Source organism: Methylobacterium sp. E-046 (assembly GCF_022829625.1).
In the GTDB taxonomy this organism is placed as follows: domain Bacteria; phylum Pseudomonadota; class Alphaproteobacteria; order Rhizobiales; family Beijerinckiaceae; genus Methylobacterium; species Methylobacterium longum.
Genome location: NZ_JAKSYP010000155.1, coordinates 1 through 92,626, shown reverse-complemented (window position 1 = coordinate 92,626; position 92,626 = coordinate 1). Strand labels below are relative to the sequence as shown.

General features: G+C 69.0%; 82 protein-coding genes and 3 pseudogenes. 38 read left to right on the top strand and 47 right to left on the bottom strand.

Annotation, left to right across the window (positions count from 1 at the left end):
• Positions 1-25: 25 nt before the first annotated feature.
• Complete coding sequence (locus MKK82_RS13355; protein ID WP_243986031.1) at positions 26-298, top strand: hypothetical protein; 273 nt, start codon at positions 26-28, stop codon at positions 296-298.
• A gap of 1,020 nt (positions 299-1,318) precedes the next feature.
• Here MKK82_RS13355 and MKK82_RS13350 read toward each other — a convergent pair.
• Positions 1,319-1,963 carry a hypothetical protein gene (locus MKK82_RS13350; protein ID WP_243986030.1) on the bottom strand — a complete coding sequence of 215 codons (645 nt, stop codon included), beginning with the start codon at positions 1,961-1,963 and terminating at the stop codon, positions 1,319-1,321.
• A gap of 549 nt (positions 1,964-2,512) precedes the next feature.
• Here MKK82_RS13350 and MKK82_RS13345 point away from each other — a divergent pair.
• On the top strand, positions 2,513-3,892 hold the full coding sequence (locus MKK82_RS13345) for an MFS transporter (RefSeq protein ID WP_243986029.1): 1,380 nt from the start codon (positions 2,513-2,515) through the stop codon (positions 3,890-3,892).
• A 212-nt stretch (positions 3,893-4,104) separates the two neighbouring features.
• Here the strand turns inward: MKK82_RS13345 and MKK82_RS13340 are convergent, their stop codons facing one another.
• On the bottom strand, positions 4,105-4,656 hold the full coding sequence (locus MKK82_RS13340) for a response regulator (protein ID WP_243986028.1): 552 nt from the start codon (positions 4,654-4,656) through the stop codon (positions 4,105-4,107).
• An 890-nt stretch (positions 4,657-5,546) separates the two neighbouring features.
• Here MKK82_RS13340 and MKK82_RS13335 point away from each other — a divergent pair.
• Positions 5,547-6,059: a hypothetical protein gene (locus MKK82_RS13335; RefSeq protein WP_243986026.1), complete on the top strand. Its 513-nt coding sequence runs from the start codon at positions 5,547-5,549 to the stop codon at positions 6,057-6,059.
• 431 nt (positions 6,060-6,490) lie between these two features.
• Here the strand turns inward: MKK82_RS13335 and MKK82_RS34415 are convergent.
• Positions 6,491-6,992 (bottom strand): annotated as a pseudogene (locus MKK82_RS34415) (alpha/beta hydrolase family esterase); the annotation flags it as partial.
• 16 nt (positions 6,993-7,008) lie between these two features.
• Positions 7,009-7,766, bottom strand: a pseudogene (locus MKK82_RS13330) (IS5 family transposase).
• Positions 7,767-8,117: 351 nt separating this feature from the next.
• Here MKK82_RS13330 and MKK82_RS13325 point away from each other — a divergent pair.
• Positions 8,118-8,717 carry a hypothetical protein gene (locus MKK82_RS13325; RefSeq protein WP_243986025.1) on the top strand — a complete coding sequence of 200 codons (600 nt, stop codon included), beginning with the start codon at positions 8,118-8,120 and terminating at the stop codon, positions 8,715-8,717.
• A 277-nt stretch (positions 8,718-8,994) separates the two neighbouring features.
• On the opposite strand, the gene MKK82_RS13320 is transcribed toward MKK82_RS13325, so the two are convergent.
• Entirely contained in the window at positions 8,995-9,801 is an 807-nt protein-coding gene (locus tag MKK82_RS13320; RefSeq protein ID WP_243986023.1) for an SDR family NAD(P)-dependent oxidoreductase, read from the bottom strand.
• 84 nt (positions 9,802-9,885) lie between these two features.
• The gene (locus MKK82_RS13315; RefSeq protein ID WP_243986022.1) at positions 9,886-11,058 is read right to left on the bottom strand and encodes a zinc-dependent alcohol dehydrogenase; all 1,173 of its coding nucleotides are present in this window, start codon (positions 11,056-11,058) and stop codon (positions 9,886-9,888) included.
• 259 nt (positions 11,059-11,317) lie between these two features.
• Here MKK82_RS13315 and MKK82_RS13310 point away from each other — a divergent pair, with 259 nt between their 5' ends.
• The 4 genes from MKK82_RS13310 to MKK82_RS13295 all read left to right on the top strand — a co-directional run bounded on the left by MKK82_RS13310 (position 11,318) and on the right by MKK82_RS13295 (position 15,200).
• The gene (locus tag MKK82_RS13310; RefSeq protein ID WP_243986020.1) at positions 11,318-12,118 is read left to right on the top strand and encodes an SDR family NAD(P)-dependent oxidoreductase; all 801 of its coding nucleotides are present in this window, start codon (positions 11,318-11,320) and stop codon (positions 12,116-12,118) included.
• A gap of 443 nt (positions 12,119-12,561) precedes the next feature.
• Positions 12,562-13,098: a DNA starvation/stationary phase protection protein Dps gene (dps, locus tag MKK82_RS13305; RefSeq protein ID WP_243986018.1), complete on the top strand. Its 537-nt coding sequence runs from the start codon at positions 12,562-12,564 to the stop codon at positions 13,096-13,098.
• 393 nt (positions 13,099-13,491) lie between these two features.
• Positions 13,492-14,571, top strand: coding sequence for a molybdopterin-dependent oxidoreductase (locus MKK82_RS13300; RefSeq protein WP_243986016.1), 1,080 nt, complete (start codon positions 13,492-13,494; stop codon positions 14,569-14,571).
• A gap of 215 nt (positions 14,572-14,786) precedes the next feature.
• A complete protein-coding gene (locus MKK82_RS13295) occupies positions 14,787-15,200 on the top strand; it encodes an ester cyclase (protein WP_243986014.1) in 414 nt (137 codons plus the stop codon).
• Positions 15,201-15,294: 94 nt separating this feature from the next.
• On the opposite strand, the gene MKK82_RS13290 is transcribed toward MKK82_RS13295, so the two are convergent.
• The 6 genes from MKK82_RS13290 to MKK82_RS13265 form a co-directional block, all read right to left on the bottom strand.
• A complete protein-coding gene (locus MKK82_RS13290) occupies positions 15,295-15,864 on the bottom strand; it encodes a type 1 glutamine amidotransferase domain-containing protein (protein WP_243986034.1) in 570 nt (189 codons plus the stop codon).
• 54 nt (positions 15,865-15,918) lie between these two features.
• Complete coding sequence (locus tag MKK82_RS13285) at positions 15,919-17,001, bottom strand: catalase family protein (RefSeq protein ID WP_243986013.1); 1,083 nt, start codon at positions 16,999-17,001, stop codon at positions 15,919-15,921.
• Positions 17,002-17,146: 145 nt separating this feature from the next.
• A complete protein-coding gene (locus MKK82_RS13280; RefSeq protein ID WP_243986012.1) occupies positions 17,147-17,935 on the bottom strand; it encodes an alpha/beta fold hydrolase in 789 nt (262 codons plus the stop codon).
• Between the two features lie 80 nt (positions 17,936-18,015).
• Positions 18,016-18,939 carry a molybdopterin-dependent oxidoreductase gene (locus tag MKK82_RS13275; protein WP_243986011.1) on the bottom strand — a complete coding sequence of 308 codons (924 nt, stop codon included), beginning with the start codon at positions 18,937-18,939 and terminating at the stop codon, positions 18,016-18,018.
• Positions 18,936-19,817: a cytochrome b/b6 domain-containing protein gene (locus MKK82_RS13270; RefSeq protein WP_243986010.1), complete on the bottom strand. Its 882-nt coding sequence runs from the start codon at positions 19,815-19,817 to the stop codon at positions 18,936-18,938. The genes MKK82_RS13275 and MKK82_RS13270 overlap by 4 nt, the downstream gene beginning before the upstream one ends.
• Positions 19,818-19,895: 78 nt before the next feature.
• Positions 19,896-20,132 (bottom strand): hypothetical protein, encoded by a 237-nt coding sequence (locus tag MKK82_RS13265; RefSeq protein ID WP_243986009.1) that lies wholly within the window; start codon positions 20,130-20,132, stop codon positions 19,896-19,898.
• A 352-nt stretch (positions 20,133-20,484) separates the two neighbouring features.
• Here MKK82_RS13265 and MKK82_RS13260 point away from each other — a divergent pair, with 352 nt between their 5' ends.
• The 3 genes from MKK82_RS13260 (at position 20,485) to MKK82_RS13250 (ending at position 25,862) form a co-directional block, all read left to right on the top strand.
• On the top strand, positions 20,485-21,561 hold the full coding sequence (locus tag MKK82_RS13260) for a catalase family protein (protein ID WP_243986008.1): 1,077 nt from the start codon (positions 20,485-20,487) through the stop codon (positions 21,559-21,561).
• 17 nt (positions 21,562-21,578) lie between these two features.
• Positions 21,579-21,989, top strand: coding sequence for an ester cyclase (locus MKK82_RS13255; protein ID WP_243986006.1), 411 nt, complete (start codon positions 21,579-21,581; stop codon positions 21,987-21,989).
• A 264-nt stretch (positions 21,990-22,253) separates the two neighbouring features.
• The gene (locus MKK82_RS13250; protein WP_243986004.1) at positions 22,254-25,862 is read left to right on the top strand and encodes a PAS domain S-box protein; all 3,609 of its coding nucleotides are present in this window, start codon (positions 22,254-22,256) and stop codon (positions 25,860-25,862) included.
• A 120-nt stretch (positions 25,863-25,982) separates the two neighbouring features.
• On the opposite strand, the gene MKK82_RS13245 is transcribed toward MKK82_RS13250, so the two are convergent.
• From MKK82_RS13245 to MKK82_RS13235, 3 genes are all read right to left on the bottom strand, one after another.
• Complete coding sequence (locus MKK82_RS13245) at positions 25,983-26,528, bottom strand: PAS domain-containing protein (protein ID WP_243986003.1); 546 nt, start codon at positions 26,526-26,528, stop codon at positions 25,983-25,985.
• A 203-nt stretch (positions 26,529-26,731) separates the two neighbouring features.
• Positions 26,732-28,798: a PAS domain-containing sensor histidine kinase gene (locus MKK82_RS13240; protein WP_243986033.1), complete on the bottom strand. Its 2,067-nt coding sequence runs from the start codon at positions 28,796-28,798 to the stop codon at positions 26,732-26,734.
• A gap of 311 nt (positions 28,799-29,109) precedes the next feature.
• Positions 29,110-29,610, bottom strand: coding sequence for a MarR family winged helix-turn-helix transcriptional regulator (locus MKK82_RS13235; protein ID WP_243986002.1), 501 nt, complete (start codon positions 29,608-29,610; stop codon positions 29,110-29,112).
• A gap of 171 nt (positions 29,611-29,781) precedes the next feature.
• Here MKK82_RS13235 and MKK82_RS13230 point away from each other — a divergent pair, with 171 nt between their 5' ends.
• The 4 genes from MKK82_RS13230 to MKK82_RS13215 all read left to right on the top strand — a co-directional run bounded on the left by MKK82_RS13230 (position 29,782) and on the right by MKK82_RS13215 (position 34,114).
• Positions 29,782-31,155 (top strand): sensor histidine kinase, encoded by a 1,374-nt coding sequence (locus MKK82_RS13230; protein ID WP_243986000.1) that lies wholly within the window; start codon positions 29,782-29,784, stop codon positions 31,153-31,155.
• A gap of 84 nt (positions 31,156-31,239) precedes the next feature.
• Entirely contained in the window at positions 31,240-31,581 is a 342-nt protein-coding gene (locus tag MKK82_RS13225) for a GAF domain-containing protein (RefSeq protein ID WP_243985999.1), read from the top strand.
• A 51-nt stretch (positions 31,582-31,632) separates the two neighbouring features.
• A complete protein-coding gene (locus MKK82_RS13220) occupies positions 31,633-33,732 on the top strand; it encodes a GAF domain-containing protein (protein ID WP_243985998.1) in 2,100 nt (699 codons plus the stop codon).
• Positions 33,733-33,739: 7 nt separating this feature from the next.
• Positions 33,740-34,114 (top strand): response regulator, encoded by a 375-nt coding sequence (locus MKK82_RS13215; RefSeq protein WP_243985997.1) that lies wholly within the window; start codon positions 33,740-33,742, stop codon positions 34,112-34,114.
• Between the two features lie 66 nt (positions 34,115-34,180).
• Here MKK82_RS13215 and MKK82_RS13210 read toward each other — a convergent pair whose 3' ends face one another.
• The 11 genes from MKK82_RS13210 to MKK82_RS13160 all read right to left on the bottom strand — a co-directional run bounded on the left by MKK82_RS13210 (position 34,181) and on the right by MKK82_RS13160 (position 46,957).
• Positions 34,181-35,086, bottom strand: coding sequence for an SDR family oxidoreductase (locus tag MKK82_RS13210; RefSeq protein WP_243985996.1), 906 nt, complete (start codon positions 35,084-35,086; stop codon positions 34,181-34,183).
• 269 nt (positions 35,087-35,355) lie between these two features.
• On the bottom strand, positions 35,356-37,065 hold the full coding sequence (locus MKK82_RS13205) for a GMC family oxidoreductase (RefSeq protein ID WP_243985995.1): 1,710 nt from the start codon (positions 37,063-37,065) through the stop codon (positions 35,356-35,358).
• A 14-nt stretch (positions 37,066-37,079) separates the two neighbouring features.
• Positions 37,080-37,739, bottom strand: a complete 660-nt coding sequence (locus tag MKK82_RS13200; protein ID WP_243985994.1) for a gluconate 2-dehydrogenase subunit 3 family protein — start codon at positions 37,737-37,739, stop codon at positions 37,080-37,082.
• A gap of 14 nt (positions 37,740-37,753) precedes the next feature.
• The gene (locus MKK82_RS13195; RefSeq protein WP_409566799.1) at positions 37,754-38,719 is read right to left on the bottom strand and encodes a hypothetical protein; all 966 of its coding nucleotides are present in this window, start codon (positions 38,717-38,719) and stop codon (positions 37,754-37,756) included.
• A 61-nt stretch (positions 38,720-38,780) separates the two neighbouring features.
• Complete coding sequence (locus MKK82_RS13190) at positions 38,781-39,875, bottom strand: enolase C-terminal domain-like protein (protein WP_243985991.1); 1,095 nt, start codon at positions 39,873-39,875, stop codon at positions 38,781-38,783.
• Positions 39,876-39,890: 15 nt separating this feature from the next.
• Entirely contained in the window at positions 39,891-41,678 is a 1,788-nt protein-coding gene (locus MKK82_RS13185; RefSeq protein ID WP_243985989.1) for a thiamine pyrophosphate-requiring protein, read from the bottom strand.
• Between the two features lie 175 nt (positions 41,679-41,853).
• A complete protein-coding gene (locus MKK82_RS13180) occupies positions 41,854-42,804 on the bottom strand; it encodes an SMP-30/gluconolactonase/LRE family protein (RefSeq protein WP_243985987.1) in 951 nt (316 codons plus the stop codon).
• 647 nt (positions 42,805-43,451) lie between these two features.
• Complete coding sequence (locus MKK82_RS13175) at positions 43,452-43,769, bottom strand: VOC family protein (protein ID WP_243985985.1); 318 nt, start codon at positions 43,767-43,769, stop codon at positions 43,452-43,454.
• A 403-nt stretch (positions 43,770-44,172) separates the two neighbouring features.
• Positions 44,173-44,586, bottom strand: coding sequence for an isocitrate/isopropylmalate family dehydrogenase (locus MKK82_RS13170; RefSeq protein WP_279602975.1), 414 nt, complete (start codon positions 44,584-44,586; stop codon positions 44,173-44,175).
• Between the two features lie 390 nt (positions 44,587-44,976).
• Positions 44,977-45,741 (bottom strand): hypothetical protein, encoded by a 765-nt coding sequence (locus MKK82_RS13165; protein WP_243985981.1) that lies wholly within the window; start codon positions 45,739-45,741, stop codon positions 44,977-44,979.
• 478 nt (positions 45,742-46,219) lie between these two features.
• Positions 46,220-46,957, bottom strand: coding sequence for a hypothetical protein (locus MKK82_RS13160; RefSeq protein ID WP_243985979.1), 738 nt, complete (start codon positions 46,955-46,957; stop codon positions 46,220-46,222).
• Between the two features lie 871 nt (positions 46,958-47,828).
• Here MKK82_RS13160 and tnpC point away from each other — a divergent pair.
• Complete coding sequence (tnpC, locus tag MKK82_RS13155) at positions 47,829-49,109, top strand: IS66 family transposase (RefSeq protein ID WP_243985978.1); 1,281 nt, start codon at positions 47,829-47,831, stop codon at positions 49,107-49,109.
• 63 nt (positions 49,110-49,172) lie between these two features.
• Here tnpC and MKK82_RS13150 read toward each other — a convergent pair whose 3' ends face one another.
• From MKK82_RS13150 to MKK82_RS13140, 3 genes are all read right to left on the bottom strand, one after another.
• Positions 49,173-49,910 (bottom strand): hypothetical protein, encoded by a 738-nt coding sequence (locus MKK82_RS13150; RefSeq protein ID WP_243985977.1) that lies wholly within the window; start codon positions 49,908-49,910, stop codon positions 49,173-49,175.
• Between the two features lie 400 nt (positions 49,911-50,310).
• Complete coding sequence (locus MKK82_RS13145) at positions 50,311-51,114, bottom strand: TerC family protein (protein ID WP_243985976.1); 804 nt, start codon at positions 51,112-51,114, stop codon at positions 50,311-50,313.
• Positions 51,111-52,064 (bottom strand): lipid kinase, encoded by a 954-nt coding sequence (locus MKK82_RS13140; RefSeq protein ID WP_238289438.1) that lies wholly within the window; start codon positions 52,062-52,064, stop codon positions 51,111-51,113. Before MKK82_RS13140 ends, MKK82_RS13145 begins: the two co-directional genes overlap by 4 nt.
• Before the next feature lie 302 nt (positions 52,065-52,366).
• On the opposite strand from MKK82_RS13140, the gene MKK82_RS13135 reads away from it, so the two are divergent.
• The 3 genes from MKK82_RS13135 (at position 52,367) to MKK82_RS13125 (ending at position 55,967) form a co-directional block, all read left to right on the top strand.
• Positions 52,367-53,293 (top strand): hypothetical protein, encoded by a 927-nt coding sequence (locus MKK82_RS13135; RefSeq protein ID WP_243985975.1) that lies wholly within the window; start codon positions 52,367-52,369, stop codon positions 53,291-53,293.
• A 123-nt stretch (positions 53,294-53,416) separates the two neighbouring features.
• Complete coding sequence (locus MKK82_RS13130; protein WP_238289442.1) at positions 53,417-54,694, top strand: thermonuclease family protein; 1,278 nt, start codon at positions 53,417-53,419, stop codon at positions 54,692-54,694.
• A gap of 232 nt (positions 54,695-54,926) precedes the next feature.
• On the top strand, positions 54,927-55,967 hold the full coding sequence (locus MKK82_RS13125; RefSeq protein ID WP_238289444.1) for an aldose epimerase family protein: 1,041 nt from the start codon (positions 54,927-54,929) through the stop codon (positions 55,965-55,967).
• Positions 55,968-55,982: 15 nt separating this feature from the next.
• Here the strand turns inward: MKK82_RS13125 and MKK82_RS33920 are convergent, their stop codons facing one another.
• The 6 genes from MKK82_RS33920 to MKK82_RS13095 form a co-directional block, all read right to left on the bottom strand.
• Complete coding sequence (locus tag MKK82_RS33920) at positions 55,983-56,714, bottom strand: hypothetical protein (protein WP_279602974.1); 732 nt, start codon at positions 56,712-56,714, stop codon at positions 55,983-55,985.
• 39 nt (positions 56,715-56,753) lie between these two features.
• Complete coding sequence (locus MKK82_RS13115; RefSeq protein WP_238289445.1) at positions 56,754-57,089, bottom strand: hypothetical protein; 336 nt, start codon at positions 57,087-57,089, stop codon at positions 56,754-56,756.
• A 16-nt stretch (positions 57,090-57,105) separates the two neighbouring features.
• Positions 57,106-57,531, bottom strand: a complete 426-nt coding sequence (locus MKK82_RS13110) for a hypothetical protein (RefSeq protein WP_238289447.1) — start codon at positions 57,529-57,531, stop codon at positions 57,106-57,108.
• A 160-nt stretch (positions 57,532-57,691) separates the two neighbouring features.
• Positions 57,692-58,243, bottom strand: a complete 552-nt coding sequence (locus MKK82_RS13105) for an Hsp20/alpha crystallin family protein (protein ID WP_238289449.1) — start codon at positions 58,241-58,243, stop codon at positions 57,692-57,694.
• A 122-nt stretch (positions 58,244-58,365) separates the two neighbouring features.
• A complete protein-coding gene (locus MKK82_RS13100; protein WP_238289451.1) occupies positions 58,366-58,926 on the bottom strand; it encodes an Hsp20 family protein in 561 nt (186 codons plus the stop codon).
• Positions 58,927-59,485: 559 nt separating this feature from the next.
• Complete coding sequence (locus tag MKK82_RS13095; protein ID WP_238289453.1) at positions 59,486-60,511, bottom strand: SIS domain-containing protein; 1,026 nt, start codon at positions 60,509-60,511, stop codon at positions 59,486-59,488.
• Positions 60,512-60,727: 216 nt separating this feature from the next.
• Here MKK82_RS13095 and MKK82_RS13090 point away from each other — a divergent pair, with 216 nt between their 5' ends.
• Positions 60,728-62,161, top strand: coding sequence for an FAD-linked oxidase C-terminal domain-containing protein (locus tag MKK82_RS13090; protein WP_238289455.1), 1,434 nt, complete (start codon positions 60,728-60,730; stop codon positions 62,159-62,161).
• A gap of 25 nt (positions 62,162-62,186) precedes the next feature.
• Here the strand turns inward: MKK82_RS13090 and MKK82_RS13085 are convergent, their stop codons facing one another.
• The 4 genes from MKK82_RS13085 to MKK82_RS13070 form a co-directional block, all read right to left on the bottom strand.
• Entirely contained in the window at positions 62,187-62,741 is a 555-nt protein-coding gene (locus tag MKK82_RS13085) for a MucR family transcriptional regulator (protein ID WP_238289457.1), read from the bottom strand.
• A gap of 426 nt (positions 62,742-63,167) precedes the next feature.
• A complete protein-coding gene (locus MKK82_RS13080) occupies positions 63,168-64,379 on the bottom strand; it encodes an ABC transporter permease (RefSeq protein ID WP_238289460.1) in 1,212 nt (403 codons plus the stop codon).
• Positions 64,380-64,665: 286 nt separating this feature from the next.
• Complete coding sequence (locus MKK82_RS13075; RefSeq protein ID WP_238289462.1) at positions 64,666-65,160, bottom strand: DUF4112 domain-containing protein; 495 nt, start codon at positions 65,158-65,160, stop codon at positions 64,666-64,668.
• A 78-nt stretch (positions 65,161-65,238) separates the two neighbouring features.
• Positions 65,239-66,393: an aminotransferase gene (locus tag MKK82_RS13070; RefSeq protein ID WP_243985974.1), complete on the bottom strand. Its 1,155-nt coding sequence runs from the start codon at positions 66,391-66,393 to the stop codon at positions 65,239-65,241.
• A 389-nt stretch (positions 66,394-66,782) separates the two neighbouring features.
• On the opposite strand from MKK82_RS13070, the gene MKK82_RS13065 reads away from it, so the two are divergent.
• The 5 genes from MKK82_RS13065 (at position 66,783) to MKK82_RS13045 (ending at position 77,077) form a co-directional block, all read left to right on the top strand.
• Positions 66,783-66,971: a hypothetical protein gene (locus MKK82_RS13065; RefSeq protein ID WP_243985972.1), complete on the top strand. Its 189-nt coding sequence runs from the start codon at positions 66,783-66,785 to the stop codon at positions 66,969-66,971.
• Between the two features lie 276 nt (positions 66,972-67,247).
• Positions 67,248-68,666, top strand: coding sequence for an MdtA/MuxA family multidrug efflux RND transporter periplasmic adaptor subunit (locus MKK82_RS13060; protein ID WP_238289468.1), 1,419 nt, complete (start codon positions 67,248-67,250; stop codon positions 68,664-68,666).
• A 106-nt stretch (positions 68,667-68,772) separates the two neighbouring features.
• Positions 68,773-71,898 carry an MdtB/MuxB family multidrug efflux RND transporter permease subunit gene (locus MKK82_RS13055; RefSeq protein WP_238289470.1) on the top strand — a complete coding sequence of 1,042 codons (3,126 nt, stop codon included), beginning with the start codon at positions 68,773-68,775 and terminating at the stop codon, positions 71,896-71,898.
• The gene (locus MKK82_RS13050) at positions 71,895-75,347 is read left to right on the top strand and encodes an efflux RND transporter permease subunit (RefSeq protein WP_238289472.1); all 3,453 of its coding nucleotides are present in this window, start codon (positions 71,895-71,897) and stop codon (positions 75,345-75,347) included. The genes MKK82_RS13055 and MKK82_RS13050 overlap by 4 nt, the downstream gene beginning before the upstream one ends.
• 260 nt (positions 75,348-75,607) lie before the next feature.
• A complete protein-coding gene (locus MKK82_RS13045; RefSeq protein ID WP_238289474.1) occupies positions 75,608-77,077 on the top strand; it encodes an efflux transporter outer membrane subunit in 1,470 nt (489 codons plus the stop codon).
• 87 nt (positions 77,078-77,164) lie between these two features.
• Here MKK82_RS13045 and MKK82_RS13040 read toward each other — a convergent pair whose 3' ends face one another.
• The 3 genes from MKK82_RS13040 to MKK82_RS13030 form a co-directional block, all read right to left on the bottom strand.
• Positions 77,165-77,989 carry an SHOCT domain-containing protein gene (locus MKK82_RS13040; RefSeq protein ID WP_238289475.1) on the bottom strand — a complete coding sequence of 275 codons (825 nt, stop codon included), beginning with the start codon at positions 77,987-77,989 and terminating at the stop codon, positions 77,165-77,167.
• A 154-nt stretch (positions 77,990-78,143) separates the two neighbouring features.
• Positions 78,144-78,743, bottom strand: a complete 600-nt coding sequence (locus MKK82_RS13035) for a nitroreductase family protein (RefSeq protein WP_238289477.1) — start codon at positions 78,741-78,743, stop codon at positions 78,144-78,146.
• A 214-nt stretch (positions 78,744-78,957) separates the two neighbouring features.
• Positions 78,958-80,025, bottom strand: coding sequence for a GSCFA domain-containing protein (locus tag MKK82_RS13030; protein ID WP_238289479.1), 1,068 nt, complete (start codon positions 80,023-80,025; stop codon positions 78,958-78,960).
• Between the two features lie 41 nt (positions 80,026-80,066).
• Here MKK82_RS13030 and MKK82_RS13025 point away from each other — a divergent pair, with 41 nt between their 5' ends.
• Complete coding sequence (locus tag MKK82_RS13025; RefSeq protein WP_238289481.1) at positions 80,067-81,149, top strand: WcbI family polysaccharide biosynthesis putative acetyltransferase; 1,083 nt, start codon at positions 80,067-80,069, stop codon at positions 81,147-81,149.
• 170 nt (positions 81,150-81,319) lie between these two features.
• On the opposite strand, the gene MKK82_RS13020 is transcribed toward MKK82_RS13025, so the two are convergent.
• On the bottom strand, positions 81,320-81,724 hold the full coding sequence (locus MKK82_RS13020; RefSeq protein WP_238289483.1) for a response regulator: 405 nt from the start codon (positions 81,722-81,724) through the stop codon (positions 81,320-81,322).
• A gap of 344 nt (positions 81,725-82,068) precedes the next feature.
• Here MKK82_RS13020 and pal point away from each other — a divergent pair, with 344 nt between their 5' ends.
• Entirely contained in the window at positions 82,069-82,563 is a 495-nt protein-coding gene (gene pal, locus MKK82_RS13015; RefSeq protein WP_238289485.1) for a peptidoglycan-associated lipoprotein Pal, read from the top strand.
• A gap of 157 nt (positions 82,564-82,720) precedes the next feature.
• Here pal and thiL read toward each other — a convergent pair whose 3' ends face one another.
• The 4 genes and pseudogenes from thiL to MKK82_RS12995 form a co-directional block, all read right to left on the bottom strand.
• Positions 82,721-83,716 (bottom strand): thiamine-phosphate kinase, encoded by a 996-nt coding sequence (thiL, locus tag MKK82_RS13010; RefSeq protein WP_238289487.1) that lies wholly within the window; start codon positions 83,714-83,716, stop codon positions 82,721-82,723.
• Between the two features lie 156 nt (positions 83,717-83,872).
• Positions 83,873-84,427, bottom strand: a pseudogene (gene nusB, locus MKK82_RS34190) (transcription antitermination factor NusB); the annotation flags it as partial.
• Between the two features lie 11 nt (positions 84,428-84,438).
• Entirely contained in the window at positions 84,439-84,933 is a 495-nt protein-coding gene (gene ribH, locus MKK82_RS13000; protein WP_238289488.1) for a 6,7-dimethyl-8-ribityllumazine synthase, read from the bottom strand.
• A 297-nt stretch (positions 84,934-85,230) separates the two neighbouring features.
• On the bottom strand, positions 85,231-85,812 hold the full coding sequence (locus tag MKK82_RS12995; protein WP_238289490.1) for a carboxymuconolactone decarboxylase family protein: 582 nt from the start codon (positions 85,810-85,812) through the stop codon (positions 85,231-85,233).
• Positions 85,813-85,988: 176 nt separating this feature from the next.
• On the opposite strand from MKK82_RS12995, the gene MKK82_RS12990 reads away from it, so the two are divergent.
• The 11 genes from MKK82_RS12990 to MKK82_RS12940 form a co-directional block, all read left to right on the top strand.
• Positions 85,989-86,711 carry an SDR family NAD(P)-dependent oxidoreductase gene (locus tag MKK82_RS12990; protein ID WP_238289523.1) on the top strand — a complete coding sequence of 241 codons (723 nt, stop codon included), beginning with the start codon at positions 85,989-85,991 and terminating at the stop codon, positions 86,709-86,711.
• 23 nt (positions 86,712-86,734) lie between these two features.
• The gene (locus tag MKK82_RS12985) at positions 86,735-87,853 is read left to right on the top strand and encodes a hypothetical protein (protein ID WP_243985969.1); all 1,119 of its coding nucleotides are present in this window, start codon (positions 86,735-86,737) and stop codon (positions 87,851-87,853) included.
• Positions 87,850-88,329 carry an NUDIX hydrolase gene (locus MKK82_RS12980; protein ID WP_238289494.1) on the top strand — a complete coding sequence of 160 codons (480 nt, stop codon included), beginning with the start codon at positions 87,850-87,852 and terminating at the stop codon, positions 88,327-88,329. Before MKK82_RS12985 ends, MKK82_RS12980 begins: the two co-directional genes overlap by 4 nt.
• Entirely contained in the window at positions 88,326-88,787 is a 462-nt protein-coding gene (locus MKK82_RS12975; protein ID WP_238289496.1) for a TIGR02301 family protein, read from the top strand. The genes MKK82_RS12980 and MKK82_RS12975 overlap by 4 nt, the downstream gene beginning before the upstream one ends.
• 159 nt (positions 88,788-88,946) lie before the next feature.
• Positions 88,947-89,201 (top strand): hypothetical protein, encoded by a 255-nt coding sequence (locus MKK82_RS12970; protein ID WP_238289498.1) that lies wholly within the window; start codon positions 88,947-88,949, stop codon positions 89,199-89,201.
• Positions 89,202-89,302: 101 nt separating this feature from the next.
• Positions 89,303-90,151, top strand: a complete 849-nt coding sequence (locus MKK82_RS12965; RefSeq protein ID WP_243985968.1) for a YgfZ/GcvT domain-containing protein — start codon at positions 89,303-89,305, stop codon at positions 90,149-90,151.
• 73 nt (positions 90,152-90,224) lie between these two features.
• Entirely contained in the window at positions 90,225-90,839 is a 615-nt protein-coding gene (locus MKK82_RS12960; protein ID WP_238289502.1) for a DNA-3-methyladenine glycosylase I, read from the top strand.
• A 14-nt stretch (positions 90,840-90,853) separates the two neighbouring features.
• Positions 90,854-91,447 carry a hydrolase gene (locus MKK82_RS12955; protein WP_373323346.1) on the top strand — a complete coding sequence of 198 codons (594 nt, stop codon included), beginning with the start codon at positions 90,854-90,856 and terminating at the stop codon, positions 91,445-91,447.
• A 49-nt stretch (positions 91,448-91,496) separates the two neighbouring features.
• Entirely contained in the window at positions 91,497-92,009 is a 513-nt protein-coding gene (locus MKK82_RS12950; protein WP_243985967.1) for a tyrosine phosphatase family protein, read from the top strand.
• 139 nt (positions 92,010-92,148) lie between these two features.
• A complete protein-coding gene (locus MKK82_RS12945; protein WP_010681936.1) occupies positions 92,149-92,409 on the top strand; it encodes an exodeoxyribonuclease VII small subunit in 261 nt (86 codons plus the stop codon).
• Positions 92,410-92,452: 43 nt separating this feature from the next.
• A partial coding sequence (locus MKK82_RS12940; protein WP_243986032.1) for a 1-deoxy-D-xylulose-5-phosphate synthase N-terminal domain-containing protein occupies positions 92,453-92,626 on the top strand: 174 nt, incomplete at its 3' end.

Sequence of the window (92,626 nt, the reverse complement as noted above, 5' to 3'; positions counted from 1 at the left end):
CGGTCGAGCCCAGGAGGGCTAGACGATGTCTGGGCGGGGCAACGTCGAGACGCTGCTCGTGCTGCAGCTTCAGCCGATTGCGGTCGACACCAACAGCCCGGACCGGGAAGGCATGCTGGTGATCGCCAATGGCCTGCTCGTGGCGGTTCTGGTGCGCCTCGAAGGGCCGGAGCACGATGATCGCGGGGGCTGGTTCATGGAGGCAGGGTTTGGTCGACTGCAAGGGCAGAGGGTCCCTACCTTCCCCACTCTGGAAGATGCGAGCCGCTGGCTGCGACGGCATCTGAAGGCGGCGTGATCTGTCCGCAGGCTATCGGCCGGAGGGCATGACCTACAGATCCGAGGATGACGCCACCGAACGAGTGCGATCGGGTCGGAGCACGAGCGAACCCATGCACGGGACCGCTAATCACCACGAGAACAGCCAGTCGAGTTTCGGCAGCATGAACACCATTGTCGCCCCGGCGCCCAACACGCCCGCAATCATGACCACGAATTCCATCGCGGCGTCCTCCCATTAGATTGAACTCAGCCTGACCTGTTGAAGCGCTGATGTGTCCACTTATCAGCTCATAAGCGAAAGAAGTGATCGAAAGAGGGAAGAACGGCGATGGGTAGTGCGATAGCGCAGACCGCTGCTACAAGCATGCTTCCGAGAGACAGAGACAGAGCCGCATCGCTCCTCGTTGATCCAAGAACCAATTTCCGGATCAACATTCCCAGAATGAAATCTGTGCTGCGCGACAGAATAACCGGTGTCGCTGGCTAGCGCTCGCTGGATGGGATCACTCGGAATTACCGACAGGCTGAAGTGCAGATAAGCGCCGATCCGGGACTCCTTCCGGAAGGATGGTAACGTCCTCATCAAACAAAAGATTTCCATTTAGAGGCGGGGTCCAAATCGGCGCCGCCCGAGATCCCGCTCCTCTTTTGCTTCTGCCAATAATATCAATACGCTATCTTGGTTTTAGCTGGGGCCCGGCTTCAACGCCGATCTACACACCGACGTTCCGTAGCATGCCCTTGTGCGAATAGCCGATCGCAGCCGGTAGCGTCCGCTTACGGGACGTCGTCAAAGCCATCTGAATGACCGGGATGGGCGCATTGCAGAATGTCTGCTCGCGGGCGGCCGCTCAACGTTGACGGTTCAACCTGCGCCAGCCGTGGTCGGCGATCGGCTAAAGGCAGCTTTGAAAAAGCTACCACGATCGTCAGCATACCCACATGGCGCTTTGAGTACTGGCTCACGCCGTGCCGAAGCATTCCAGCCGGCAAAACGGTCAAGCTTTGCCGGCTAGTTTGCATATCTGTGTCGAGTTCAGGCTTCCGCTGCAGCGGCGGCGTTGGGGTGCAGCAAGGCCATCTCGTCGCGCCGGCGCATCAGCAGCGGCAGATCCGGCCAATCGCGCCATTGAAGCGTGAACTCGCCGCCCGGCTTCGAGGCGACGACCACCGCCTCGTACCAACCGTCTTCCTCGCCCTCGGTGATCAGCACCAAGCTGCCGATCGCGATGCCGGCCCAGCTGCGCGGGTAGCGTGGATCCACCGGGCTTGACCCGCCGAAGCAACTATCGTCGCCGCCAGCGGGCTTCCCAGGGCTCTGCGCGGCCAACCTGATGCTTGCGATGGTGGATCCCGTAGATCCTCCGGCGAGGGCTTGCAGGCGCTCGTAGACCTCCTTTGCGACGAACGGCACGTACGCGCGGCCCGAGCTGAACACCCGGCCCTGCGGCAGCTCAGCGGCGGCCGAGCGCTGGGCGTCGTCACACAATGCGAGGGCGCGAAACCCGATGGTCTCGGCGGCTTTCGTGGCCAAGCTCACGTCCGGGGTGGGAAACCAAGCCGCGTGGGGTTTGCCGCCCCTGTCGGCGCCGAATACGACGAGGCTCGGGATCGGCTTGGCGAGCGGGCTCTCGGCCGGGGTGAGTGCGCCCTTGGACTTTGTAGCGGTGGCTGCGGTCATGGCAGGCTCCAGAAATGCGAAGGGGGCCTCGGATGAGACCCCCTCGGGATGGTTGCGGATGGCTGAGGCCAGTGCAGAAGGCCGGGTGATCGACCTCGGCGGTCCGGCATAAGCGTGGCTGGTGGGTGCCTCATAACGGCCCTCGATGAAGGCCACGAAGCGGCGGCCCACCACCTATTTATCAGATTATATTCCTATTTGTCAAGGTGCGCTTGGCCGAGTCGCGGTGCCCGAAGGTGCGAGCGGACGCCGCAACGGTGCGTCCCAATCGTTGCCTTGCGCGATCGTGTAGGTGTGGTGGAGGGAAGGATTACTACCAACCTAGTTCGGAGCTCGTGAGGGGTATCAAGCGTCAGATTTCGGCCGCTAGGTCGCGAAGCCGGGGCCGAGACCGCGGCTGGGATGCTCGATGCATTTGGGTCGCCATCTCCTCCCCAGCGGAGAAATTGTGGCGCCCTCTCGCGCAGAGGTGATGGCACCGCGTGATTGCCAAGGCGCGGCAGGCGGCGCAGTCCGAGGTCAGTTCGAAACGCGAGACCGTCCCGCCGCATGTCTGTCACGACCCTGAAGCCGACCGCGATAGCTCACGATGGGCTGCCGCTGGGTCAACGCGGACGAGCGATGGCTGCGGTGCTCACCGGGGTGGCGCTCGCCACGCTCGACACTGCCATCGCCAACACGGCGCTGCCCACCATCGCCGCTGACCTCGGGGTCGATCCCGGCGCATCGGTCTGGATCGTGAACGCCTACCAGCTCGCGGTCGTGGCGACGCTACTGCCGATCGCAGCACTTGGTGAGATCGTCGGGCAGCGCCGGATCTACGTCGCGGGCCTCATCCTGTTCATTGGCGCCTCGCTCGTCTGCGCCCTGGCCTGGTCCCTGCCGACGCTGGTCGCCGCGCGCGTGCTCCAGGGGATCGGGGCCAGCGCCTTGATGGCCGTCAACATCGCGCTGATCCGCTTCATCTACCCCGCGCATCAGCTCGGCCGCGGCGTCGGGCTCAACGCCTTCGTCGTCTTCGTCGGCTTCGCGGTCGGCCCGACCGTAGCATCGCTGATCCTGCTGGCCGCACCCTGGCACTGGCTGTTCGCCGTCAACGTGCCGATCGGCCTCGGCGCCCTCGCCGTGGCCTGGACCGCGCTGCCGGAGACCGGACGCTCCGGGCACAGCTTCGACGTCGCCGGCGCGCTGCTCAACGCCGCCGCGTTCGCGCTCCTCGTGCTTGGGTTGGGCGAGGCCGTACACGAGGGACCGCTCTGGCGCATCCTCTTGGAGATAGGCGCGGCGCTCGCCTGCTTCACGCTGCTCCTGCGACGTCAAGCCGGGCACCCGGCGCCGATGCTGGCCGCCGATCTCCTGGCACGTCCGCTGTTCGCGTTGTCGGCCCTGACCGCGGTGTGCTCGTTCGCGGCGCAAGGGCTCGCCTTCGTCTCGCTGCCGTTCCTGTTCCAGCACACGCTGGGCCGCTCGCAAGTCGAGACCGGCTTCCTAATGACCCCTTGGCCGGTCGTGGTCGCGCTGATGGCGCCGGTGGCCGGGCGCCTCTCGGATCGCTACGCCCCCGGCCTGCTCGGTGGGATCGGGCTCGCCGGGCTTGCGCTCGGCATGGGGCTGCTCGCACTGTTGCCGGCGGACCCGAGCGTCGCAAACATCACCTGGCGGATGGCGGTCTGCGGGGCCGGTTTCGGCTTTTTCCAGGCCCCGAACCTGCGTGCCATCATGACCAGTGCGCCGCCGACCCGCTCAGGCGGGGCGAGCGGCATCGTCGCCACGGCGCGGCTTCTCGGCCAGACCTTGGGCGCCGCACTCGTCGCAGCCTGCTTCGCGATCGCGGAGGCACACGGACCAGCCGTGGCGATGGGGCTCGGGGCGGCCTTTGCCAGGTTTGCGAGCGTGATAAGCTTCATGCGCCTCGCCGTGGCGACCTGAGCGTGCCCGGCCTGTCGGAAGGTCTAGGGATGGAGCCGGCATGGCTGGCGGTCTCGTGAGCGGCAGGCCCGACGCACACGGGCACACTTACAAGCACGCGATTGCAATCGGCATCGCCATCGCACAAGGCACGGACGAACTCAATGTCGACTCGGGCCAGGTCCTGAAGACGCACTCGACTGGGTCCAAACCGTGGTGCTGATCGCACTTCGTCAATGACTGAAGCGCGAGGCGACCTGTACAGCCCGGTGGGTCTCGACCAGTAATGCGAGGGGCAGCCACGGCTTCGGAAGCATAGTGACTGCTGGTGGCAGGCGCGGCTGTTGGTAGCCCTCGGTTGCCAGAATGATGGGAATCCCGGGCCATGATTGGTGCAGCACCTGGATGAGGCCGAACCCGTCAAGCGTGCCGGTGAGCTGCTGATCGGCGACCACCAGCGCGACCTCGCCACTTCGCTGCCGCAGGGCCTGCAAAGCTTCCTCGCCGGTATCACAGCATTCGACGTTCAGCGCACTCGCGCGCAACAGCGTGGCAGCTTGCTCCACCATGGTCGGGCAACGTCCGACTACCACGACCAGCGGGGTGGGAGTCGGCTCCTCGGTATCCGGCAGCTCAAGGCGGGCAAGCAGTTCCAGCAACGGCTGGGGCCAGTCCTCGCACTCCTCGATCGGCAGCATTTGCGCGAGGCCGTAGGCAACGGCATTTAGGAGCGGGTTATCGACACCGTCAATGCCGCCTTTGTAGACGTATCCAATCTGCTCCATCCAACTCCCGTACCGGAAGATGCTTCCCTGCATCCCTCCGACCCAACTGATTTGCGTTAACAACCAAGGGATGAATGGCTCGAAACGTCGAGGGTTGCACGGCGGACACTGAAAAATCACCCCTTGGTTGTGCGAGGTTCTTCATGCATCGCCCATCGCTTCAGCTCAGATCGCTGCAACGTGGACGCAAGCTGAACCTCCCCGATGATGCACGATCACGAAGACCCGTTCGGCCTCGCCTCGCCCACATGCGTCGTGCAACTCGGCCTGTTCGGAGCCACCTTCCCGAAATCCGGTTTTGGACGGCCAGCGGCCGATCATCGGCTACTGGCCGCTCCTCGCATCAGGAGCTACGAGCCCAAATGCACATCCCTACCGAAACTCGCTGTCTTTCTCAGGTTCGTACATCTCAGGACCGTTTCGAACCTCTTCCAAAACGTCACACAGCACGGACACAGCGATATCTCGATTGCTCATGCGCAGCAGATATTCGGCCATGATCCCGATAACAATTTGCATCCGACCGACTCTGGTACCACAGCCCAATTGGTTAAGTACTCGCTGATTGAGGAATTTGCGGATTTGGCTTCGCGCCACCTGCCTCCTGCCCCAAGTCCATCCTGCGTAGCTTAGAAGATTCTGCCCGGACAAATGCATTGTGTGCTCCTGATATTGGGCAGCTATGTTGCCGCCATCAGGCTTTTACGAGCCGCCGTTCGGCTAGAGGCACGAAGTAAGGGGCACGCAGAGCAATATTATCCTGAATAGTATTCCCGAATTGACATCTGTTCCTGTGCAACAGAACGATGGTTTGCAGATATTGTCGATGATGCGGAATCAGCTCGTAAAATTCCTGTGGGTCCATAAAGCCGAGACCCAAGGAGAATGAGATGTTCGCATCTGATACACTGCGCATCCGGATCGACGTATTTCTGATCGATGGAGGATCGCACAAGGGTTACAGCGACGCGAGAGTGTGCGTGCTGGCCGAGTCTATAAGTGAGATTGAGTGGCCTGTGCCAGTTGTGCGCGCAGAGGGGCTCGATCTGCAAGAAGGACACATAACGATATGGATCAGAAGCTTAAGGGGACTGCGTTTCTGTGCTAAAGAAGTGGGTTGGAATCTGTTTGATCCTATCAAGGCTCCGTATAAATTCGAGCGAGCTGTGGTTGTCAAAGCCATATTAGGTGCCGTGCGTATTCCGGAAGATGCCTCTCTCTTCGATGCCGCAAATGCATGCCTTGCTCGTATGGCCGAGCTCGGATCGGTAGTGAAGAAAGAACGAATGATCCCAGCCACAGGCATGAGGCTGTTCCGTGATGATATTGAAAAAACTGCCGAATGGGTAATTCGTTACAAGAGTAGCCGCCATTGGAGGTGGAAAGGTCGAAAGCCAGGTTAGCCTTTCGTCATCGCGGGCGCGCAATTCGCGCCCCCTTCCCAATTTTTAGCTAGATCGACTGATCGCAGCGGAGTGCAGATGCACACTAAGGAATTTCGCGGCATGGTCCAAGGCGCGATGAAGGAGGTCGCCGAGCAGGTCAACTCCGCGTTCAGGAAGTGACCGCCAAGACGCGCACGGCGCTGAAGCACGGCCGGGACGTCGTCAAGCCAGCCGTGCGCGACGCGGGAAAAGCCCTCGACCAAGCGACACGCTGACGATCGACGCGGCCGGCATGGCACGCTGCTTCCCTCGATCTCGCCATGGAGGACAGGATGGGGCCTTGCACCCGGTGCAGCAGATGGCCGGATGCGATTGCTCACGACATCCCTCGGGCGCTCGCAAGCACTGCTACTAGGGAGTGGATCTTTGAGCCCCTCCCTCGGTGGACCTCACCGCGTTGTGGCGTTCCCCACTCCAGAATGCGCCAGGAAGAACCACACCATTTCCCGGCTCGCGTCCGGGCCGCGCGTCGGTGAACGACCCTACTGGATCGCCGCCCGACCATGCGTGGCCGGCCCGGTGGAGGACCCATTTCTCCAGTACCGCCCGATCCGACGGGTCCGTGTGCACCGTGCGGGTGTAGGCCACGCCGTCCGGCATCCGCTCGTCGCTCACCGCCTGAGCGAGATCAGCCCCGGACGGTCCCTGCGCGGCCGCTCGATCGCCATTGGCCACGTTCACGGTCTTGTCGCCGACGCCGTAGAACACAGTCGTGGGGACGGCGTGCCGCTTCCCACCGGACGCGCCGGCGCCCTCCCCCCATCGCCGCGAAGGCCGAGGGCACGTCGCAGGCCGCGCCGCAGGTCAGCCCGGGATGCACGCCACCGCCGCGAACAGGTCCGGATAAGTCGCCGCTAGGATCGCCGCGGCGCCGCCGGCCGAGCGACCGGCGGCCTAGGTCGCGGACTCATAAGGCACGCAGCCAGACCCGGAGGGCTGCGAGTTTGACGCTGGCCAGGAAGTTGTCGGGATCCTTGTCGTAGCGGGTAGCGACGGCTCGGAAGTGCTTGATCTTGCTGAAGAAGCGCTCAACCAGGTTGCGGTACTTATACAGGAACGGGCTGAAGGCCAGCACCTGCTTGCGGTTGGGCATCGGCCTCACGTTTGCCCACGCCCCCTGCTCGGCCATCTGTGCTCGCCGCGCATCACTGTCGTAGGCCCGGTCACCCAGCAGGATCTGACCTGCACCCAACCCGCCCAGCATGTCGGCCGCCGAACGGCCGTCATGCGCTTGGCCTTCCGTGATCTTGAGGGCCACGGGACGGCCCTCGGCATCCACCAGCGCGTGGATCTTGCTCGTCAGGCCGCCACGCGAGCGACCCATGCCACCGGATCGGCCGTCTTTTTTTGGGCGCAGGCGGCATGCTGGTGCACCCGCACGCTGGTGGCGTCGATCATCTGCAGGTCGCCCTCGTAAGCCTTTGACACGGCGTCCAGAAGCCGATCCCAGATGCCGCGCTTGCGCCAGCGTCGAAAGCGGTTGCCGCAGGTCGTATGCGGGCCGTAGCGCGCCGGGATGTCGGCCCAGGGTGCACCCGTGCGCAGCCGCCAGAAGATCCCGTTGAGCACCCGCCGGTCATCCACGCGCTCCTTGCCGCGCACGTCTGTCGGCAACAGCGGCTCGATCACCGCCCACTCCGCATCCGTTAGGTCAAACCGCGCCATCAAGGCCCTCCTGCTCAGAGGCCTAACGGCGCCGCGCCTCAACCGCGCCAACCGTTATGGGTTCGCGACCTAGACCCGGCCCGCATCGGCCGAGAACTCCGCGATCAGCTGCCGGATGATGCCCCCCCCCCCGCCTTCACGGCTTTGTCGCGATATCTGACATCGCAATCGTGAGGCCAAGAAGCAGGCTTCGATAAACTCGTAAAAGCCAATTGAAAACGTAGGCCAAAGCAACGCGTGGAAGTGCCCGCTGCGCCCAACCTACTTTATCAGACGAACCAATGCACTGCAGACCTGCTGTGTATATGGCGGCCTATTGCTTGATGGGAATAAGGAATAGCTGAAATGACGATGCCTGATACCAACAGCCTCACCACTCGCAAAGCCTACATCGAAGCCTGGGGTACATACTTCAAGGAAAAGATGGATGCAGGATGGGAGGGCTACCTCATCACCCTGATGTTCAAGCAAATCCCTGGATCCGAAGCGGCTAAGTTGCGGGTGATGGAACACGAGGTGTACCGGGTGTACGCCACCCACCTGAGCCGCCTGTTCCGCCGGCCGCACGCGCCCGCCAATCACGGCAAACTGCCGATTTGGATCGCTTCGCCCGACTACCCCGTCGCCAAGCAGGAGAAGGTGTTACTCGACGAGGTGCGGGTCAACGACGGGCTGCACCTGCACGTCGCCGCTCTGTATCACCGCGATCGACGTTTTGCCGGTAGCATAGAAGATCACTTCGCCGATCTTATGCACATCTACATTCGCGGAAATCACGAACTTCTGCGGATGCATATCAGTCGGATCGAGACCGAGGAGCGCTACGTCGTTGGGTACGGCTTCAAAACCGTGATCAAGCGCGCTTCGATCGGCGTCGACGGCCTGATCGTGCTACCACGGACCGAGAGGGAAATGCGGCTCGAGCGTTTCGATGCACGAGCGGCGGCCTAATTCGCTTGGCGTTATTTGCGATCATCGTTGCCATTAATCCTCAACCCGGCAGCATCTTGGTGGCCGGCTTCTGGTACATCTCGCGGCCGAAATCCGGCGGGTGGTACCCATAGGTACGGTCTGCAATGGGTGGTTTTCCGTCGGTCCGCTTTCCGGGCAGAAATGGAAATGCGGCCACTCGGCAATTGGCCGAAGAAGACCGATCATTGACCGGTAACAACAGGCTGCGTGAACCTTCGTGGAGGGTTTTGCCTGGACCGCTGGACCGCTGGTCTTCTTATGCCCCCATGGTCAAAACGGAGCCACCGTCAACCCGCAGAAACTCGCCGGTGATGAAGCTGGCCCGCTCGGAGCAGAGGAACGTCACCGCCGCGGCGACTTCCTCGGCCTTGCCGCGGCGTTTGGCAACGATGCCCGGACGCTCCTCGTCCAGCGTCTTCTGGATTGCCTCATCGAAGGAGATGCCCTTCTCCTTCGACTTCTTTTCCATCTGCGCGTCGGTCATCGGTGTGGCGATGAAGGCCGGCCCGACCGCGTTCACCAGCACGCCGTCCGGCCCGTAGGCCTTCGACAGTCCCTTCGCGAGGTTCAGGACGCCGGCCTTCGCGGCCGCATAGGGGAGTTCCTCGATGTAGGGCTGCACAGCGTCCTCCGAGGAGAACAGCACGACCCGGCCCCAACCCGCCTTGCGCATGTGCGGGATGAAGGCCCTGGTCGCGCGCACCCCGGCCATGAGGTCGGTCTGTATCGCCTCCAGCCAGTCGTCGTCGGTCAGTTCGAGGAAGTCCCCGGACGCGCCGGTGATGCCGGCGGCGCAAACGAGAATGGTCGGCTTGTCGTCGAAGGCCATGTTGGCGAAGGCCGCGAGCACCTCGATCCCCTTGGCCTCACTGAGGTCGGCCTGGACGGCGCGGACCTGACCCAGCGCCGCCAGTTCCGCGGCGGTCGCCTCCAACTCCGGGCCTTCCTTGTCGGTGAGGACGACGTGAACGCCCTCGCGCAGAAGATGCTCCGCGGTCGAGCGACCCATGCCCGACTTGGCGCCCGTGACGACGGCGACCCGCCCTTTGATTCCGAGATCCATCTGTTTCGTTCCGTTGGCATCCATATCCCACCAAACATGACGAGGATCCTGGATGCATGAGTTGAAGAGGATCGACGCAATCGCTCAGTTCGGGTGGAACACGACCTTCACGCAACCGTCCTTCTTGTCCCGGAACGTCTTGTAGAGGTCCGGCCCGTCGGCGAGGTTGGTGGAGCGGTGGGTGATCATCGACGTCATGTCGATTTTCCCCTCCTGGATCAGCTTGGTCAGCGTCTCCAGGTAGCGCTTCACGTGGGTCTGCCCACTCTTCATGGTCAGGCCCTTCTGAACGATCATGCCCATGTTGACCGGGATCGGGCCGCCGTAGACGCCGGGCACCGAGACGATGCCGCAGGGGCGCACCGCCTTGATCGCCTCCATCAGGGCGTAGGGCCGCTCGGTCGAGGTGAGCTTCTCCTGGATCGTGTTGACGAGGCTGGCGACGCCATGGCCGGCGCTGGCCTCCATTCCGACGCAGTCGATGACGCCGTCGGCGCCCTCGCCCTTGCTGATCTCCTTGATCCGCTCGAACACGTCTTCCTTCGCGTAGTCGATGATGTCGGTCGCGCCGTAGGTGCGGGCCAGCGCGAGGCGCTCCGGCACCGTGTCGATGGCGATGATGCGCTCGGCCCCCATGATCTTGGCCGACTGGATCGCGAACAGGCCGACCGGCCCCGCGCCCCAGACCGCGATGACCTCGCCGCCCTTGATCTCGCAATGCTCGGCGCCCTGCCAGCCGGTGGGCAGGATGTCGGTGAGGAACAGCAGCGACTCGTCGTCCACGCCCTCGGGCGCCAGCATCGGCGCCACGTCCGCCATCGGCACGCGCACGTATTCGGCCTGCCCCCCGGCATAGCCGCCGGTAAGGTGCGAGTACCCGAACAGGCCCGCGGTCGGGTAGCCGAACTGCGCCGCCGCCATCTCGCCGTTGCGGTTCGAGCGCTCGCAGACCGACCAGTTCCCGAGCCGGCACTGCCGGCATTCGCCACAACTGATGTTGAACGGGACGACGACGCGGTCACCCTTCTTGAACTTGGTGAAGCCGGGGCCGACCTCGACGACCTCACCCATGAACTCGTGGCCGAGCACGTCGCCGGCCTCCATGGTCGGCATCTGGCCGTCCATCAGGTGGAGGTCCGAGCCGCAGATGGCACAGGACGTCACCTTGAGGATGATGTCGCGCGCGTCCTCGATCCGCGGATCTGGAACCGTGTCGCAGCGGATGTCGCCCTTGCCGTGCCAGCACAGTGCCTTCATTGGGTGTCTCCGGTCGGGGGCGAGGCCACGCTCGACCGAAGAGGAACGCGCTCGCGAACGAGGATGCCTTTGAGAAGTCCGCCTCCTCCAGGGGGTTCCGTAGCGCCCGTCCACGTCGCCACGACGATTGCGGCCCACGTTTGAATCTTCACTGTCGAAGCCGGAGCGAGGATCGCGATCAGGGGCGTGCGGCTCCACGGAACGTCGGGAGGAACCCTGCTCGTCGAGCCCCTGTTGGCCCGGGCAACCGGAGGATCCCATGTCCGCAGAGACGTCCAAGCCATTCGCCGTCGTGACCGGCGGCTCGAACGGCATCGGCTTCGAGCTCGCCCGCGAGCTCATTGGGAGCGGGTACGACGTTCTCATCGCGGCCCAGGACGAGGGCCACGTTGCGGATGCGGCGCGGCGCCTTTCGACGGAGGATGGCAAGGTCAGCACGCACGCCTCCGACCTGTCGTCCGAGGCTGGCGTCGACAGCCTCGTCGCGGCCATCCGTTCGGCGGGACGGCCCGTGGACGTGCTGTGCATCAATGCCGGCTTCGGCCTGGGCGGCGCCTTCGTGGAAACCGACTTGGGGCGCGAACTCGCGATGATCGACCTGAACGTGCGAGGCGCCGTCCAGCTTACCAAGCCCGTCGTCAAGGAGATGGTCGCGCGTGGCAGCGGCAGGATCCTGTTCACGTCATCCATCGCCGCGTCGATGCCCGACCCGTTCGAGGCGGTCTACGGCGCCACCAAGATGTTCCTGCGCTGGTTCGGCGAGGCGCTGCGAAGCGAACTTAAGGACACCGGGGTGACCGTCACCGTGCTGATGCCGGGACCGACCGAAACCGACTTCTTCCGACGGGCCGAAATGCTCGACACCAAGATCGGGGCCTCGAACGGCAAGGACGATCCGGCAGCCGTGGCCAAGGCCGCCCTCGACGCATTGCAGTCGGGCAGCGACAAGGTGGTCCCGGGGGTCAAGAACAAGGTGATGAGCGCCGTCACGGAGGCACTGCCGGACATGGCTGCGGCGGCGCTCCACCGCGGCTTCTCGAAGCCCGGCTCGGCGGGCTGAGCCCGATCCCCGGGGACGCCGGCTGCCAACCTCGAACGACCATCCCACTTGGCGCCGCTTCAGCATACGCCGATGAACCCGAGGATCTCCACGGCCGCCTGACATGTCAGACATCACAGATGGGGTTTCCCATCGTGGGTAGGTCAGCACCTCCTCCCATCGTCATCCACTTCCGGACGCGACGTATGGTACGTCCCGGGCATCGAGTCGGCGTGGTCATGCCTGCCGATCCTGACCTGGGCGGGGGTGGGGGGGGACATCCCGGTGGCAAGCGCCCTCCCTAGGACGGAAAGCGGCCAGGCCCACAATCCTGGCGGCGACCTACGCGGTCGTGCTGCTTGCACCCTGGACGGCCGAGGGTCCGGACTCCGTCAGGCCGGACCGTGAAAAAAGGAACCTCCACCGGCCTCCACAATTGCCGCCTCGGCATAACGGAGCAAACGATGGCTACGAGCAGCACCCCGCGCACCCACCAGACCCGCAACGACACGAATTCCAACGCCAAGAGGGTGTCCATCGAGGCCCTGAACGCGCGGCTGGCCGACGGCATCGACCTCGCCTTGGCGATCAAGCAGGCCCATTGGAACCTTAAGGGTCCGCAATTCATCGGCATCCACCTGATGCTGGACGGTTTCCGCGCCGAGATCAGCGACCTCAACGACAAGGTGGCCGAGCGGGCGGTGCAGCTCGGCGGCACGGCCCTGGGGACGGCGCAGGTCGTGGCGGGGTCGTCCAAGCTACCCGCCTACCCGACCGGCATCTACGCCATCGCCGACCACGTCGCCGGGCTGATCGACAGCTACGCTGCCTACGCCAATGCCGTACGCGAGAACATCGACGAGACGGACGAGGCGGGCGACCCCGACACGGCGGACCTGTTCACCGAGGTCTCCCGGGCCGTCGACAAGCAGCTATGGTTCCTGGAAGCCCATGTCCAGGAGCCGACGGGCCAGATGCGGGACGGCAACGCGCGCAATTGAGGAAGGTCCGCCCCTCCGTACCCGGTCGGACGGAGGGGTACCGCAGGTGGCGTCGCCCCCGAATATCGGGGAGGCAGGGGCCTGGAGCGGGCGCCAACCCCACTTTCGCTCCCTATCCTTCGCGGACCCTGGGAAGGTTCGCTTCTCAGCCGCTTCGTGGACGGTGACCTACGGCTGGATCGCGTCGCCGAACACGCGTACGCCGTGAGGCGCTCGGGCTGATCGGTGGGCCCACGGGACGCGATGGACCGTCCGGGCGAACGAGCACCAAGGCCGGTTGGTCCTCCGAAAGCGGTCATGCCCCTTGCCGCCGCCCTGGTTTCTCGGCCGCTGAATGACCCTTGCCGCCGCCGAGGCGTTCACTCCCGTAACCCCACCCGGACGGGAGCCCCGATGTCGAGCCTGACCGAGCGCAAGGCACGCCTGATCGTACACGGCCATCAGCCCTACAACGCCGAACCGCCCCTCGACCGATTGCGGGCCACCTACCGGACGCCGGCGAAGGATTTCTACGTCCGCTCGCACGGCGACCTGCCGGACCTCGACGAGGCAACCTGGCGCCTCACCGTCGATGGCGGAACCGGCACCATGCTTGAGTTGTCGCTATCGGACCTTCGTGCCTGCTTCCCCGAAACCGCAGTCACGGCCACGATGCAGTGCGCCGGCAATCGTCGCGCCGACATGCGGGCGGTCGCCCCGGTATCGGGCGACCCGTGGGACGCCGGCGCCATCGGCACCGCGGAATGGACCGGGGTTCGGCTCGGCGATGTCCTGCGCGAGGCGGGGGGCGCCGACCGCCCAGGCTTCCATGTCGCCTTCGAGAGCCACGACACGGTGGAAGGCCATCCCTACGGGGCCTCGATCCCGCTAAGGAAGGCGATGGCGCCCGAGACCCTGCTGGCTTACGCCATGAACGGCGAGGCCTTGCTACCGGAGCACGGCTTTCCGGTCCGCGCTGTGGTGCCGGGCTTCGCCGGCGTGCGCAGCCCCAAATGGCTCCGGCGCCTGAGCGTCCAGGACCACCCCTCGGACAACCCGATCCAGGCCGGCGACTACAAGCTGTACCCGGCCGACGTGACCGCTGAGACCGCCGATCCGGCCAAGGGGCACACCATCGATACGATGCCGCTGAACGCGGCGATCTGCGAGCCCGGGTCCGGGGCCGTCCTCAAGTCGGGGAGCAACAGGGTCCGCGGCTACGCGGTGAGCGGGGACCGGGCCATCGTACGCGTCGACGTCTCCGGGAACGGCGGCCGGTCCTGGGTGCAGGCCGAGCTCGAACACGAGGCTGACGCTCCGTTCGCCTGGACGTTCTGGAGCGCGGACCTCGACCTGCCGCCGGGCGGGCATGGGCTAGCCGTGCGCGCCTGGGATGAGGCGGGGCAGACGCAGCCGGCACTGCCGGACGAGACCTGGAACCACAAGGGCTACCTATGCGCCTGCTGGCATCGGGTGCGGGTGAACGTCACCTAGGGACGGGCGAGACCTGGGATGTCGGCTAGCGCCGCCCTCGTGGACGACGTCCTAGCCAGCGGCCGACCAAGCACCGCGCCACGGTCCGACGTCATGCCCGTCGGTCATCCCGACCCCGTCGTGCGTGGCGTCGGCAACGTCCGACCATGGCGGGCGTTTCCCGTGCTTCGAGGCGCCGGGCGCGCCTTTGCCAGCCCCGAGCCCCAAGGAACACAATGTCCCAAGAGACCAGCATCCAGGCGACCAAAAAGTTCGGCGAACTCGTCAACGCCGGTCAATTCGACGCCTTCCCCGAGGTCGTCGCCCCGGATTGCCACGACCACGACCCGGCGCCGGGCCAGCATATGGGTCCCGAGGGGTACAAGGCATTCTTCACGCAGCTCCGCACCGCCTTTCCTGACATGCAGGTCGAGGTGAAGAAGCTCGTCGCGGACGGGGACAGCGTCGCCTTCGCCTACACGCTCACCGGCACGCACCAGGGCGACTTCAACGGCCACAAGCCGACCGGGAAGGCCATCAAGGTCCGTGGCATGCAGATCGGCCGCTTCGTCGACGGCAAGATGGTCGAGCGCTGGGGTTCTTCCGACGAGCTCGGCATCCTCAAGCAGATCGGCGCCATCGAGGGATGACGGAGGCTTCCGCGACGGCGTCCCGGCCACGGGACGTCGTCGCGGTTTGGCCCGCCCCGGAGGCTCGATGACCGGCCGCTGGCTGTTCGACTCCTCAGGCGCTCCGGGCCTGGTCGGGATGGCGGCCCTCCGCGAACTCCTCGACGATCTTGGCGCAGAAGGCCGGCAGGTCCTTGGGCGTGCGGCTGGTGACCAATCCCTTGTCGCAGACGACCTCCTCGTCGACCCAGGTGCCCCCGGCGTTCTCGATGTCCCGCCGGACCGTGGGGTAGGAGGTCAGCGTCCGGCCCTTCACGACGTCCGCCTCGATCAGGGTCCAAGGCCCGTGGCAGATGACCCCGACCGGCTTGCCCTGCTCGAAGAAGTCCCGAACGAACGCCACGACATCCTTGCTCGCCCGGAGCTTGTCCGCGCCGACGCATCCGCCCGGGATGACGAGCCCGTCGAAGTCCGCGGCCGAGGCCCCCTCGATGGTCCTGTCCACCTTGTAGCGGCCGGCCGGATCGAGGTCGTTGTTCACGGTCTCCGCCTCGCCGGCCTCCAGGCCGATGACCGTCACGGTCGCTCCGGCCTGCTTCACCGCGTGATGGGGCTTGGCGAACTCCGGCTCCTCGGTGCCGCGCGGTGCGATCAGGATCGCGATCTTCTTGCCCTGCAAGTTCATGTCATCGTCCTTCTGGGTGTTGGGGTTCATCAGAGGCGCCGTCCGCGCCGTTCCTCACGCCGGGATGCGGTCGATGCCGGCGGTGTCCTCGGCCGCCACGCCGTTCTCACGGTGGCGGAAATCGCTCAGCGCCCGGTAGACCTGGAGGCGCGCCCGCATCACCGAACCGAGCGGCCGGTGCGCCGCGAGGCTGTGCGCCGGGCGGAAGGTCATGACCTCGTCGAAGTACCGCACCCGCTCCGGCGAGTAGGCGTCCTGGCGCGGTAGGCGGAGCGTCGCCACCGTCCGATACGGGCTGACCGACACCGGCCAGTCCACCGAGGCGTCCTCGATGGGTTGCCGCTCGGCATCGGCCCAGAGCTGCGCCTTCAGCTCGAACACCACCTCGTTGTCCCTTAGGAAGGCGACCGTGGCGTGCCGGAAGCCGTCCTCGTCCTGGTTCGGGTCCAGCCGCCATTCGGATAGCGCGCGCTGCGCCTCGCCAGTCGGCACGGCCCCGAGCTTGGCCACGTAGTCGCCGAAGCGGACCGGCGCTTGGCTGAAGTAGCTGTCGACCAGCGGGTGGCTGTAAGGGTGCCCGAAGAAGTCGGCGAAGGCGCTCTCGGTGCCTAAGGCATGCAGCGCCTTGTTGAGGTTGCGCATGGTCGACGACACCGCGCTCTTCACGCCCTCCGGCAGGCTCGTCGATTTGCCGATGACCGTGCCGTCGCGCAGGAAGCCGGCCGCCGTCCCGGACGGGAAGGTGGTCCCGGTCGCGAGGACGAAATCCTGGGTATCGACGGAATGGCCGGGGAGCTTCTCCCCGGGAACGTCGAAGACCTTGATGGACATGCCGCGATGGGTCGAGACACGGTCGCCCAGGGTCTCGCCCGGGCCTTGAGCGAAACGAACCGCGACGGGGTGGGTGCCGGGCGTGGCGAACAACCCTTGGGCCAGTTCGGGCGGCAGGCTGGTGGAAATCGTCAACTCGCCCGTGACGCAGGCCGAACTCTTGGCGTGGCTGGCACGCACGGCATGGTGCTCGCGCTTCTCCACCGTCTCTGATTGCTGCGTCATGCCGGCGATGATGCCGTCGATGGTCTCCTGCTCGTCCGCAGCAGGCTTCTCGATGTCGGGGGCGTATCGAAGGTAGGTCATGATCTTCCTCACGGTGACCGGGGAACTGAGGCGGACCGCGGCAGGAGAGAACGCAGCGGACTTGGGATTCGGCGTATCGAGTCGGGAACGGGATGCCGTTCCGAATATCGAAGGGGCCGCGGGCTCGGGTGTGCGACAAGCCAGCTCAAGGCGCGTCCTTCCCAACCGTTTCAAGGATCACGCGCGCCGTCTCGGCAGGCTGATCCCAATGCGGGAAGTGGCCGCAGCGCTCGAACCAGTGCAGATGGGCCGACGGGAATGCTACCTGGGCGCGTGCGGCCTGGCGCGGCAGCAGCAGGTGGTCTTGGCGGCCCCAGCCAATGGTGACGAGGCCGGGGGTCGTTGTCGAACCCTGCTGCAACGGCCCGCGTGCCAGCTCACGCAGCATCGCATCGAACACCGGTGTGGCCGCCAGGCTCTGCAACTCCCCGACGACAAGCTGCGGTGGCAGCGCCCACGGACGGGCCGACAGTTGGGCGAGCAGCAGCGTACGGGTGACGGCGTGGCGCGACAGGCCGGGATGGAAGGGCCGCAGCAACCGCACCAGGCGTATCGATGCGGCGAGCGTCCAGTGAAGCCAGCCCGTTTCCCACCCACGCCAGAAGCCGCCGGGATCAAGCGCCACGCAGTGCCGACCGATGCCCCGCCGAGCCAGCTCCAGCACCAGCCGGCCTCCCACCGAACTGCCGACGAGGTCCGCCGTCGTCAGGCCTTGCGACTGCACGAAGCCGGCGAGGGCGTCCGCATGGGCCTCCATCGTCTGCCGACCCGCGAGCGGGGCCGATCCGCCATGTCCCGGCAGGTCGACCAGGATCAGTTCATGCGAGCCGCGCAATGCGGGCAAGAGCGGATCCCAGGTGCGGAGATTGGATCCCAGCCCATGGACCATGAGCAGCGGCCGACCCGTGCCGAGGCGTTCAAAATGCAGGGACATGATGGCATTGTCCTTAACTCGCCACGAGCGGGCTGCGCTCGCAATGCCCGCAGGGACGTCGACGTCCCGTCCGCGCCAACTCAGATGCCGGCGTACCAGGCGTAGCCCTGGTCCTCCCAGTAGCCGCCCTTGCCGTCGCCGATGTGGGCGAAGTTCTCGACGACCTCGATGCGCATCACATACTTCGCCTGCTTGTAGCCGAGGTTGCGCTCGACCCGCAGGCGCAGCGGGGCGCCGTTCGAAACGGGAAGCGCCTCCCCGTTCATGTCGTAGGCGAGGATGGTCTGCGGGTGGAACGCGTCCACCAGGTCGATGCTCTCGTAGAAGCGAACCGGCGTCCCGCCGCTGGCCGCATCGTCCTCCGTCGCCTGTTGGCCGCCGGAGTCCTTCCTGCTCTCGCTGCCGCCCGACTGCTTCGTCATGCTCGGGTTGGCGTTGCCGGCGGGGACCTCGTCGGCCCCCTCGTCGTCTCCCCCGCCTTCGAGCGGACTGCCCTGATCCATGGTGTCGGCGCAGTGGAACACCACGTATCGCGCCTGTGGCTTGAGCTTGGCGCGGTTGAGCAGTTCGGCGAGCGGCACCCCGGTCCACTTGCCGATGGCGCTCCAGCCCTCGACGCAATCGTGCCGGGTGATCTGGGTGCGGGCCGGAAGCTTGCGGAGTTCGGCCAGGGACAGCTTGAAGGGTGCCTCAACCAGGCCGCCGACCTCCAGGTGGTACTTGGCGAACCTGCCCTTCGCCAGGGCCTTGTAGTCCCTGTCGGGCGGGTCCTCGGTCCCGTTCGGCTTGAACCACGACGAGATGTCGGCCTCTGCATATTCCGGGGCCAGCGTCGCCTCGCCCAAAAGCAGGCGCTGGACGAACGGGTTTGCGTCCTCGCCGGTCTTGAGCGTGCGGCGGAACCACTCCGCGTTGCCGAGGCGGTCGCAGCCGCCGAGCAGGGCCGCCGCGGCCATGGCGGCCCCTCCCGTTAGGAGGGCGCGTCGGCTGGGAAGGCGGCTCATACCCGGGTCTCCCCGGTGACGGGTGCCGGCTCGATCTTGCGCTCGATCACGAACCAGCCGATGAGCATGCCGCGCATGTTGTTCCAGAAGCCCGACAGCAGGACCAAGGCGACGTGCACGACCACGAACAGGACGAGCAGGGCCGCCACGACGAAGTGCACCGTGCGGGCCGACTGGCGTCCGTCGAACAGCGTCAGAAGGAAGGGAAAGGCGGCGTCCATCGCCGGGGACATCGCGAGGCCGGCCAGGACCTGCACCGGCAGGAGTACGAACAGCACGACGAGGTAGGTGAGCTTCTGGATGACGTTGTAGCGCTTGGCCTCGTCGCCTTGCGGGAAGCGCAGCGTCAGGTGCTCCCAGATGGACGCGCCGAAATGCCGGATCTGGTCGCGGGACGGGATAACGCGGAACCGAAGCTGCCCGCTGGCCAGACCGTAGAGCAGGTAGGCGAGGCCGTTCAGGACGAAGGCCCACGCGAAGAAGAAGTGCCAGGAACGGCCGCCGGTGAGGTCCTGGTCGCTCGGCAAGGTCGCCCAGGCCGGGAAGCCTCGGTCGGCCGCCTCGCCGTCGGAGCCGACCGAGGAGCCGAGCCATCCCGTCGTGTCGAAGCCGTGGCCGAATACCGTCGTCATGCCCTTGGGCGGATCGTCCGCGGTCGAGGACATCGCCAGCAGCGGCGCATCGAAGGTCGAGACCTTGCCCCAGTACAGCGCCGGGTGGGCGTTGAAGATCTGCAGGCCGCTCATCAGCAGGACCAGCAGGCACACCGCGTTCACCCAATGGGTGACACGGATGACGAGGGGGTGGCGAAACATCCAGCGGCGACGCTCGACCTCGCCGGTCTCGGGAGCGGATCGGGTCAGGTAGGTTCGAGCCAAACGGTCTTTCCCGCATTCAGGACGGCCAGGGCGGAGGCCCCTGGATCGGGGCCTCCGGAAGCGCACGGCGCCGTGAAATCACATGCCGCGATTCATCATCATCCGCTTCTTCATCATGCGGCGCTTCATCATCTGCTTCCGCATCATGCGCTTCTTCATCATCATCCGCTCGCTGCGGTCCATGCGCACCTGGGTCACGCCGGACGGGGCAACCTGCATCCCGTTCGGGCCCATCGGCGCGGCGGAGGCGGCGCCGGCTCCGAGCGCGAGGCTGCCGAGGACCGTGGCGGCGAGGGCAAGGGTAGTGATCTTCATTCGACGTCTCCTGTAGGGGAAGGGATCCCCTTTCGCACATGGAGAGAAGAGAAGGTGCGACCACCAAGTTCCTGTTTTATCAAATAAAAATAGTAGTCCGACAGAGTTTGGGCGCGACAAATCGGACGTCGAGGCAGGGCCTCGCGCCGCGCCCAGGCCGGGCGTACGCCAAGCTGTACGGAGGCATGGAAGGGAAAGTTTCAAACCTAGCCGGGAACGCTGACCGCCCACCTCCAAGTCGACGCGATGAGTTCCCGATCACGTGAGGCCAGGAAGAGAGGTTGATCAGGGAGATGACCGGAACGGGTCCGGGCTTAATCGGTTGTGCACAAGTGAGTTTTGGAGATCGTGTATGCCGGCAGCGCCCGTTCGCTATTCCCCCGACGTCGAGAAGATCGCCGCCGACGAAGGCAAGACCATTGAGGGTCTGAACGAGACCTTCGACACCATCCTGGACAGGGTCGCGAAGGACTCCGGCCACGCGGTGCGCTCGGTCCACGCCAAGGCCCACGGCATCCTGGAAGGCACGCTTCGCATCGACGCGGGCCTGCCGCCCGAACTCGCCCAGGGGCTGTTCGCGACGCCGGGCGAGCACAAGGTCTATATGCGGATGTCGACGAACGCGGGCGACATCCTGCCGGACGCCGTCTCACTGCCGCGTGGCCTCGCGCTGAAAGTCCTGGACGTCGCGGGCGAGCGCCTGCCGGACGCGGAAGGGACGACCCAGGACTTCGTCATGGTCAACGGCCCGGTGTTCCAGGCGCCGAACGCCGAGAAGTTCCTCAGCAGCCTCAAGCTGCTCGCCAAGACCACTGACCGGATCGAGGGTGTGAAGGTCGCCGCCTCCACCGTGCTGCGCGGGGTGAACAAAGCGCTGACCGCAATCGGCATCGAGAGCCCGACGCTCGGCTTGCTCGGCGGTGCGCCGAACGTCGACCCGCTCGGCGAGACCTACTACAGCGTCACGCCATTCCGGTATGGCGATCACGTCGCCAAGTTCTCGGTGGCTCCCGTCGCCCCGGCGCTGACCGCGCTGACCGGCACCGAGATCGACGCTTCGGGTCGCCCCGACGCGATCCGTGAGACGGTGCGGTCGGAGATGGCCGCCATCGAGGGTGTCTGGGAGTTCCGGGTGCAGCTGTGCCGCGACCTGGAGCGTCAGGCGGTCGAGGATCCGACGGTCGAGTGGAACGAGGATGAGGCGCCGTTCCAATGGGTCGCCACCATCACCGTCCGGCCGCAGGACAGCTGGGACGCGGCCCGCGTCGACGCCGTGGACGAGCGCATGCGCTTCGCGGTTTGGACCGGCCTCGCCACCCACCGTCCGCTCGGCAACATCAACCGGGCCCGCAACGCCCCCTACAGGCATTCGGCCGAATTTCGTCGGCGCTACAACGGTTGCCCGATCCACGAACCCGTGGGGCGCTGAGGGTGGATGCGATGTCAATGGAATCGAACAAGAACCTCGTCCGCGCCTACTTCGTTGCGTTCCGGGACCGGGACGCGGTGTGGTGGGAGCGGTTCATCGCCCCGGACTTCGTGCGCCATGACCCTGGCCTCGACTTCGAGGTCCGTGGCCCGGCGGGCGTCGCCAGGCTCGGCGAGGTGCTGCACGGCGGGTTCTCGGACATCGAGATGCATGTCGCCGAGGTCATCGCCGAGGGCGACCGGGTGCTGGCGCATCTCCGGTTCACCGGCCGTCATACCGGGACGTTCCAAGGCACGCCCGCCACCGGCAACGCGGTCGATATCGCCGTGATGGATTTCTTCCGCGTCGTGGACGGGCGGCTGACAGAGCATTGGGCCCTGATGGACAACCTGTCCCTGCTCAAGCAGGTCGGCGCCATCGACGCCTGAGGGGCGCGGCGGCGTTTTGCGGACGGTCGGCGCACCGCGACGCTTGGACACCGTCCGCTCCACGACCGCCTTCTTTACACCCCGCCGGACCAAGCTTGAGGTCAGTCGTTCCGCAAGCGCGGGAAGCTGAATGGCCGGCGCTGGGCCGATTGGTTTTCCCGATCGGGGTGCCGCCGGGGAAGCGGAACTGGTCCGCCCCTCGCAGCTTGGACACCGGATTCTTGTGATTGCGGGGAGGTCCCGGCCAATCGAGAAGGGCGGACGTTGGTCGGTTCGGATCTGAAATCGCTGTCGCGCGACGAGCTTGAGGCCGAGATCCTGCGCCTGAGGGAAGTGCAGGCCGGGGGGGCAGCGGAAGCTTTCGGGCGTCGGGTCCTCACGACGCCGGGCGGCCGGGACGAGTTGTTCGCCGCGGTCGAGAAAACCCGTACCCCGATGATCCTGACCGATCCGAACCGGCCGGACGATCCCATCGTCTTCGCCAACCGGGCCTTCCAGGACCTGTCCGGCTACGGCGCCGACGAATTGCTCGGGCGCAACTGCCGCTTCCTCCAGGGACCGGACACCGACCCCGCCCACGTCCAGGCTATCCGGGACGCGTTGGCGGCAAAGCGCGACCTAGCCATCGATATTGTCAACTACCGGCGTGACGGCACGCCTTTCCTCAACGAGCTCTTCATCAGTCCGATCCTCGATCCGGAGGGTCGCGTCCTCTACCACTTCGGCAGCCAGGTCGACGTCACCGGCTACCGGCAGACGATGTCGCGCCTGGCGGAGAACGAGCGGCGGCAGCGGGCGGTGTTCGACAGCGCGGTGGATTTCGCCATCGTCGTCACCGACTGCGACGGCCTCGTCACCGACTGGAACGCAGGGGCGGAACGCGTGTTCGGCTGGACCGCCGGGGAGATGCGCGGGCAACCCGCCGACCGGTTCTTCACGCCCGAGGACCGCGCGGCCGGTCGCATCGAGGCGGAGATGCGCCGGGCCCGTGACGAGGGCCGCGCCCCCGACGAGCGCTGGCACCTTCGCAAGGACGGCAGCCGGTTTTGGGCGTCCGGCGAGATGATGCCGCTGCTCGACGAGGTCGGGAAGCACTTCGGCTTCACCAAGATCGCCCGCGACCGCACCGCCGAGCACGAGGCCGGGAGGGCGCTGCGGGAGAGCGAGGCGCGGCTCGGCGAGAGCGAGGACCACTTCCGGCACACGGTCGAGCTGAATCCGCAGGTGCCTTGGACCTGCGACCCAGCCGGCAACATCACCTCCTACTCGAACCGCTGGCTCGAACTGACGGGCCAGGCGCCAGGCGAGCCCGACGGCGCCGGCTGGATGAGGGCCCTCCATCCGGACGACGTCCCGCACACCGTCGCGGTGTTCTCCGCGAGCCTCTCCTCGGGCGAGCCGGTCGACGTGGACTACCGCATCAACATCGCGGGGAGCGGCGAGTACCGCTGGATGCGCGCCCGCGCGCAGGCCCGCCGCGACGGGGCCGGGAGCATCGTGCGCTGGTACGGCGTGGTCGAGGACATCAACGACCGCCGCCTCGCCGAGGAGGCCCTACGTCGGAGCGAGACCCGGTACCGTACCCTGTTCGAGACCATCGAGGTCGGGTTCTGCATCCTCAGGTTGCGGTTCGACGCGGACGGGCGGGCGGTCGACTACCTGATCGAGGAGGCCAACCCTGCCTTCGCCCGGCAGACCGGCGCGGACCTCGCCGGCCGGTGGGTCAGCACGTTCGCGCCCGGCCTGGAACGGCACTGGTTCGACATCTACGGCCGCGTGGCCCGAACCGGTGAGCCGGCCCGTTTCGAGAACTACGCCTCCGTGTTCGGGCGCTGGTTCGACGTTCGCGCGCATCGGGTCGGCGAACCGGGGGACCACCGCGTCGCCGTGTTCTTCAACGACATCACCGCCCGCAGGAATGCCGAGCTGCTCGCCGAGACCAACGAGCGCGAGCTCCGCCTGATCGCCGACGCGCTTCCGGTGCTGATCGCGTTCATCGACGCCGGCCACGTCTACCGCTTCGCCAACGAGGCCTATGTGGATTGGTTCTTCGTCCCGCCCGGCGAGGTGGTGGGACGCGACGTCCGAAGGCTCCTGGGTCCGGCCGGTTACGCGGCCCGGAAGGATTTCATCGACCGAGCCCTCGGGGGCGAGTCCGTCCTGTTCGAGCTCGACTGGCCGCATCGGGACGGGCGCCCGCGCGTCGCCGAGATCCGTTACCTGCCCCGGCGCGACGCCGGTGGCGCGGTCGATGGCTTCCACGTCTTCGTCCAGGACGTGACCGACAGGCACCGGGCCGAGGCCCTGCTTCGTTCCGAGAAGTCGGAACTCGAAGCCCAGGTCGCCGCGCGCACCGCCGAGCGCGACGAGATCTGGCGGGTCTCCAGCGACCTCCTCTGCGTCGCGACCCTCGACGGCCACTTCACGAGCCTCAACCCGGCCTGGCGCACGACGTTGGGCTGGTCGGAGGACGAGTTGAGGGGAAAGCCCTTCCTCGATTTCGTGCACCCCGACGACCATGCGTCGACGCGGACCGCCGCGGCGGGGCTGGTCCGGGGCGAGGCCCAACTCTCCTTCGAGAACCGATACCGGCATCGGGACGGCAGCTACCGCTGGCTGTCCTGGAACGCCGTGCCACGGGGCGGCCTGGTCTATTCGGCCGTCCGCGACGTCACCGAGGCGAAGGCGGCGGCGGAAGCCCTGGCGAAGACCGAGGAAGCCCTGCGTCAGTCCCAGAAGATGGAGGCGGTGGGGCAATTGACCGGCGGGCTCGCGCATGACTTCAACAACATGCTGGCGGGCATCGTCGGCTCCCTGGAGCTGATGCAGACACGCATGCTCCAGGGGCGGATGTCCGACATGGAGCGCTACATCGGCGCGGCGCAGGGCGCGGCCAAGCGTGCCGCCGCCCTCACCCACCGCCTGCTCGCCTTCTCCCGACGCCAGACGCTCGATCCGAAGCCGACCGACGTGAACCGCTTGGTCGAGGGAATGGTCGACCTCGTGCGCCGCACCGTCGGCCCCGCGGTCCCGGTCGAGTTCGTCGGCATGGGCGGCGTGTGGCCGACCCTGGTAGACCCGAGCCAGTTGGAGAACGCGCTGCTCAACCTGTGCATCAACGCCCGCGACGCCATGCCGGACGGCGGCAGGATCACCATCGAGACCGGCAACCGCTGGCTGGACGAGCGCGGAGCCCGCGAGCGCGACCTGAGCCCGGGCCAGTACGTCGCGCTCTGCGTCTCGGACACCGGGACCGGCATGACCCCGGACGTCGTCGCCAAGGCGTTCGACCCGTTCTTCACGACCAAGCCCCTCGGCGAGGGCACCGGCCTCGGCCTGTCGATGATCTACGGGTTCGCCAAGCAGTCGGGCGGCCAGGTCCGGATCTACTCCGAGGTCGGGCAGGGCACGATGGTCTGTGTCTACCTTCCCCGCCACCTCGGCGAGGCCGAGGATGCCGACGCCGTGGCCGACCTCTCCGAGGCAGCCCGCGCCAAGGCCGGCGAGACGGTGCTGGTGGTCGACGACGAACCGACCGTGCGCATGCTGGTCACGGAGGTGCTGGAGGACCTCGGCTACGCCGCCATCGAGGCCGGCGACGGCGCCTCGGGCCTGAAGGTGCTGCAGTCGGACGTGCGCATCGACCTGCTCGTCACCGACGTCGGCCTGCCCGGGGGCCTGAACGGTCGCCAGATGGCTGACGCCGCGCGCCAGCACCGCCCGGACCTCAAGGTCCTCTTCATCACCGGCTACGCAGAGAACGCCGTGCTCAACCACGGGCACCTGGCGCACGGCATGAACGTGATGACCAAGCCGTTCGCCCTGGAGGCGCTGGCCACCCGTATCCGCGGCATCATCGAGGGCCAAGGCTGACCGGCCCCAGGGCATCCACGGTGGCGCAGGGTTCGGTGTGCAGACTGGCCTTGCCACGCTCGGGCAGCAGCATCGCCGAAGGTCGAACAGGAGAAGCGATCCCGCCCGTGACGGCGTCGCTCAGTTAAGCCGCTCCTTGACCTCGATCCTGGCGGCGAGCGCCCGGCCGATCTTGAACAGGGCGCTGCGGAGGTCCGGCAGCGCCTCCTTGCCTCCGTCGGACTCGATGAGCGAATGCGCCAGGAGCAGGTGATCCGCGACCTGGTCAAGCCGGCAATTCGGCATCGTGTTCGGATGGGGCGCCGGCGGCACGAACCGCTCGATCTTGCCGTAGGCCGTGATCGTGTCCGTCGCGCCCGCGGCCAGTTCGGTCACCGTGCCGAAGTAACCGATGAAGTTATGGCCCAGCATGCCGAACGCGGGGACGCCGCCCGCCCCGACCCAGCGAAGGGTGCGGTCCGGCTTGAGCAGCCGATACCTGACGCTGAACTCCTCCCCGCGACGGACCGCGGCAGCCATCGTTTCCGCGACGATGGTTCTGTCGTCGGAGTAGACGCGATCCAGCCATCCAAGGCCGAGGGCGTCGGCGACCTCCTGTCCGGTGAGCGTCGTCCACTCCGGGCTGGTGTAGACGCAGGCACCGACCGCGTCCGTGACGAAGATCATCGATGGGCCTCTGCTTGGGCGAATGCTTTGAGACAATATCTCTCCGCAGTGGCGGCACAAGCGTCGGCCCGATACCGTTTCCGGCCGGGCGTCCGCCTCGTTTGGCGGTCCGCGCAGTCTCCACGACACCCGTGTCGGGAAGGCGTGTCGGCGGAGTTCGTGACCGCTTGCCCGGGCATCGGACCGGGAAGGTTCGACGGTTCCTACCGTGGGCCGAGGAACCGATGCAGGATGCGGCCGAGCTGCTCGGCGGAATAGGGCTTGTGCAGCAGATCGAACCCGTGCGTGCCCTCCTGCGCCAGCACGTGGCTGTAGCCGGACGCCAGGACCACTGGCAGGTGCGGCAGCCGCCGCTGCAATGCCTTGGCGAGGTCCACGCCACCCATGCCTGGCATCACCACGTCGGAGAATACCATGTCGAAGCCGTCGCCGTCGGCGCCGAGCCGGTCCAGTGCCTCCTCGGCGTTGGCCGCCCAGGTCGGCCGGTAGCCAAGGTCCTCCAGGATCTGGGTCGCGAATTGGCCGACGCCGACGTTGTCCTCGACCACCAGGATGCGCTGGCCGGTTCCCAGGGGCGCGAGGTCGCCGTCTTGGACGCGGTCGCGGACCTGTCCTTCCTCGGGCTCGACCTCGGGTAGGTAGAGGGTGAAGGTGGTGCCTTCCCCGACCACGCTGGCCACGTCGACGTCGCCGCCCGACTGCTTGGCGAAGCCGAATACCTGAGACAGGCCGAGGCCCGTGCCCTTCCCGACCTCCTTGGTGGTGAAGAACGGCTCGAAGATCCGCCCGATCCGGTCCGGGGGGATGCCGGAGCCGGTATCGGTCAGGGAGACCGCCGCGAACGCCTCCCGCGAGCCGGCATGGCCGCGGATGGCGGGAAGGGCCGCCCCGCATCCCAGCCGCAGGGTGAGCGTTCCCTCCCCGTCCATCGCGTCGCGGGCGTTGACCGCCATGTTGATCAGCGCGGTCTCGAACTGGCTCAGGTCCGCCCGGACGAAGCATGGACCGTGGGGCACCTCCGTCACCGCGTGGACGCGCGCGCCGGTGACGGTGTCAAGCATCTCGGCGATCCCGCGCACCTTCCGGCCGACGTCGAACACCTCCGGCTTGAGGGCTTGGCGGCGGGCGAAGGCCAGCAGCTGGCCGGTGAGCTTGGCAGCCCGCTCCACGGTCTCCGAGACCGCGTTGAGGTAGCGGTCCTTGCGCCCCTCCGGCAGGTCGGGCCGGCGCAGGAAGTCCACCGACGAGCGGATGATGGTCAGCAGGTTGTTGAAATCATGCGCGACGCCGCCGGTGAGTTGGCCGACGGCTTCGAGCTTCTGGGATTGGCGAAGCGCCTCCTGCGCATGTTCCAGCTCGGCCTGCCGTTCCCGCGCCACGGTGATGTCCCGCCCGGTCGCGTAGGTCAGGTTCCCGGCCGGGGCGGCGGTCCAGGAGATCCAGCGCGTCGAGCCGTCCTTGTGACGGTATCGGTTCACGATGCGGGGCATCCCTCCCTCGGCCGCCTCGGTGTAGGCCTCGACCGTCCCGGCATGGTCCTCGGGCAGGACGAACTCGTTGACGTGGTGCCCGACCAGTTCGTGCGGCTCGTAGCCGAGCAGATGGGTCCAGGCCGGGTTGACCCTCTGGAACACGCCCTCGAAGTCGATGATCAGCATGAGATCCGGGGCGGTGTCCCACATCAGGTCACGCTCGGTCGTCCGCTCCTCCACCCGCTGCTCAAGGGTCGCGTTCAGGCAGCGCACCTCGTCGAGCGCCCGCCTCAGGTTTTCCTGGCTCTCCTTGAGGGCGGCGTCGGCCAGGACACGCTGGGTGGTCTCGTTGGTGAAGATGAATAGGCCCGCCACCGCGCCGTCGGCGTCGAGCACGCGCGAGTAGGAGAAGGAGAACCACGTCTCCGCTGCCCCGCGGTCGGTGTCGAGCTTCCAGGGCAGGTCCTCGAAACGGCGGCTGCGGCCAGCGAAGGCGTCCTCGATGATCGGCCTGGCCTGTTCCCAGGCGTCAGCCCAGACCCCGTCGAAGCGCTCGCCCGTGGCCCAGGCCAACCGGGGCCCGAGCAGCCTGGAATAGGTATCGTTAAAGAAGAAATGCAGGTCCGGCCCCCAGGCCAGGATCATGCTCTCGGGCGAGTTCAGCACCAGCGCGAGCGCGGTCTTGAACGCGGGAGACCACGTCTCAGGCGGACCGAGGGGATGGCCCGACCAATCGCGCTCGCGGATCAGGCGCGCCGCCTCGCCGCCCCCGGCGAGGAACGCCGTTGCGCAGTTCACCACCTTACGCCCCGCAGGACTCGGTTCGGGCCTCGGAAGGGGAGCTCCGGCCTGGGCTCCATGCGTCGGTGACGAGAGGGGGGGCGGACATGCGGACGTTCGGCCTCGGGTTCCAAGAGGTGCAGAGCGGTTTCGCGCTGCGAGGCATCAACGCTCGACGACGCGGCTCGGTCCGCAAGGCGTTCCGACCGGACTATCCTTGCCACGACGGCTCGATCCCGGTCGTTCCATCGCGAATGGTTCCGGGCGAGAAGGATGGGCACGCATCGCCTGTCCGGCACACGCGTACGGAACGGGATCGAGCGCCGTCCTCATCTGTCCTGCCGCGGCCGACCCGAGGAAACGCCCTGCACCGCGACGGGGGCGGTGACGCGGTCCGCGAGGTTCATCAGTTCTTGCCGCAGAGCCGACAGTGAGCCGTCCGACAGACCCACCCGGCATACGACGTCCTGCTGCGTCTTCGAGGCTTCCTCCTCCAGTCGACGCCCGGCATCGGTCAGGGCGACCAGCACCACCCGCCGGTCCGAGGTCCTGGCGCGGGCGACGAAGCCTGCGGCCTCCAGCCTGTCGACGAGCGGCGTGATCGCGCTGGGTCCGAGGCGGAGCCGCGCGGCGAGTCCCGACACCGTCATCGCGCCGTCCTGCCAGAGCGCCAGCATCACGAGGTATTGCGGGTAGGTCAGGCCGAGCTCGCCCAGGAGCGGGCAGTAGGCCCGGGTCACCGCGCTCGTCGCGACGTACAGCGCGAAACAAATCTGGTCGTCGAGCCTGAGATCCGGTCGTTTCGGGCACGTCATTTCCGGACTACCCACCCCGTTCGAACGCCTCCTGTCTGGAAGTTTCATGCGTGAATGACAAGGCATACACGGCGTGATAGGCGCGGATCAGGAGAAGGCCCCTGGAAGAGAGACGACCTGAGGTGTGGGTATCCCGCATCCGGACGTCCCGCCCGGGCCGACCGGGGAAACCGTCGGAGCGGGCTCGTGGACACCTTCAGCGCGCAGGACATCGTCGACACGGTGCCGTCGAGCCTGCTGGTGCTCGACATGGACCTCACCGTCCACTCGGCCAACCGCGCCTTCTACCGAACTTTCCAGGCCGAGCCGGAGGCGACCGTCGGGCGCCCCCTGTTCGAGCTCGGCACCGGCCAGTGGGATATCCCCGACCTGCGCCGGCTCCTCGTGGAGGTCGTGCCGCGGGACGGGACGGTCGAGGGCTACGAGGTCGGGCACGACTTCCCCGGCATCGGGGTGAAGTGCATGCGCCTGAACGCCCGCAAGATCTTCCGGCCCGGCAACGGCATCCCGTTCCTGCTGCTCGCCATCGACGACGTCACCGCCGAGCACGAGGCCCGCGGCGACGCCGAGCGCCAGGACCGTCTCGCCACCAGCATCGTCGACACCGTGCGCGACCCGATGGTCGTGCTGGAAGGCGACATGACCGTCGCGCAGGCGAGCCGCTCCTTCGTGCGCCTGTTCGGCGACGAAGGCGGCGACCTCGTCGGGCGCTCGCTCTACGACCTCGCGCAGGGCAAGTGGAGGGTCGGGCGGTTGCAGGAGCTGCTCGCCCGGGTGGTGCCGGACGACACGGCCCTGGACGGCTTCGAGGTCGAGGACGAGTTCCCGGGGCTGGGCCGGCGCATCTTCAGGCTGAACGCCCGCAAGGTCTTCCGTCCGGGCAACCACGTCACCCGGCTGCTGCTGGTGTTCGAGGACGTGACCGAGGCCCGCCTGCTGGAACGGCACCGCGACCTGCTCGCCGCCGAGCTCGCCCACCGCATCAAGAACTCCTTGCAGATCATCACCTCGTTCGTGTCCTACGAGATCCGCCGGGCGGCCGAGCCGTGCATCGCGGGCTACAAGGCGATGCAGGCGAGGATCGGCGCGGTAGCGGGGCTCTACGACGTGATCTCGCGCTCGGCCTCGCTCGGGCCGGTGCCTGTCGGCCCCTACCTAGAAGGCATCGCGGGGAGCCTGCGCTCAAGCCTGCTCGGGACCGACACCGGCGTCGCCGTCGCGGTCGAGGCGGAGCCGCTCTTCATCGTGTCCGACCACGCGGTGACCATCGGATTGATCGTCAACGAGCTCGCCACGAACGCGGTGAAGTACGCCTTCCCGAACGGCCGCGGCCGCATCCTGCTCGGTTTCGCCCGCCGCGACGGCGACGTCGTCCTGACCGTGGCGGACGACGGCGTCGGCCTAGCGGCGACCTCCGGCAGCAATCCCGCGTCGGGCAAGGGCTCGCGCTTCGTCGAGGCCTTCGTCCGCCAGGTCGGCGGTACCCTCGCCACGGCCTCCGGCAGGACCGGCACGACCTACACGGTCAGGCTGCCGATCTCCATCCTGGCCGAGCCATGATCCTCGGGGGGCACGGATTTCCGTGATGGAACGGGCCATGCCACGGTACGAAACCCTTCGCATCCCTCGTAGAATTCTTCGCCCATGACACGCCCGGAGCCGTCCCCGACCGACGACCCGCTGCGGCTTGAGGCCCTGCGGGGCTACGGCATCCTCGATACCGTGCCGGAGGAGGGCTTCGACGACCTCGTGCATCTCGCAGCCAGGGCGTGCGCCGTTCCCGTGGCGCTGGTCAGCCTCGTGGACCACGACCGCCAGTGGTTCAAGGCGCGGGTCGGCTTCTCGCCCTGCGAGACCGACCTCGACGGCTCCGTCTGCCGGTTCGTGCTCGCCGAGCCGGACATCCTGCAGATCCCTGACTTGACCGCCGACCCGCGCACCCGCGACAACCCGCTGGTGACCGGCGAGCCGTTCATCCGGTTCTAGGCCGGCGCCCCCCTGCGCACACCGAAAGGGCAGGTCCTCGGCAGCCTGTGCGTGATCGACAGGGTGCCACGGCCGGAAGGGCTGACCGACGACCAGGCCGACGACCTGCGTCGCCTCGCCCGCCAGGTCATGGCCCAGTTGGAGCTGCGCCGGGCGATCCGGGGCCGCGAGACCCACATCCGCGAACGCGACGCCGCGTTCCGGGCGCGCGAGGCGCTGCGCGACACCCAGGCGTCCATCGCCGCTATCGACGGCGACCTCGACACCATCCTCGATGCCCTGCTCGACGGCGCGATGCGGGCGGTGCCGGCCGCGGAGGGCGGCGTCCTGGAGCTCATCGACGGCGACGCCCTCGAATACCGCGTGGTGCGCGGTAGCCTGCTGGGACAGCGCGGGCTGCGCGTGCCCCTCGAAGGCAGCAGCGCCGGCCGGGTCGCCCGGACGAACGCCCCGTTCCTGATGGCCGACGCGACGAGCGACCCGTACGTCAAGCGCGACCTCGTGGAGCGGCTCGGCCTGCGCTCGGCGGTGCTGGCGCCGCTCGCGCGCGGCGGCACGGTGCTCGGCGTCCTGAAGCTGCAGTCGGCCAAGCCGGACGCCTTCACCGCGCGCGACCTGGAGCAGGCCGTGCTGTTCGCCGGCGTCGCCACCGCCGGCCTGACCGCCGTGGACGAGGCGCGGGGCCGCGAGGCGGTTCACGCCACCGACCTGTACTGGCGCGGCCTGTTCGATCGCCTGAGCGAGGGCTTCCTCGTCGGAGAGGTGGTCCGCGACGCGGGCGGCCGGGTCGTCGACTGGCGCTACGTCGAGGTCAACCCCGCCTGGGGCGGGCTGGTCGGAGTCGATCCGGCGACGGTCGTGGGCCGGACGCTCCGCGAGGTCATCCCGGACGTCGAGGAGGAGTGGGTCCGCGAGTTCGCCGACGTGGTCGAGACCGGCCGGCCGGCGGCGTTCACCCGCCAGGTCGGCACGATCCGCCGCTGGTACGAGGGCCGGGCGTTCAAGCTCGACGACCGGCGCTTCGGGGTGATCTTCCTGGAGGTGACGGCCCGCATTGAGGCCGAGGCCCGCCGGACCGCGCTCCTCGCGCTCGGCGATCGCCTGCGCGACCTCGCGACCGTACCGGAGATGACCTCCGCCGCCGCCGAGATCGTCGGTCGGACCCTCGGGGCGACCCGAGCCGGGTTCGGGCGCATCGACGCGGAGATGGAAACCGTCGAGATCGAGCCGGACTGGACCATGCCGGGCATGGTGAGCCTCGCGGGGCTGCATCGCTTCGCCGATTACGGGGACCTGAGGGGCAGCCTGCTCGACGACGTGGCGCTCGTGATCGAGGACGTGACCACCGACCCGCGCACCCGCGCCGATCCGAGCCCGTTGCTGGCCATCGACGTCCGCGCCCTCGTCAACATGCCCGTGCGCGAGCGCGGGCGCACCGTCGCGGTGTTCATCGCCCACGACGCGCAGGCGCGGACCTGGACGTCCGACGAGTTGGCGTTCCTGCGCAACGTCGCCGACCGGTTGGAGGTCGGGGTGGCCCGTGTGCGCGCCGAGGATCTCCAGGGCGTGCTCAACAAGGAGCTGGCCCACCGGCTCAAGAACACGCTCGCGGTGGTCCAATCCATCGCCCAGCAGACCCTGCGCGCGGTGAGCGAGCGCGACAAGGTCGACGCGTTCGAGCGTCGGCTGCTGGCCCTGTCGCGAGCCCACGACGTGCTGCTGCGGAAGAGTTGGGAGGCCGCCCGCCTGCGTGCGGTCATGGAAGGGGTCCTCATGCTGCAGGCCGACCTCGACCGCTTCGCCTTCGACGGGGCCGACATGGACATCAGCCCCGAGGCGGCGCTGTCCCTGTCCCTGCTGCTGCACGAGTTGGCGACCAACGCCCTGAAGTACGGCGCGCTCTCGGTCGGCGCCGGGACGGTCCGGATTGCGTGGCGCACCGAGGTCGGCCAGGCGCCGGCACTGGTGCTCGATTGGTCGGAGTTGGGTGGCCCCGCCGCGACCGCACCTTCGGGGCGCGGCGGGTTCGGCACCAAGCTGATCCGCATGGGCCTCGTCGGAACCCGCGAGGCCGAACTCCGCTTCGGCTCCGAAGGCCTGCGCGCGAAGTTCCGCGCGCCCCTGGCCGACATCCAGATCCAGGTGCATTGAGTTGCCGATGACCGAGGACAACCCTACCGGCCAAACCTTGGTGCTCGTCGTCGAGGACGACCCGATCCTGATGCTGTCGCTGGTCGGCTACGTCGAGGACGCGGGCTGCGATGCGGTCGAGGCAACCAGCGTGGCCGAGGCAATCCGGCTGCTGGAGACCCGCTCGGACATCCGCACGGTGTTCACGGACCTCGACATGCGCGGCTCCACGGCCGGGATGAAGCTCGCGCTCGCCATCCGCGACCGCTGGCCGCCCATCGAGCTCCTGATGGTGTCGTCCCAACCCTGGGACGCCGCGCAGATCCCCGCTCGCGGCGTAGTGCTGGGCAAGCCGTTCGACGGACGCAGGATCGTAGCGGCCATCCAGAGGTTCGCCGCCTGAGCGCCTCGGGTCGATGGCCGACGCCGGCCGCGCCCCGATACCGGGACCCGGCCGGATGGTTGAAGCCTACGCGGTGCCGTTGCCGCCCGTCGCGCCGTAGACCTCGCCGGTGACGTAGCTCGCCTCCTGGCTCGCCAGGAACACATAGATCGGCGCGAGCTCCACCGGCTGGCCTGGACGGCCCAGCGGCACCTCGGACCCGAACTTCTCGACCGCCTCCTGCGGCTGGCCGCCGGACGGTTGCAGGGCCGTCCAGAAGGGCCCCGGCGCAACGGCGTTCACCCGGATGCCCTTGGCGACCTGTTGCTTGGCCAACGCCTTCGAGAAGGCGACGATGCCGGCCTTCGTTGTGGCGTAGTCGACGAGGATCTGCGGCGGGTTGTAGGCCACGACCGAGGCCGTGTTGATGATCGACGCGCCCGCTGGCATGTGCGGCAGCGCGGCCTTGGTGATCCAGAACATCGCGTAGAGGTTGGTCTTCAGCGTCCGGTCGAATTGCTCGTCCGTGATATCGCCGATGTCCTTCTCGTTGGTCTGCTTGCCGGCGTTGTTGACCAGGATGTCCAGCCCGCCCAGATCGGCGACGACCTTTTTCACGAGCATGTCGCAGAACGCCTTGTCGGTGATGTCGCCCGGCAGCAGGACGGCCTTGCGCCCTTCCGCCTCGATCAGCTTGGCGACCTCCCGGGCGTCGGGCATCTCGTCCTCGACGAAGCTGAGCGCCACGTCGGCACCCTCGCGGGCGAACGCGATGGCGGCGGCTCGGCCGATGCCGGAATCGGCGCCGGTCACCAACGCCTTCCGTCCGGTGAGGCGTCCATGCCCCTTGTAGCTGGTCTCACCGTGGTCCGGCTTCGGGTCCATCGCTCCGGCGAGGCCCGGCGCTTCCTGGGGTTGGCGCTTGAACGGCGGCTGCGGGTACTGCGTGCGCGGGTCCTGCATCGCGAGGCGCTGATCGGAGGCGTCGGTCATGGAGTTGTCCTGTAGCGGGGGGGGAAGCTTGGCTCGATCGGGCGCGCTGCGCTTCGAACGCGTCCGTCCCGGGTCAGCGCCAATCCCCGTCCCCTCCCTGGGTTCCAGTCGAGGGACGCGGGCGGCCGTGGCATGTCCCGGGTGCAGGCGGTGCGGATGCCGACGACGTCGACCGTTCGGGATGGATGCGTGCTCACCCTCGCGAGACGGCAAGCCATCCCGGTTCGGCGAATGACACCGCCTCGAATTTCACGGGTCGTACCAGGGGCTCACGCTGACGGTCGCCGCCTTTCCGCGAGTACCCGGTCAGCGGTGCGCAACGCGACCGCTTGGATCGTAAGCGATGGATTCACGCCGCCGACCGTCGGGAAGACCGAGCCGTCGCAGACGTACAGGTTCGGGATGTCCCAGGACCGACAATCGGCGTCGACCACGGAGGTGCGTGGGTCGGCGCCCATGCGAGCCGTGCCGTTGAGATGGCATGTGTCGTCGGCCTGGTCCCAGACCTCGCGGCCACCCGCGGCCGACAGGGCCTCGCGCATGAACCTGAGGGCGTGCCGGTTAAGCGCCCTGTCGTTGTCGCACCACGAATAGGTGACGCGAGCCACCGGCAGCCCGTACTGGTCCTTCACGTCCGAGAGCGTCACCCGGTTGCGCTCCTGGGGCATGTACTCGGAGACGACCTTGAGCCCGGCGACGTGGTTGTAGCGCTGCATCTCGGACATCAGCGCCTCACCCCACAGGCCGTGCGCGGAGGCCTGGGTGTTGGCCCAGAGCTGTGGCAGGGGCCCTTGGCTCATGTAGGAATAGCCGCCGAAGAAGTCCTTGGCGAAGGGGCCATAGCCCTTGTCGTCGTAGTTCCAGTGCTCGCTGATGGCGAGCGAGGGCGGTCCCTTGTAGCTGCGGATCTCCTCGTCGAAGACGCCCCAGACCGCTTGGTTGCCCTGGACCATCAGGTTCTTGCCGACGAGGCCCGTGGAGTTGGCGAGCCCGTCCGGGAACTCCTGGTTCGCTGAGTTCAGGAGCAGGCGCGGCGTCTCGATGGCGTATCCCGCCACCACGACATTCTTCGCCCGCTGGAAGCGCCAACGCCCCTCGCGGAAGTAGTGGACGCCCGTCGCCCGGCCGTTCCTCGTCTCGATGCGCCCGACCATTGCGAGGTCGCGGATCTCAGCGCCGGCCTTCAGGGCACGGGGCAGGTAGCTCACGAGCACGCTCTGCTTGGCGTTGGTGGAGCAGCCCAGGGTGCAGAAGCCGCGGTAGACGCATGGCGGCGCATCGCCGTGCGGGGCCGAGACCGTGGCGAGCGGCGTCGGCGTCCAACTGACGCCCATCGCTTCGGCGCCCCGTGCCAGCACCTTGGCGGCCGCGTTGATCTCGTGCGCGCGCCGGTGATACCGGCGCCGGTGCGGCCCCCAAGGATAGTTGACCGGGCCGGAGATCTTCAGGTCGTCCTCGACCTGATCGTAGTAGCGCCACATCTCCCGCCAATCGATCGGCCAGTCGGCGCCGTAGCCCATCAGGGTGCGCGCCTTGAACCATTCCGGCCGGAAGCGCAGGGCCACCATGGCGTAGTGCACGGTCGAGCCACCCACGGCCTTGCCGGAATTGTTCGAGCCCATCTGCAGCGGGTTCTCGCCGTCGACGATGCGCTCGTCGGTCCAGTACAATTTGGACTGATGGCTCTCATCGGAGGCGAAGTCCTCCAGCGGACGGAAATACGGGCCGGCATCGAAGGCCACCACCGACAGGCCGCCTTCGGCGAGCCGGCAGGCCAGGGTACCGCCGCCCGCCCCGGTGCCGACGATGGCGAAATCGACCTCCTCCTCGTCACGGTGCTGGCGCATCGGCACCCACTCGCCGATCCGCATGACGTTCGGCGCCCGGCCATCGCGGGCGCGGGGATGGTGCTCCGGGTCGTCGCTGGGCGTGACGTACCTGGGGTTGTCGGCGGCGTTGCCGAGGCCGGGGATGCGCATCGACTTAGGTATCCTTATCGGCCTACCCGGAGGTTCTCTTGGTAAGCCTCGTCCTCGCGGCCGGGCTTGGCCTCGGCGGCCTCCCAGGGGTCGCGGCGGTCGAAATCCATACGGACGTAGCCCCGCGGGCTCGCCGGGCCGCCCCAGCCGATCTCGTTCCAGGCGGTCGGGTGGGCGTAGTAGGCCTTCACGACGTCGGCCAGGATGCGCTGGTGGAAGAACAGCTTGGAGGGCATGTCCGCCCAGGCGGCGTCGGTGAGTTCGCCGTTCTCGGCGAGCTTAAGCAGTTCATCCTGCGCCCAGGCACCGAGTTCGTGGAAGCGGGCGCCGAACCGTGCCCGCGCCTCCGCGTCGAGGGCCTGCAACCCTCGGCGCCACGCCTCGCGCTCCTCCGGCATCGCGGCGTTGCGGTAGCCGTCGCGGGTATCGGTCGCGAGTTTGTGGTCGACGAGGGCGGCCACTGGCACCGGATCCCCCCGGTCGGCGGGTTGCGGCACGATCCGCTCAGCCAGCGCCGTCATCGTCGACCATTCGGCCTCGTCAAAGAAGCGACGCGTCTCGGGGCCGATCGCCAGCCGTTCTTCCAGGACCTCGCGGGTCTTGGCATTCCAGGACGGGCCGTCGCGCTTCGCAAGCACGTCGTAGCCCGGATAAAGGTCCAGTCTCGGACGCATGATGTTCTTTCGGGTCAGAAGCGGAAGCGGCCGCGTTCGATGAGTTCGAGGGCGGCAAGACCGCCGAGCGCGACACCGGAGAAGGAGGGTGGGGCCGGCAGCGGCGGCCCGTCGATCAGGTTCTGCCGCCAGTTGTCCCAGCCGCCCATCATCCGGGCGACCCCGTAGGCGTGGAACGCGACCCCGCCGATGCCCATGGCGGACACCGCCCACATTCCCCACTTGGCGCCCACCTGGCTCGCCCCTTCCGGCTTGGCCGCGGCGCGCACGAGCAGCGCGGCGGCGAGTGGCGGGAGGGTGACGGGGACGAACATCGCCGGGTTCTGGAAGGCGCCGCGGAAGTGCAGCAGCCCCGCCTCCAGGGTCGTGCCCGCCAGCATGCCGGCGGTGGCGACCGCCAACGCCCGCCCGGCCGGCAAGCCGGCGAGCCGGGGCTCGCCGGGATCGGCATCGCGGACGCGCTCGGCGACGACGCCGAGGATGCCGGCCAGCGTCAACGCCATCGGCGCGCCGATGGGGGCGGAATAGAACAGGTTCTGGAAGGAGTAGCCGCCCTCGCGCTTGCCGACGTTGTAGGCGTGGAAGCCGAAGCCGATCAGCCCGGTGAGGCCGGCGAGCGCCTGCACCCCGTGCCGGACGCGGGAGCTGCCGGGGTCGGTGTCGCCCGCCCCGTGCAGGGACGCCGCCAGGGTGACGCTGGACACGATGATGGGGGTGTACATCGCCCGGTTGAAGAACTGGCCGCGGTAATGCTCCAGGCCGGAATCGAACAGCACCGAGGCGGCCAGCATCGTGGAGGCGTGGTTGAGGCGCTGGGCGGCGCTCGCGGTCACCGCGCGCCCACGCGGGCTGAAGCGACGACCCGCCGTGGCCGATCCGAGGCGCTTGGAACGTCCGGCCGCGAACCATGTCAGGAGACCGGCCCCGGCCGCGGCGGCGACGAGGACGACCACCGGGTGCACGGTCGCTTCGGCCCTCACCGGGGCGACGCGCCGCTTTATCCCCGGGGCGTGATGGCGCTCCGGCGGGCGGCCGCCGTGATCAGACGGCATAGGCATCCGCATCCCTTTTCTTGAGGGTGAGGCCATGGCCCGGCCTGGTCGGATCGGGGGTGATCGCGCCGTCGCAGGGCACTGGCGCCCCATCGAACAGCATCCGCTCGATGCGGACGTGGTCGTGGAACCATTCCAGGTGCCGGAACCGCGGCGCCGAAACCGCCACGGGCAGGTGCAGGGCGGGTGCGCAGTGGCCGGACAGGTCGATATGCGCCGCCTCGCAGAGGGCCGCGACCTTCAGGAAGCCGCTGTATCCGCCGCAGCGGGTCACGTCCGCCTGTGCGACGTCGACCGCGCCGGCAGCGAGCAGGCCGTGCAGGTCGTCCAGGGTGTAGACGTATTCACCCGCCGCGATCTCCATGCCGGCGGGCGCCATCGCGCGGACGGAGGCCATGCCGGCGGGATCGTCGCTCGTCACTGGCTCCTCGAACCATGCCACGCCGAACTCCTCGGCCGCCCGCGCGACCGCGACGGCGTGCTTCGGGGTGAAGGCGCCGTTGGCATCGATGAACAGGTGGGCGTCGCCGATGGCCGACTTCGCCGACGCCATGCGTGCCGGATCACGCTCCGGTCGGCTGCCGACCTTCATCTTCGCCGCCCGGCAGCCGTCCCGCTCGACGAAAGCGGCGAGCTGATCGCATAGTTGCCGGTCGTCGTAGCTCGTGAAGCCGCCGCTGCCATAGATCTCGACGGCGTCCCGTGCCCGACCGAACAGGCTTGCAAGCGGCGTGTCGAGGAGGCGAGCCTTGAGGTCCCAGAGCGCGGTGTCGAGTGCCGAGATCGCGGTCGCCGCAAGCCCGGAGCGACCGAGGTTGCGCACCGCGCCCCATAGCACCGCGTTCGCCCGTGGGACGTCGAACGCAGGGATACCCGTGAGACGCGGTGCCAGCGTCGCCTCGCTCAGGCGCGCGACGCTAGCATCGGCGTAGCTGTAGCCGAGGCCGGTCTCACCACCGGCCTCGACGTGGACGACGACGAGGGTCGTCCTGTCCCAACTGAGCGTCCCGTCCGCCTCGGGCGCGTCGGTGGGTACGGTGTAGGCCCGTGCCCGCACCGCCCCGATCTTCGGATCGTCACGCATGCCGCGGAAGCCGTCCTACTTGCTGCCGGGCAGGACGGAACTCAGCACCTGACGCGCGGTGTCGACCAGGAGATGACGCTCCTTCGGGTCGCCCTTGCCGAGCATCGACATGAAGTTCTGCACCTGCTGGAAGGTGAAGAACGGCGGCAGCGGCGGCACCTCGGGGTCGGTCTTGACCTCCAGCACCACCGGCACCGGGCTCGCCAGCGCCTCGTCCCAGGCAGGACCGACCTTGGCGGGGTCATCGACGTAGATGCCCTTCAGGCCGATCAGCTCGGCGAACTTGTGGTAGGGCACGTTCGGGATGGTCTGGCTCGCCTCGAACTTCGGGTTGCCCTCCATCACCCGCTGTTCCCAGGTGACCTGGTTCAGATCCTCGTTGTTGAACACGCAGCAGATCCAGGTCTTGTTCGACCAGCGGTGCATGTACTTCGAGACCGTGATCAACTCGGCCATATTGTTCATCTGCATGGCCCCGTCGCCAACCAGCGCGATCACCGGACGGTCGGGATGGGCAACCTTGGCGGCGATGGCGTAGGGGACCGCGGCACCCATGGACGCGAGGCCGCCTGAGAGCGAGCACATCTGGCCACGGCGCATCTTCAGGTCGCGGGCGAACCAGTTGGCGCAGGAGCCGGAATCCGATGTGATGATCGCCCGCTCGGGCATGCGGGGCGACAGTTCCCATGTGACGCGCTGCGGGTTGACCGGGTTGGCCTTCGCCATCGCCCGGTCCTCGGCCTCCTTCCACCAGGAGACCATCCCCTTCTCGATGCCGGTGCGCCAGGAGCCGCCCTCCTTCTTCTGCTCCAGCAGCGGCAGCAGGGCCCGCAGGGTCTCGGCGGACTCGCCGCACAGCGGCACCTCCATCGGGTACCGGAGCGAGAGCATCTCCGGGGAGATGTCGATTTGTACCCCGCGGGCCTGCCCCTCCTTCGGCAAGAACTCTGCCCAGGGGAAGCCAGAGCCGATCATGAAAAGGGTATCGCAATCCTCCATCATGTCCGACGACGGCTTGGACCCGAGCAGGCCGATGGTGCCGGTGACGAAGGGCAGGTCGTCGGGCAGCGCAGCCTTGCCGAGCAGCGCCTTGGCGACGCCGGCCTGGAGCTTGTTGGCGACAGCGATGACCTCGTCGGTGGCATGCAGCGCACCGGCGCCGACCAGGATCGCGACCTTCTTGCCTGCGTTCAGCACGTCGGCGGCGCGGCGCAGGTCGGCATCGAATGGCACGACCTTCGGGGCCGTGTAGCCGACGCCGGAGAACGTGTTGCCGTGCTTGCGCACCGGCGCCTCGTAGGGGACGTCCTGCAGGTCGTTGGGCAGGATGATCGCGGAGACCTTCCGTTCGGCCTTGGCGATGCGCATGGCGCGGTCGACGATGTGGCGGACCTGCGCGGGCGAGGAGGCCTGCTGCACGTAGGCCGCCACGTCCTTGTAGACGCTCGTGAGGTCGAACTCCTGTTGATAGTGCGCGCCGTTGACGTTGCGCGCCTGCTGGCCGGCGATGGCCAACACCGGCACGTGGTCGAGATGGGCGTCGTACATGCCGGTGAGCAGGTGCGTCGCGCCGGGGCCGGAGGTGGCGAGGCACACGCCGACCTCGCCGGTGAACTTGGCGTAGGCCGCGGCCATGAACGCGGCCATCTCCTCGTGCCGGACCTGGATGAACTCGAACGGCAGGTCGTTGCGCTGCAGAGCCCCAAGCAGGCCGTTGATGCCGTCGCCGGGATAGCCGAAGATCTTCTTCACCCCCCACTCGGCCAGGCGTTTCCAGAAGAAGTCGGCGACGGCTTCGGCCATGTGAAATCCTCGGGGAAGGGTAGCGACGACGCCCGTCGTGCGAACGTACGTCGGAGGAGGCGGGATCGAGCCGACGTGTTCCATCGGGCGCCGTCCTTCGCTCGGGGCCAACACGACATCCGGTGCCCGGTTCCTGCCGTCGTCCAGCGCGGTCTAACGATACCGTGATGTCGCCTCAGTCGGCAGGATCGGCCAGGTCGAGGGCGTAGAGATGCTGTTTCGAGGTGACGAACAACCGTCGCTCGCCGGGAGAGAAGCAGAGGTTGGAGCACGCCTGCGGCGTCGGGATCAGGCCGAGGCGGTGCCCCTCGGCGGAGAAGACCTGGACCCCTGCCTCGGAACTCGTCCAGATCCAGCCGCGGCGGTCGACGCGAAAGCCGTCCGGCACGCCAGGCTCGACCTCGGCGAACACCCGTCGTTCGCCCAGGGTCAGGTCGTCCAGCACCGGATAGGCGTAGATCGTGTGCCCGTCGCCGCCCTCGGTTCGAGAGGTGTCGCTGACGTACAGGGTGCGCCCGTCCGGCGCGAAGGCTAGCCCGTTCGGTTGGCCGAGGTCCGCCATGCGCCGCGCCGCACCGGTGGTCGGATCGACGCGGTAGACGCTGTGGTGGCCGAGGTCGGACTCCGCCAGCGTCCCCTGCCTGGGCAGGCGGAGGCCGTAGGACGGATCGGTGAACCACAGGGCGCCGTCGGCGGCGCAGACCACGTCGTTCGGGGCGTTGAAGCGACGTCCCTCGTAGGTCTCGACCAGGGCTTCGTAGCGCCCGTCCGGGGACGTGCGTGACAGGCGGCGGTTGCCATGCTCGCAATGGATCAGGTTGCCGTCCCGGTCGACCGTGTTGCCGTTGGTGAACGGCGTGGCATCGATGACGACCCGCACGCAGCCGTCGGCGTGCCAGCCGAGCACTCGGCGCCCCTCGACGTCCGACCAGACCAGGATGTCCCGTGCGGGCCACCAGGTCGGACCCTCGCCAAAGATCGCTTGGTCGTAGAGCGAGACGAGGCGGGCATGGTGGGGCACTACCTCAGTGAAGCGCGGGTCGGACGCCCGGGGTGGATCGACGTGGGGGACGGGCTCGGGCGGACCGGTTCGACGCAGCAGGTCCGACGCGGGTTCAGCGTTCATGATCCCTCCCTGATCGAGATCTTGAGGCACCCAAGTGAGGAATGTCTCGGATGGCTAATTCCGTCGGGTCGATGTCGTTCTCCCGCCACCCCGGCTTACTAGTCGGGTACGATCTAAAGAACGCGGGCTCGTCGAAGGTCATGAGTCAAGGAGAACGCCGACCTGTTCGATATCGACCGCAACCGGCCCCTTAGGGGCAAGGTTACTGTCGGCGCGCGTACCCGATGGTCGAACGCAATCGCGAACCTCGTCGTCGGCGCGGCATGGATGACCATTTTGGAGACGGGCGCACAGGTGAACGCAAGCCCGACCACAGAATATCGTTCGGTAGTGTATCCTCCTACAAACGGCTGATCGCAGCTGGTAGCAGTTGCTTACGGGACGTTGTCAAAGCCATGTCTATGATCGGGATGGGCGCATCACCGTCATAGCAACGGCCCAAATTACGTCTGCTTTCGGGAACAGCACGGTCGCGCGTGAACGACTGCGTTGGGTCGCAAGCAGACGGGTCGCAGACCTCCATGGATCAGCCATGAAGGCTACGCCGGGAGAATCAGGCAACCTACGTCTGCGAGAGTGAAGTCAGGGTTCCAGGCCACCTCCCACACAAACCCATCCGGGTCGCGGAAATGGCCGTGGTATCCACCTCAGACTGCGTTCTGCGCCAACTGGGTGATCGTCCCTCCAAGCGCCTCGGCACGCGAGAGCACTTCATCAACTTCGTCACGGCTGCGCGTGTTGTAAGCGAGCGTGAAGCCCTGCGAGGGATGGCTCTGCATCGGGACGCCGGCATCCGCGGCTAGTTCAGCACGTGAGTAAAGCAAGAGGCCGAAATCGGCCAGCTGAAAGAAGGCGACCCCCTGCGCGGCAATGACCCGGCGGGGCCAGCTCAACCCGTCGTAGAAAGCTACTGCACGGTCAAGGTCCGTGACGCCGAGACTGACGGGGCTGATACGTGGCTCCAAAGCAGGCCCTTCTCCCAATCGGCGGCAAGTCCTTCAGGCTAGGATCAGATCGCGTCCGCGAGATCCGATCAGTTCGATAGCTGCTCCTCGCGGCGGGTGCCAAGCGTCGGATTTCGGCCACTAGGATCAAGCCCGCGTCGGAAGCCAACGTGTAGCTGCGGGCAGCGCGACCGCTGGGGAGGGGCCAAGCAGGGTCGGACCATCATCGTGCTCCTCAACGTGAGGTTGGGCGGCCGCGGGCGAGGCGGGTTACAGCGTGAACGACGGCATCGCCTATCCTCGATGTCGAGGCTGTCCCGCCGAGACCTGCGGTCAGCGTTCCTGAGCCGGTCACCGCCCCTACTGCTTGGTCGATCAACCCAGCCGCCGTCAGCGCGGCTGTGTCGCCGTGCTTCGTGCCAAGCTAACGCAGCATCATGCTGGCAGATAGGATTGTGGCGATCGGGTTGGCGACCCTACGCCTGGCCAATGTCGGCGCCGAGCCGTACGAGGGCTGAAACATGCCATGCGTATCGCCGATGTCGCCGGAGGGCGCCATGCCGAGGCCACCGCACAGTGCGGTCGCCAGGTCAGGCAGGATGTCGCCGAACATGTTCTCCATAACAAGCCCGTCGTAGCACGCCGCCTCCTGGAGCACGGCGAGCGACAGGGCGTCGGTGAGCGCGTAGTCGTGGACGATCTCGGGAAACTCTCCATGCGCCACTTCGGCGATGACGCGGCGGAAGAAGGCCATCGAGCGGAAGATGTTCGCCTTCGACGCAGGTCGCCAGCGGCCTGCCGTCGAGCTGCCGGCCGGAGCGGCCGCGCGCCGATGCAACTCTGAAAAGCATCGCCCCGATCGGCGATGATCCTCTCGTCAGCCTGCCCGCTCTGGCAGCCTGAGCATCCCGGCCCCGGCCGGTGATCGGGGTGGCCCTCAGCGAGCTACACCATGTCTAGGACACGATTGTCAGGTATCAAATTCGGTCCGCCCTGCTCACGCGACACCAAAGACGGATAAGCGGTGCACAGGCTCTTTTCGCGAGCCCAAAGGGCCTCGACGAACTGACGATTGACGCTCGCGGCGTCAATTGCCTTTGATGGTAGACCGGTCCCTATTTCCCATCTTGATCTGCAAGGGTGCAGATTTCCCCGGTGCAAAGCCTCCCACTAACCCCACGGCAATCGGCTTGCGGGTGGGGATTCCTCCCTCTCCTGCACCGCTGATTCAGCCTCGATAACAGCGTTGCCGCTTTTCCCAGGCCCGGAAGGGCTTCAAGGTCTCGTGCTTGATCGCGTTGCAAAGTGGCGCGCCATCACCGCTGCCGAAAAGCAGCTTGTCGAGCAGGCGATCCTCGAAGGCGTGGCATAGGCGAGCGCGATCACCGGTGCGCAAAGGGCGTTTCGATTGGCGATAGCCCGGGCCGAGCACCTCGCCACTTTCAGGATCAATCCGATCGCCCTGCGAGTAGATCCGGTACTCTTTCTGAGGCCCTTTCAGCGCGTAATACAGCTTGTCAGCGACTCGTGCGGGGTTGACCAACCTGACGTCGATGCAGGGGCGATCCGGTATGAGACCCGATCGGCTTCGCCGTATGCTTTTCGTGGCATCGTTGATCGCCTTGCGGCTCGCCCCCCACGTCAGAACGTGCGCGTGCCAAGAAACGAAGTCGCCAATCTGCGGACCGGTGGCCCCGAAATTCCGGTAGAGCGCCCCCTCGATCATGCCGACAAAGGAGATGCCCCCCAAGGCTTGGCGAGTAAGCCCCTTCACGCGCCGACAATCGAAATCCTTGGCCTCAGCGAGGGGCACGGTGTGTTCGGCCACGGCGAGCGTCACCAGAAAGATCGGTCCGGCCTGAACGCCCTGGTGGGCGAGCACACGGGGCACGACCGCATCTGCGAAGGCGATGCGCGACCAAGGATTGTTGGCGTAGAGGGCACGTCGCTGGTGCGGGTCAAGCTCGAACCTGATCCGACCCGGCAGGCGCACGTAACCCGTCCGAGGGCATTCAAGGTAATTCTGCAGGAGTTCGGCTTGAACGGTGTGAGCCTCGACGAAAGTAGCTCTGTCGCGAATGGCGGGTAGGGTTTCGGCGCGAGTGGGTTGCCGAGGGGGGCGTTTTAATGGAATTGTAGTCTGAAGCTCACGATGGGCTGTTGAGGGTGCCTGATGGTCGGTTGATGGCATGTTGAAGCCTGTCGCTGAGGTGATGTGTATTTAAAGGCCTTATTGAAAGCGAGGTCAAAAGCCTGGTGCTTCGATCAAAGAAAACGCCTTTAAACTTCCTACCGCACGTTGACCAAAAGAGATGGGGCTGCGCGCCAGAGCGGCCAATTTGCGATGATTGACGCCTTGAGCGTCAATCATCGCGGGCATAGAGAGCCGCCCTCAGGAAAGTCGCAGTTCCTTCGGACAGCGACGGTGTGCGTGGCGGGCAGGACAGCCACGCACACCTTCGCGACGCTCGTTAGCCTTCAGCAGGCGGATTCAACATCACCACCGCACCTTCCGGCGCCACCTCTCTGATGCAGAGGTCGACATAATCTCCATCGAAGGGCCGCCCCCCAATGAGCACCCATCTCTCCTCTACTGGACCCACATTCATCAGCGTGCTGAAATCGCAGTCGGTCAGAGCTTGAAGGTTCACAGAGTGTTCAGACTTTGCCCAATCAGGTTTCCTGGGTTTCGGTGCTCGATGCTGATCTGACTCGGGCGAATCGGATTCTGAATCCTGCTCGAAGACGTCGTCGCCGCTCGATGTCGGCTTGTCCGAATTCTGATCTTCTCCTTCTCCTTCCGTTGCCGACTCGGGATCAATCTCTGCCACCTCCTCAGTATCGACCGACCGTGGATAGGTCTTTACTGCATAGTTGTATGCCTTCGTGAAGCTGCCATGGCCTGCGATGAAGTCGGGAAACCCCCACGGTTCAATTTTTTCCCGTAAGCAGCATTCAACAACTCGACCAATCTTGTAGGCCACTTTTTTCCTCCGCCTGATCTTTGCATTGCAAGCGAATTGAGCAACTGTGTTGGGTATGTCACTGATGTTGAGTTTCCTCCCGGGCTTTTTTGCTTGAGCTATAAAATATTTTTTGTTGCAGAATTTTTCATATGCTCTGGAGTCGTCGAGATACTGTACTGTTACGCCAAGAACTTCATGAGCTACAGTGACTTTCGTTCGCTCATGCCGCTTATCGCTGGCCATGAACCGCTTGCGAGCTGCCTTAACACGGGATAATGGAGACATATTCCGGCTTCGTTTAGCTTTACTCTCACTTGAACGGCGCTGCTTCGCCGTGGTTTTTGACAGTTTCATTGTATCACCTGTGCGTGTGCGTAAGACATAAATCCAGTGCACGAGTCGATGACGTTGCTATAAGCGCGTCGGCAAGCATTGCCGTCACACGCGTATTCGCACGTTCGTCGGCTGCGACGATTGTCATCCCTCGTGATGTACTGGTCGACTTCGTTTAGCGACGACGCTGGGGCATCGTCCCCGCAGTGCCGGCTTCAGCGCGCGTCAATAGCTACTAGATGCAATCATTGGGATTGTCCGAAGATCAAGTTGCGCAAGCGATTCCGGCCAATCGCCGACGGACGATCGGTCTATGCTTGGATAGCCGAGGCGAACCCGGCGTGCGCAGATCAGTGGTCGATCTAGCCACCCGCGCTGAGGCGCGCGAGCCCATCGAGCCAAAAAAAGATAATCGGTAAACGCAATTGTGAGCTGCTTGCTCGACGTCGTCAAGAGATAATTTCCAGGCCATTGCGGATTCGGTCATGCGTTTCCGCGATCTTCAGTACATGCACCCAAAGAGGAAATGCTTATATGCGAACCACAATGTTTACGGTCGAGGTTTTTGAGATGTTAACTGGCAAATATTTGTAATTTTCCCGTGTAATTCATCGCTATTTTTGTTATATTATACCAAATTAACCGCAGGAGATACTAACTCTTATAGATCGGCACAAATTACCCACGGGAATGTGCGAACCAGACGTGGCGCTGGCAGAGCCGATGTGGGGCGCTCGCGGTGCCTCTTGCCGAAAGCCGATTTCGCTGATGCTCTCAAGAGATGGGCCGCAGCGAACTGAAACGGCTGAGCCGCGAAGAGCTGATCGCGCTGGTGCTGCGGCTGCAGCGGCCAGAGAAGACCTCACGCACCTCATCTAAGCCGCCCGCGACGGATCGCATGAAGCAGCGCGCGCACTCCAAGCCCGGCGGCTCCAAGCCCGGTCACGAGGGTCACCGCCGGGTGCTGACTACCGATCCCGATACGGTCGTCGAGCATCGTCCCGAGGCGCGTGCGTGCTGCGGTTGCCGCCTGCACGCCGCTCTTCCAGCAGAGATCGTCAGCGTCTCTGAGCAAATCGAGCTGCCCGCGGTGGCGCCGATCGTGACGCAGCACCAGCGTCTCGCGGTCTGTTGCCCGCGCTGTGGGGAGCGGGTGGTCGCACCGGTGCCGGAGGCGGCGCGCGGCACGCCTTTCGGTCCACGATTGCATGCGGTGGCGACGTACCTGAAGACTTGCCAAGCCCTGTCTTATGAGCGGCTGCAGGCGGCGCTGTCTGACCTGTTCGGCCTGACGCTCAGCCAGGGCGGGCTGATGAACCTGCTCCGCCGTGCCCAAGGCTGCTTCCGGTCTGGTCGCGACGCGGCCATCGCGACCCTGCGCAAGGCTGACGTCGTCGCCTGCGACGAGACCGGCGTGCGCATCGAGGGCTCGAACGCTTACCACTGGCTGTTCCACTCAGCCGCGGCCGTGGTGCACACGGCTTCGCCGACGCGCGGCGCTGTCGTGGTGCGGGAGATGATGGACAGGCGCCGGCCCGCGGTGTGGATCTCGGATCGCTACACGGCCCAACAAGGCCACGCGGATGAGCACCAGACCTGCCTGGCGCATCTGGCGCGCGATGTTGCCTACGCTGTCGAGTTCAGCGACGATCCCGTCCCCTGGCGTCTGCAACTCTGGCTACAAAGCGTGTTCGCCCTGGCCGAGCGCGTCACAGACTTGGCTGCCTCGACGCTCTCGGCCAAGCACCGGAGCCTGGATCGGCAACTCGGCGCCATCCTGGGAACGTCGAGCCGCTGTGACCTGACCCGCGAGCTTCAGGTCAAGAGCGGCCGTGCGCGCGATCTGCTCCTGATCTTCCTCGCCTTTCCCGGAAAGGTCGAGCCGACCAATAACGGCTCCGAGCGGCTGCCTCATCCGGCTGTCGTGCGGCGGAGGGTAACCAACGGCTACCGCGCCATGTGGGCCGCCGAGGGCGAGTCCGCCATCCGCACCGTCGTCGACACCGCCCGCCTCACAGGTAGCGGTCCCTTCAGCACCGTCCTCGAAACCGTTGGCGCTTGAACCCTGCCATCACAGGCCTGGGTAATTACAATCCCTCATCGGCCATAATGCGCAGTCAGGTACTTACGCAGCCCTTAAAGTATTTTCTGCTTTTTTTAAGAACAAAGCCAACGCAATTTCGATATTTACATACTTATCGTGAGAAATTTTGTAATCTAGTTTCCTTGATAATACATCGTTCGGCCCATCTTTAAGATCGTCGAGGTACTTAATGTTCTTCTTCACTTGTCGCTTGAGCGCGGCTTTTCTCGACGCCACGCCGGTCCGCCGCATCCCTTCGATGCCACCATGCTTATGAATGATCGCAGCAATTTCCTCAGGCGGAACACCAGCGTTGAATTCTTTCTCCAGCATCTTGGCGTAACGATTGGTGAGATTTATCTCGCTCGTACTGCGGGCGAGAAACACATAGCGCATGACATAAGCTAGCGCTTTATGCCGACCCTGCAGGCTATCCTTGGGCCCTCGCTTAAATTGCTTCCAGTAGGCATTCTGGCAGAACTTCTGCCATTCCCCCTGAGCGGCCAGCATGTTGAACGCAATGCCGACTACGGCACCCAACAACTCATACTTCCGATTAAGGAAGCCATCATGCAACGCCTTGATCGCGATCTGACAGCTGCTCGCTGCATCATTCGGCTGTGTTTTGGCCAACCTGATGATGTCCAGCGGATCGGTGATGCTGATGCTGACCTGAGACCCAGAGACAGTATTCTCACTTGCCCCGGAATCGTGCGAGTCGCACGGTTTCGAGCGCTTGTCCAAACTTGCACCGGCGTGTTTGCCATTTTTTTTGCGCATGTTGTCCTCCTACGAACTTAACGCATTCAGATGTCGGATTGCAGGCATACCAGTATGCGTGCGAATGTCTGGGATGAAAAAATTTTTCGATGTCCTATCCGATTGTACCCACGGCGTTATTTCTATAATATCACGCTGCCTTGCAATCTTAGGACGGATTAGTATTGGAACAAATCTTAGTCTTATCAGTGTAGGAGTTAGATTTAAAAATTAATTCCATCATCCGAGGCAGCGGAAATCGTTTTTTCTGAATGCTGTCTAATCCTGTGCAAGACGCATGACCTATCAAGTTGCTGAGACAAGCCTCGGCAATTGTAGAACGGGCTGGCATCGTGAGCCGCAATCGTTACCCGAGCATCATCCTTGAACGGAAGGTGTTCGGGTAACGGAGTGCCATAAATTATAACGCGGCGCTCAGATTTGACAATTTGCGTGGACCGGCGGTCGAAGCACCAAAGCAGCTCGACGTAAGTACAAAATGGTGGTACAAAGCCGCTGTCGGGGTAAGTCGTAAGTGCTTGTTCTTGCTCGATCCGCGGAAGAACGTGCTCAAGTAGCCCTTCGGCACGTGCGCGCCGAACCCCTCGGCGATCAGCGTCATGCCGATCATGATCAGGAAGCCGAGCGCCAGCATCACCACGGTGGGGTTCCGGGCGATGAAGGCCGAGAGCGGCTCGGCCGCGACCAGCATCACCACCACGGCGACCACCACCGCCACCATCATCACCGGCACGTGCTCGGTCATGCCGACCGCCGTGATGATCGAGTCGATCGAGAAGACGAGGTCGAGGAGCAGGATCTGGCCGATCGCCGCGCCGAAGCCGATCGTCCCGCCGCGCGCCCGCTCGGTCTCCGGCTCCGGATCCACCGTGTGGTGGATCTCCTTGGTCGCCTTCCAGAGCAGGAACAGGCCGCCGCCGATCAGGATCAGGTCGCGCCAGGAGAAAGCCTGGCCCAGCACCGAGAAGACCGGCTCGGTCAGGTGCACGATGAACGCCACGGTGCCCAGCAGTCCCAGCCGCAGGATCAGCGCGAGCCCGATCCCGATGCGCCGCGCCCGGGTCTGCTGATCGGCCGGCAGCTTGTTGGTCAGGATCGAGATGAAGATCAGGTTGTCGATCCCGAGCACCACCTCCATCACCACCAGGGTGGCGAGGGCCGCCCAGACGGCGGGTTGGCCGGCGAGCGCGATCAGGTCCGTCACAGGCGGGGGGCCTCGCTGGTCGGGAACAGGCGGCTGCCCAGGGCGGCGAGGTCGAGCGGGGCGGGCCCGCGCACCGGTTCCGGGGCGAAGACCTGCAGGATCTTCGGGATCACCTTGAAATGCGCCGGCGTCTGGGTGGTCAATTCGCCGTCGGTGTTCACCGGCCGGGGCCGGCGGGTCGTGAGCTTGATCTCCTGCGCGTGGAAGGCACGCACGTCGGCGGCGCGCCCGTGCGTGCCGCGCCGCAGGGCGGGGAGCAGCGCGAGCAGCCGCCACCAGTGATTGATCTCCAAGCTGTAGAAATCGAGCTTGCCGTCATCCACCGCGGCGCTCTCGGCCACCGTCATGCCGCCGCCGTAGTGGCGGCCGTTGCCCACCGAGACCTGGATGGTGGTCACCTTCTCGACCGTGCCGTCGTGCTCGATCGTCACCGTGAAGGGCCGCACCCGGCGCAGCACCCGGATGGCCGCCACCGCGTAGCCGAGCACGCCCCAGGTCTTCTTCGATTCGGCCGTGAGCTCACCCGCGAGTTCCGCCGAGAAGCCGACGCTCGCCACGTTGAAGAAGTAGTGGCCGTTGACCCAGCCGAGATCGACCGGCCGCGCCTGCCCGGTCGGGATGAAGCGGGCCGCCGCCAGGGGATCGAGCGGCAGGTCCAGCGAGCGGGCGAGATCGTTGGCGGTGCCCAGCGGCAGGATGGCGAGCGGGAGACCGGTCTCGACCAGGGCCGGTGCGGCGCAGTTCATGGTGCCGTCGCCGCCGCCGAGGATCACGAGATCGACCTCGCCAGCCCGGGCCCGGATCACGTCGCAGCAATCGGCGTCCGGCGGCGGCTCGACCGGCTCGATGCCGCCGTCGCGGAGGATCTGGCGCACCTCGTCCAGGTCGAGGCCGCCGTTGCGGGCTTTGGCGTTGCAGATCAGCAGGGCCCGGCGCGGGGCGGTGCTCATCGTGAAAACCCGGGCTGCGGGCCGGATGGCGTCTCGATCTGGGGTTGGGCCACGGGATCCTCGATGCGCGGCGGCGCGGAGCGGGAGGGCGCCTGGGAACGGTCGAAGACCGGGCGAGGCCAGGACTATCCCCGACTTGGTACCCAAACGCACGAACGCAACCCCATCATCCCCGCAATCCCGGGCTGGTCGCGGCCGCGCAATCCGGCAGGATGGGGAATGTGCCCGCGCTGTCCCCGGACCTTCCGGGACTCGCGGGTGCGTTCCCAGCCACGTCCAACCCGGCCGCCAGGAAGGCACCGATGCCCGCCACCGTTTCCCACCGCCCGCACGCCCTCGCGCTCGGCCTGATCCTGCCGCTGGCCATCGCGGGCGCTGCCTCGGCCCAGCAGAGCGCGGCCCCGCTCTCGGCCTGGGTGGATCCACCGCCCCGCACGGCCGCGACGGTGCCCGGCGCCGCGACGGTGCCCGGCGCCGCGACGGCGCTTCCGCGCGATGCGGCGCCGGGCGGCCGGGACCGGGCGGGGATCGCGGTCCAGGACGTGGTGGTCGCGCGGCGGCCGGCGGACCGGGCGCAGGATCGAGCCGGCGAGGGCCGGGAGGCGCGGCCCCTCCGCCAGGCCGCCAGGCCGGAGCCCCGCGAGAGCGCCCTGCCGAAGACCGCCGCGACGCGGCCTCCGGGGCCGAAGCGGGCCGCCGCCCTGGAGCGCTCGGTCGGACGGGGAACGCCGCACCGCCACGGCCACCTGGGGTACCGGTACGCCGAGGCGCCGGTCGCCCCCGGCCCGATTCCCGCCGTCTCCGGCGAGCGGGCCGCCGCAGCCCGGGCGCTGACCGCCGACTACCTCGTCACCGTCTCGGGCCCCGGCGACGCGATGATCGGGGCGGCGAACCGGTTCTACGCGACCCGCATCCGCTTCTACGGGCACCCGGTCACCACGGCCGGACTCGCCGCCGAGAAGCGCAGCTTCGTCCAGCGCTGGCCCGTGCGGCGCTATGAGCCGCGGGCGATGAGCACCGCGTGCGACGCCCAGACCTGCACGATCCGCACCCTCGTCGACTTCCGGACCGCCAACCCGGAGCGCGGCGCGGTCTCCAGCGGGGAGGCCGAGCTGATCCTGGAGGTGGGCTTCGCGGGCGCCCGGCCCTACATTATCGGTGAGACCGGACGGGTCCTGCGCCGCAGCCTCCAAGCCGGCACCCTGGCACCCTCGCCCGGCAAGGCGTAAGAGGCGTCCGGGAAGGTCCCGGGTGCCGTCGGGCGCAGAGGGATACGTCCCGGCCGTCGAACGTTCAGCGAGGCGCACGCGCGCCGGCTTCGTGCCGCGCGGGGTGGGGCCGGGATCGGGTGTATGACGTCTTCAACGGTGGTGGCGAAACAGGATTCGGGGCCGGCGCGTCCGGCTCTCGATGATCCCGGCCGCACCGCCCTGCGCGCGGTGATCCGGGCCGAGATCGCGCGCGCCCGTCCGCGCCCGGTGGCCGTGCGGACGCTGGAACTCCTCGCGGAGGCCGCAACCGCCCCCGAAGGCGCCGGGCCCGGCATCCGGGTGCTCGACCGGCACGGGGCCGTGCGCCTGCGGGGGGAGACCGCCGAGCCCATGACCCTGGCGGACCTGATCGCGGAATTGCAGGAGCGGCATCCCGCCCTGTTCCTGCCGCCGGAGCCGGTGCCGGAGCCGGTGCCACAGGCCGAGGAAGCCCGGGATTCGGCGCTGCTGAGCAGCGCCTACGAGATGAAGGCCGCCACCGCGCGCTTCGTGGAGACGCAGTCGGAGCGGGCCCGATCCCTGGCGGAGCGCTCCTCCGTGCAGGGCCGGGCGCTGGCCCAGACCGCCGCTGGCCGGTTCGCGACCCTGCGGACGCGCCTGCAGGGCCGGTTCAACCGGCCGGTCGATGCCGCGCCCGGCGAGACCGTCACGGCCGAGGCCGCGCGGCCGGCCGATCCCGTGGCGGCCTGGAACACGGGACCCGGCCGGCTCGGTGAGTCCGTGCGCGACGGCCTGGAGGGCCTGCGCGACCGCCTCGGCTTCGGGCGGGACCTCGGAGACGAGGGGGCCAACCGCCAGCGGCGCTGGCTCACGGGGGCCAGCGTGGCCGCCCTGGTGGCGGTGATCGCCGCGGGACTCGTCCTGGAGGGCCGCCCGCCCGAGACCGCGCGCCCCGCGGCTCCCGAAGGAACGCCCCCGGCGACGACGTCCAGGGACGCGGCCCCGGCCGCGCCGCCCGCTGCGGCGCCCTCCGTCCCCGACACGGTCACGCCGCCCCCCGAGACCGGCGGCGATCCCGAGCCCGATTCCACGCCGCCGCCCCCGAATTCCGTGACCGGCCCGGTGCAGGTCGTCGACACCGCCACCCTGAAGGTGGGCGGCAAGGTCGTGCGCCTGTTCGGCGTCGAGTGGGTGCGGGGCGGCCAGGCGGGGGAGCTGGCCCGCTACATCGGCAGCCGGTCGGTGACCTGCCAGCCCGCCCCCGGCAGCGAGACCATGAACTGCCTCGTGGACGGGCGCGATCTCTCCGAGGTGGTGCTGTTCAACGGCGGCGGGCGCGCCTCCCCGGAGGCGAGCCCGGAGCTGGTCGCGGCGGAGGACCATGCCCGGAGCGAGCGGCTGGGCGTCTGGAAGCGCTGAACCCCCCGGTTTCCCGGCGGGGGGGCGGAGCCCTCCGGGGCCTCGGCGAGGGGGACTCGGCGCACCGAAGAAACACGACCCGCGTCCGGAACGGCCTCGCGCGGCCGTCCAATCCGCGCGCCCATCCCGAGGCACCGCGGGGGACAGGCGGCGCGTGCGGGGGCCGTGGTGTGTACCGTGCGGCTCGTGACGGGCGCCCGCTCGGCCGCGTTGCCAGGGAGCGGAGGGACACATGCCGAGCGAGGTTTTCGGTCACACGGCGGAGGGGCAGGCGGTCACGCGCCACGTGCTGAGCCGGCAAAATCTCCGGGTGGCCGTCATCGATTTCGGCGCGGCCGTCACGGCGATCGAGGTGCCCGACCGCGCCGGGCGCGTGGCCAACGTGGTTCTCGGCCTCGACACCCTGGAGGGTTACGAGACCGTCAGCCCGAGCTTCGGCGCGGTGGTCGGCCGCTACGCCAACCGGATCGCGGGCGGACGCTTCAGACTCGACGGCCGGACCTACCAGCTGCCCGTGAACGAGGGTCCCAACACCCTCCACGGCGGTCCGGCGAATTTCGGCAAGCGCCTGTGGCGGGTGGAGCGCTCCGAGGCGACGAGCCTGACCCTGGCCCGCCGCTCTCCCGACGGGGAAGAGGGGTTTCCCGGCACGCTGGACGTCCGGGTCCGCTACAGCCTGCCGGCGGACGGCGTGCTGCGCATCGACTACGCGGCGACGACCGACCGGCCGACGGTGCTGAACCTCACCAATCACAGCTACTTCAACCTCGCCGGGGAGGGGACCGGCAGCGTCCTCGGCCACGTGGTGCAGCTCGCGGCCGACGCCTACACGCCCACCGACGCCACTCAGATCCCCACCGGCGCGTTCCGGGCGGTGGCCGGCACCCCGTTCGACTTCCGCACCCCATACCCGCTGGAGGCGCGCATCCGGGACGGCGACCCGCAGCTCGCCATCGCCAAGGGCTACGACCACACCTTCGTGCTGCGCGGTCCCGCCGGGACGCTCCGGCCGGCGGCCACCTGCATCGAGCCGGTCGGCGGACGGCGGCTCGACGTGGCGACCACGCAGCCGGCGCTGCAGCTCTACACCGGCAACACCCTCGACGGCACGCTGATCGGCCCCTCCGGGCGGATCTACCGGTCCGGCGACGGCGTCTGCTTCGAGACACAGGCTTTCCCCGACGCCCCGAACCAGCCGAGCTTCCCCGCCGCTCTGCTCCGCCCGGGCGAGACGTTCGCGGAGACCACGGAGTTCCGGTTCTCCGTGGTGTGAGGAGGTCGAGCGGCCTCAGGCGGCAGCGGGCAGCGTATCCCCGGCCGCCGGGGCGATCGGGGACACCGCCGGCGCGGCCGGATGCGGTCCCCAGGTCTCGCCGAGGGCGAGGAGGGCGACCTTGACCGCGTCGAGGCGCGACGGCTCGCCCGCCGTCATGCCCTCGGCGGCGGCGACGTCCTTCAGGTACTCGTCCCAGGCCCAGCGCCGCAGGATCTCCCGCTTCAGGGGGCGCAGCAGCCGGGGATGGTCGAGCAGAGCGGCGGGTGTGGCGAATACCGCCGCCGGGTTGACCAGGGCCCGCTCCAGGTCCGGCATGGCCGCGGGGGCCGGGGAGGCGATGCGTGGGGCCGGCGATGGGGCAGGGGGCTCCGGACGGGCCGGCACCGGACGGGCCGGCACCGGGCGCGCCGCGGCGGATTGGTGCGACCGCCGGACCCGCCAGGAAACCGGCCCGGACCGCGCCGCGGGCTCGGCCCCGGAGCTGCCGGAGAAGTCCGGACACCCGGCATGGGCCATCGCCTGCGCCCGCGTCGGGCTGCCCGATGCCAGACCGGCGGCGCGGCGGTCCGGACCGCCGGCCCAGCCCGGCGGCGGCCCGGTCTCCGCCGGCGTCTTCCCGTCGACGCCGAGCACCCAGGCGTCGGCCCGGGTACGGCCCCCGGACTCGACGGCGCGGCCAGCGCGCCACGGAGCCGCCGCGGCGGACGGGTTGTCGTGTTGAGGTCCGATCCTGCCATCCTGCATGGGATCCTCCAGGGTTGCCTCCTCGTCGCGCGCGCCCGGTCAGAGGAGCCCGAGGCGCGCGGCGGATTGCACGCCGAAGCTCGCCGCGAACGACAGCAGCGCGGCGTCCCAGGCGGTCGGGTGCGGCGCGTGGGCGGGCGGCCCGGCCTGCGTGATCGCGAGGCCGAGCCAAGCGAAGCCCGACAGGCTCAGCAGCCCGGCCAGCATCCAGGGCCCGAGCGGCGGCCCGCAGAGCATCGCCAGGGTGAGGCACAGCAGGGCGGACAGACACCAGCCGCCGAGCACGCCCCGGCCGCCGTCGGAACGTCCATCCCTCCAGGCGCGGCGCAGCCGCGACCGGCGTCGGCGGCCGTCTTTCAGGTCGAACGTCGTCATGGGCGACCTCCGCGCCTCAGTTCAGGGACCGGCGGCCCGTCGCCGGGCCGCGCTGCCAGCGGCGGGTGAACGCCTCCGGGTCCAGGGGCCGAGGCGAAGCCGCCGGAGCCGCGCCGCCCTGGGACGACCCCTCGTCCAGGGCCTGGAGCGCTGCCAGGATCTCGTCGATGGGCACCGGTTCGGCGCGGCAGCCCGGCAGGCAGCGGAGCGTCGGGCAGGATTCGACCGCGCGCGCGTCCGAGGCCCAGGAGGCCAGGACCGCCCGCTTCTCGGCCCGCGACAGGCCGGGATGGGCCAGCACCGCACGCGGGTGGCGGAACACGTCGCCGGGCGCCACGAAGGCCTCGAACGGGTCGACGGCTGCGGACTTCAGGTTGGCGGCGACCAGGGTGCCGAGAGGGCCGGCGGGGCTCTCGGTCTGCAGGGTATCGATCGGCTGCATGCGATCCTCCGTGGGGTAAGCCAAGGTTGGGGCGGCCGGCACGACCGACCGGTCCGTGCCGGCCGCGTCATGCGTTCGGGCCGGTTGTGCCTCCGCGCGTCGACGGGCGTGCCGGTTCGGCGCGCGGGTGGGTCGGGGCTCCGAGCCGGCCCCGCGGCGCTCAGTGCCGGGATGCCGACGTGCCGGTGCCGGGGCCAGGACGGGTGTCAGGATCGGTGCCGTTGATCGCGATCCGGCGTCGGCGCTCCGGCGCCGCGGCCGCGCGCGGCAGCGTCACGGTGAGCACGCCGTTGCGGAACGCCGCCTCCACCCGGTCCTCCTCGACCGGAACGGGGAGGGCGATCGACCGTTCGAAGTGGCCGTAGCTGCGCTCCGTGTAGCCGCGGGCCGCGTCGGTGGTCTCGGCGCGCTTCTCGCCCTTGAGGGTGAGCACGCCGTCCGCGATCAGGAGTTCGATGTCCTTCTCGTCGAGGCCGGGCAGTTCGGCCGAGACCCGCAGGGCCCCGTCCGTCTCCACCAGCTCGATGTTCGGCCAGCCGAGACTCCGGCCGGCGAGGCTCGGGAGGCCGCCGAAGCCGCTGAACACGTCGTCGAACAGGCGGTTCACCTCGCGGTGGAGCGTCAGGAAGGGGCTGGCCGGCTCGCTCGGCAGGGCGGCCGGCGCCGGGGCGCCGGTGCCGCGGTTCCAGGGGATCAGATCGCGCATGTTCATGGTCCTATCTCCATCGCAAGCGCTGCCATCGTGGGAACAGGCCCGCGGGTCCGCGGACCCGTGAGGGATGTCGTCTGCTCAAGGCCGGGGGCCCGGGCTTCGGGAGCCCGGACCGACGCCGATCAGGCGGCCGTCCTGGCGTCCGCGACCCTGGCTTCGGCGACCCTGGTCTCTGCGACCTTGGGCTCGGCAGTCTTGAGCTCGGCAGCCTCGGCCTCGCGGGCGATCTGCGCCGGCGCGTTGTCCTGCCCGGACGCCGCCGTGACGCCGCCGATGGCGATGCGGCGGGGTTTCAGGGCCTCCGGCACCTCGCGCTTCAGCGCGACGGTGAGCAACCCGTTCTCCAAGTCGGCCCCCACGACCTTCACGTGCTCGGCCAGGTTGAAGGTCTGGCGGAAGCCGCGCGCCGCGATGCCGCGATGCAGGTAGTGCCTCTGACCCTCCGTCCCCGCCTTCTGGCCGACGACCAGGAGCACGGTGTCCTGCTGGGTGAGTTCGATCTCCTCGGGTGTGAAGCCGGCCACCGCCATGGTGATGCGGTATTGGTCGTCGGCGACCTTCTCGATGTTGTAGGGCGGCCAAGCCGCGGATGTCTCGACGCGCTCGGCCTGGTTGAGCAACTCGAACAGGCGGTCAAATCCGATCGATGACCGGAACAGGGGCGAAACGTCGTAGGTCCTCATAACCACATCCTCCAGCGAGCAACGTGACTACAAGCGACGCCGGACACCATGCCCGGCGCCCTGGGCGAGCCCGGTCCTGGGCCTCGCACGCGCGTAACGTGGATGTCGGGTCTCGGGTTCCCGCCAGGAGCAGGTTTTTTGCGCCTCATCGCGCAGGGCGCTGTCGGGTCTGCGCGTGCCGCCGACGTGGGCAGGGCGCTCCCCCACGGCCCTGGGCGGTCGAAGGGCTGCTGGCCGCGCGATCTCCGCCGCGCGTGCGAGCGCGCGTGCGAGGGAGCATCGCGATCCCGGTCCCGATGCGGAGGGAACGCGGCCGCGTCGCCCCGTCATCCCGGACTCACCGACCTGGCCCCGGATGAGCGCGCCGATCAGCAGGCGTGAACCGTCGCCGACGCTGCGGTCTCAGATCCCAGGGGCCCGTCGCCCGCAGGGCGGGCGGCACCCAGACCCGGCGGCCGGGACCCGGAAGGGCCGGTACCGCGCGCTCCCACGACCATCCATCGGGGGCGCGCCGGGGATTTGCCTCCCCGCCTCCTGGCCGGCCGCCCGGGGGCGCCGGTCAGGCGATGCCGGCGCGCAGCAGGTCGTGGACGTGCACGATGCCCACCGGCCGCCCGTCCGTCACCGCGAACACCGCGGTGATGAGCCGGCGGTTCATCACCTCCAGGGCGGTCTGGGCGAGCTTGTGCGGCTCCACGGTGATCGGCTCGCGGGTCATGACCGTGGAGACCGGCGTGTCGAGGAGCGCCGGGCCCATGTGGCGGCGCAGGTCGCCGTCCGTGACGATGCCGACGAGCCGGCCCGCCGCGTCGGTGACGCCGACGCAGCCGTAGCGCCGCGCGGCCATCTCGATCAGCACCTCGGACATCAGCGCGGTCTCGTGGACCAGCGGCATGTCCTGGGGACCGTGCATCACCTGCTGCACGGTTTTCAGACGGGCCGCCAGCGTCCCGCCGGGATGCAGGGTGTGGAACCGGGCCGAGGTGAAGCCGCGCCGCTCCAGCAGCGCCACCGCGAGGGCGTCGCCGAGCGCGAGCTGGACCAGGCTGGACGAGGTCGGCGCGAGGTCGTGCGGGCAGGATTCCCGCACCCGGGGCAGCTCGAGCAGCACGTCGGCGGCCCGGCCCAGCGTGCTCTCGCCGTTGCGGGTGATGGCCACCAGGGGGATCGAGAAGCGGCGGCTGAAGCCGACGAGGTCGGACAGTTCCGCGGTCTCCCCGGACCACGACAACGCGATGATCACGTCGTCCCGGGCGATCATCCCGAGGTCGCCGTGGCTCGCCTCAGTGGGATGGACGAAGAAGGCGTGGGTGCCGGTGGAGGCCAAGGTCGCGGCGATCTTGCGGCCGACATGGCCGCTCTTGCCGATGCCGCTGACGATGACCCGCCCCTTGCTCTGCAGGATCGTCTGGACCGCCTCCTCGAAGGCCGCGCCGAGCCGGCCCTGGAACGCCGCGCTCGCCTCCTGCAGGGCCGCGATGCCGAGCTGCAGGCTGCGGATCCCGAGGTCGCGGGTGGTGTTGAGGTGCGCGGAGGGCGCGTCGTAACGATCGTCGCGCAGGGCGCTGGAGGCGGGAGCGTTCATCGTTTCCGTTCTGGACCCGTCGACCGGATCCGGCGCCGGGGGCCGGACTCGGGGATCTGCGAAGCGAGGCGTGTCCGGCGACGCTAGGCAGCCGTCGTGGTTGAAATGTGACGCGGGGACGACGCAGCGCCGCAGGCCGGTTGAAGGTGCGGCCGCCGGGGTCCATGCTGCCCGTACGCCATCCCGCGCCGCGGGCCCAAGGAGGGCACAGGCCCCATGACCATCCGCTTCCCCGACCCCGATCCCGCGATCCTCGCCCGCCGCGACGCGATCCTGGCCGGTCTCGCGCCCCTGGTCGCGCCGGAGGCGCTGGTGGTCAGCGAGGACGAACGCCGGGCCTTCGAGACCGACGGGCTGACCGCGTACCGGCAGATGCCGCTGGCCGTGGTGCTGCCCTCGACCACCGCGGAGGTCGCCGCCGTGATGGCCTATTGCCACGCGAACGGCGTGCGGGTCGTGCCCCGCGGGGCCGGCACGTCGCTCGCGGGCGGCGCCATCGCGCAGGCCGACGCGATCATCCTGGGCGTCGGCAAGATGACCAAGGTCCTCGACCTCGATTTCGCCAACCGCACCGCCCGGGTGCAGAGCGGCATCACCAACTTGGCGATCTCCGGGGCCGTCAGCCACGAGGGCTTCTTCTACGCCCCCGACCCGTCGAGCCAGCTCGCCTGCACGATCGCCGGCAACATCGCGATGAATTCCGGCGGCGCGCACTGCCTCAAATACGGCGTGACCACCAACAACCTCCTGGGCGTCACCCTGGTGCTCAACGACGGCACCGTGGTGGAGATCGGCGGCCCGCACCTCGACAGCGGCGGCTACGACCTGCTGGGCCTCGTCTGCGGCTCGGAGGGGCAGCTCGGCATCGTCACGGAGGCGACCGTGCGGATCCTGCGCGCGGCGGAAGGGGCGCGGCCGGTGCTGGTCGGCTTCTCGAAGGTGGAGGACGCGGGCGACTGCGTCGCCGCGATCATCGCGGCCGGCATCATCCCGGTGGCGATCGAGTACATGGACCGCGAGGCGATCCTCATCACCGAGGACTTCGCCCAGGCCGGCTATCCCCGCGACGCCGAGGCGATGCTGATCATCGAGGTCGAGGGCTCGGACGCCGAGTGCGACGCGATGCTGGCGCGGATCGAGACGATCGCCAAGGATTTCCGCCCGACCAGCGTGCGCGTCTCGCGCTCGGAGGCGGAATCGGCCGCGATCTGGAAGGGCCGCAAGTCGGCCTTCGGCGCCACCGGCCGGATCTCCGACTACATCTGCATGGACGGCACGATCCCCACCGGGCAGCTCGGGCCGGTGCTGGAGCGGATCGGCGCGATCTGCGCCGAGAAGGGCCTGCGGGTCGCCAACGTGTTCCACGCGGGCGACGGCAACCTGCACCCGCTGATCCTGTTCGACATCAACAGGCCCGGCGAGCTGCAGAAGGCCGAGGCCGCGGGCGACGAGATCCTGAAGCTCTGCGTCGAGGTCGGCGGCTGCCTCACCGGCGAGCACGGCGTCGGCATCGAGAAGCGCGACCTGATGCGCTTCCAGTACGATCAGGTCGATCTCGAGCAGCAGATGCGGGTCAAGGCGGTGTTCGATCCCGACTGGATGCTGAACCCCGCCAAGGTTTTCCCGCTGGAGGGACGGCTCGCGGCCTGATCCGGCCGCCCCGTCCCCCGGAGGCTCAGGCGGCCTCGACCTTGCGGTTGGCGCTGCCGCGGCCCTTGGCCGGAGCGGACCCGCCCTTGCGGCGGCTCTCCGCGGGGGCGGGCGCGGCCTGCTGTACGGGCTCGAACTCAGGCTCCTCGAAGCCGGATTGCTGTGCACGGCCGGGCTGGCCGAGGCCCAGGCTCTTGGCGAGAGCCGAGCGCTGCGCCGAGTAGTTCGCCGAAGTGGTCGGATAATCGCTCGGCAGCCCGTAGCGCTCGCGGTAGCTCTGCGGATCCAGGCCGTGCTTGGTCAGGTGACGCTTCAGGGTCTTGTACGACTTCCCGTCGATGAAGCTGACCAGGCCGTCGGGGCGGATCGACTTGCGGATCTGGGCGGGGGTCGGCCGCTCGACAGCTTCGTCCACGACCGCGACCGGGCCGGACCCGATCGAGTTCAGAGCGTCGTGGATGCTCACGATCAGCGCCGGCAGTTCGGCCGAGGGCAGGGAGTTGTTGGAAACGTAGGCCGCGACGACGTCTACGGTCTGTTCGATATAATCCATCTGGGATGTCGGCGTGGCGTCAGTCATACTTTCTTTCCTTGGCTTCGAAGCCTGCGAGGTCCCCTCTTTTCGCGAGTTAAGACACCGTCCGAAAAATGCAAGGTGATCCGTACAATGCCCTGTGCTCCGTCGGAAGTCTAAGGATGCATTGCGGGGCTTGGGCTACAGGGCAAGGTTGCATTCATGGCACTTAGGGGGGACTTCCGGGAGGATTTACCGGTGCCAGATCTATGAATGCACGATGGAGCCGTCGGCCGGGTTTTCGCTTGCGGCAGAGACCTTTACCCGCGAGATGTCCAGGCGATTTAGACCGTCTTGCCACGCCGCTCGACGGTCCTGTTGAAAAAGATGCGCACTCTTCGTGCAAAATTCCGCGATCAACGCGTGACTTCGCGTCCGGCGGCTCGGTATCCGGGCGCCGGCGTCCTGCCAAGTTGCCCGCCAAGTTGCCCCTCAGGCGAAGGTCTTCCGGGGATCGAAGGCGTCGCGCACCGCCTCGCCGGCGAAGACCAGCAGGCTCAGCATTACGGCGATGACCAGGAAGCCGGTGAGACCGAGCCACGGCGCGGTCAGGTTGTCCTTGCCCTGCGCCAGGAGTTCCCCGAGCGACGGCGAGCCCGGCGGCAGGCCGAAGCCCAGGAAGTCGAGCGAGGTCAGCGTGGTGATCGAGCCGTTCAGGATGAACGGCAGGAAGGTCAGCGTCGCCACCATCGCGTTCGGCAGCAGGTGGACGGTCATGATGCGGATATTCGACAGGCCCAGGGCCCGCGCGGCCCGGACATATTCGAAGTTCCGCGCCCGCAGGAACTCGGCGCGCACGACGCTCACCAGCGAGACCCACGAGAACAGCAGCATGATGCCGAGCAGCACGAAGAAGCCCGGGGCGATGAAGGCCGAGATGATGATGATCAGGTAGAGGGTCGGAATACCGCCCCAGACCTCGATGAAGCGCTGGAAGGCGAGATCGACCCAGCCGCCGAAATAGCCCTGCACGGCCCCCGCCACCACGCCGATCACCGAGGAGACGGCGGCTAGGATCAGGCCGAACAGCACCGAGATGCGGAAGCCGTAGATCACCCGCGCCAGCACGTCCCGGGTGGTGTTGTCGGTGCCGAGCCAGTGCTGGGGAAGATCCGCGCACGTCGTGCCGCCGAGCTTCTCCGCCACGGGCCGGCACTGCGCGTCCGACAGCATCCAGGTCGGCGGCGACGGCGAGGGGGTCGGCAGGTCCTCGTTGATCGTGTCGTAGGAGAACCGGATCGGCGGCCAGAGCGCCCAGCCGTTCTCGGCGATCTCCCTGCGGATCTCGGGCGACCGGTAATCGGTCACGGCCAGGAAGCCGCCGAACTTCTCCTCCGGATAATCAACCAGGACGGGCACCAGCCACTCGCCCTTGTACGACATGAGGATCGGCCGGTCGTTGGCGATGAACTCGGCGAACAGGCTGGCGATGAACAGCCCGGCGAAGATCAGGAACGACGCGTAGCCGAGGCGGTTGCGACGGAAATTGTCGAGCCGGCGCCGGTTGAGCGGCGACAGCCCGCTGCGGCCGGTCGGAGCGAGGGGCGGAGGTGCCCCTTCGTCCGGACGCAGCACGAGCGGTTGGGCACCGGGCATCGGCGCCGGCACGACCTCGCTCTCGCCGGGACGCGCGACCTCGTTCATGGCTGATGCCTCCGCGGCGGTCCCGCGACGCCACAGCCCCCCGTACGGGCCGCGCCGTTGCCGCATCGGGGCCGGGTCGATCGGGACCTGCTTCCGCGCATCTGCCCCTCTCTGCCGACGAGAGTGGCCCCCGAGGGGCGGGGGGCGACGGCGCGGAGAGACGCGCGATCCCGCATGAGGGCCGCGCCCCGTCCGGAAGCGGGGGTCCCCCCTCCCGCACTCCGCCGACACAGGGGCTCCTCTCCCCCGCACGGAGGAGAGGGAGCGGGAGCGGCGCCGACGGCCTTCAGCCGTCGATCCGGGTGGCGGTGCCCTCGATCTCGCTCGGGCGCAGGCCGCCGCTGCGCTCCATCCAGCGGCGCAGCAGGCCGACGTTGCGGCGGTTGGCCTTGAAGGCGGCGTCGAACAGGTCGCCGGCCACCGGCACCGCGCCGATCAGGCCGTCGAACGCGACGTTGAGCCCCATCCGCGCCAGCAGCCAGCGGGGGGCGCCGAGGCGCTTGGCCTCGTAGACGATGAAGGACGAGATCACCATGCCGGCGACGTCGCCGATCACCGGCACGAGTCCGATCAGCGCGTCGAAGCCGACGCGCCGGTTGAGGCCCGGGATGACGAAGGCCGTGTCCATCAGGTGGGCCAGCGTTTCCAGGCGGGCGAGGCTCGCCTCGCGGCTGAGATCCGCCGACAGGAAGGGCGGCCGGCCGCCGGAGCGGGCCTCGCCGCCGGACATGGTCTCGGCACGGGAGAAGCGCCCGGCCTGGGGAGCCTGGGTGAAGTCCATGGTCGGGATCCGTCGGGAAGCCATCGTCCACAACGATGTGGTCCCCCGATCGGATCCCCGCAAGGACGGCCGCCCCCCTCACGCCGGCCCCCCGCTGAGCCCGCGCATGCGGTCGAGCGCCGCATCCAGGGTGGCGTCCTCCTTGGCGAAGCAGAGCCGGACGAGGTTGGACACCGAGGCGTCCGGGTAGAAGGCGCTCACCGGGATCGCCGCGACGCCGTGACGGGTGACCAGCGCCTCGCAGAACGCCGCGTCGTCGGCGTAGCCGAGACCCGCGATGTCGATGTTGAGGAACCACGTGGCCTGCGCCGGCAGCACCGTGAAGCCGAGGCCGCGCAGGCCGTCCGCCAGCCGGTCGCGGGATCGGGCGTAGCCCGTCCGCATGGCCTCGAACCACGGGGTCAGCTTGCCCAGCCCGTAGGCCACCGCCTCTTGGAGGTTGGGCGGCGTAGTGAAGGTGAGGAACTGGTGCGCCTTGGCGAGGCCGCGCATCAGCCGGGCATCCGCCATCACGAACCCGACTTTCCAGCCGGTGAGCGAGAAGATCTTGCCGGCGGAGCCGATCTTGACGGTCCGCTCCCGCATCCCGGGCAGCGCCATGAGCGGCCGGTGGCGGGCGCCGTCGAACACCACGTGCTCCCAGACCTCGTCGCAGAGCGCGATGACGTCGAAGCGTCGGCAGTAGCGGGCGAGCACATCGAGGTCGGCGGGGTCGATCAGGGTCGCGCTGGGGTTCAGGGGGTTGTTCAGCACCACGACCCGGGTGCGCCCCCCGAAGGCCTCCGCCAGCGCGGCCTCGTCGAGGCGGAAGGCCGGCGGCTGCAGCGCCACGATCCGCGGCACGCCGCCGGCCCGCCGGACCAGCGGCAGGTAGGCGTCGTACATGGGCGCGAACAGCACGACCTCGTCGCCGGGCTCGATCAGCGCCAGGAGCGCACCGGCGATCGCCTCGGTGGCGCCGGACGTCACCATCACCTCGGTCTCGGGATCGAGGGTCAGTCCCTGATGCTGCCCGTAATGCGCCGCCACCGCCTCCCGCAGGGCCGGCAGACCCATCATCGGGGGATACTGGTTCCAGCCGTCGCGGAGCGCCCGGGCTCCGCACGCGCGCACGTCCTCGGGGCCGGGATCGTCCGGGAAGCCCTGGCCAAGATTGATCGCGCCGTGGACCTGCGCCAGCCGCGACATGGTCTCGAACACCGTCGTCGGCAGTGCGGCGAAAACGGGATTCATGCGGCGCTGAACGGGGCGCCGGACCGCGAGGGTCTCGACATGGCGGGGCTCGACATGGCGGGGCTCGAAATGGCGGGGCTCGAAGCGTCAGGTCTCGGCATCGCCGGCCTGTAGCATGAGCGCCGCGCGTTGCGGAATGTGCGGCGCCGCACAGAGCCCGATCCCCGCGTGCCGCGGGCGACTGACGAATGTTGACATTCATCACTCGTATCGTAGGTTTCGGTCACGGCCGGAGCGGTGCTCTCGACGGCGGGGCTTCGCCCCCTCGCTCCGTCAGCGGGATGCCGCTCCGGTCGTCACGAAGGGCCATCGACTTGCGGGTCGGTGGCCCTTTCGTCATGTCCGGATCCGGCCGTTCCGATCGTCGGGTCGGCGCCTTCGGACCCGACATGCGGACGACATCGCGCGGCTTCATCGGCTGCCTGTTCCTGGCACTTCTGACCGGCCTCCTCGGAATCGGCCTGCGACACGCCGTAGCGGTCACCCCGGTGGATGTTGCCTTCCGGGCGGTGCTGCGCGCCCACGCGGCGCCGGAGCCGTCCGGCACCAGCAACACGGGTGAAACGTCGCCGCCCTAGTGACGGCGCATTGGGCGGGCACCGCTGGATCCGCACATCCACGCCGCCCGGTGAACACGTCGCCGCGGTCAGGAGCCGTTCGGGGTCCGGACAGCTTTATGGGCGTACCCTCCCGCGTGCGGGATGGAAGCCGGCATTCCCCTGGGATGGCGGCTTCAACGCGGGTCTCCGGGGTGCGGCAGGACGCGGCGCAGCGGGGGCTGGAATGGGGGCTTGGACAGCGAGGGATAGGGTGCCGACGGTCGCGCAGGCGGCCGTCCTGTGCTCTAGTCAGGCATGAACGAGAGTTCACCGATCCGGACCGACACGGCCCGCGCCTATCAGCCCGGCGAGGCGCCCGTGCGCGACGTCCGCCGGCGGCGGTTCCGGCCGATCCGCTGGCTCGTGATCCTGGTGCTGCTCGCCGCTGCTGGGGCGATCGGCCATCGCTGGTACGAGGCCCGTACCGACAAGGGCGCGGAGCCAGCGACCGCGCACCGGACCGGAGGCCGCGGCGGCCGGCACGGCGGCATGGACATGCCGCAGGCGGTGGGCATCGCGTCCATCACGTCCGGCGACATGCCGGTGGTGCTCCAGGGACTCGGCACGGTGACGCCGCTCGCCACCGTGACGGTGAAGTCGCAGATCAGCGGCTACCTCACGCAGGTGCAGTTCCGGGAAGGCCAGATGGTCAAGGCGGGCGACGAGCTCGCCCGCATCGATCCCCGCCCCTACGAGGCGCTGCTCGCCCAGTACCAGGGCCAGCTCGCCCGCGATCAGGCGCTGCTGCAGAACTCGAAGCTCGACCTGCAGCGCTACCAGATGCTGAACCGGCAGGACTCGATCTCGAAGCAGAACGTCGACACGCAGGGCGCCCTCGTGAAGCAGAACGAGGGCACGGTCGCGGCCGACCAAGCGCTCGTCGACCAGCAGAAGCTCAACATCGCCTACACGCACATCATCGCGCCGGTGGAGGGGCGGGTCGGCCTGCGGCAGGTCGATCAGGGCAACTACATCTCGGCCGCCTCCACGGCGATCGTTGTGGTGACCCAGCTCCATCCGATCTCGGTGCTCTTCACCTTGCCGGAGGACGACGTGTCGCGGGTGATGCGGCAGGTGCGGGCGGGCGCGAAGCTCACCGTGCGGGCCTACGACCGGGGCGACGCCCACGAGATCGCCACCGGCCGGCTCGACACCGTCGACAACCAGATCGACACGACCACCGGCACGGTGAAGCTGCGCGCCCTGTTCGACAACGCCGACGAGGAGCTGTTCCCGAACCAGTTCGTCAACGCCAAGCTCACCGTCGACACGGTGCGGGCCGCGACGCTGGTGCCGAATTCCAGCCTGCTCCAGGGCACGCCCGGCACCTACGTCTACCTGATGGATGGGGACAGCAAGGTCACGGTCCGGCCGATCAAGACCGGCGAGACCGACGGGACCCACACCGTGGTGGTCTCCGGCCTGAACCCGGGCGACCGCGTCGTCACGGACGGCACCGACCGGCTGAAGGACGGGGCGCCGGTCCGGATCACCGAGGGCGCGCAGGCGGCCGCGGGGGACGGTAAGGGAGACGGCAAGGGAGACGGAAAGCCCGCGGCGGCGAAGCCGGACGGCACGGGGGACGTGAAGTCCGGCGCGCCGGCCGAGGCCGCGGCGGATTCACAAGGGGCAGCGGAGGGCGGTCGTCGGCACCGGCGCCGTCAGGCGCAGTGAGTTCGGGGTTTGCGCAACGCCCTCCCCCGCCTTGCGCGGGAGGGTGGCCCGCGAAGGCGGTCGGGAGCGGGGAACCCGGATCCCGGAGGGGAGGGGGGGTGTTGCCATGAACCCGTCCCGCCTCTTCATCCTCCGCCCGGTGGCCACGACGCTCTTGATGCTGGCGATCCTGATCGTCGGCGGCGTGTCGTACCTGAACCTGCCGGTCTCGGCGCTGCCGGCCGTCGATTACCCGACCATCCAGGTCCAGACCTTCTATCCCGGCGCCAGCCCCGAGGTGATGACCTCTTCGGTCACCGCGCCGCTGGAGCGGCAGTTCGGGCAGCTCGCCAACCTCAACCAGATGACCTCGCAATCCTCCGCGGGCGCGTCGGTCATCACCCTGCAGTTCAGCCTGGACCTGCCGCTGGACATCGCCGAGCAGCAGGTCCAGGCGGCGATCAACGCCGCCGGCAACCTGCTGCCCTCGGACCTGCCGGCGCCCCCGATCTACGCCAAGGTCAACCCGGCCGACGCGCCGGTCCTGACGCTGGCGCTGACCTCCAAGACTCTGCCGCTCACCCAGGTGCGGGATCTGGCGGAGTCGCGCCTCGCCCAGAAGATCAGCCAGGTGGCGGGCGTCGGCCTCGTGAGCATCTCGGGCGGGCAGCGCCCGGCCGTGCGGGTGCGGTTCAACGCGCGGGCGCTCGCCGCCTACGGGCTCAACATCGACGACCTGCGCACCACCATCACCAACCTCAACGTCAACACGCCGAAGGGCACGATCGACGGGCCGAAGCAGTCCTACGCGATCAACGCCAACGACCAGATCCGCGACCCCAAGGCCTACAATGCGGCGATCATCGCCTACCGCAACGGCGCCCCGGTGATGCTCTCGGAGGTGGCTGACGTGGTCGAGGGGCCAGAGAACACCAAGCTCGGCGCCTGGGCCGACGCGACGCCGGCGGTGATCCTCAACATCCAGCGCCAGCCGGGCGCCAACGTCATCGCCACGGTCGACAAGATCAAATCCCTGCTGCCCCAGCTCCAGGCGAGCCTGCCTGCCGCCGTGGCGGTGGCGCCGCTCACCGACCGCACCACCACGATCCGCGCCTCCGTGGAGGACGTGCAGTTCGAGCTCGGCCTCGCCATCGCCCTGGTGGTGCTGGTGATCTTCCTGTTCCTGCGCAGCCTGTCGGCGACCCTGATCCCGAGCCTGTCGGTCCCCCTGTCGCTGGTCGGCGCCCTGTCGGTGATGGACCTCTACGGCTTCTCCCTCGACAACCTGTCGCTGATGGCGCTGACCATCGCTACCGGCTTCGTGGTCGACGACGCCATCGTGGTGATCGAGAACATCGCCCGCCACGTGGAGGCCGGCGACTCGCCGCTGGAGGCGGCGCTCAAGGGCTCCCGCGAGATCGGCTTCACCATCATCTCGCTCACCGTCTCGCTGATCGCCGTGCTGATCCCGCTCCTGTTCATGGGCGACGTGGTCGGGCGTCTGTTCCACGAATTCGCCATCACGCTGGCGGCGACCATCATCATCTCGGCGGTGGTGTCGCTGACGCTGGTGCCGATGCTGTGCGCGCGGCTCCTGAAGCACGTGCCCGAGGCCGGGCGCCGCCGCCGGGAGGGCGTCCTCGCCCGCCTCGGCCGGCGCGCCGTCGACGGCACCATCGAATCCTACGGCCGCTCCCTTCGGGTCGTCCTGAACCACCAGGGCCTGACGCTGCTGGTGGCTCTGGGAACGCTCGGGCTCACGATCTACCTGTTCGCGGTGATCCCGAAGGGGTTCTTCCCCGTGCAGGACACGGGCGTGATCCAGGGCATCACCCAGGCCGACCAGTCGGTCTCCTACGGCGCCATGGCCGAGCGCCAGCAGCGGATGGCGGAGATCGTCCTCAGGGATCCGGACGTGGCCAGCCTGTCCTCGTTCATCGGGGTCGACGGCCAGAACGTCACGCTCAATTCCGGCCGGATGCTGATCAACCTGAAGCCCCGGGAAGCGCGCACGGCCTCGGCCAGCGCGATCATCCGGCGGATCTCGGCGGCCGCCGCCAATCAGCCCGGCATGCGGCTCTACATGCAGCCGGTCCAGGACCTGACCATCGACACCGCGGTCTCGGCGACCCAGTACCAGGTGATCCTCGAGAGCCCGAACATCGCCGATTTCGAGACCTGGGTGCCGCGCTTCACCGAGGCCTTGGCGAAGTCGCCCGTGGTCATGGACGTGGCGAGCGACCACCAGGGCGAGGGGCTCGCCGCCTACGTGACCATCGACCGGCCCACGGCCGGCCGCTACGGCATCACCCCGGCCACGATCGACAACGCCCTCTACGACGCCTTCGGCCAGCGGATCATCTCGACGATCTTCACCCAGTCGAACCAGTACCGGGTGATCCTGGAGGCCGACCCGAAGCTGCACACGACCCTGCGCAGCCTCGATTCGATCTACCTGCCCTCCTCCACGGCGACCAACGGGCAGGTGCCGCTCTCCGCGGTGGCGCGGATCAGCGAGCGGCGGGCGCCGCTGCTGATCTCGCATCTCGGCCAGTTCCCGGCCACCACCGTGTCGTTCAACCTCGCGCCCGGCGCGGCCCTGGGCCAGGCCGTGGAGGCGATCGACGGGGTGCGGGCCACGATCGGGCTGCCGCCCTCGTTCCGAGTGGTGCCGCAGGGCTCGGTCTTCGCGTTCCAGTCGGCGCTCGGCAACGAGCTGTTCCTGGTGCTCGCGGCGATCGTCACCGTCTACATCGTGCTGGGCGTGCTCTACGAGAGCTTCATCCACCCGATCACGATCCTCTCCACCCTGCCGTCGGCGGGGATCGGGGCGCTCCTCGGCCTGATGCTGTTCGGCCTGTCGCTCGACATCATCGCGGTGATCGGCATCGTGCTGCTGATCGGCATCGTGAAGAAGAACGCGATCATGATGATCGACTTCGCGCTCCAGGCGGAGCGCGAGGACGGGCTTGAGCCGCGGGAGGCGATCTTCCAGGCCTGCCTGCTGCGCTTCCGGCCGATCCTGATGACGACCCTGGCGGCGCTGTTCGCCGCGGTGCCGCTGATCCTCGGCACCGGCGTTGGCTCGGAACTGCGTCAGCCGCTCGGCATCTGCATCGCGGGCGGCCTGATCGTCAGCCAGGTGCTGACGCTGTTCACGACGCCGGTGATCTACCTGGCCTTCGACCGGCTGGAGCGGCGGATCGCGGGGCGGCGGGGGCCGGAACTCGCGAGCGGCGAGGCGCTGCCGTGAACATCTCCGAGCCGTTCATCCGGCGGCCGGTGGCGACCACGCTGCTCACGATCGGCGTGCTGCTCGCCGGGCTGTTCGCCTTCCTGAAGCTGCCGGTGGCGCCGCTGCCGCAGATCGATTTCCCGGTGATCCTCGTCCAGGCGCAGATGGCCGGCGCCTCCCCCGACACCATGGCCACCACGGTGGCGGCACCTCTGGAGCGGCGGCTCGGCGCCATCGCGGACGTCAACGAGATGACGTCCACCAACACCCTGGGCTCGACCCGGATCGTGCTGCTGTTCGGCCTCAACCGCGACATCGACGGTGCGGCCCGGGACGTCCAGGCCGCCATCAACGCGGCCCGGGCCGACCTGCCGACGGCCCTGCGGCAGAACCCGACCTACCGGAAGTTCAACCCCGCCGACACGCCGATCATCATCCTCGGCATGACCTCGGAGACGCTCACCCGCGGTCAGGTCTACGATTCCGCCGCCACCGTGGTGCAGCAGAAGCTGTCGCAGCTCCCCGGTGTCGGCAACGTCGACATCGGCGGCTCGTCCCTGCCGGCGGTGCGGGTCGAGCTCGATCCCACCGCCCTGTTCAATTACGGCATCGGCCTCGAGGGCATCCGGGCGGCGCTCGCCTCCGCCAACGCCAATTCGCCGAAGGGCGAGATCGACGCGGGCGACCGCCGCTACCAGCTCTACGCCAACGACCAGGGACGCAAGGCCGCCGATTACCGCGACATCATCGTGGCCTACCGCAACGGCGCCGCGGTGAAGCTCACCGATGTGGGCCAAGTGCTCGACGGCGTCGAGGACAAGCGCAATCTCGGCATCGTCAACGGCCAGCCCGGCGTGCTGCTGTTCGTCTACAAGCAGCCCGGCGCCAACGTGGTCGAGACGATCAACGGCGTGAAGGAGGCGCTGCCGCAGATCACGGCCTCGCTCCCCGGCGGCATCGACATCAAGCTCACGGGCGACCGCAGCGCCACGATCCGCGCCTCGCTCTCGGCCACCGAGGAGACCCTCCTGGTGGCGGTCGGCCTCGTGATCCTGGTGGTGTTCGGCTTCCTGCGCTCCTGGCGGGCCACGCTGATCCCGGCGGTCGCCGTGCCGATCTCGATCATCGGCACCTTCTCGGCGATGTACCTGCTCGGCTACTCGCTCAACATCCTGTCCCTCACCGCGCTGATCATCGGCACCGGCTTCGTGGTCGACGACGCCATCGTGGTGCTGGAGAACGTCCAACGCCACATCGAGGAGGGCAAGCCGCGGCTCCAGGCGGCGCTGATCGGCGCCCGGGAGGTTGGGTTCACGGTGATCTCGATGAGCCTGTCGCTCATCGCGGTGTTCCTGCCGATCCTGCTGATGGGCGGCCTCGTCGGCCGCATCTTCCAGGAATTCTCCGTCACCCTGTCGCTGTCGATCCTGATCTCCCTGGTCCTGTCGCTGACGACGACGCCGATGATGTGCGCCCGGCTGCTGCGGGCCGAGGGGCACCGCCCGGGCGGAGAGCCCGCGCCGAAGCGCCGGCCGAACCTGCTGATCCGGATCCTGGAGGGCGGCTTCAACCGGCTGCTCGGCGCCTACGCGCGCACCCTCGCGGTGGCGCTCGCCCATCCGCGCCTCGTGCTGCTGAGCCTGCTCGCCACGGTGGGGCTCAACGTCTACCTCTACATCATCGTCCCGAAGGGCTTCTTCCCCGAGCAGGATACCGGCCAGATGATGGGCGGCGTCCAGGCTGATCAGCGCATCTCGTTCCAGTCCATGGAGAAGAAGCTCAAGCAGGCGACCGCGATCGTCGGTGCCGATCCGGCGGTGGAGAGCGTCGTCGGCTTCACGGGGGGGCGCGGCACCAACTCGGCCAACGTGTTCGTCGGCCTGAAGCCGCTCAACGAGCGGGCGCCGATCTCGGCCGTGATGGCGCGGCTGCGGCCGAAGCTCGCCCAGGTGGCGGGCGCACGCCTCTACGTCTTCCCGCGCCAGGACCTTCAGATGGGCGGGCGCCAGAGCTTCGCCCAATACCAGTACACCCTCCAGGGCGACTCCGCCGAGGAGCTGTTCGCCGCCGCCCCGAAGCTGGTGGCCGCCCTGCAGAAGGACCCGACCTTCGCGGACGTCACCTCGGACCAGCAGGAGGGCGGGCTGGAGACCCGACTGGTGATCGACCGAGCGACCGCGTTCCGCTACGGCATCACCCCGAACAAGATCGACAACACCCTCTACGACGCCTTCGGCCAGCGCCAGGTCTCGACGATCTACAATCCGCTGAACCAGTACCACGTCGTGATGGAGATCGCCCCGCGCTACCTGGAGACGCCGGAGACGCTCAAGCAGATCTATGTCTCGACCTCGGGCGGCAACGCGGCCGGCTCGGCCACCACCAACGCGGTGGCCGGCACGGTGGCGGCGGGCGGGAGCGTCAACACCAACGCGGCAACCGGCACAAGCAGCCCGGGCAGCGCGTCGTCCGCGACGGGCGCCGCCACCGGAACCGGCGCGGTCGGCGGGGCGTCGGGCAGCGCGGGCGCGGCGGCCGCAGCGGCTTCAGCCAGCACGGCCGACACCGCCTCGAACGCCGCCGCCATCGCGTCCGACTCGGCCCGCAATGCCTCGGCCAACGCCATCGCGGCTTCCAAGGGGGGCGCCTCGTCGAGCGCCCCGGTGTCGGCCGCCAAGGAGACGATGGTCCCGCTCTCGGCCTTCGCGCGGATCGAGCCGGGCAACGCCCCCGTCCAGGTGAGCCACCAGGGCCTGTTCGTGGCGACCACGATCTCGTTCAACCTCGCCCCGGGGAAGAGCCTGTCGGATGCCACCGACGCCATCGACCGGGCCATGGCCTCCCTGCAGCTTCCGGCCACGATCCACGGCGAGTATGCCGGCGCGGCCAAGAACTACGTCGCCTCGGCCTCGCGCCAGCCGCTGCTGATCCTGGCGGCAATCCTGGCGGTCTACGCGGTGCTGGGGATCCTGTACGAGAGCTTCGTGCACCCGCTGACGATCCTCTCGACCCTGCCGTCGGCGGGCGTCGGCGCGGTGCTGGCCCTGCTGGTGACCGGCACGGACTTCACCATCATCGCGCTGATCGCGGTGTTCCTGCTGATCGGCATCGTGAAGAAGAACGCCATCATGATGATCGACGTGGCGATCGATGCCGAGCGGACCCTGGGCGCGAATCCCGTGGATGCCATCCGCGAGGCCTGTCTCCTGCGCTTCCGGCCGATCATGATGACGACGCTGGCGGCGATGCTCGGGGCGGTGCCGCTGATCCTGGCCAACGGCGAGGGCGCCGAGCTGCGCCGCCCCCTGGGGATCGCCATCGTGGGCGGGCTGATCGTGAGCCAGATCCTGACCCTCTACACCACCCCCGTCGTCTACCTGACCCTTGATCGCCTCCGGCACAGGGTGCTCAACCGCCGCAGGCGCGCCGGACGGGGCGGAGAAGCGGCGCTGCCGGCCGGAGAGTGATGCTCAAGGTTTCACGTGAAACAGCGGCCGGGATGAACGCGCGCGCGCCTATCCCTCCCTCCTTGGGGGAGGGCGGCTCTGGCGTCGGCGAGGCTCGGGACCGGGGTGCGAGGCGGCCGGCGGCGGTTGGGGCCGTCACGTCGGGCGGGACAGCGCCTGAAACGGTGCTGCCCCGTCCCCCGCTGCAGCGCCGCGCACTCGCCCGTGCAGAGAGGGGAAGGGGTGCGTCGCGCGTCCCGCTCGGCCTCGTCACCCTTCTCGTGACGGCACCCGTCCTCGCCGGATGCGTGGTCGGTCCCGATTACACCCGCCCCTCCGTGGAAACCCCGTTCGCCTACAAGCAGGGCGGCCTCCGGGAGGACAGCCCGGCCTACATCGCCGCGCGAAAGAAGGGGTTTCGCGAGGCGCGGCCCAACGACGCCGTGGAGCGCGGCGACTGGTGGCGGGTGTTCCGGGATCCGACCCTGGACCGGCTGATCCGCCTCGTCGACGTCGACAACCAGTCCCTCCGGCAGGCGGTGGCGAATTACCGGCAGGCGCGGGCGCTCGTCGCCTCGGCCCAGGCCGCCCTGTACCCGACGGTGATCGGCGCGCCGAGCATCACCCGGACCGGCAGCGGCGGCACCGTGCGCACGAGCGCCTCGCTGATCGGCCAGGCGAGCTGGGAACTCGACCTGTTCGGCGGCACGCGGCGGACCATCGAGAGCGAGGCGGCGCTGGCGCAATCCGACGCCGCCACGATCGCGCTGACCCGCCTGACCATCCAGGCGGAGGTCGCGGCCGATTACCTGACGGTGCGCTACGCCGATTCCCTCCAGAAGGTGCTCGACGAGAACGTTGAGAACTTCAAGAAGACGCTGGGGATCACCGAGAACCAGTACGCCGCCGGCGTGGCAGCGCGCTCGGACGTGATCACCGCCCAGACCCAGGTCCAGACCATCGAGGCCCAGGCCATCGCGGTGCGGCTGACCCGGGTCCAGTACGTGAACGCCATCGCCACGCTGATCGGGCGGCCGCCCTCGGAGGTGTCGATCCCGACCGGCGGCATCGCGCGCAATCCGCCCGCGGTGCCGGTAGGCATCCCCAGCGATCTGCTGGAGCGGCGGCCCGACGTTGCCCAGGCCGAGCGCCTCGTCCAGGCGCAGAGCGAGCGGATCGGCGTGGCGGTGGCGGCCTTCTTCCCCACCGTGACGATCTCGGCTCAGGGCGGCATCTCCGGGCTGACCCGCAACGGCCTGTTCTCGGTGGCGAACCAGTTCTGGTCGGTGACGGCGGCCGGCAGCGAGGTGCTGTTCGACGGCGGTGCCCGCACGGCGGCCCTGCGCGCGGCCGAGGCTGGCTACGACTCCGCGGTCGCCGGCTACCGCCAGGTGGTGCTCTCTGCCTTCGCCGAGGTGGAGAACCAGATGGCGGCGCTGCGAATCCTCACTCAGCAGCAGACGGCGCAGGACACCGCCGTGGACCTGTCGCGCAAGGCCGTGGAGATCACCCTCAACGAGTACCGGGCCGGCACGCAGAACTTCACCACCGTGGTGACCGCGCAGGGCCTGCTCGTGAACAACGAGATCAATGCCCTTCAAGTGCGGCTGAACCGCTTCACCGCGGCGGTCACGCTGATCCGGGCGCTCGGCGGTGGCTGGGACGTGCGGTCCCTGCCGAGCGATTCCGAGCTGAAGGGCCCGAGCCTGCCGATCGATCGGGGGGGGCAGGCGGTGCGGCCCGACGAGTAGGGGCCCCGGTGCAGACGGACGCGTGCCGCCCGCACGTCCCGGTCCTCGCAGCGCGCGCAAGGTCGGGGCGCGGCGGGCGGACCCGCCCTACAGCCGCGCCAGCAGCTCCGCCTTCTTGGCGGAGAATTCCTGTTCGGTGAGCACGCCCCGGGCGTGCAGATCCGCGAGCCGCTCGATGGTCGCGAGCACGTCGGCCGCGGCCCCCTGCGCCGGGCCGGACTCCTGCGCCGGGCCGGACCCCTGCGCCGGGGTGACGCCGTGTGTCGGGGCGGCCGTCTCGGCGGCGGTGGGCGCGCGCGCGCGTTCCGGATCGACCTGACGCGGGGCGGCCGCCTCGGCCTCGATACGGCGCAGACGTTCGAGATCGACGGCGCCCGTCGCGCCGGTGAGGCTGAGGCTGCCATTCACCTGCGACACCCCGGTGATGCGATGCTCGCCGGTGTCGTAGAGGGCGACGCCCGCACCGGACTCGACGGCGAGGCGCTGTCGCTCGGGGAAATACGCGTAGCGCAGACCATTCTGCGCGCCGGTGCGCGCCGGGGATCCGAGATCGGCGGGCCACCACTCGCCACCGCCGCGCCGCGCGGCCGGCGCAGCCTCCGAGAACCCGCCCGGGGGAAGGGTCTCGGCCAGTTCGGTGCAGAGGGCATTGACCCGCGCCTTCAGCCCGTCATCGAACATCCGGCCGACCATCACCATGCCGCCGGAGAACCACTGGCCCATCCCGCCGAGGTCCGGATGGTCGAACTGGGCCATCGTGCCGTGCCCGCGCTCCAGCGCCTGCATCAGGTGGCGCACGGCCTCCAGGCTGACGCCGTGGCGCTCGGCCACGCTGCGCAGCCCCGAGGCATGGTCGAAGCCGCCCTCGTCCAGAAAGGCGGCGGGCGACGTGGCCCGGTCGGACGGATCCATCAGCCAGCTCCCGAAGCGCCGCAGGAGCGAGCGGGGATGGGCCCAATCGGCGACCCCGCTGCCCGGGGACCGACCGGCAGGCGGTGATCCCCGGCCACGACGGCATTGCGATGCGAACACAATCTTCAGTCGCAGGCGACGGTTCCGCTTCGCTTCAACCCGCGGCCGCCGGGAACGGGCCCGCGATGGTGAAGTCGGTAACCGGCCGGCGGCCGTTGGGCGCCTCGCGCGGGCGCTGCTCGTCGGTGAGGTCGGCCTCCGGCGTCTTGCGGCCGACCGCGAAGGCCGCCTCGATCCGGTGGTTCTCGGGCAGGCGCAGAACCTCGGGCGCGCGGACATGGTCGAACCCGACCATGCCGTGGGCGTGCCAGCCCTGGTGGATCGCCTGGAGCTGGAAGGCCAGCGAGGCAGTGCCGGCGTCGAAGGAGTGGCTGTAGGACGGCTTCAGCTCGTCGCCGACCTTCATGAGCCCGTTCGAGACCAGGAACAGGATCGCGCCGGTGCCGGAGACCCATTTCTGGTTGCCGGGCACGAGCAGGCCAAGGAACGTCTCCCAATGGGCATCGCCGCGCAGCGCGTAGAGGAAGCGCCAGGGCTGCGAATTGTACGCCGAGGGCGACCAGCGCGCCGCCTCGATCATCCGCATCAGCTCGGACTCGGGCACGGCCTCGCCCGTGAAGGCGCGAGGGGAGTGCCGCGCGACGAAGACCGGATCGATGTCGTGGTCGGCACGGCGGGGCGGGGGCAGACTCAAGGGATTCGTCTCCGGATGGGCAGCATGCCCGACCTGCCGAGCTTGCCCGAAACGCCCGCCCCGAGGCAAACCCGGATCGGCGTCCCGGCCGAGCGGTGGCGGAAGGCGCGACCCCGCTCTCCCGCCGTCCTCGCGCGCGACGTGGCGGCGGGGGCGCCGTCACCGGACTGAACGGATCGACCGGCGCGGTCCCGAGGGCCCGCGCCGTGCCGCCTCACGCCACGCTGCGCTCGATCTCCTCCTCGTCGCAGATCACGCCGGCATTGCCCTCGAACTCCGCCGCGAGGTCCACGGGGGCGTGGACCGGAGCCGCGTTCACACGGTCGCGGGCGAAGGTCGCCAGGAACAACCGCATGACGTGGCGCACGCCCGCGTCGTTGATGGTGCGCTGGTCCTCGTTGTAGTAGCGCCCGGCATTCACGTTGCTCGTGACGATGTCGTAGGCGGGGAAGTAGACCGCCCGCGGGTCGCCGCGGCCGACGACCTCGCCGGCCGCCACCCGCAGCACCGACTTGGAGTAGCTGTTCGACTCCATCACGTGCCGGTCCATGTAGGTGGCGATCATCGGCACCGGCGAGACCGTGAAGATTACCCGCGCCTTCGGGTTCACGCTCCAGAGCCGGTCGAGGAAGCCGTTGAGGTCACCGAGCACCTCACCGGCACCCGCGTTGACGCACTCGTAGAGGTCTGGATCGAAGGTGCCGCCCGCGACCCCGGGGGCCAGCGGCAGCGCCGCGCCGTCGGCCCGCCAGCGCCACCCTTCCGTGAGGCCGAGCGTCAGCACGAACACGTCGAGGGTCTCGAACAGGCGGCGCACCTCGGCCAGGTGCGCGTCGCGCGCCGCCACCACCTCGGCCTCGCTGGCGAAGCCCGCCGGCTCGACGGTGGGGCGGAACGGATCGACGTAGCGGCCGTCGTCGCGCAGCCACGCCTTCAGCTCCGGCTCGAACCGGCCGTAGGCCCGGTCGAACAGCTGCACGAACTGGCGCGTGTAATAGAGATTGCCGTACCGCGCCGAGAACGTGCCGAACTGCCGGGCAGTGGCCTCCTCGGCGCTCATCCCCGGGGCCGGCGGCTCGGTCAGGTAGTAGTTGAAGCCGGCGCCCCGGACCGCCTCGGCCACCCGTTGCGCGAAGCACGAGCCGCCGGTGGCGACCTTGTCGGTCGGCCCGATCACGAAGGTGTCCTTCGGGTGCGGATTGACCGCGAAGGGCGGCACGTTGGTGACGACCTTGCGCCAGAATCGCTCGGCCGGTAGACCCGTATACGGATTCAACGCCATCCTCGAACCCTCTTCTTCACGACGGCGACAGGCCCTCGGGGGTGCTGAGCCGTCCGCTGACACCGGCACGCGACGTGGCCCTGAACGACCTGCCCCGGCGCGCCCGCAGCGCGTTCACCCTCTCGGCGCCCAGCTGGGCGCCCACCAGTTGGCCCCCCACCTGGGCGACACCATGGCGGAACCGCGCCCGTGCCGCCACGACCCGTGACGGGCCGAGCATCGCGGTGCTGGGCAATTGCCAGGCCCGGGGCATCGCCCGGGCGATGCGCCTGCTGGCGCCGCGGAGTCCGGTCCGCTACCTGCCCATGGGGTCGCTGAAGCGCGACCACGGCCATGTCGACGGCCTGATCCGGACCCTGCAGGCGCACGACCACGTCTTCTCGCAGGCCTTCCCGGCCGGGCTGATCCCGGGCGGCGATGTCGCCACCCTGCGCGCGGCCGACCCCCGCCTCAAGCTGTTCCCGTCGATCGTGTTCTCGGCCTTCCATCCCGACATGGTCTATGCCGGCCAGGCCTCGGACCTCGCCGCCCTGAAGCTGACCCCGTCGCCGATGGGCCAGTACCACTCGGCGATCGCCCTCACCGCCCACCGGCTCGGCCTCGACGTCGGCCGCACCGTCGGGCTGTTCCGCGAGGACGTGTTCGCGCGCCTGGGCTACCTCGAGCATTGGGACCCGGCGGTGCGGGAACTGGCGGCCGCCGCCACCGCCCTGGGCTTCGGCCTGGAGCGGGAGGTGACCCGCTGGGCGCGTCGTGGCGCCTTCATGCACCTGATGAACCATCCGAAGGTCCACGTCCTCGGCGACATCGCGCGGCGTCTCCTGCAGGAGAACGGGCTGACGCCGGAGCCCGTGGAGATCGAGGATTACCTCGGCGACGAGCTGGCCCAGGACGTGGTCTGGCCGATCTACCCGCCCGTCGCGGAGCATTTCGGGCTGACCGGGTCGTACCTGTTCAAGGCGAAGCCCCGCCGCGACGATTTCCCGACGCTCTACGACCTGGCGGGCTTCGTCGCGGCGAGCTTCACCATCTACGACACGGTGCCGCAAGGTGACCTCGCCTGCCCGCGGGTGGAGGCGTGGCTGGCGGCGCCGGACATCGTGGCGCTGTTCCGGGGCGGGTGAGGCCGCCTCGACGCGCGGACGGCCCCGGCGGGAGGGTGCGCGGTCTTCGCGAACGGCACGCGGCAACCCAGCGGCGGCGTGCCGCCAAGCGTCAAGCGGTCTTCGGCGCTTCAACTCCGCGCGCGATGGCGGTCCGACCCGGATCGGCCGACGACGCGGAACGCCGGATCTCAGCCGAGGGCGTGGAGCGGCGTGCCGCGATGCGCATCGCCGGGGCCATCGACCATCATCCGCACCAGCCGGTCGACCTCCTGAACTTGGAACGGCTTGCGCAGGAACAGGCTGCCCGGCACGCCGCTCCGCCGGTTGGCCTCGGTCGAGGTGTAGACCACCGGCCGGTCCGGGTGGATCCCCCGGAAGGCGTGCGCCACCGTCCAGCCGTCGATCAGTCCGGGCAGATGAATGTCGGTGAACAGCCAGTCGATCGCGCTGCCCCGCGCGCGCAGGAGCGTCAGCGCCGCCTCGCCCGTGGAGGCCTCGATCACCCGGATCCCGTGCGTCTCGCACAGGCTCGCGATGATCTCGAGGAGCAGGTAGCTGTCCTCGACGATGAGGACGCTCTGGGCGGGGCGCATGGCAGGGGTCCGGGTGTTCCGCCCGCGATCCAGACGTCGTCAGGGTTGAGGAACCCTTAAAAACCCGGCCCGGCCGGTCACCGCTTGGCGTGTGGCCGCGCCGCAACCCATGCCGGCGAAATCGCCGTCGGGGCCACCCCCCCCGGGCCCCCGCCCCGCAGCCGCCGCATTCCGGGTGCGACAGCGCACGACACCGGACGCCGCGGGCCGCCACCACGGCCTCGCCCGACGCGTCTGAACCGTCGCTTAACCATCCGCGCCTACAGACGGTGCTCAGGACTACGCGGACACGCCTCGAAGACCCGCAGCCGGCCTTCGGCACCGCTCGAGGAGTTTTTCAGATCATGCCCCAGCCTTTCCGCGCCGCCGCCCTCGGACTCGCCCTCGTCGCCGCCCTCGGCCTCGGCGCCTGCAGCAACGACAAGGACCTCGCGGACGCCTCGGCGTTCGGGGCCGGCGCCGCGACCCCCGGCAGCGCGCAGGACTTCGTCGTCAATATCGGCGACCGGGTCTTCTTCGAATCGGACTCCACCGACCTGACGCCCACCGCGACGGCGACGCTGGACAAGCAGGCCGCGTGGCTGCAGCGCTACCCGCGCTACACCTTCATCATCGAGGGCCACGCCGACGAGCGCGGCACCCGCGAGTACAACTTCTCGCTCGGCGCCCGCCGGGCCCAGTCGGTGAACGACTACCTCGCCACCCGCGGCATCACGGCGGGCCGGATGCGGACCGTGTCGTACGGCAAGGAGCGGCCGGTGGCGGTGTGCAACGACATCTCCTGCTGGTCGCAGAACCGCCGGGCGGTGATCGTCCTCGACCGCGGCGCCGGGGCGTAAGCCGGAGCGATCGCCGCCCGAGCGGCCCTGAGCCCGCTGAAGGAGACGGTCCGGCGGCGGGACGGGCCGCGCCCAGGCGGCCTCCGCGCCCCCGGGTGGGACCCGGGTCGGCACGCGCGACCGAGGGGTCCGACCGGCTGAGGGCTCGAACGGGCCCTCAGAAGTGGCTGAACGCCCCGGCCCCGAACACGCGCGCGGCCCCATCAGCCATCGCGAACCGGGGCGGGTCGTCGCCCGCCGTGACGGCACCGATGGCGGCGAGCGCGATCCCGGCTTCCGCCAGTTCGGCCCGGAAGGCGTCGAGCCTTTCGGGCGTCACCGTGCAGAGGATCTCGTAATCGTCGCCTCCGGTCAGGACGGCGTCGATCAGGCCGGGCTCGGCCGCGCGGGCGCGCCGGGTCGCCTCCGAGAGCGGGACGGCGGCCACATCGATCGAGGCGCTCCGCCCCGCGCCCAGCATCTTGGCGAGGTCGCCTGCGAGCCCGTCCGAGACGTCCATGGCCGCGGTGGCGTGGCGGCGCACCGCCTCCGCCGCGGCGAGGCGCGGGCGCGGATGGAGGTAGCGGTCGGCCAGCATCGCCCGCAGCGCCGGATCGAGGCCGGCCGCCCAGGCGGCCTCTGGCTCCAGGCGCAGCCGCAGGCCCAGGGCCGCGTCGCCGATCGTCCCGGTCACGCAGATCCGGTCGCCGATCCGGGCGGTGTTGCGCCGGACGATCGCACCGGACGGGACTTCGCCCATCATGCTCACCCCGATCAGCGCCGCGCCGCCGGACCGCACGGTATCGCCACCGAGCAGGGGGCATCCGGCCTCCGCGGCCGCCTCACCCAATCCGGCCGAGAACCCGGCGAGCCAGTCCTCGGTCCAGTCGTCGGGCAGCGCCAGGGTCAGCAGGAAGCCGCGGGGGACCGCGCCCTTGGCGGCGATGTCAGAGAGGTTCACCCCCAGGGCCTTGCGGGCGATCGAGGCCGGCGGGTCGTCGGGGAAGTAGTGGATCCCCGCCACCACGGCGTCGGCGGTGAGCACGAGGTCGTGGCCGGGGGCCGGCGTCAGGATGGCGGCGTCGTCCCGGAGTCCGTCCGCGCCCGGCCCCGCCAGGGGGGCGAAATAGCGGGCGATCAACCCCTCCTCGGAGGCGCGGACCGGGCCGGCCACGGATCAGGCCTCGTCGGTGGGGGTCGGCGTCGGGAGCGGCTTGGACGAGCCCGGCTTGGACGAGCCCGCCGTGGACGGACCCGGCTTGGCTGAGCCCGTCTCGCCGGGACCCTGATCGGCGCCCGCGCCGGCGCTCTTGCCCGTGCTCTTATGGGCGCCCTTGCCCTTGGCCATCCCGACCTCGCCCGGCCGGACCTCCCGGGCGAGCCGGTCGAGCACCGCGTTGACGAGCCCCGGCTCGTCGGCGGTGTAGAAGCTGCGGGCCACGTCGACGTATTCGGAGATGGCCGCCGCCGCCGGCACGTCGGGCCGGAACATCAACTCGTAGGCCCCGGCGCGCAGGATCGCGCGGAGCACGATCTCGATGCGCCGGAGCGGCCAGCCCTGGGCGAGCGCCTGATCGAGCTTCGGGTCGATGGCCCGCTGTTCCTCTACGGTGCCGCGCAGGAGGTCGCGGAAGAAGGCGGTCTCGGCCTCGGGATGCATGATCCCGTCGACCTCCTGGCCGATCCAGAACGCCTCGAACTCGGCGAGCGCGTCGAGGACGCCCTTGCCGGAGATGTCCATCTCGTAGAGCGCCTGCACCACGGCGAGGCGGGCACCGGTGCGGAGGCTGATCCCCTTGGCGGTCGTCTTGCCGGTCGTCTTGTCAGTCGTCGTGCCGGCGGACTGGCCGGCCGCCTCCGGCTTCGTGTCGGTCGTCCCGGTCATGTCGGTTCTCGTCATCGCGGCCGTGCGGCCTCGGCCGCGCGCTTGAGAGCGAGCACCCCGAGCGCCGCCTCGGCTGCACCGCCACCCTTGTTCATCTCGGCGACCCTGGCGCGGGCGAGCGCCTGCGCCTCGGTCTCCACGGTCAGGATGCCGTTGCCGAGCGGCACGCGGCGCTGGACCGAGAGGTCCATCAGCGCGCGGGCGCTCTCGCCGGCCACGATGTCGTAATGGCCGGTCTCGCCGCGGATCACGCAGCCCAGCGCGACCACGGCGTCGTAGGATCCCGCGTCGAGCAGGATCGCCACCGCGGCGGGGATCTCCAGGGCGCCCGGCACGGTCACCACGGTGGCCTGCGCGGCGGCCGCCGCGATCGCGGCCAGCGCGCCGGAGAGGAGTTCGTCGGCGATCGCGTCGTAGTAGCGCGCCTCGACGACGAGGATCCGGGCGCCGGCCAGCGCGGGATCGGTGGGCTTGGGTGCCGAATCGGCGCGGGTATGGGCGACCATGGCTCTCGTCCGGCCGGGTTTTCGGGGATCGGCGTGCGGCGCGTCGGGCGCCCGCCGGGGGAGGACGGTTAGACCGAAGCGGCCGGCGCCACAAGCGGCGGGGGACTGTGGTTCAGGGCGGGCCCGCTTCGCAGCGGGCCCCGTTCCGGGTTCTGGGACCCCTTCCTCTCACGCCCGATCCACGCTCGCTGCCCCCGGAGGGAGTTGAGGGTCGGTCTGCACCGGCCCTTCCCGGGCGGGCGGAGCGAAGCGGAGGCGGGTCCAGAACGGGAACCCGCCGGGACGCGGCTCCGAACCCTACCCGACCAGCGGCGGCAGCGGCGCGGACGCGTCGCTCGGCACCGCCGTCCGGGCGACGTTCATGGTCATGGCCAGCAGCGCGTAGTAGCCGTTGATGCCGGTGAGATCGATCGCCCCCTGCTCGCCGAAGCGCGCCACCACGGCCGTGTAGGTCGGCTCGCTCACCGCGCGGTTGTGCAGCAGCTCCGTCGAGAAGGCGTAGGCCAGGGCCTCGTCGGGGCTCATCGTGTCGGGACGGCGCCCCTCGGCCAGGGCCTGCGCGGTCTCGGGTGCGACGCCGGCCTTCAGGGCGATCGGGTGATGGATCGCCCATTCCACCGGCTGGCTCCACTCCCGGGCGACGAGGAGGATGGCGAACTCGCTGATCCGCAGCGGCAGGGCGCTGCCGTAGCGCAGGTAGAGACCCATCCGGCTGGCGCAGAGCATTAGCTCGGGGCTGCGCAGGAGCGGCACGAACGGCCCGAAGACGGGCACGCCGCGCTCGGCCTCGAACGCCGCCGCGGCCGCGGCCTGCGCCGCCGTGAGGCTGTCGACCGGGATCTCCGGCATGCGCTCCGCGCTGGTTTGCCCGCTGGCCATGGTGTTCCTCTTCCCTGCATCGCCCCGGGGCGCGACGCGCTCTGGATTTCCTGTTGCGGTGCGCCTAGACCGTTGAGGCTCACCGGCACGACGTCCGCGCCCAGACCGCGCCGCGATCCCCACCGCCAGCGAGGCTTACGGCTTTGGCCCTCCCCGTCAACGAACGCCGGCGCATCATGCTGCTCACGGGTGCGAGCCGGGGCATCGGCCACGCCACCGTCAAGCGGTTCTCGGCCGCGGGCTGGCGCGTGATCACCTGCTCGCGCCACCCCTTCCCGGAGAACTGTCCGTGGGAGATGGGTCCCGAAGACCACCTCCAGGTCGATCTCGCGGACGCGCAGGATACGGTTCGCGCCGTCGAGGAGGTCCGCGGCCGCCTCGCCGCCGAGGGCGGCGTGCTGCACGCGCTGGTCAACAATGCCGGCATCTCGCCGAAGGGGCCGGAGGGGGAGCGCCTCGGAGCGCTCGCCACGGAGTTCGACGCCTGGCAGCGGGTGTTCCAGGTCAATCTCTTCGCCACGATCCTGCTGGCCCGCGGCCTGCGCGACGAGCTCGCCCGGGCCAGGGGCTCGGTGGTCAACGTGACGTCGATCGCGGGCTCGCGCGTCCACCCCTTCGCGGGGGCAGCCTACGGCACCTCGAAGGCGGCGCTTGCCGGCCTGACCCGCGAGATGGCCGCCGATTTCGGCCCGCTCGGCGTGCGGGTGAACGCGATCTCGCCCGGCGAGATCGACACCTCGATCCTGTCGCCCGGCACCGAGAAGCTGATCGAGCAGATCCCGCAGCGCCGGCTCGGCACCCCCGACGAGGTCGCCAAGGCGATTTACTTCCTGTGCACCGAGGCCTCGTCCTACGTGAACGGGGCCGAGCTGCACATCAACGGCGGCCAGCACGTTTGATCAGGCCGCGTGCCCCCTCGGGCGTGACCGCCGCGAATCGCGGGCGGGCACCGGGTCTCCGGGGCCGGACGCTGCTCGCAGGGCTGCTCGTGGGCGCCCTCCCGCTCGCCGCCCGGGCTGAGCCGGGCGTCCGGATCCTCGACCTGCCCTTCCAGGTCCGCGCCCTGCGCGGGCCCCGCAGCGAGGCCGCGGTCTCGGTGGCGACCTCCGGCCTGCTGCCGATCGCCGGCGGGACGGCGAGCCAGCAGGTCGGTGACGAGGAGAGCGCGCCAGTGGCCGTCGTCTGGGGTGAGGACGGCGGCGCCGTGCTGACGCTCTCGGGGGGCAGCGTCACCGTCCGGCCGATCGGGCGGGAGGCGGTGGAGGGGCTGACCGCCGCCGAGACACCGCGCGGCGCCCTGCCGGGCTCGCGCCGGGCGCTCTCCGGGCCGCTCAGCGCCTACCTCACCGGGCGGACCCGCGCGGCCGACGGCAGCGAGGCCGCCTCCGTGCTGACGATCCGGGAGCGCCAGCCGATGGCGGTCAGCACCGATCCGAAGCCGGTTCCGGTGGCCACCGTCACGGTGCCGGCGGGCGGCGAGGCCGTGTTCGCGCCCCTGCGGCCGCGCCTGCTGCGCCTCGGCGACCGCCCGATGCTGCTCGCCGCGACACGCTCCGGCGCGGATGCGGGCGGCCTCGTCCTGGTCGATCGGCCGGCCGGCGGTGCCTGGACGGTCACGGCGCGCACGGCCCCGCAGCCCGGACCGCCCGTGAAGATTGCCGGGATCGCCGACTTCGCCGGATCCGGCCAGACCCAGGCCGCGACGGTGAGCGCCGCCGGCCGGCTCCAGCTCTGGACGCTGCAGCCCGACCGGATCGAGCCGGCCGCCGCGGCGGACGGCTACGCGCCCGGCGCGGGCGATTCGGATCTCGCCGTCGCGACCCTGGCCGGCGGCCCCGAGCTGGTGCTGCCGGTGGCCGGCAAGCCGGAGATCGCCCTGGTCACCGCCAAGGGCACGCTGCGCGAGCGCCTGCGCGTGCCGCTCCCGGCGCCGCCGGAGACCGGCATCGTGGTCCTCGGCGAGGGCGGGGCGACGCGGCTCGTGGTCGGCCTCGCCGGCGGGCGGGTGGCGGTGGTCGCCCCCGAGGGAGGGACGCCGTGACCGCGCAGGAGCCATCGGCCGAGAGCCGCCTGTTCCCGACGCGCCCCTTCGTGGGGGCGTCGATCGCGGTGATCCGGGACGATCGGGTCCTGCTGGCCGCCCGCGCCAACGAGCCGATGCGCGGGGTCTGGACGCTGCCGGGCGGCCTCGTCGAGGCCGGCGAGGCCCTGGCCGAGGCGGCCCTGCGCGAATTGTCCGAGGAGGTCGGCCTCACCGCCGAGGTGGTCGGCGTGCTCGCCCCCACGGAGATCATCGTCCGGGACGAGGTCGGGCGCGCCCGGCATCACTACGTCGTCCACCCGCACGCGGCCCTGTGGCGGGGCGGGGAGCCGGTCGCCGGGCCCGAGGCCCTGGGGACCCGCTGGGCGACGCTGGCGGAGGTCGCCGCCCTGCCGACGACCCCGGGCCTGACCGACACCCTGCGGGCGGCCTTCGCCCGCGTGGCGGAAATGCGCGACCGGGGGGTGACGGCGTGAGGCACCCGGCATCGCTCCTGTGCGTGCTCACGCTTCTCGTCGGGCCGCTGGCGGGCCCGGCTCCCGCGCAGCAGCGCTCCGGCCGGACGGCCGCGCCCGCCGCCAAGGACGCCCCGAAGGAGACGTCCAAGGAGGCGAATGCCCCCGCGGACGCGCCGGCACCCTACGACCGCGACCTGATGCGCATGTCCGAGATCATCGGCGCGCTGGCGTTCCTGCGCGGCCTGTGCGGGACCGCGGACGCCGCCGACTGGCCCGCCCGCATGAAGGCGCTGATCGAGTCCGAGGGCGTGACCCCGGCCCGCCGCGACCGGCTGGCCGGAGCCTACAACCGCGGCTACCGCGGCTACGCGCTGACCTACCGGGTCTGCACGCCGGCCGCGCACGAGGCGGCCGCCCGGTACGTCGCCGAGGGCGACCGGCTGTCGCACGCCCTGGCCGGCCGGTTCGGGGGGTGATGCAGGGGCAGCACACCGCGCGAGGATGCCGGCGAACCATCGGATTTGAGTCCTCGCGTTAACCGATTCGAAATTCCCGGCTGGCCGAGCCGCCGGGACCTGCTTATCATCCGTGGTGTCCGCCGGGTCTTGTGCCCGGCGCAGCGGAAGTATCGGGCCATGCAGCATATCTCTCAGACCGCCCCCATCGAGGTCGATGTCGAGGAGAAGCGCGTCGCGCTGAGTTACGTCTCGGAAGCGTTCGCGGAAGGCTGCCTCGACGGGCTCGACGGCGATTGCATGGCCCAGGCCGCGCTGTTCGCGGCCTTCCAGGAACTCGTGACGACCTACGGCGAGGAAGCGACGGCCCGGTACGCGGAAGGTTTCCCGGAGCGCATCCGCGGGGGCGCCTTCACCACGACCCTCCAGCACTGAGAGGCGGGATCGCGGACGGTTGAGGCGGGGACGGGCAGCGACTACGTCCCGGTATCGGGGTTCGGCCTGCCGGACCCCCGTCGCGTGAGGAAGAGCCTGCCATGCCCGTCGCCCTGCTGCCGGACCGCGCCCTCGTCCGCGTCACCGGTCCGGACGCGACCGCGCTGCTCCAGGGCGTGCTGACCTGCAACGTCGAGACGCTCCAGGCCAGCGAGGCGCGGCTCGGCGCCCTCCTGACCCCGCAGGGCAAGGTCCTGTTCGACTTCTTGGTGTCGCGGCTCGCCGACGGCTTCCGGTTCGACGTTCGGGCCGAGAGCGCGGCGGGTCTCGCCAAGCGCCTGACGCTCTACAAGCTGCGCGCCCAGGTGACGATCGCCGCCGACCCGACCGTGGCGGTCGCGGCCGCCTGGGACGGCGCCGCGCCGGGCGCCGCCGAGGGGGTGGCCGATTCCCGTCATGGCGATCTCGGCGCGCGGCTCTACGCCGAAGAGGGGGCGTTCTCGGCCGATGCCGCGGAGGCGGATTACCATGCCCGCCGGATCGCGCTGGGCGTCCCCGAGGGCGGGCGCGACTACGCCTTCGGGGACGCCTTCCCGCACGAGGCGCTGATGGACCAGTTCGGCGGGGTCGACTTCAAGAAGGGCTGCTACGTCGGCCAGGAGGTGGTCTCGCGCATGCAGCACCGGGGCACCGCCCGCACCCGCATCCTGGCGGCGGCCTATCCGGAAGGCATCCCTGAACCCGGCACCGAGGTCACGGCGGGCGGGAAGGTGCTCGGCACCACCGGCAGCGCCGCGGGCGGACGCGGCCTCGCCCTGATCCGCCTCGACCGGCTGGGCGACGCGCTGGCGGCAGGCGAGACCCCGCTTGCGGGCGGGTATCCGGTGCGGCTGGAGCGCCCGGGCTACGCGAGTTTCGCGATGCCGGAGGCGGCGGGCGCGGCGGGCTGACGTCGTGTCGGGCCGATTCCGCGGCTTGGCTGCGCCGATGGCGTTCCGCTCCTGTTCTCGTTAAACCGGTGCGATGTCCGAGACCGGCCTGATCGCTCACCCCGACGGATGCCCCCGCTGCTGGTGGGCGGGACTCGACCCGCTCTACGTCGCCTACCACGACACCGAATGGGGCGTGCCCGAGCGCGACGGCCGGGCCCTCTACGAGAAGCTCATCCTCGACGGGTTCCAGGCCGGCCTGTCCTGGATCACCATCCTGCGCCGCCGCGAGGGGTTCCGCGACGCCTTCGCGGGCTTCGACCCGGAGCGGATCGCCCGCTTCACGGAGGCTGACGTCGCGCGGCTGATGGGGGACACCCGCATCATCCGCAACCACGCCAAGATCCAGGGCACCATCGCGGGCGCCCGAGCGTGGCTGCGGATCGAGGAGCGCGGCCCCGGCTTCGCGCCCTTCCTCTGGGACTTCGTCGACGGCCGGCCGATCCAGGGCACGGCCCGGAACCGGGCCGGGATCGCCACGGAGACGCCGGTCTCCCGGGCGATCGGCAAGGCGCTCAAGGCGGAGGGGTTCGCGTTCTGCGGCCCCACCATCGTGCACGCCTTCATGCAGGCGGTCGGCATGGTCAACGATCACCTCGTCGCGTGTCATCGGCACGGGCCCTGCGCCGCGCTGGGGCTGGCCCCGTGAGCGGGGCGAGCCCCATGAGCGAGCCGGGTCCCCGCGCGTGGCAGCGGATGCTCTCCGGCCGCCGCCTCGACCTCCTCGACCCAGCGCCCCACGACATCGAGATCGCCGACATCGCCCACGGGCTCGCCCGGGTCGCCCGCTGGAACGGCCAGACCCGGGGGCCGCACGTCTTCTCGGTGGCCCAGCACAGCCTGCTGGTCGAGGCGGTGGGCCGCCATCTGGCCCCCGGCTGCACCGGTCCGGAGGGCCTGGAGCTGCTGCTGCACGACGCGCCCGAATACGTGGTCGGCGACATCATCTCCCCGCTCAAGGCCGCGATCGGCGATGCCTACCGCGGGGTCGAACTGCGCCTGCTCGCCGCCATGCGCCGCCGCTTCGGATTGCCGGACCCGTCGCCGGCGCTCGCCGGGTTGGTGAAGCGCGCCGACCGGAGCGCCGCCCACCTGGAGGCCGTCCGCCTCGCGGGGTTCGCGCAGGACGAGGCCGCGCTCTACTTCGGCCGGGCCGCGGACCTGCCCGATCCGGTCCTGGCCCTGGCGGAGCCCTGGCCGACCGCCGAGGCCGAGGCGCGGTTCCTAGACCGCTTCCACCGTCTCCGCGGTCCCTGACGCGGCCGCCCTCGATCCGTCACGATCGCACGTCACTGGCACCCGCACGATGCCGACCCTTCACGTCTGCCCCCTCTCGCGCCTGCCCGAGACCGTCGCCGCCACCGGCGCGAGCCACGTGCTCACGCTGATCAATGTCGGGACGCCGCTGGAGCGGCCCGCCGTGATCGAGGCCGAGAACCACGCGATCATCGGGGTCAGCGACATCGCGACCGCCCGCGACGGGCATGTCCTGCCGGCGGAGGACCATGTGGCCCGCGTGCTCGACTTCGTCCGGGCTTGGCCCCGGGAGAAGCCCCTGGTCGTCCACTGCTACGCCGGGATCAGCCGCTCGACCGCCGCAGCCTTCATCGCGGCCTGCGCGCTGGCGCCGGAGCGCGACGAGGCGGCGATCGCCGACGCCCTGCGGGCGGCCTCCCCGTCCGCGACGCCCAACCCGCTGTTCGTCGCCATCGCCGACCGGATGCTCGGGCGCGAGGGCCGCATGGTCGCGGCCGTGGCGCGCATCGGCCGGGGTGCCGACGCCTTCGAGGGCACGCCGTTCTCCCTGACGCTCGCGTGAGGGTCGCGCCGGGCCCCAGGTGTGGCGCAAACGCCGCCGCACCGGTTCAAAACGGTCCCGGGCCGGCTGGTGCTCCCCGCGCCTGGGTTGTAGCCGCGGGGTCTACCGCCTTAGAACCTCCCCAAAGGAAGTATCAGGGATGACCACGAGCAGACCCGAGGTGGCCCCCGCCGCCGGCGACCTGCCCTTCGAGAAGGCGCTGGAGCAGCTCGAGGAGATCGTGCGGCGGCTGGAGCGGGGCGACGTGCCGCTCGACGAGTCGGTGGCGATCTACGAGCGCGGCGAGGTGCTGAAGAAGCATTGCGAGGCGCTCCTCAAGCGGGCCGAGGCGCGGATCCAGAGGATCACCCTCGGCTCAGACGGGCGGCCCGAGGGCGTGGCCCCGCTCGATATGTCCTGAGGCTCGGCGGTCCGACCGATCCCGTCCGATAGAGGTTGATGCCGTGGCGATTACCCCCGAGCAGAGCGCGCTCCTAGACCGTGTCCCGAATCCTGCGGCGTTGCGCGGTCTTCCGGAGTCGGAGCTTCCGGCCGTTGCGGAGGCGGTTCGGGCCGAGATGATCGACGCGGTGTCGATCACGGGCGGCCATCTCGGCTCGGGGCTGGGGGTGGTCGAG

Bases quoted from the DNA above. Each gene is read 5' to 3' on its own strand.
- MKK82_RS13030 (WP_238289479.1), bottom strand. From the start codon at position 80,025: ATGGCGTTGAATCCGTATACGGGTCTACCGGCCGAGCGATTCTGGCGC.
- MKK82_RS13215 (WP_243985997.1), top strand. From the start codon at position 33,740: ATGACCGAGGACAACCCTACCGGCCAAACCTTGGTGCTCGTCGTCGAG.
- MKK82_RS13150 (WP_243985977.1), bottom strand. From the start codon at position 49,910: ATGCGCAAAAAAAATGGCAAACACGCCGGTGCAAGTTTGGACAAGCGC.
- MKK82_RS13020 (WP_238289483.1), bottom strand. From the start codon at position 81,724: ATGCGCCCCGCCCAGAGCGTCCTCATCGTCGAGGACAGCTACCTGCTC.
- MKK82_RS13200 (WP_243985994.1), bottom strand. From the start codon at position 37,739: ATGCGTCCGAGACTGGACCTTTATCCGGGCTACGACGTGCTTGCGAAG.
- MKK82_RS12995 (WP_238289490.1), bottom strand. From the start codon at position 85,812: ATGGCCAGCGGGCAAACCAGCGCGGAGCGCATGCCGGAGATCCCGGTC.
- dps (WP_243986018.1), top strand. From the start codon at position 12,562: ATGGCTACGAGCAGCACCCCGCGCACCCACCAGACCCGCAACGACACG.
- MKK82_RS13190 (WP_243985991.1), bottom strand. From the start codon at position 39,875: ATGCGTGACGATCCGAAGATCGGGGCGGTGCGGGCACGGGCCTACACC.
- MKK82_RS13115 (WP_238289445.1), bottom strand. From the start codon at position 57,089: ATGACGACGTTCGACCTGAAAGACGGCCGCCGACGCCGGTCGCGGCTG.
- MKK82_RS13085 (WP_238289457.1), bottom strand. From the start codon at position 62,741: ATGACTGACGCCACGCCGACATCCCAGATGGATTATATCGAACAGACC.
- MKK82_RS13335 (WP_243986026.1), top strand. From the start codon at position 5,547: ATGTTCGCATCTGATACACTGCGCATCCGGATCGACGTATTTCTGATC.
- MKK82_RS13355 (WP_243986031.1), top strand. From the start codon at position 26: ATGTCTGGGCGGGGCAACGTCGAGACGCTGCTCGTGCTGCAGCTTCAG.
- MKK82_RS13055 (WP_238289470.1), top strand. From the start codon at position 68,773: ATGAACCCGTCCCGCCTCTTCATCCTCCGCCCGGTGGCCACGACGCTC.
- ribH (WP_238289488.1), bottom strand. From the start codon at position 84,933: ATGGTCGCCCATACCCGCGCCGATTCGGCACCCAAGCCCACCGATCCC.
- MKK82_RS12960 (WP_238289502.1), top strand. From the start codon at position 90,225: ATGTCCGAGACCGGCCTGATCGCTCACCCCGACGGATGCCCCCGCTGC.
- pal (WP_238289485.1), top strand. From the start codon at position 82,069: ATGCCCCAGCCTTTCCGCGCCGCCGCCCTCGGACTCGCCCTCGTCGCC.
- MKK82_RS13325 (WP_243986025.1), top strand. From the start codon at position 8,118: ATGCCTGATACCAACAGCCTCACCACTCGCAAAGCCTACATCGAAGCC.
- MKK82_RS12950 (WP_243985967.1), top strand. From the start codon at position 91,497: ATGCCGACCCTTCACGTCTGCCCCCTCTCGCGCCTGCCCGAGACCGTC.
- MKK82_RS13185 (WP_243985989.1), bottom strand. From the start codon at position 41,678: ATGGCCGAAGCCGTCGCCGACTTCTTCTGGAAACGCCTGGCCGAGTGG.
- MKK82_RS13065 (WP_243985972.1), top strand. From the start codon at position 66,783: ATGCGGACGACATCGCGCGGCTTCATCGGCTGCCTGTTCCTGGCACTT.
- MKK82_RS13225 (WP_243985999.1), top strand. From the start codon at position 31,240: ATGACACGCCCGGAGCCGTCCCCGACCGACGACCCGCTGCGGCTTGAG.
- MKK82_RS13210 (WP_243985996.1), bottom strand. From the start codon at position 35,086: ATGACCGACGCCTCCGATCAGCGCCTCGCGATGCAGGACCCGCGCACG.
- MKK82_RS13130 (WP_238289442.1), top strand. From the start codon at position 53,417: ATGACGTCTTCAACGGTGGTGGCGAAACAGGATTCGGGGCCGGCGCGT.
- MKK82_RS12955 (WP_373323346.1), top strand. From the start codon at position 90,854: ATGAGCGAGCCGGGTCCCCGCGCGTGGCAGCGGATGCTCTCCGGCCGC.
- MKK82_RS13290 (WP_243986034.1), bottom strand. From the start codon at position 15,864: ATGAACTTGCAGGGCAAGAAGATCGCGATCCTGATCGCACCGCGCGGC.
- MKK82_RS13090 (WP_238289455.1), top strand. From the start codon at position 60,728: ATGACCATCCGCTTCCCCGACCCCGATCCCGCGATCCTCGCCCGCCGC.
- MKK82_RS13340 (WP_243986028.1), bottom strand. From the start codon at position 4,656: ATGGAGCAGATTGGATACGTCTACAAAGGCGGCATTGACGGTGTCGAT.
- MKK82_RS12945 (WP_010681936.1), top strand. From the start codon at position 92,149: ATGACCACGAGCAGACCCGAGGTGGCCCCCGCCGCCGGCGACCTGCCC.
- MKK82_RS13040 (WP_238289475.1), bottom strand. From the start codon at position 77,989: ATGGATCCGTCCGACCGGGCCACGTCGCCCGCCGCCTTTCTGGACGAG.
- MKK82_RS13125 (WP_238289444.1), top strand. From the start codon at position 54,927: ATGCCGAGCGAGGTTTTCGGTCACACGGCGGAGGGGCAGGCGGTCACG.
- MKK82_RS13255 (WP_243986006.1), top strand. From the start codon at position 21,579: ATGGAATCGAACAAGAACCTCGTCCGCGCCTACTTCGTTGCGTTCCGG.
- MKK82_RS13075 (WP_238289462.1), bottom strand. From the start codon at position 65,160: ATGGACTTCACCCAGGCTCCCCAGGCCGGGCGCTTCTCCCGTGCCGAG.
- MKK82_RS13160 (WP_243985979.1), bottom strand. From the start codon at position 46,957: ATGGCCAGCGATAAGCGGCATGAGCGAACGAAAGTCACTGTAGCTCAT.
- MKK82_RS33920 (WP_279602974.1), bottom strand. From the start codon at position 56,714: ATGCAGGATGGCAGGATCGGACCTCAACACGACAACCCGTCCGCCGCG.
- MKK82_RS13100 (WP_238289451.1), bottom strand. From the start codon at position 58,926: ATGAGGACCTACGACGTTTCGCCCCTGTTCCGGTCATCGATCGGATTT.
- MKK82_RS13345 (WP_243986029.1), top strand. From the start codon at position 2,513: ATGTCTGTCACGACCCTGAAGCCGACCGCGATAGCTCACGATGGGCTG.
- MKK82_RS13265 (WP_243986009.1), bottom strand. From the start codon at position 20,132: ATGAAGATCACTACCCTTGCCCTCGCCGCCACGGTCCTCGGCAGCCTC.
- MKK82_RS13285 (WP_243986013.1), bottom strand. From the start codon at position 17,001: ATGACCTACCTTCGATACGCCCCCGACATCGAGAAGCCTGCTGCGGAC.
- MKK82_RS12965 (WP_243985968.1), top strand. From the start codon at position 89,303: ATGCCCGTCGCCCTGCTGCCGGACCGCGCCCTCGTCCGCGTCACCGGT.
- MKK82_RS13320 (WP_243986023.1), bottom strand. From the start codon at position 9,801: ATGGATCTCGGAATCAAAGGGCGGGTCGCCGTCGTCACGGGCGCCAAG.
- MKK82_RS13080 (WP_238289460.1), bottom strand. From the start codon at position 64,379: ATGAACGAGGTCGCGCGTCCCGGCGAGAGCGAGGTCGTGCCGGCGCCG.
- MKK82_RS13310 (WP_243986020.1), top strand. From the start codon at position 11,318: ATGTCCGCAGAGACGTCCAAGCCATTCGCCGTCGTGACCGGCGGCTCG.
- MKK82_RS12990 (WP_238289523.1), top strand. From the start codon at position 85,989: ATGCTGCTCACGGGTGCGAGCCGGGGCATCGGCCACGCCACCGTCAAG.
- MKK82_RS13205 (WP_243985995.1), bottom strand. From the start codon at position 37,065: ATGCGCATCCCCGGCCTCGGCAACGCCGCCGACAACCCCAGGTACGTC.
- MKK82_RS13350 (WP_243986030.1), bottom strand. From the start codon at position 1,963: ATGACCGCAGCCACCGCTACAAAGTCCAAGGGCGCACTCACCCCGGCC.
- MKK82_RS12970 (WP_238289498.1), top strand. From the start codon at position 88,947: ATGCAGCATATCTCTCAGACCGCCCCCATCGAGGTCGATGTCGAGGAG.
- MKK82_RS13140 (WP_238289438.1), bottom strand. From the start codon at position 52,064: ATGAGCACCGCCCCGCGCCGGGCCCTGCTGATCTGCAACGCCAAAGCC.
- tnpC (WP_243985978.1), top strand. From the start codon at position 47,829: ATGGGCCGCAGCGAACTGAAACGGCTGAGCCGCGAAGAGCTGATCGCG.
- MKK82_RS13135 (WP_243985975.1), top strand. From the start codon at position 52,367: ATGCCCGCCACCGTTTCCCACCGCCCGCACGCCCTCGCGCTCGGCCTG.
- MKK82_RS13070 (WP_243985974.1), bottom strand. From the start codon at position 66,393: ATGAATCCCGTTTTCGCCGCACTGCCGACGACGGTGTTCGAGACCATG.
- MKK82_RS13095 (WP_238289453.1), bottom strand. From the start codon at position 60,511: ATGAACGCTCCCGCCTCCAGCGCCCTGCGCGACGATCGTTACGACGCG.
- MKK82_RS13110 (WP_238289447.1), bottom strand. From the start codon at position 57,531: ATGCAGCCGATCGATACCCTGCAGACCGAGAGCCCCGCCGGCCCTCTC.
- MKK82_RS13280 (WP_243986012.1), bottom strand. From the start codon at position 17,935: ATGTCCCTGCATTTTGAACGCCTCGGCACGGGTCGGCCGCTGCTCATG.
- MKK82_RS13275 (WP_243986011.1), bottom strand. From the start codon at position 18,939: ATGAGCCGCCTTCCCAGCCGACGCGCCCTCCTAACGGGAGGGGCCGCC.
- MKK82_RS13315 (WP_243986022.1), bottom strand. From the start codon at position 11,058: ATGAAGGCACTGTGCTGGCACGGCAAGGGCGACATCCGCTGCGACACG.
- MKK82_RS13180 (WP_243985987.1), bottom strand. From the start codon at position 42,804: ATGAACGCTGAACCCGCGTCGGACCTGCTGCGTCGAACCGGTCCGCCC.
- MKK82_RS13295 (WP_243986014.1), top strand. From the start codon at position 14,787: ATGTCCCAAGAGACCAGCATCCAGGCGACCAAAAAGTTCGGCGAACTC.
- MKK82_RS13260 (WP_243986008.1), top strand. From the start codon at position 20,485: ATGCCGGCAGCGCCCGTTCGCTATTCCCCCGACGTCGAGAAGATCGCC.
- MKK82_RS13060 (WP_238289468.1), top strand. From the start codon at position 67,248: ATGAACGAGAGTTCACCGATCCGGACCGACACGGCCCGCGCCTATCAG.
- MKK82_RS13105 (WP_238289449.1), bottom strand. From the start codon at position 58,243: ATGAACATGCGCGATCTGATCCCCTGGAACCGCGGCACCGGCGCCCCG.
- MKK82_RS13245 (WP_243986003.1), bottom strand. From the start codon at position 26,528: ATGATCTTCGTCACGGACGCGGTCGGTGCCTGCGTCTACACCAGCCCG.
- MKK82_RS13300 (WP_243986016.1), top strand. From the start codon at position 13,492: ATGTCGAGCCTGACCGAGCGCAAGGCACGCCTGATCGTACACGGCCAT.